Source organism: Klebsiella pasteurii (assembly GCF_018139045.1).
Lineage (GTDB): Bacteria > Pseudomonadota > Gammaproteobacteria > Enterobacterales > Enterobacteriaceae > Klebsiella > Klebsiella grimontii.
Genome location: NZ_CP073236.1, coordinates 3152388 through 3266060, shown reverse-complemented (window position 1 = coordinate 3266060; position 113673 = coordinate 3152388). Strand labels below are relative to the sequence as shown.

107 protein-coding genes, 1 tRNA gene, 1 other RNA gene, 1 pseudogene and 1 riboswitch (1 of these 111 cut by a window edge) are annotated in these 113673 nt (G+C 56.4%); of the genes and pseudogenes, 41 read left to right on the top strand and 69 right to left on the bottom strand.

Annotated features, from left to right (window positions below; translation table 11 throughout):
- The 7 genes from KCG39_RS15300 to kbaZ form a co-directional block, all read right to left on the bottom strand.
- Positions 1 to 584 carry the 5' portion of an AgaS family sugar isomerase gene (locus KCG39_RS15300; RefSeq protein WP_004125564.1) on the bottom strand. Its footprint begins 571 nt before the window's first position, so the window shows 584 of its 1155 coding nt (coding positions 1–584); the start codon lies at positions 582 to 584; its stop codon lies off the left edge, out of view.
- A gap of 304 nt (positions 585 to 888) precedes the next feature.
- Entirely contained in the window at positions 889 to 2022 is a 1134-nt protein-coding gene (nagA, locus tag KCG39_RS15295) for an N-acetylglucosamine-6-phosphate deacetylase (RefSeq protein ID WP_004125560.1), read from the bottom strand.
- Entirely contained in the window at positions 2019 to 2453 is a 435-nt protein-coding gene (gene agaF, locus KCG39_RS15290; protein WP_004125557.1) for a PTS galactosamine/N-acetylgalactosamine transporter subunit IIA, read from the bottom strand. Before agaF ends, nagA begins: the two co-directional genes overlap by 4 nt.
- 17 nt (positions 2454 to 2470) lie before the next feature.
- Positions 2471 to 3349 (bottom strand): PTS N-acetylgalactosamine transporter subunit IID, encoded by an 879-nt coding sequence (agaE, locus tag KCG39_RS15285; protein ID WP_004125554.1) that lies wholly within the window; start codon positions 3347 to 3349, stop codon positions 2471 to 2473.
- On the bottom strand, positions 3339 to 4118 hold the full coding sequence (gene agaW, locus KCG39_RS15280; protein ID WP_004125551.1) for a PTS N-acetylgalactosamine transporter subunit IIC: 780 nt from the start codon (positions 4116 to 4118) through the stop codon (positions 3339 to 3341). Before agaW ends, agaE begins: the two co-directional genes overlap by 11 nt.
- Before the next feature lie 10 nt (positions 4119 to 4128).
- Positions 4129 to 4602, bottom strand: a complete 474-nt coding sequence (agaV, locus tag KCG39_RS15275; RefSeq protein ID WP_004125548.1) for a PTS N-acetylgalactosamine transporter subunit IIB — start codon at positions 4600 to 4602, stop codon at positions 4129 to 4131.
- A 26-nt stretch (positions 4603 to 4628) separates the two neighbouring features.
- Positions 4629 to 5897, bottom strand: coding sequence for a tagatose-bisphosphate aldolase subunit KbaZ (gene kbaZ / locus KCG39_RS15270; RefSeq protein WP_235894173.1), 1269 nt, complete (start codon positions 5895 to 5897; stop codon positions 4629 to 4631).
- Between the two features lie 268 nt (positions 5898 to 6165).
- Between kbaZ and KCG39_RS15265 the strand changes: the two genes are divergently transcribed.
- Entirely contained in the window at positions 6166 to 6975 is an 810-nt protein-coding gene (locus KCG39_RS15265; RefSeq protein ID WP_004125543.1) for a DeoR family transcriptional regulator, read from the top strand.
- Between the two features lie 59 nt (positions 6976 to 7034).
- On the opposite strand, the gene garD is transcribed toward KCG39_RS15265, so the two are convergent.
- Entirely contained in the window at positions 7035 to 8606 is a 1572-nt protein-coding gene (gene garD, locus KCG39_RS15260) for a galactarate dehydratase (protein ID WP_142468351.1), read from the bottom strand.
- Between the two features lie 518 nt (positions 8607 to 9124).
- On the opposite strand from garD, the gene garP reads away from it, so the two are divergent.
- The 6 genes from garP to KCG39_RS15230 all read left to right on the top strand — a co-directional run bounded on the left by garP (position 9125) and on the right by KCG39_RS15230 (position 14599).
- Positions 9125 to 10459 (top strand): galactarate/glucarate/glycerate transporter GarP, encoded by a 1335-nt coding sequence (gene garP, locus KCG39_RS15255; protein ID WP_142445275.1) that lies wholly within the window; start codon positions 9125 to 9127, stop codon positions 10457 to 10459.
- 28 nt (positions 10460 to 10487) lie between these two features.
- On the top strand, positions 10488 to 11258 hold the full coding sequence (garL, locus tag KCG39_RS15250) for a 2-dehydro-3-deoxyglucarate aldolase (RefSeq protein ID WP_024358723.1): 771 nt from the start codon (positions 10488 to 10490) through the stop codon (positions 11256 to 11258).
- A gap of 28 nt (positions 11259 to 11286) precedes the next feature.
- Positions 11287 to 12177 (top strand): 2-hydroxy-3-oxopropionate reductase, encoded by an 891-nt coding sequence (gene garR / locus KCG39_RS15245; protein WP_004105999.1) that lies wholly within the window; start codon positions 11287 to 11289, stop codon positions 12175 to 12177.
- 65 nt (positions 12178 to 12242) lie between these two features.
- Complete coding sequence (garK, locus tag KCG39_RS15240) at positions 12243 to 13388, top strand: glycerate 2-kinase (RefSeq protein ID WP_142446907.1); 1146 nt, start codon at positions 12243 to 12245, stop codon at positions 13386 to 13388.
- Positions 13389 to 13420: 32 nt separating this feature from the next.
- Positions 13421 to 13799: RNase P RNA component class A (gene rnpB, locus KCG39_RS15235), an RNA gene on the top strand.
- A 389-nt stretch (positions 13800 to 14188) separates the two neighbouring features.
- Positions 14189 to 14599, top strand: coding sequence for a Spy/CpxP family protein refolding chaperone (locus KCG39_RS15230; protein WP_049113439.1), 411 nt, complete (start codon positions 14189 to 14191; stop codon positions 14597 to 14599).
- 33 nt (positions 14600 to 14632) lie between these two features.
- Here the strand turns inward: KCG39_RS15230 and KCG39_RS15225 are convergent, their stop codons facing one another.
- Both KCG39_RS15225 and KCG39_RS15220 read right to left on the bottom strand, forming a co-directional pair.
- Positions 14633 to 14794 carry a hypothetical protein gene (locus tag KCG39_RS15225; RefSeq protein ID WP_004125524.1) on the bottom strand — a complete coding sequence of 54 codons (162 nt, stop codon included), beginning with the start codon at positions 14792 to 14794 and terminating at the stop codon, positions 14633 to 14635.
- A gap of 24 nt (positions 14795 to 14818) precedes the next feature.
- Complete coding sequence (locus KCG39_RS15220) at positions 14819 to 15520, bottom strand: pirin family protein (protein ID WP_004125522.1); 702 nt, start codon at positions 15518 to 15520, stop codon at positions 14819 to 14821.
- Between the two features lie 104 nt (positions 15521 to 15624).
- Between KCG39_RS15220 and KCG39_RS15215 the strand changes: the two genes are divergently transcribed.
- Positions 15625 to 16521 carry a LysR family transcriptional regulator gene (locus KCG39_RS15215; RefSeq protein ID WP_049113438.1) on the top strand — a complete coding sequence of 299 codons (897 nt, stop codon included), beginning with the start codon at positions 15625 to 15627 and terminating at the stop codon, positions 16519 to 16521.
- A 37-nt stretch (positions 16522 to 16558) separates the two neighbouring features.
- Here KCG39_RS15215 and KCG39_RS15210 read toward each other — a convergent pair whose 3' ends face one another.
- The 11 genes from KCG39_RS15210 to KCG39_RS15160 form a co-directional block, all read right to left on the bottom strand.
- Complete coding sequence (locus tag KCG39_RS15210; RefSeq protein ID WP_004105984.1) at positions 16559 to 16927, bottom strand: DUF805 domain-containing protein; 369 nt, start codon at positions 16925 to 16927, stop codon at positions 16559 to 16561.
- 126 nt (positions 16928 to 17053) lie between these two features.
- The gene (locus KCG39_RS15205; RefSeq protein ID WP_142468353.1) at positions 17054 to 18040 is read right to left on the bottom strand and encodes a glutathione S-transferase family protein; all 987 of its coding nucleotides are present in this window, start codon (positions 18038 to 18040) and stop codon (positions 17054 to 17056) included.
- Positions 18041 to 18303: 263 nt separating this feature from the next.
- Positions 18304 to 18696, bottom strand: a complete 393-nt coding sequence (locus tag KCG39_RS15200; RefSeq protein WP_004125512.1) for a DoxX family protein — start codon at positions 18694 to 18696, stop codon at positions 18304 to 18306.
- A 324-nt stretch (positions 18697 to 19020) separates the two neighbouring features.
- Positions 19021 to 19320 carry a YqjK-like family protein gene (locus KCG39_RS15195; protein WP_004125510.1) on the bottom strand — a complete coding sequence of 100 codons (300 nt, stop codon included), beginning with the start codon at positions 19318 to 19320 and terminating at the stop codon, positions 19021 to 19023.
- On the bottom strand, positions 19317 to 19715 hold the full coding sequence (locus KCG39_RS15190; protein ID WP_112167001.1) for a phage holin family protein: 399 nt from the start codon (positions 19713 to 19715) through the stop codon (positions 19317 to 19319). Before KCG39_RS15190 ends, KCG39_RS15195 begins: the two co-directional genes overlap by 4 nt.
- A gap of 2 nt (positions 19716 to 19717) precedes the next feature.
- Positions 19718 to 20023: an ElaB/YgaM/YqjD family protein gene (locus KCG39_RS15185; RefSeq protein WP_004125506.1), complete on the bottom strand. Its 306-nt coding sequence runs from the start codon at positions 20021 to 20023 to the stop codon at positions 19718 to 19720.
- Between the two features lie 46 nt (positions 20024 to 20069).
- Entirely contained in the window at positions 20070 to 20438 is a 369-nt protein-coding gene (locus tag KCG39_RS15180; protein ID WP_004125504.1) for a DUF1090 domain-containing protein, read from the bottom strand.
- A 150-nt stretch (positions 20439 to 20588) separates the two neighbouring features.
- Complete coding sequence (mzrA, locus tag KCG39_RS15175) at positions 20589 to 20966, bottom strand: EnvZ/OmpR regulon moderator MzrA (RefSeq protein ID WP_162626098.1); 378 nt, start codon at positions 20964 to 20966, stop codon at positions 20589 to 20591.
- A gap of 8 nt (positions 20967 to 20974) precedes the next feature.
- Entirely contained in the window at positions 20975 to 21637 is a 663-nt protein-coding gene (gene yqjA / locus KCG39_RS15170) for a DedA family general envelope maintenance protein YqjA (RefSeq protein ID WP_004125499.1), read from the bottom strand.
- 338 nt (positions 21638 to 21975) lie between these two features.
- Positions 21976 to 22752, bottom strand: a complete 777-nt coding sequence (gene exuR, locus KCG39_RS15165) for a transcriptional regulator ExuR (RefSeq protein ID WP_004125496.1) — start codon at positions 22750 to 22752, stop codon at positions 21976 to 21978.
- A gap of 127 nt (positions 22753 to 22879) precedes the next feature.
- Positions 22880 to 24181, bottom strand: coding sequence for an MFS transporter (locus tag KCG39_RS15160; RefSeq protein ID WP_004125495.1), 1302 nt, complete (start codon positions 24179 to 24181; stop codon positions 22880 to 22882).
- Positions 24182 to 24663: 482 nt separating this feature from the next.
- On the opposite strand from KCG39_RS15160, the gene uxaC reads away from it, so the two are divergent.
- The 3 genes from uxaC (at position 24664) to KCG39_RS15145 (ending at position 28331) form a co-directional block, all read left to right on the top strand.
- Positions 24664 to 26076, top strand: a complete 1413-nt coding sequence (gene uxaC / locus KCG39_RS15155) for a glucuronate isomerase (RefSeq protein ID WP_087828343.1) — start codon at positions 24664 to 24666, stop codon at positions 26074 to 26076.
- A gap of 18 nt (positions 26077 to 26094) precedes the next feature.
- Positions 26095 to 27582, top strand: a complete 1488-nt coding sequence (locus tag KCG39_RS15150) for a UxaA family hydrolase (protein WP_004125490.1) — start codon at positions 26095 to 26097, stop codon at positions 27580 to 27582.
- Between the two features lie 194 nt (positions 27583 to 27776).
- Positions 27777 to 28331, top strand: a complete 555-nt coding sequence (locus KCG39_RS15145) for a YgjV family protein (protein WP_049112058.1) — start codon at positions 27777 to 27779, stop codon at positions 28329 to 28331.
- 18 nt (positions 28332 to 28349) lie between these two features.
- Here the strand turns inward: KCG39_RS15145 and sstT are convergent, their stop codons facing one another.
- The 6 genes from sstT to KCG39_RS15115 all read right to left on the bottom strand — a co-directional run bounded on the left by sstT (position 28350) and on the right by KCG39_RS15115 (position 35350).
- Positions 28350 to 29597 carry a serine/threonine transporter SstT gene (gene sstT, locus KCG39_RS15140; protein WP_004125486.1) on the bottom strand — a complete coding sequence of 416 codons (1248 nt, stop codon included), beginning with the start codon at positions 29595 to 29597 and terminating at the stop codon, positions 28350 to 28352.
- A 254-nt stretch (positions 29598 to 29851) separates the two neighbouring features.
- Positions 29852 to 30820: a TerC family protein gene (locus KCG39_RS15135; RefSeq protein ID WP_004125484.1), complete on the bottom strand. Its 969-nt coding sequence runs from the start codon at positions 30818 to 30820 to the stop codon at positions 29852 to 29854.
- 250 nt (positions 30821 to 31070) lie between these two features.
- On the bottom strand, positions 31071 to 32060 hold the full coding sequence (locus tag KCG39_RS15130; RefSeq protein WP_004125481.1) for a Gfo/Idh/MocA family protein: 990 nt from the start codon (positions 32058 to 32060) through the stop codon (positions 31071 to 31073).
- Between the two features lie 69 nt (positions 32061 to 32129).
- Positions 32130 to 32633 carry a M48 metallopeptidase family protein gene (locus KCG39_RS15125; protein WP_009651851.1) on the bottom strand — a complete coding sequence of 168 codons (504 nt, stop codon included), beginning with the start codon at positions 32631 to 32633 and terminating at the stop codon, positions 32130 to 32132.
- A gap of 78 nt (positions 32634 to 32711) precedes the next feature.
- Entirely contained in the window at positions 32712 to 34355 is a 1644-nt protein-coding gene (locus KCG39_RS15120; protein WP_142468356.1) for a glycoside hydrolase family 43 protein, read from the bottom strand.
- A gap of 128 nt (positions 34356 to 34483) precedes the next feature.
- Positions 34484 to 35350, bottom strand: coding sequence for an AraC family transcriptional regulator (locus KCG39_RS15115; RefSeq protein WP_087828347.1), 867 nt, complete (start codon positions 35348 to 35350; stop codon positions 34484 to 34486).
- Between the two features lie 107 nt (positions 35351 to 35457).
- On the opposite strand from KCG39_RS15115, the gene KCG39_RS15110 reads away from it, so the two are divergent.
- Both KCG39_RS15110 and rlmG read left to right on the top strand, forming a co-directional pair.
- Positions 35458 to 36801, top strand: coding sequence for a glycoside-pentoside-hexuronide (GPH):cation symporter (locus KCG39_RS15110; protein ID WP_142468358.1), 1344 nt, complete (start codon positions 35458 to 35460; stop codon positions 36799 to 36801).
- Positions 36802 to 36905: 104 nt separating this feature from the next.
- A complete protein-coding gene (gene rlmG / locus KCG39_RS15105; protein ID WP_142468360.1) occupies positions 36906 to 38036 on the top strand; it encodes a 23S rRNA (guanine(1835)-N(2))-methyltransferase RlmG in 1131 nt (376 codons plus the stop codon).
- A 65-nt stretch (positions 38037 to 38101) separates the two neighbouring features.
- Here rlmG and KCG39_RS15100 read toward each other — a convergent pair whose 3' ends face one another.
- From KCG39_RS15100 to lsrR, 3 genes are all read right to left on the bottom strand, one after another.
- Entirely contained in the window at positions 38102 to 40123 is a 2022-nt protein-coding gene (locus KCG39_RS15100) for an NADPH-dependent 2,4-dienoyl-CoA reductase (RefSeq protein ID WP_142468362.1), read from the bottom strand.
- Between the two features lie 157 nt (positions 40124 to 40280).
- Positions 40281 to 41867: an autoinducer-2 kinase gene (gene lsrK / locus KCG39_RS15095; protein WP_049123015.1), complete on the bottom strand. Its 1587-nt coding sequence runs from the start codon at positions 41865 to 41867 to the stop codon at positions 40281 to 40283.
- A gap of 37 nt (positions 41868 to 41904) precedes the next feature.
- On the bottom strand, positions 41905 to 42876 hold the full coding sequence (gene lsrR / locus KCG39_RS15090) for a transcriptional regulator LsrR (RefSeq protein WP_004125457.1): 972 nt from the start codon (positions 42874 to 42876) through the stop codon (positions 41905 to 41907).
- 219 nt (positions 42877 to 43095) lie between these two features.
- Here lsrR and lsrA point away from each other — a divergent pair, with 219 nt between their 5' ends.
- The 6 genes from lsrA to lsrG are packed head-to-tail and all read left to right on the top strand — an operon-like array spanning position 43096 to position 48803.
- Positions 43096 to 44583: an autoinducer 2 ABC transporter ATP-binding protein LsrA gene (gene lsrA, locus KCG39_RS15085; RefSeq protein ID WP_142446975.1), complete on the top strand. Its 1488-nt coding sequence runs from the start codon at positions 43096 to 43098 to the stop codon at positions 44581 to 44583.
- Positions 44580 to 45614, top strand: coding sequence for an autoinducer 2 ABC transporter permease LsrC (lsrC, locus tag KCG39_RS15080; RefSeq protein WP_004125452.1), 1035 nt, complete (start codon positions 44580 to 44582; stop codon positions 45612 to 45614). The genes lsrA and lsrC overlap by 4 nt, the downstream gene beginning before the upstream one ends.
- Positions 45615 to 46607: an autoinducer 2 ABC transporter permease LsrD gene (gene lsrD, locus KCG39_RS15075; RefSeq protein WP_049113935.1), complete on the top strand. Its 993-nt coding sequence runs from the start codon at positions 45615 to 45617 to the stop codon at positions 46605 to 46607.
- A 2-nt stretch (positions 46608 to 46609) separates the two neighbouring features.
- Entirely contained in the window at positions 46610 to 47611 is a 1002-nt protein-coding gene (lsrB, locus tag KCG39_RS15070; protein ID WP_004125447.1) for an autoinducer 2 ABC transporter substrate-binding protein LsrB, read from the top strand.
- A gap of 11 nt (positions 47612 to 47622) precedes the next feature.
- A complete protein-coding gene (gene lsrF / locus KCG39_RS15065) occupies positions 47623 to 48510 on the top strand; it encodes a 3-hydroxy-5-phosphonooxypentane-2,4-dione thiolase (RefSeq protein ID WP_004125444.1) in 888 nt (295 codons plus the stop codon).
- On the top strand, positions 48507 to 48803 hold the full coding sequence (lsrG, locus tag KCG39_RS15060; protein ID WP_049113930.1) for a (4S)-4-hydroxy-5-phosphonooxypentane-2,3-dione isomerase: 297 nt from the start codon (positions 48507 to 48509) through the stop codon (positions 48801 to 48803). Before lsrF ends, lsrG begins: the two co-directional genes overlap by 4 nt.
- A 102-nt stretch (positions 48804 to 48905) precedes the next feature.
- On the opposite strand, the gene ygjK is transcribed toward lsrG, so the two are convergent.
- The 7 genes from ygjK to ebgR form a co-directional block, all read right to left on the bottom strand.
- Positions 48906 to 51257: an alpha-glucosidase gene (gene ygjK / locus KCG39_RS15055; RefSeq protein ID WP_112166988.1), complete on the bottom strand. Its 2352-nt coding sequence runs from the start codon at positions 51255 to 51257 to the stop codon at positions 48906 to 48908.
- Between the two features lie 17 nt (positions 51258 to 51274).
- On the bottom strand, positions 51275 to 52333 hold the full coding sequence (gene ygjJ / locus KCG39_RS15050; RefSeq protein ID WP_004125437.1) for a protein YgjJ: 1059 nt from the start codon (positions 52331 to 52333) through the stop codon (positions 51275 to 51277).
- A 46-nt stretch (positions 52334 to 52379) separates the two neighbouring features.
- Entirely contained in the window at positions 52380 to 53813 is a 1434-nt protein-coding gene (locus KCG39_RS15045) for an amino acid permease (RefSeq protein ID WP_004125435.1), read from the bottom strand.
- Between the two features lie 227 nt (positions 53814 to 54040).
- Positions 54041 to 55474, bottom strand: a complete 1434-nt coding sequence (locus KCG39_RS15040; protein ID WP_004125433.1) for an amino acid permease — start codon at positions 55472 to 55474, stop codon at positions 54041 to 54043.
- Between the two features lie 93 nt (positions 55475 to 55567).
- Positions 55568 to 56017, bottom strand: coding sequence for a beta-galactosidase subunit beta (locus KCG39_RS15035; RefSeq protein ID WP_004125430.1), 450 nt, complete (start codon positions 56015 to 56017; stop codon positions 55568 to 55570).
- Positions 56014 to 59106, bottom strand: coding sequence for a beta-galactosidase subunit alpha (ebgA, locus tag KCG39_RS15030; RefSeq protein ID WP_139529346.1), 3093 nt, complete (start codon positions 59104 to 59106; stop codon positions 56014 to 56016). Before ebgA ends, KCG39_RS15035 begins: the two co-directional genes overlap by 4 nt.
- A 302-nt stretch (positions 59107 to 59408) precedes the next feature.
- Positions 59409 to 60392, bottom strand: a complete 984-nt coding sequence (ebgR, locus tag KCG39_RS15025; protein WP_004125422.1) for a transcriptional regulator EbgR — start codon at positions 60390 to 60392, stop codon at positions 59409 to 59411.
- Positions 60393 to 60611: 219 nt separating this feature from the next.
- On the opposite strand from ebgR, the gene KCG39_RS15020 reads away from it, so the two are divergent.
- Entirely contained in the window at positions 60612 to 60944 is a 333-nt protein-coding gene (locus KCG39_RS15020) for a tRNA-binding protein (RefSeq protein WP_142468364.1), read from the top strand.
- Positions 60945 to 60981: 37 nt separating this feature from the next.
- Here KCG39_RS15020 and ygjG read toward each other — a convergent pair whose 3' ends face one another.
- Together ygjG and KCG39_RS15010 are read right to left on the bottom strand one after the other, a co-directional pair.
- Positions 60982 to 62361: a putrescine aminotransferase gene (gene ygjG / locus KCG39_RS15015; protein ID WP_004125417.1), complete on the bottom strand. Its 1380-nt coding sequence runs from the start codon at positions 62359 to 62361 to the stop codon at positions 60982 to 60984.
- Between the two features lie 240 nt (positions 62362 to 62601).
- A complete protein-coding gene (locus KCG39_RS15010) occupies positions 62602 to 63156 on the bottom strand; it encodes a PadR family transcriptional regulator (protein ID WP_049114550.1) in 555 nt (184 codons plus the stop codon).
- A gap of 238 nt (positions 63157 to 63394) precedes the next feature.
- On the opposite strand from KCG39_RS15010, the gene KCG39_RS15005 reads away from it, so the two are divergent.
- The gene (locus KCG39_RS15005) at positions 63395 to 64168 is read left to right on the top strand and encodes a siderophore-interacting protein (RefSeq protein WP_142468365.1); all 774 of its coding nucleotides are present in this window, start codon (positions 63395 to 63397) and stop codon (positions 64166 to 64168) included.
- Between the two features lie 339 nt (positions 64169 to 64507).
- Here the strand turns inward: KCG39_RS15005 and KCG39_RS15000 are convergent, their stop codons facing one another.
- The 4 genes from KCG39_RS15000 to dhaK form a co-directional block, all read right to left on the bottom strand.
- The gene (locus KCG39_RS15000; RefSeq protein ID WP_142468367.1) at positions 64508 to 66157 is read right to left on the bottom strand and encodes a glycerone kinase; all 1650 of its coding nucleotides are present in this window, start codon (positions 66155 to 66157) and stop codon (positions 64508 to 64510) included.
- A gap of 67 nt (positions 66158 to 66224) precedes the next feature.
- Positions 66225 to 67646 (bottom strand): dihydroxyacetone kinase phosphoryl donor subunit DhaM, encoded by a 1422-nt coding sequence (gene dhaM / locus KCG39_RS14995; RefSeq protein ID WP_004125408.1) that lies wholly within the window; start codon positions 67644 to 67646, stop codon positions 66225 to 66227.
- Between the two features lie 10 nt (positions 67647 to 67656).
- Positions 67657 to 68289 carry a dihydroxyacetone kinase subunit DhaL gene (dhaL, locus tag KCG39_RS14990; protein ID WP_004125405.1) on the bottom strand — a complete coding sequence of 211 codons (633 nt, stop codon included), beginning with the start codon at positions 68287 to 68289 and terminating at the stop codon, positions 67657 to 67659.
- A 10-nt stretch (positions 68290 to 68299) separates the two neighbouring features.
- Positions 68300 to 69370, bottom strand: a complete 1071-nt coding sequence (gene dhaK / locus KCG39_RS14985) for a dihydroxyacetone kinase subunit DhaK (RefSeq protein ID WP_049114281.1) — start codon at positions 69368 to 69370, stop codon at positions 68300 to 68302.
- Positions 69371 to 69966: 596 nt separating this feature from the next.
- On the opposite strand from dhaK, the gene KCG39_RS14980 reads away from it, so the two are divergent.
- From KCG39_RS14980 to KCG39_RS14970, 3 genes are all read left to right on the top strand, one after another.
- Positions 69967 to 71064 carry a glycerol dehydrogenase gene (locus tag KCG39_RS14980; protein WP_049114283.1) on the top strand — a complete coding sequence of 366 codons (1098 nt, stop codon included), beginning with the start codon at positions 69967 to 69969 and terminating at the stop codon, positions 71062 to 71064.
- Between the two features lie 103 nt (positions 71065 to 71167).
- Entirely contained in the window at positions 71168 to 73081 is a 1914-nt protein-coding gene (gene dhaR, locus KCG39_RS14975; protein WP_049114288.1) for a dihydroxyacetone kinase operon transcriptional regulator DhaR, read from the top strand.
- A 139-nt stretch (positions 73082 to 73220) separates the two neighbouring features.
- Positions 73221 to 73544 (top strand): DUF1889 family protein, encoded by a 324-nt coding sequence (locus tag KCG39_RS14970; protein WP_071988240.1) that lies wholly within the window; start codon positions 73221 to 73223, stop codon positions 73542 to 73544.
- 86 nt (positions 73545 to 73630) lie between these two features.
- On the opposite strand, the gene KCG39_RS14965 is transcribed toward KCG39_RS14970, so the two are convergent.
- Positions 73631 to 73706 (bottom strand) — tRNA-Ile (locus KCG39_RS14965).
- Between the two features lie 124 nt (positions 73707 to 73830).
- Here KCG39_RS14965 and mug point away from each other — a divergent pair.
- Entirely contained in the window at positions 73831 to 74337 is a 507-nt protein-coding gene (gene mug / locus KCG39_RS14960; protein ID WP_004125394.1) for a G/U mismatch-specific DNA glycosylase, read from the top strand.
- Positions 74338 to 74399: 62 nt separating this feature from the next.
- Here mug and KCG39_RS14955 read toward each other — a convergent pair whose 3' ends face one another.
- The 4 genes from KCG39_RS14955 to rpsU form a co-directional block, all read right to left on the bottom strand.
- Positions 74400 to 75062, bottom strand: coding sequence for a TetR/AcrR family transcriptional regulator (locus KCG39_RS14955; RefSeq protein ID WP_004125385.1), 663 nt, complete (start codon positions 75060 to 75062; stop codon positions 74400 to 74402).
- Positions 75063 to 75303: 241 nt separating this feature from the next.
- On the bottom strand, positions 75304 to 77148 hold the full coding sequence (gene rpoD, locus KCG39_RS14950) for an RNA polymerase sigma factor RpoD (RefSeq protein WP_004125383.1): 1845 nt from the start codon (positions 77146 to 77148) through the stop codon (positions 75304 to 75306).
- A gap of 273 nt (positions 77149 to 77421) precedes the next feature.
- Positions 77422 to 79167 (bottom strand): DNA primase, encoded by a 1746-nt coding sequence (gene dnaG, locus KCG39_RS14945; protein WP_032742204.1) that lies wholly within the window; start codon positions 79165 to 79167, stop codon positions 77422 to 77424.
- 233 nt (positions 79168 to 79400) lie between these two features.
- A complete protein-coding gene (gene rpsU, locus KCG39_RS14940) occupies positions 79401 to 79616 on the bottom strand; it encodes a 30S ribosomal protein S21 (RefSeq protein WP_001144069.1) in 216 nt (71 codons plus the stop codon).
- A 441-nt stretch (positions 79617 to 80057) separates the two neighbouring features.
- On the opposite strand from rpsU, the gene tsaD reads away from it, so the two are divergent.
- On the top strand, positions 80058 to 81071 hold the full coding sequence (gene tsaD, locus KCG39_RS14935) for a tRNA (adenosine(37)-N6)-threonylcarbamoyltransferase complex transferase subunit TsaD (RefSeq protein ID WP_004125376.1): 1014 nt from the start codon (positions 80058 to 80060) through the stop codon (positions 81069 to 81071).
- Positions 81072 to 81117: 46 nt separating this feature from the next.
- Here the strand turns inward: tsaD and KCG39_RS14930 are convergent, their stop codons facing one another.
- The 8 genes from KCG39_RS14930 to KCG39_RS14895 form a co-directional block, all read right to left on the bottom strand.
- Complete coding sequence (locus tag KCG39_RS14930; protein ID WP_049114285.1) at positions 81118 to 82725, bottom strand: purine-cytosine permease family protein; 1608 nt, start codon at positions 82723 to 82725, stop codon at positions 81118 to 81120.
- Positions 82726 to 82876: 151 nt separating this feature from the next.
- The gene (ureG, locus tag KCG39_RS14925) at positions 82877 to 83494 is read right to left on the bottom strand and encodes an urease accessory protein UreG (protein WP_004105899.1); all 618 of its coding nucleotides are present in this window, start codon (positions 83492 to 83494) and stop codon (positions 82877 to 82879) included.
- 8 nt (positions 83495 to 83502) lie between these two features.
- On the bottom strand, positions 83503 to 84177 hold the full coding sequence (locus KCG39_RS14920; protein WP_004125365.1) for an urease accessory protein UreF: 675 nt from the start codon (positions 84175 to 84177) through the stop codon (positions 83503 to 83505).
- Entirely contained in the window at positions 84178 to 84648 is a 471-nt protein-coding gene (ureE, locus tag KCG39_RS14915) for an urease accessory protein UreE (protein WP_004125362.1), read from the bottom strand.
- 9 nt (positions 84649 to 84657) lie between these two features.
- Positions 84658 to 86361 (bottom strand): urease subunit alpha, encoded by a 1704-nt coding sequence (ureC, locus tag KCG39_RS14910; RefSeq protein ID WP_004125360.1) that lies wholly within the window; start codon positions 86359 to 86361, stop codon positions 84658 to 84660.
- The gene (locus tag KCG39_RS14905) at positions 86354 to 86674 is read right to left on the bottom strand and encodes an urease subunit beta (RefSeq protein ID WP_049112561.1); all 321 of its coding nucleotides are present in this window, start codon (positions 86672 to 86674) and stop codon (positions 86354 to 86356) included. The genes ureC and KCG39_RS14905 overlap by 8 nt, the downstream gene beginning before the upstream one ends.
- Positions 86675 to 86683: 9 nt before the next feature.
- Complete coding sequence (locus KCG39_RS14900; RefSeq protein WP_004125356.1) at positions 86684 to 86986, bottom strand: urease subunit gamma; 303 nt, start codon at positions 86984 to 86986, stop codon at positions 86684 to 86686.
- A 9-nt stretch (positions 86987 to 86995) separates the two neighbouring features.
- Positions 86996 to 87820, bottom strand: a complete 825-nt coding sequence (locus KCG39_RS14895; RefSeq protein ID WP_004125353.1) for an urease accessory protein UreD — start codon at positions 87818 to 87820, stop codon at positions 86996 to 86998.
- Here KCG39_RS14895 and KCG39_RS27785 point away from each other — a divergent pair.
- Positions 87810 to 87893, top strand: a pseudogene (locus KCG39_RS27785) (short-chain dehydrogenase); the annotation flags it as partial. The gene KCG39_RS14895 and the pseudogene KCG39_RS27785 sit on opposite strands and share 11 nt — an antisense overlap.
- Positions 87894 to 88103: 210 nt before the next feature.
- Here KCG39_RS27785 and plsY read toward each other — a convergent pair.
- The gene (gene plsY, locus KCG39_RS14890; protein WP_004125351.1) at positions 88104 to 88724 is read right to left on the bottom strand and encodes a glycerol-3-phosphate 1-O-acyltransferase PlsY; all 621 of its coding nucleotides are present in this window, start codon (positions 88722 to 88724) and stop codon (positions 88104 to 88106) included.
- A 212-nt stretch (positions 88725 to 88936) separates the two neighbouring features.
- On the opposite strand from plsY, the gene folB reads away from it, so the two are divergent.
- Positions 88937 to 89320, top strand: a complete 384-nt coding sequence (gene folB / locus KCG39_RS14885) for a bifunctional dihydroneopterin aldolase/7,8-dihydroneopterin epimerase (RefSeq protein ID WP_004125349.1) — start codon at positions 88937 to 88939, stop codon at positions 89318 to 89320.
- A gap of 203 nt (positions 89321 to 89523) precedes the next feature.
- Positions 89524 to 90345: an undecaprenyl-diphosphate phosphatase gene (gene bacA, locus KCG39_RS14880; RefSeq protein ID WP_004125333.1), complete on the top strand. Its 822-nt coding sequence runs from the start codon at positions 89524 to 89526 to the stop codon at positions 90343 to 90345.
- Between the two features lie 10 nt (positions 90346 to 90355).
- On the opposite strand, the gene KCG39_RS14875 is transcribed toward bacA, so the two are convergent.
- Positions 90356 to 91597: a multifunctional CCA addition/repair protein gene (locus KCG39_RS14875; protein WP_142468393.1), complete on the bottom strand. Its 1242-nt coding sequence runs from the start codon at positions 91595 to 91597 to the stop codon at positions 90356 to 90358.
- A gap of 60 nt (positions 91598 to 91657) precedes the next feature.
- Positions 91658 to 92278, bottom strand: a complete 621-nt coding sequence (locus KCG39_RS14870) for a TIGR04211 family SH3 domain-containing protein (RefSeq protein ID WP_004125329.1) — start codon at positions 92276 to 92278, stop codon at positions 91658 to 91660.
- 214 nt (positions 92279 to 92492) lie between these two features.
- Between KCG39_RS14870 and KCG39_RS14865 the strand changes: the two genes are divergently transcribed.
- The 3 genes from KCG39_RS14865 to hldE are packed head-to-tail and all read left to right on the top strand — an operon-like array spanning position 92493 to position 98141.
- Entirely contained in the window at positions 92493 to 93791 is a 1299-nt protein-coding gene (locus KCG39_RS14865) for a CYTH domain-containing protein (RefSeq protein WP_049112692.1), read from the top strand.
- Positions 93792 to 93814: 23 nt separating this feature from the next.
- The gene (glnE, locus tag KCG39_RS14860; RefSeq protein WP_142446945.1) at positions 93815 to 96649 is read left to right on the top strand and encodes a bifunctional [glutamate--ammonia ligase]-adenylyl-L-tyrosine phosphorylase/[glutamate--ammonia-ligase] adenylyltransferase; all 2835 of its coding nucleotides are present in this window, start codon (positions 93815 to 93817) and stop codon (positions 96647 to 96649) included.
- 58 nt (positions 96650 to 96707) lie between these two features.
- The gene (gene hldE / locus KCG39_RS14855; RefSeq protein WP_004125323.1) at positions 96708 to 98141 is read left to right on the top strand and encodes a bifunctional D-glycero-beta-D-manno-heptose-7-phosphate kinase/D-glycero-beta-D-manno-heptose 1-phosphate adenylyltransferase HldE; all 1434 of its coding nucleotides are present in this window, start codon (positions 96708 to 96710) and stop codon (positions 98139 to 98141) included.
- Positions 98142 to 98294: 153 nt separating this feature from the next.
- Here the strand turns inward: hldE and KCG39_RS28000 are convergent, their stop codons facing one another.
- Positions 98295 to 98423, bottom strand: a complete 129-nt coding sequence (locus KCG39_RS28000) for a hypothetical protein (RefSeq protein WP_305955102.1) — start codon at positions 98421 to 98423, stop codon at positions 98295 to 98297.
- On the opposite strand from KCG39_RS28000, the gene glgS reads away from it, so the two are divergent.
- Complete coding sequence (gene glgS, locus KCG39_RS14850; protein ID WP_004125321.1) at positions 98415 to 98624, top strand: cell surface composition regulator GlgS; 210 nt, start codon at positions 98415 to 98417, stop codon at positions 98622 to 98624. The genes KCG39_RS28000 and glgS overlap by 9 nt on opposite strands.
- 54 nt (positions 98625 to 98678) lie before the next feature.
- Here the strand turns inward: glgS and ubiK are convergent, their stop codons facing one another.
- Complete coding sequence (gene ubiK / locus KCG39_RS14845) at positions 98679 to 98960, bottom strand: ubiquinone biosynthesis accessory factor UbiK (RefSeq protein ID WP_049089054.1); 282 nt, start codon at positions 98958 to 98960, stop codon at positions 98679 to 98681.
- 120 nt (positions 98961 to 99080) lie between these two features.
- Positions 99081 to 99232, top strand: a riboswitch (FMN riboswitch).
- Positions 99233 to 99338: 106 nt separating this feature from the next.
- On the opposite strand from ubiK, the gene ribB reads away from it, so the two are divergent.
- Positions 99339 to 99992, top strand: coding sequence for a 3,4-dihydroxy-2-butanone-4-phosphate synthase (gene ribB / locus KCG39_RS14840; RefSeq protein ID WP_142468395.1), 654 nt, complete (start codon positions 99339 to 99341; stop codon positions 99990 to 99992).
- Between the two features lie 57 nt (positions 99993 to 100049).
- Here ribB and zupT read toward each other — a convergent pair whose 3' ends face one another.
- Positions 100050 to 100820 (bottom strand): zinc transporter ZupT, encoded by a 771-nt coding sequence (gene zupT / locus KCG39_RS14835; RefSeq protein WP_049112688.1) that lies wholly within the window; start codon positions 100818 to 100820, stop codon positions 100050 to 100052.
- A 193-nt stretch (positions 100821 to 101013) separates the two neighbouring features.
- Here zupT and ygiD point away from each other — a divergent pair, with 193 nt between their 5' ends.
- Positions 101014 to 101805 carry a 4,5-DOPA-extradiol-dioxygenase gene (gene ygiD / locus KCG39_RS14830; RefSeq protein WP_142468397.1) on the top strand — a complete coding sequence of 264 codons (792 nt, stop codon included), beginning with the start codon at positions 101014 to 101016 and terminating at the stop codon, positions 101803 to 101805.
- 46 nt (positions 101806 to 101851) lie between these two features.
- On the opposite strand, the gene KCG39_RS14825 is transcribed toward ygiD, so the two are convergent.
- From KCG39_RS14825 to tolC, 3 genes are all read right to left on the bottom strand, one after another.
- Entirely contained in the window at positions 101852 to 103012 is a 1161-nt protein-coding gene (locus tag KCG39_RS14825) for a glutathionylspermidine synthase family protein (protein ID WP_049123281.1), read from the bottom strand.
- Positions 103013 to 103017: 5 nt separating this feature from the next.
- Positions 103018 to 103686 (bottom strand): DUF1190 family protein, encoded by a 669-nt coding sequence (locus tag KCG39_RS14820; RefSeq protein ID WP_004125303.1) that lies wholly within the window; start codon positions 103684 to 103686, stop codon positions 103018 to 103020.
- A 169-nt stretch (positions 103687 to 103855) separates the two neighbouring features.
- A complete protein-coding gene (tolC, locus tag KCG39_RS14815) occupies positions 103856 to 105304 on the bottom strand; it encodes an outer membrane channel protein TolC (RefSeq protein ID WP_004125302.1) in 1449 nt (482 codons plus the stop codon).
- Positions 105305 to 105499: 195 nt separating this feature from the next.
- Between tolC and nudF the strand changes: the two genes are divergently transcribed.
- Genes nudF through parE form a run of 5 tightly spaced genes read left to right on the top strand, consistent with a single transcriptional unit; the run spans position 105500 to position 109904 of the window.
- Positions 105500 to 106132 (top strand): ADP-ribose diphosphatase, encoded by a 633-nt coding sequence (nudF, locus tag KCG39_RS14810; protein WP_004125299.1) that lies wholly within the window; start codon positions 105500 to 105502, stop codon positions 106130 to 106132.
- Positions 106129 to 106551 carry a DUF1249 family protein gene (locus KCG39_RS14805; RefSeq protein WP_004125296.1) on the top strand — a complete coding sequence of 141 codons (423 nt, stop codon included), beginning with the start codon at positions 106129 to 106131 and terminating at the stop codon, positions 106549 to 106551. The genes nudF and KCG39_RS14805 overlap by 4 nt, the downstream gene beginning before the upstream one ends.
- A gap of 24 nt (positions 106552 to 106575) precedes the next feature.
- Positions 106576 to 107403: a 3',5'-cyclic-AMP phosphodiesterase gene (cpdA, locus tag KCG39_RS14800; protein ID WP_004125292.1), complete on the top strand. Its 828-nt coding sequence runs from the start codon at positions 106576 to 106578 to the stop codon at positions 107401 to 107403.
- Positions 107403 to 107978 (top strand): esterase YqiA, encoded by a 576-nt coding sequence (yqiA, locus tag KCG39_RS14795; RefSeq protein WP_004125289.1) that lies wholly within the window; start codon positions 107403 to 107405, stop codon positions 107976 to 107978. Before cpdA ends, yqiA begins: the two co-directional genes overlap by 1 nt.
- A 30-nt stretch (positions 107979 to 108008) precedes the next feature.
- Positions 108009 to 109904: a DNA topoisomerase IV subunit B gene (gene parE, locus KCG39_RS14790; RefSeq protein WP_004125286.1), complete on the top strand. Its 1896-nt coding sequence runs from the start codon at positions 108009 to 108011 to the stop codon at positions 109902 to 109904.
- 40 nt (positions 109905 to 109944) lie between these two features.
- On the opposite strand, the gene KCG39_RS14785 is transcribed toward parE, so the two are convergent.
- From KCG39_RS14785 to qseB, 4 genes are all read right to left on the bottom strand, one after another.
- On the bottom strand, positions 109945 to 110259 hold the full coding sequence (locus tag KCG39_RS14785) for a putative quinol monooxygenase (protein ID WP_004125281.1): 315 nt from the start codon (positions 110257 to 110259) through the stop codon (positions 109945 to 109947).
- A gap of 91 nt (positions 110260 to 110350) precedes the next feature.
- Positions 110351 to 110932 (bottom strand): NAD(P)H-dependent oxidoreductase, encoded by a 582-nt coding sequence (locus KCG39_RS14780; RefSeq protein ID WP_049113401.1) that lies wholly within the window; start codon positions 110930 to 110932, stop codon positions 110351 to 110353.
- 106 nt (positions 110933 to 111038) lie between these two features.
- Positions 111039 to 112388: a quorum sensing histidine kinase QseC gene (gene qseC, locus KCG39_RS14775; protein ID WP_049113399.1), complete on the bottom strand. Its 1350-nt coding sequence runs from the start codon at positions 112386 to 112388 to the stop codon at positions 111039 to 111041.
- Entirely contained in the window at positions 112385 to 113044 is a 660-nt protein-coding gene (gene qseB, locus KCG39_RS14770) for a quorum sensing response regulator transcription factor QseB (protein ID WP_004125272.1), read from the bottom strand. Before qseB ends, qseC begins: the two co-directional genes overlap by 4 nt.
- Positions 113045 to 113194: 150 nt before the next feature.
- Here qseB and KCG39_RS14765 point away from each other — a divergent pair, with 150 nt between their 5' ends.
- Positions 113195 to 113602, top strand: coding sequence for a YgiW/YdeI family stress tolerance OB fold protein (locus tag KCG39_RS14765; protein WP_004125269.1), 408 nt, complete (start codon positions 113195 to 113197; stop codon positions 113600 to 113602).
- Positions 113603 to 113673 lie beyond the last annotated feature (71 nt).

The following is a 113673-nucleotide window of genomic DNA, read 5'->3' as shown; positions in this document are numbered from 1 at the left end:
TGGCTGTTAATAACTTCTGGCGCAAAGGCCGCCAGGCAGCTGGCCATCATTGTGGTAATACTGCTGGTCATCGCAAAGCCGCGATCGTGCGTTTCTGCTGGCATCAATAGCGCAAAGGCATTCCCGTTCTCAAGAGCGTTTTGATAAAGGCTACCCGCTTCGTTGCAGGTAATTGAAAGGTGATAGCACTCCGGGACGAACTGGTTTGCCAGCTCAACGGCGGCTACGCTCTCCGGGCTGTTGCCGGAACGGGCGAAGGAGACCAGCAGTAGCGGATGCGCCGGGTTCAGGTAATCCATCGGATTGGTAACCAGATCGGTAGTTGGTACCGCGCTAATGTTTTTGGCGCTGTGATTAGCAAGCCATGGAGCGATGATTTCGCCGATAAATGCCGAAGTGCCAGCTCCGGTCAGGATGATCCGCAGATCGTTTTTACGCAGCAGTGGCGTGAGAAAGTTGTCGATCGCCGGACGAATACTGTCGATGTTTTTCAGTGAGTGCATCCAACAGACAGGCTGCTGACGGATCTCTTCTTCTGTCCAGGTTCCGGTCGCCGCGGCAGCAGGGGTATAAATTTCTGACATAACGTAAGTCCTTATCTTGTGAACTCCACATCAGACGCTGGCAAATTGTCGCTATCTTTCGTTTTGTTTCACTTGTTCATGTGATCGATTGATTAAAATTTATAGGAAAGAAATCGAAAGTTCAATGATGCAAAATGAAATAAAACGAAATTTGTGATCGAGGGAGCGACGGTTTTATATATGTAATTGATAAATTGATAATAAATCCCATGAAAGCAACGTGAGAGTTTTGTTTTACGAAAGGAAAAGAAAGTAAAGGCCTTGCGATCGTAAGTCGAAGGCCACTATGACGTTTAATGAAGGGCTATAGAGGGAAAACCTGGCCCTGAATCCATATCCCTTGTAAATGCAGTCCACCGTTGAGGGCGATGGCGCTGGCGCGTTTACCGGCCTTTAGCGAACCTAACTGATGGTCGATTCCCAGCAGACGGGCTGGGTGTAGTGAAGCCATATGGATAGCATTCTCAGGGGAAATACCGGTGAGTTCGACCATATTACGAACCGCCGTATCTACCGAAAGCGTACTGCCCGCCAGACTACCGGAAGCGGTCCGCACAATACCACCACGCATCTCTACCTTTTGGCCGCATAAGGTATAGCTCCCGTCAGGCATTCCCGCGGCCTGCATAGCATCGGTAATTAGTACTATCCGCTCTTGCGCGCAGCAGCAGCATAGCTTCATGGCAGTGGGGTGAACGTGGTGTCCGTCGGCGATAAGTTCCAGCCATGCACGTGCGTCGGTTAACCCTGCGCCAACCATGCCCGGTTCCCTATGGTGTAATCCCGTCATACCGTTATAGCAATGCACCAGCCCGTCCGCACCGGCATCAAAAGCGCTCCGGGTTTGCTCGCTGGTCGCCGCGCTATGCCCCAACATTACCCGCAGACCTCGATGCTTCAGATGGTTAATCGCCTGAAGTGCTCCGGTTTTTTCCGGTGCCAGCGCAACCACGCGCAGGGTATCGCGAGAAATGGCTATCATTTCATCCAGTTCTACGAGATCCAGTTCGCGGAACCATTCCGCAGGATGAGCGCCTTTGTTCTGCGGCGTAAAATAAGGACCTTCCAGATAGCTTCCCAGCACCTGCGCTCCGGGACCTCCGGAATAGCAGCGTTGCGCTATACGCGCCAGCACTCGGTGTATCGTCTCTAACGGAGCTGTAACGGTGGTGGGGAGCCAGCCGGCAACCCCTTCACGTGCTTTGTGCATGGCTAGTTTATCAAGTACATCCGGAGCATCGTCCATCACATCGACCCCGGCGCCACCGTGGACGTGAGTATCGATGTAAGCGGGAGCGAGTAGCTCAGCATCACGGAGCATGGTTCCCATGGAGATAGGCTCTATTGCCGTAATGACACCCTCTTCAATACGCAGTTGATGATCGTCCAGCCAGCCTTGTTCCGTCAGCAGACGTCTGGCGCGCAGAATTTGTGTCATATCCCTTCCTCGGCGGTGCTCTCTTCGCGACAGCGTCCTAGCTCGTCCACCAGACTGGTCAAGCCACGGTGCCCGCACTCCAGGGCCTGTATGCGAAACGCTTCGCCGCTGAGTTCATCGCGATCCAGCACCATTTCCAGCAGTAGCTGCAGGTTGGTGCCGGTAATCACTTCACGACCGGTTTTTTGCATCGCCAGTGTTGATGCAACGCGGAATGGCGTCCCGCCGAGCAGGTCGGTCAGGAATATGAGGCCTTCTTCGCCGTCCAGTTCTCCAACAGCCTGCTCAAGCTGCGAGGTAAGCAGAGCGGTGGTGGAAGTCTCAGGAAAATCGATAGCGATAAAGTGAGACTGCTCGCCGAGGATCTGCTTCATCGCTTTTTCCATGCCGCTGGCAAATCCGCCATGCCCCGTCAAAATGATACCTAACATCTCTGACCTCTTTTGCTTTACAGGAAGTGACAGAATTTACCGACGACGCCCAGAACCACGGTGATGCCAATAAGGCGCAGCGGACTCCAGCCTCTGCGTACCAGCCAGTACATGGTCAGGGTATAGACCAGCGGCAAAAATGCGGGCATCAATTTATCAATAACGTCGGCCTGCAGTTTAACCACCGCATCGCCGGCTTTGATTTCGAGCGTCGTATTCAGGCGAACATAGGTTGCTACCAGCGCCCCAATGACCGTCATCCCTACGATTGACGCCGCATGACCCACTTTCTTTGTGTTCGCTTTGATAAGCGGAATTGCTGCGACGCCCATTCGATATGCATAGTGAGCAAGACCAAAGCGTAGACCGAGATGGACGACGTTAAACAACACGATAAAGACTATTGCGCCAAGGATAGAGCCTTGCAGCGCCAGGCTGGCTCCTATCCCGCCGCAGATCGGCAACAGCGTCAGCCAGAACATGGCATCGCCAATCCCACCGAGCGGTGCGCCAACGGCGATTTTGGTGCTTTGGATGCTGTTGACATCCTGCTTGGAGCGTTCCATTGCCAGAATGATGCCAATAACAAACGTCACCAGGAAAGGATGGGTATTAAAAAATCCCATATGGCCTTTCATGGCTCGGGCCAAATCGCGTTTGTTGGTATGGATCTTTTTCAACGCGGGTAGCAGACCGTATAGCCAACCAGATGCCTGCATACGCTCATAGTTAAAAGAAGCCTGCAGCAGCATGGAACGCCAGGCCACGCGGTTAATGTCTTTTTTAGTGAGATCGGCGCCAATATTCTGATCTTCATAGACGTTTTCATTCACCCCGGTGAGCAGCGTTTCTTCATTTTCAGTCGTATTCGACAAGGTATGTTGGTTAGATGCCATCTTCGAATTCCTCTTTCTGTGCCGCTGGTTTAGTCGGTTCGGGAGATTTACGCAGCAGATCGATCAGCGCCATTGCCAGCGCGGCCGCGGCGATAGCCAGAACCGGAAGCTTGAGCCAGGCCGCGGCAACGAAACCGATGATGAAGTAAGGGATGTAGACGTTTTTCATCATGATCTTCAGCAGTACGGCAAAACCGATGGCTGGCATGATGCCGCCTGCAACGCCCAGACCGTCAATCAGGCGCTCAGGCAGAACATCAATGGCGGTTTTCGCGTGTTCCGCTCCGAAGTAAATCGGCAGGAAAGCGCAGAGGAAATAGAAAATACCTAACGCCAGCAACGCCAGATAGTTAACTCGTTCAATACCCGCGGTATCCGCATTTGCAGCCATGCGATCGCAGCGGGACATCACGCCGGACATGACGGAGAACAGGAAGGTAATGCCCATTTGTACGGCGACGGCAAACGGTACGGCGACACCTACGGCGACATCGGGCTTAACGCCGGTGGTTATGGCGAAAGTTGTGCCTACGATGGTGCCAATAATGACGTTTGGCGGCTGAGCGCCAGCTAGTGGCGCCAGACCCATCCACACCAGTTCCAGCGTGCCACCGGTTAAAATACCGGTATGCAGATCGCCCAGAATCAGACCAACCAGCGGCCCAAGCACTACTGGACGGTGCATGTGCGTTAACCCGTTGAACATATCGAGGCCAGCAATAAAGGCGAGAATACCTAATGCAAAAGCCTGCAACAGACTAATTTCCATTGTGAATCCCTCAAAGTAGTTTAAAGAGATCCAAAGCAGGTTCTGTTGGAACGCCCTGAACGAAGCATTCCACTCCTGCTGCTTTCAGACCGTTAAACGCAGAGATATCGTTCGCGTCGACAGAAACCGTTTTGGCAATTTGTTTTTTACCTTCGGCGTAATGCATGTTTCCCACGTTGATGCGTGTGACGGGTACGCCGCCTTCAACCAGCTTGAGAAAATCAGTCGGTGTCCTGCATACCAGCAAAATTTTCTGCCGATCGGCAGCGCGATGAATGTTATCGATCGCTTTCTGCAGCGACCAGAAACGTACGGCAATCCCTTCAGCCAGAACCATTTCCATCAAGTTCTGCTGCACGGTGTCTTCCGCTACTTCGTCATTGGCAACCAGTACCAGGTTTGCCCCCGCAAATCCGACCCACTGTACGCCGACCTGACCATGAATGAGTCTTTCGTCGATACGGCTAAGTACGATATTTGGCATAGCGTTTTCCTCTTAGTTGTTATCCGTTATGGAGTAACGCCCTGACAGGCGGCATGGTACTGCTGCAGTATGTCCTGAATGTGGCTCATGATGAGTTCCCGCGGCGTGGCACTGAGATCTCCCTCGCGTACTTTTACGTACTGCAAAGGTAAATACTGGCTGATAAGCGGTAGCGGGATTGGCTCACCCGCCAGATTGCGAACCAATCTTTCGAATGCGTCATCAATCTGGCTGTCAGGCCAGTAATAACGAACGCGATCGGAATAGCTGTAGCCGCGGGCCAGACGACGTGCGTTGCCATCGCCGTGATAGTGGCTTTGCCAGTATTCCGGGCGATCGAGCATTACGCTCTCAAGTACGTGACGCAGGCCAGAGCAGGCTTTGGCCGGCAACAGCTCCTCCTCAATGGCTGCTAGCGAGAACAGCGCTTCGCGCAGGGCGAAAGTCAACGCCGGACCAACTTTCAGAATGGCGAAGTGATCTTTCACTAGCTGGCGCAAAGATTGCGGCGTCTGGTAATCCGTGGAGTGTGCTTCGAATACCAACGTGTCGTAAGCTTCAACCATTTTGCTCAGAGCGACGGCTTTTTGCGGTTGATAATCTATGATGTGCGTATGATCGAACTCGACGCCGGGTTGCACAACCAGGGCAATGATGCGGGACCAGATGGCATCCAGACCCAGTTTTTCAAACGCATGGCAATGGGCTTTCAGCGTGGCGCGTGCCGCATCGGGTGTAGTGACCTCTAGCTCGGCTAATGTTTCGTGGGCACCGCCTGGCACAGGCACTTCGGTGCCAATGACGTAGACGAGATCCGATTCGCCGAACTGCTCCACGCAGGTTTCCTCGGCAATCTTTGCCAGACGTGCAGCACGTTCCGCGACGATAGCATCGGTTAGCGGAACCGGATCGCCCAGACAGGACATGCTGCAATCAAGATGGATTTTTTTAAATCCAGAAGCCACGTAGCTTTTGATCAAACCGTCAGCATTGGCCATCGCCTGCTCCGCTGGCAGATGCTGCCAACGATTTGGGCCGAGATGGTCGCCGCCCAGAATTAACTGCTCTTCGGGGAAATCAAGCGAGTTGGCCAGTTGGCAGACAAAGTGGCGAAAATCAGCTGGGGTCATTCCCGTATAACCGCCAAACTGATCAACCTGATTGGAGGTTGCCTCGATTAGCAGAGGAGTTCGGTTAGCATGTGCGTAGCGTATTGCAGACTCCAGAACCAGTGGATGCGCCGAACAAACGGCATATATACCGTTTGCTTTCCCCCGTTTATGCTGTTCCACCATAGTCGTCAGATGTTTCACTTTCCTCTCCAGGTTGGATGGTTATGATGATTATCTTTCGTTTTGTTTCATTTTATACTGCATTATGGTGTTATAAAAATAAAACGAAAGATAATGGTTTTCCGATCTGTTTCACAAAAGAAATATAATGAAAGTGTTTTGCGGCGAGTTTGTGGGCTGAGATACCTATCGCGGGGCTTGCATTCGGGTAAAAGAAAGGCCTTAATAAGGAAAACGAAATAAAACGAAAGAATTAGTTAAAGGATTTCTTATGAGCAACACAGACCATTCTGCAGATAAGCGGGTACCCGGTACCAGCGAAAGACGTGAGCAGATCATCCAGCGGTTGCGGCAGCATGGAAGCGTGCAGGTGAACGATCTTTCTGAATTGTTCGGCGTTTCTACGGTGACGATCCGAAACGATCTTGCGTTTCTAGAAAAGCAGGGGATCGCCGTTCGGGCTTATGGTGGTGCACTGATTTGCGACAGTAATATCCCCGGCGGAGAGCCTTCTGTTGAGGATAAAAGCTCGCTGAATACGGCGATAAAACGGCGTATCGCCGGAGCTGCTGTTGCGCTGATCGGGCCGGGGCATCGCGTTATTCTCGATTCCGGTACCACGACATATGAGATCGCCCGTCTGCTGCGCGAGCATACTGATGTTATTGCTATGACCAACGGTATGAATGTTGCTAATGCATTACTTGAAGCGGATGGTGTTGAGCTGTTGATGACCGGTGGGCACTTGCGCCGTCAATCGCTTTCGTTCTATGGCGACCAGGCAGAACAGTCGTTGCAAAATTACCACTTCGATATGCTGTTTCTCGGTGTTGATGCGATCGATCTGGAGCGGGGCGTCAGCACCCATAATGAAGACGAGGCCAGACTAAATCGTCGGATGTGTGAGGTTGCGGAGCGCATTATCGTGGTCACCGACTCGACAAAATTCAACCGTTCCAGCTTGCATAAGATCGTCGACACTCAGCGGATCGATACCATCATCGTTGATGATGGTATCCCGCCAGAAAGCCTGGAGGGGCTGCGTAAGAGCGGCGTTGAAGTCATTCTGGTGAATGCGTAAATATTGATACGCCGGGGCGATGCTCATTCACCGCCGACCGGCTTTTCTGCTAAGGATTATCACGTCACTGGCGCCGGGTTAAACACCGCCAGCTGATTGTGCAATCCCCACTGATCCGAGAAGGTCTTCTTGCGGCCGCTGGCGACATCAAGAATAAACTCAAACAGCTTCAGACCCACCTCTTCGATGGTCTCTTCCCCGGTGGCGATGGTTCCCGCGTTGATATCCATTAAGTCGTACCAGCGGTTTGCCAGCTCGTTTCGTGTCGCCATTTTAATGACCGGCACGGCGACCAGGCCATACGGCGTACCGCGACCGGTAGTAAACACCTGCACGGTGATCCCGGATGCCACCTGCTGAGTACCGCAGACAAAGTCGCTAGCCGGCGTCGCGGCGTAAATCAGACCGCGTTTGGTCGGGCGCTGCCCCGGAGAGAGCACTTCGGCAATCGCGCTTTTCCCGGACTTGGCGATAGAACCCAGCGCTTTCTCTACGACGTTCGCCAGGCCGCCTTTCTTATTGCCCGGGGAGGGGTTGGCGCTGCGGTCGGTTTTGCCCATATCGAGATAGTTGTCATACCAGGCCATCTCTTCCAGCAGACGTTTGCCCACTTCTTCGTTGACGGCGCGTGGCGTCAGCAGATGGATTGCATCGCGTACTTCGGTGACTTCCGAGAACATAACGGTCGCCCCGCAGCGCACCAGCAGATCGGATGCGTAGCCCACTGCCGGATTGGCGGTGACGCCAGAAAACGCATCGCTGCCGCCGCACTGCATACCGACCACCAGCTCGGAGGCCGGGCAGGTTTCACGTTGGCGCTGGTTTAGCTTCTCCAGATGACGCTCGGCAACTCGCAGAATATCGTCGACCATCGATTTAAAACCGACGTGCTTTTCGTCTTGCAGGCTGACGATGCTGGCGCTATCCACGGGGATGCTTTTCACATCATCGGTACCTTCCAGCAGACGCTCCGGCTGCAGTTTTTCGCAGCCGAGGCCAATTACCATCACTTCGCCGCCGAAGTTTGGATTGAGCGCCAGGTTATGAATGGTACGGATCGGGACAACCGCCGCCGGGGCGTTAATCGCCACGCCGCAGCCATACAGGTGGTTCAGACCCACAACACCATCGACGTTGGGATACTTCGGCAGCAGATCGCGTTCGATGATTTTCACCACATAATCGACGACGCCCGCCACGCAGTGCACGCTGGTGCTAATGCCGAGCAGGTTTTTGGTGCCCACGCTACCGTCGGCGTTGCGATAGCCTTCGAAGGTATAGCCTTCCAGCGGCGGCAGCGGCGCCGGGACTTTGGTCGCCAGCGGTAAGGTATGCAGCGGCGGCGCTTTAGGTAGTTCGACCAGTGATTCGTCAATCCAGCTGCCCTGCGGGATATCGCGTACCGCATAGCCAATCACTTCGCCATAGCGGATGATTTCACCGTGGACGGGAATATCGACCAGCGCGACTTTATGGCCTTGCGGGATATGTTCAACCAGCGTGAGCCCGTCAGGGAAACGCGTTCCGGCCGTTAAACCTCGATCGTTAACAATAATCGCCACGTTATCCGTTTCGTGTACTTTTATATAAAACGCCGTTGGCGATTCTTGTCTAATTTCAATGTCAGCCATTGTCCAGTATTCTCCAGCAAGGTGCGAATAATAAAATAAAACGTTTATACCCGTCATATTTCAAGCTGCATGTGCGTTGGCTTTCCTCGCTCACCCCGGTTACTTACTTTAGTAAGCTCCTGGGGATTCCCTGCGTTGCCGTCTTCATGCAACTCGAAATATTTAGGGTATATTCAATTTCTGATGCTCAGATTTATGGAATTAAGAATGTCAGGTATTTAGATTTAAAAATGTGATCTAAATCACTCGTTTTTGCGAGAGGGCATCAGGCATAGAAGGAAATCACTGGAATTGTGCATCAGCGCCCACTGATTATTGCATTTGCACAATTATAATGGTTTTTGTTATCTCTTTGTGGGGGTTATGCACAGTGATTAAATACCATGAGCTGATTATACTGAGTCATGCTTGCAATGCGCCGGATAGGTAAATCGATACTTCCTGATATTGATTTATGAATAATGAAGAATCACGCCAAAATAAATAATGGAAGGTGTGTTGTACCTGAGGAATATTAGATGAGTCTGGATGCAATGATACAACAGAAAAAGGAAGTGCCAACTCGATATTTAATTCTGTTGATCATTTTCATTGTTACCGCTGTTAATTATGCCGACCGGGCGACGCTCTCGATCGCCGGTACAGAGGTGGCGAAAGAACTGCAGCTGAGCGCGGTCTCAATGGGGTATATTTTCTCCGCATTCGGCTGGGCCTACCTGCTGATGCAGATCCCCGGCGGCTGGCTGCTCGATAAATTTGGCTCGAAGAAAGTCTACTCTTACAGCCTGTTCTTCTGGTCGCTGTTTACCTTCCTGCAAGGCTTTGTGGATATGTTTCCGCTGGCGTGGGCGGGTATCTCAATGTTTTTTATGCGCTTTATGCTGGGTTTCTCTGAAGCGCCATCTTTCCCGGCAAACGCCCGTATCGTCGCGGCGTGGTTTCCAACGAAAGAGCGCGGCACCGCATCGGCGATTTTTAACTCTGCGCAGTATTTCTCTCTGGCGCTGTTCTCGCCGCTGCTGGGCTGGCTAACCTTTGCCTGGGGTTGGGAGCACGTCTTCACCGTCATGGGCGTGATTGGTTTTGTGCTGACCGGCCTGTGGGTAAAACTGATCCATAACCCCACCGAGCACCCGCGCATGACGCAAGAGGAGCTGAAGTTTATCTCCGAGAACGGCGCAGTGGTTGATATGGACCATAAAAAGCCCGGCAGCGCGGCGGCCAACGGACCTAAACTGCACTATATCAAGCAGCTGTTGACCAACCGCATGATGCTGGGGGTGTTCTTCGGCCAATATTTTATCAATACCATCACCTGGTTCTTCCTCACCTGGTTCCCGATTTATCTGGTGCAGGAAAAGGGCATGTCGATTCTGAAAGTGGGTCTGGTCGCATCGATTCCGGCGCTGTGCGGTTTTGCCGGCGGCGTGCTGGGCGGGGTGTTCTCCGACTATCTGATTAAACGCGGTTGTTCCATCACCGTGGCGCGTAAGCTGCCGATCGTCCTCGGAATGCTGCTGGCTTCCACCATCATTCTGTGTAACTACACCGATAACACCGCGCTGGTGGTGACCCTGATGGCGCTGGCTTTCTTCGGTAAAGGGTTCGGCGCGCTGGGCTGGCCGGTGATTTCCGATACCGCGCCGAAAGAGATTGTCGGCCTGTGCGGCGGCGTCTTTAACGTCTTTGGTAACGTCGCTTCCATCGTAACCCCGCTGGTTATCGGTTACCTGGTGAGCGAGCTGCACTCATTCAACGCAGCGCTGGTCTTCGTCGGATGCTCGGCCCTGATGGCGATGGTTTGCTATCTGTTTGTGGTCGGCGACATCAAACGCATGGAACTGCAGAAATAATTAACGGTTAAGTGACAAGGTATAAGTGATGAATAACGATATCTTCCCGAATAAATTTAAGGCGGCCCTGGCGGCGCATCAGGTTCAGATTGGCTGCTGGTCCGCGCTGGCGAGCCCAATTAGCACCGAAGTTTTAGGCCTGGCAGGTTTCGACTGGCTGGTACTGGACGGCGAACATGCGCCGAACGACATCTCCACCTTTATCCCGCAGCTGATGGCACTGAAAGGCAGCGCCAGCGCGCCGGTCGTCCGCGTACCAACCAACGAACCAGTGATCATTAAGCGCCTGCTGGATATCGGTTTTTATAACTTCCTGATTCCGTTTGTCGAAACGGAAGAGCAGGCAGTTAACGCCGTTGCCTCAACCCGCTATCCGCCTGAAGGCATTCGCGGTGTATCCGTTTCGCACCGTGCCAATATGTTTGGCACCGTGCCGGATTACTTCGCGCAGTCGAACAAAAATATCACCATTCTCGTGCAAATCGAGAGCCAGCAGGGCGTGGATAACGTTGATGCGATAGCCGCCACGCCGGGCGTGGACGGTATTTTTGTCGGCCCAAGCGATCTGGCCGCTGCGCTGGGCCATCTGGGTAATGCTTCCCATCCGGAAGTGCAGAAAGCGATTCAGCACATTTTTGCCAGCGCGAAAAAGCACGGTAAGCCGAGCGGTATTCTGGCGCCGGTTGAAGCCGACGCGCGGCGCTATCTGGAATGGGGCGCGACCTTTGTCGCCGTCGGCAGCGACCTGGGCGTATTCCGCTCTGCCACGCAAAAACTGGCTGATTCCTTTAAGAAATAACCACCACCGAAACTAGAGAGATAAAGACATGACAATGAAAGTTGGTTTTATTGGCCTCGGTATCATGGGTAAACCAATGAGTAAAAACCTCCTCAAGGCAGGTTACTCGTTGGTGGTTGCTGACCGTAACCCGGAAGCGATTGCCGAGGTGATTGCCGCAGGCGCAGAAACCGCGGCATCAGCGAAAGCGATTGCCGAGCAGTGCGATGTGATCATCACCATGCTGCCGAACTCGCCGCACGTGAAAGAAGTGGCGCTGGGCGAAGGCGGCATTATCGAAGGCGCGAAGCCGGGCACCGTGCTGATCGATATGAGCTCCATCGCGCCGCTGGCGAGCCGCGAAATCAGCGAAGCGCTGAAAGCGAAAGGCGTCGATATGCTGGATGCGCCGGTCAGCGGCGGCGAACCGAAGGCCATCGACGGTACGCTATCGGTGATGGTGGGCGGTGATAAAGCGATTTTCGACAAATATTACGATCTGCTGAAAGCGATGGCGGGTTCCGTGGTGCATACCGGCGAGATCGGCGCGGGCAACGTGACCAAGTTGGCTAACCAGGTGATCGTGGCGCTGAACATTGCGGCGATGTCCGAAGCGCTGACGCTGGCGACCAAAGCGGGCGTGAACCCGGATCTGGTATATCAGGCCATCCGCGGCGGGCTGGCCGGAAGTACCGTGCTGGATGCCAAAGCGCCAATGGTAATGGACCGCAACTTCAAGCCGGGCTTCCGTATCGATCTGCATATTAAGGATCTGGCGAACGCGCTGGACACCTCCCACGGCGTGGGCGCCCAGCTGCCGCTTACCGCCGCGGTGATGGAGATGATGCAGGCGCTGCGCGCCGACGGTTTGGGTACCGCCGACCATAGCGCGCTTGCATGCTACTACGAAAAACTGGCGAAAGTGGAAGTCACTCGCTAACAAGAAGGGCGCGGATGCGCGCCCTGTAATTCTTGCCTTGCGCGGCACTGTCAGGCTACATAACTATGAAAATCGTAATCGCCCCAGACTCTTATAAAGAAAGCCTCTCGGCTACCGAGGTTGCCCAGGCTATAGAAAAAGGTTTTCGGGAAATTTTCCCCGATGCGCTCTACGTGAAGGTTCCTCTCGCCGATGGCGGCGAAGGGACCGTTGAGGCGATGATTGCCGCGACGCAGGGAACCGAGATGAGCGCCTGCGTGACGGGGCCGCTGGGCGTCCCGGTGGACGCCTGCTGGGGGCTTTCCGGCGATGGCAAAACCGCGTTTATCGAAATGGCTGCGGCCAGCGGGCTGGGGCTGGTGCCGCCCGCTCAGCGTAACCCGCTATTGACGACGTCGCGCGGTACCGGCGAGCTGATTTTGCAGGCGCTGGATCATGGGGCGAAAAATATCATCATTGGCATTGGCGGCAGCGCCACCAACGACGGCGGCGCGGGGATGGTGCAGGCGCTGGGCGCGCGTCTTTGCGATGCCAATGGCGCGGAGATCGGCCACGGCGGCGGTAGCCTGTGTAGTCTGAATTCGATAGATATTACCGGTCTCGATGCGCGGCTGCATGATTGCGCCATTCGGGTGGCCTGCGATGTCACCAATCCGCTGATCGGCGATACCGGCGCATCAAGGATATTTGGCCCGCAGAAAGGGGCTACCGAAGCGATGATCCGCGAGCTGGACAGCAACCTGGCGCACTATGCGGACGTTATTAAGGCCGTTCTGCATGTCGATGTGAAGCAGGTTGCCGGTGCGGGCGCGGCGGGCGGTATGGGCGCCGCGCTGATGGCGTTCCTGAACGCTGAATTACGCAGCGGGATTGAAATCGTGACCCAGGCGCTGAATCTGGAAGAGCATATCCTCGATTGTTCGCTGGTGGTGACCGGCGAAGGTCGGCTGGATAGCCAGAGCATTAACGGTAAAGTGCCGGTTGGCGTGGCGAGCGTGGCGAAAAAGTATCATAAACCGGTAATTGGCATTGCCGGTAGTCTGACCCGCGACGTGGGCGTGGTTCACCAGTATGGGATTGATGCGGTGTTTAGCGTGCTGAACAGCGTAACGACGCTGGAAGAGGCGTTTCGCGGCGCGGCGGACAATATTTATCGTGCGTCGCGTAATATTGCGGCGACATTGCAGGTCGGAATGGCGACGGAAGGATGACAACCGCTGGCAAACCCTCTATACTGCGCGCCGAAGCTGACCAGACAGTCGCCGCTTCGTCGTCGTCCTCTTCGGGGGAGACGGGCGGAGGGGAGGAAAGTCCGGGCTCCATAGGGCAGGGTGCCAGGTAACGCCTGGGAGGCGCAAGCCTACGACCAGTGCAACAGAGAGCAAACCGCCGATGGCCCACGCAAGTGGGATCAGGTAAGGGTGAAAGGGTGCGGTAAGAGCGCACCGCGCGTCTGGTAACAGTTCGCGGCACGGTAAACTCCACCCGGAGCAAGGCCAAATAGGGGTTCACAAGGTACGGCCCGTACTGAACCCGGGTAGGCTGCTTGAGCCAGTGAGCGATTGCTGGCCTAGATGAATGACTGTCCACGACAGAACCCGGCTTAACGGTCAGCTTCAACTTTTCAGAAAACCCTCGTCAGAAATGGCGGGGGTTTTTGCTTCCTATGGCAGGTTGAAACACAGGGCAGATGAATGCCTGTCCACGACGCTAGCGGGCATAGGAGGCGGGGGGAGTAGGTCAGGTAAGGCGTTAGCCGCCACCTGACAAGAAAGCGGGCACAAGGTGGGGAAACAGGCCTGCCATCAACCGCATTATGACTCATGCGGTTATGCGTTATCCTCACTTATTTTATATATTTTAAATAAATGAATTTAATTATAGCATTCATGTCTTTTATATATTTCCTGATTTACATACATTTATGCGAACTATTTTTTACATTTCTTCATCTGCTTCTGAAAAATAATGGCCAGCCACATCGGTGATAATTAATCAGGATAAAACTAAAATGAAATTAATGACTCGCATTGCAGTGACAACCGTCCTCGCCACGGGCTTCTCAATAGCGGCACAGGCTGCGGATGTTAACGCTGCGCCAGCCCCGGCGCAGGATCCGATCGTCCAGCACTTAAAACTGACCAACGATCAGGTAACGAAAATTAAAAACCTGCATCAACAGCTGGAGAAAAGCGTTCAGCAGATCTCCCAGAAAGATATTAAAGACGGCGTATTATTTGATGTGATCGATTCCGGAAAATGGAATGAAAAAGCGGTCAAAGATCAGCTGGCGGCGTTTAGTAAAGTCGAACAGCAGGTTCGCTATTATCGCGTGAAGTACTATTTTGATGTCAATCAGGTCCTGACGCCAGAACAGCGTAAGCAGGTACAAAAAGATTTAGCTCAGGCGCTGAGTGAGTAAATCTATCGGCCCCGGCTGGGGCCGATATTGACGTCAGGCGACGCTTTCTTCTTCCTGGAGCCGTATCTCCGCTTCTGCGACGATCGCCTCCAGTTCGCTCAACATCTCTTCATAACCAAAGCTAACCGTTGTCATGGTTTCTGGCTGCGGCTGCGACGCTGCTAGCGCCGCTTTTTTTGTTTTCTTCTTGCCCACTGACACACTCCCTTACCGCCGTTGTTACACAGGTAAATCTATCAGCAAAGCGCGCAGCGGCGTATCGGCAACGAGGGTAATGTTAGCTTCGTCACGAATAAACGCGCCATCGCCGCAGGTCAGTGCCTGTTTCTCTTCTTCCTGTACCCGCGCATGCACCGTGCCGTGAATCGACTGCAGGTAGGCCCGTGGGCCGTGGAGCTGCACGCTAAGCTGCTCGCCTTTCGCCAGATTGATATGGTGGATCCATACCTGCTGGCGCAGCTGGAGACTCTTCTGGCTGCCGTCCGGCGAAGCCAGCAGCTGCTGCGCTCCCTCGGCGATAGCGATTTTTTGCACAAGCGGATTTTCATGCTGCGGACAGGCATCCAGCCACAGCTGGATTCGCGTCAGCGAGCGCTCTTTGCTCAGGTTGTACTCGCTGTAGCTCACGCCGGGCTGGGTAGAGATCAGCAGCGCTTCGCCAGCTTTAGCCTGGATATGGTTGCCATCGCTGTCGCGGTATTCCGCTTCACCTTCCAGTATCAGGTTCAGAATGTCGACTTTCGGATAGGTACGCGGCTGGAACGACGCGCCGGGCGCCAGAACTTCCTGGTTGAGCACGCGCAGCGACGCGTAACCTAGCAATTTCGGGTCGAAGTAGTGGCCAAAGGAAAAGGTGTAGCGGGCCTGCAGCCAGCCGAAGTCGGCTTGACCGCACTGTTTGGCTGTTCGGGTTGTAATCATCTTCTTGACCTCTCTTTACACTAAATCAATGGTAAAGGTATGGACGCTGTATTGTTAGCCAGATATTCTGCCCGGTATGTTCAAATTTCCTGAATGAGAGAACGATGGCTAAAGAGAGAGCATTAACGTTGGAAGCGTTACGCGTTATGGATGCGATTGACCGGCGCGGAAGCTTTGCGGCGGCGGCTGATGAGCTTGGTCGAGTGCCTTCAGCGCTCAGCTATACCATGCAAAAGCTGGAAGAAGAGCTGGATGTCGTTCTGTTTGACCGTTCAGGTCATCGAACAAAATTCACCAACGTTGGCCGAATGCTGCTCGAGCGCGGGCGCGTTCTGCTGGAAGCGGCGGATAAGCTGACAACCGATGCCGAAGCGCTATCGCGCGGCTGGGAAACGCACCTGACCATCGTCACCGAGGCGCTGGTACCCACCACCGACCTGTTTCCGTTAATTGAAAAGCTGGCGACCAAATCGAACACTCAGCTGTCGATTATTACCGAAGTGCTGGCCGGAGCATGGGAGCGCCTTGAGCAGGGGCGGGCGGATATTGTCGTTGCGCCGGATATGCATTTTCGCTCTTCCTCGGAAATTAACTCCCGTAAGCTCTACTCGGTCATGAGCGTCTACGTTGCCGCGCCTGACCATCCCATTCACCAGGAACCGGAGCCGCTCTCTGAAGTGACGCGCGTTAAGTACCGCGGCGTGGCGGTGGCGGACACCGCCCGCGAACGTCCGGTGCTGACGGTGCAGCTACTCGACAAACAGCCGCGATTAACAGTGAGCTCGATCGAAGATAAACGCCAGGCCCTGCTGGCAGGACTGGGCGTCGCCACGATGCCGTATCCGCTGGTTGAGCAGGATATTGCCGAAGGGCGCCTGCGGGTGGTCAGCCCGGAGTACAGTAACGAGATCGACATTATTATGGCCTGGCGCCGGGACAGCATGGGGGAGGCGAAATCATGGTGTCTGCGGGAAATTCCGAAGCTATTTATGGCTAGATAAAACAAAATGCGCCCCTTTTTAACGAGGGGCGCATTATTCAGTAGGAGGTCGGTTTGGGATCCGGCCCGAAGCGATTATTGCCGGGAGTGCCGTTCTGACAATTGAAGACCAGGATCACTAGCCAGCCGATCACGGGGATCAGCAGTAATAACAGCCACCATGCCGAGCGGTCGGTGTCGTGCAATCGACGAAACTGCACCGCCCACCACGGTAAGAAGATCAGCACGCCATAGATGGTCGTCAGAATGCCTTCTCCTCCTGCGCGCTGCCATCCGAGCATTTTATCAATAATGCTGAGTACGCCGGTCAGGATGATGTTGACCAGAATAAACATCCAGTACTCTTTGCGCCGGGCGCGGCCGCCAAATCCAATGTAATTTTTTAATACTTTAAGATACCAGTCCATTTTTACGCCTCGATTAGCCGTCAATCACTTGTTTTTAAAGCGATCGAAATAAGAATAGACGTGAATGAAATGGCGGTAAATATTTGTTTTGTGAATTATTGGGCGCGGTAAATCGCGCCCAATCGCTTAGCGGAAGAGAAGATCGCGGCCGTGCGGTTCGTTAAGATCCTGCTGCGGGCCGACGGAGATGATCCCGGTCGGGTTGATCGTCTTATGGCTACGGTAGTAATGGTTGCGAATATGGGCGAAGTCCACCGTTTCCGCGATGCCCGGCATCTGGTAGATGTCGCGCAGGAAGCCATAAAGATTGAGATAATCGCTGATGCGGCGTTTGTCGCATTTAAAGTGGGTCACATACACCGGGTCGAAACGAACCAGGGTGGTCCACAAACGAACATCGGCCTCCGTCAGTTGATTGCCGGTCAGGAAGCGGTGTTGGCCAAGGATTTGTTCCAGACGCTCCAGAGACGTAAATACCCCATCGACCGCTTCGTCATAGGCCTGCTGGCTGGTGGCGAATCCGGCTTTATAGACCCCGTTGTTGACGTTGTCATAGATCCAGCCGTTCAGCTCATCAATTTGCGCGCGCAGCTCAGGCGGGTAGTAATCCCCTGCGCGGGCACCCAGTCCGTCAAACGCGGTATTCAACATGCGGATGATTTCCGCCGACTCATTGCTGACGATGGTTTGCTGTTTTTTGTCCCACAATACCGGCACCGTAACGCGCCCGCTGTAGTGCGGATCGGCATGCAGATAGAGCTGATAGAGAAATTCGTGCTGGTAGAGGGTATCGCCCGTGGCTGCCGGGAAGCTATCGTCGAAAGTCCAGCCGTTTTCAAACATCAGGGGGTTGACCACTGAAACGGAAATAAACGGCTCCAGCCCTTTCAGGCTGCGCAGAATTAAGGTGCGATGCGCCCATGGACAGGCAAGAGAAACGTACAGATGGTAACGGTCTTTTTCCGCAGCGAACCCGGCTTCGCCGCTTGGGCCCGGCGCGCCATCGGCGGTTAGCCAGTTGCGAAAGGCAGAAACAGAACGCTTGAATCGCCCCCCGGTGGATTTGGTGTCATACCAGGTATCGTGCCAGACGCCGTCAACTAATTGTCCCATTATTTCCTCCTTTATACCCGTCATACTTCAAGTTGCTTGTGCGTTGGCTTTCCTCGCTCACCCCAGTCACTTACTAGAGTAAGCTCCCGGGGATTCACTGCGTCGCCGCGTGATTCGCCCCTACGGGACTCACCCTTTCAGGGCCAGCGCAAGCGCTGTTCAAAACGGTTAACCGTTTTGTCCTGCAACTCGAATTATTTAGGGTATAGATAATAAAAGCGAGGAGAAGTCCCCTCGCTTTTTTATTTACTAGTATAGTGCGCTTACCACTTTTTATTCAGTACGCGGTCGATACTAAACGCGCCCGGACCGGTGATAGCCAGCAGCAGGAAGCCGCCTGCGATGCTCAGGTTTTTCATGAACATCAGCGAGTTCACGCCCTCAGCAAAGTTGCTGTGGAACAGAAACGCGGTCAGCACGGTGAAGCCTGCGGTGAACAGCGCGGTGGTACGGGTCAGGAAACCGAACAGGATTGCCAGACCGCCACCGAACTCAAGCAGGATAACCAGCGGCAGCATAAACCCAGGGACGCCCATGGCTTCCATATATTGTTGAGTACCCGCATAACCGGTGATTTTTCCCCAACCTGCGGTGATAAACAGAATGGGCATCAGAATGCGCGCTACCAGTACACCAACATCTTCTAATTTTTTCATTTCTTACTCCAGGAAACCCAAAGGGCGGCGATTTCGTTTTTTGGTGCAATCCTGCGTAGTTACGCGGGCTTGCTGTCGATGGAGAGGATATTAGCGAGGATGAGATGTGATTGTTAGCAAGGAAAACTGTAGATCTTTTTCAAAGTTTCTGAGCAATTATTGATAAACGAAATGAATATAAAGGATGTTATAGCGGCGTAGCGTAAGAGTGATGAGGGCGGCGAGCAGAAGGGAAAATCTGATGGGTACAGCATGACGATATTGATGCCGGGCGGCGGCTGGCACCTGACCCGGCTGACATAACCCAGACGTGAGAAATCAGCCTTAGCGCGATGCGGTCTGCTGCAACAGCTTGCGAGCCATACGCCAGGTGCTCCAGATACCGAGGCCGCGTTTTGTCCAGCGGAGCAAAAAGCGCGGATGGCGAACGGACCATACGGCGACGAGGCCGCTGCCAACCATTGCCCATGAACGCAGGTTGAGCAGGGTGTTCCAGCCACGGTCGATAGGCGCGGTCGCCTCAAGCCAACGGCGGCGACTGGCGTTGAGATCCAGCCGCTGCTGTTGGATTTGACGTAGCAAAAGCGCCTTTTGTCGTTCGCGTTCCTGCTGGTCGCGGCTCATGACTTGTCATCCTCCAGCAATGCCCGGTCATTAGCCAGCTCCTGGCGGGTCAGGCGCAGGAACGTTGAACGACGTGCTTTGCGTAACGTCCAGACCCCGCCAATGAGCGCCGCCAGCAGCAGAATCACGGTGGTAGCGATCATCACGTTTAACCGATATTGCGCATCGACGGCCCAGATGATGAGTACCAGCATGCTCATCAGGCCGAACGCGGCGAACAGCAGCGTCAGCCCAAGCATCAGGAATAGCTGGACGAGATTGGCCTTCTCCTCTTCCAGCTCCACGACGACGAGGCGCAGGCGCGTTTCGACCATTTCGACCAGCAGGGTGACTATCCGCTGGCCAATGCCGAAAACGCCTTGCCCCGGCCCTTGCGTGTTTTGAGAGTTCGCCATAATTAACGACGCGTCAGCAGGACACCCAGTACCAGCCCGACGGCAGCACCAATCCCTACGCCGGTCCACGGGTTTTCACGGACATATTCATCCGCACGCGCAGCGGTTTCGCGCGTTTGCTTCACAATGGCGTCGCTGGTTTCACCCAGGCGAACGCGGCTCTCTTTCAGCGCGCTTTCGGCTTTACTGCGCAGTTTACCAATCTCTTCTTTCGACTTATCCGTGGAGGAGTTCAGCACTTCTTCCAGGGTATCAGCCAGCGTTTTCAGTTCCGCACGCAGGTCTTCTGCAACGTTATCTTTAGCCATGTTTTATCTCCTGTGAAAGTGGTCCATATTGGTCTTGCTTAATCGATTAGTACTCGCGAGACTGTAGCGCTTTCAGTTCTTGCTGCGCTTCATCAAGTTTACGTTGACGCTTGCTGATTTTATCAGCATCGCCTTTCTGTTCGGCTTCGCGCAGGTCATTCTGGCGTTCGCTTATTTCTGCCTGCTGTTTGGCGATTTTTTTCTGGTGATCGGCTTTGAGCTGGCTGTCGCTACAATTTGCCTGCACTTCGCTAAGCGCCCGTTTCAGACCATCAATACGGTGCTGGTTATGATGTTTTTCGGCGTAGCTGATCTCCCGCTGAATATCTTGTTCTTTTTCCTGACAAGGGGAGATGGCAAAGGCACTGGCGCTCAGTGAAGACAGAACCAGGATCAAAGCAATGCGGTGTTTCATGGATAAAACCTTCCATTGTGTGAGGGAATATCTGGAGGATATACCCTATCCAGTTGATTAACGTGAGCCTGGTGACTCCCGCAGACTTAATGATAGTAAGTAAAACGGGAAATCACCAAACAGGGTGAAAATATTCGGAATTTTCGTGCATTAGCCGAATCTGTGCGGGGTATCGCGCAGGCGTGAAATCCAGGCGGTAGGCGAATCATCATCTTCCAGTAACGCGATAATATAGCCATGCGGCAGGGCGCGGCCCAAAACTTCTTTTGCCGCGGCTCCCTGAGCGCTGGAGTCAAACTTGATGATCAAGCCGTCATTTTGCGGCGTAATGCTTTTAAAGCGGATGCCGTTAGCGTCGAGATGATGCCAGACGGAAAAACCGTCCGGCATGCTGATACCCTGGCTGACGGGACGAATAGCCAGGGTCGACTCCTGCTGTTGCACGGTGAGCCAGAGCCAGAACAGGCCGCACAGGAGTAGCGAACCGCCCAGCACCCAACTTATCTGACGCAGAGAGGATCGTTGCATCGCCATTGTTAGCCCCGGCTTCTGTATTTTTTCTTCCACAGGACAATCAGCGAACCAATCAGGCCAAATACCAGCAGCGCGACGGGCAGCAGCATCAGGCAGGACATCAGCTGATCTTCATACTTCAGGAATACCGGCGTTTTCCCCAGCAGGTACCCCAGGGAGGTCAGAATCAGGACCCATAGCAGACCGCTCATCCAGTTAAAAAACTGGAAGCGTGCGCTACTCAGGCCGGATAGTCCGGCGATGGTCGGCAGCAGCGTACGAACGAAGGCGATAAAACGGCCAATCAGCAGCGCGGAAAGCCCGTGCTTATGGAACAGATGATGCGCGCGCTGGTGGTAGTGCGAGGGGAGGTGCGATAGCCAGTTTTGTACGATTCGCGTATTACCCAGCCAGCGGCCCTGGATATAGCTTAGCCAGCAGCCGAGACTTGCCGCCGCGGTAAGCAGCAGCAGGGTTTCCGGAAAGCCCATCGCGCCTTTGGCAATAAGGACACCGACCAGCACCAGCAGGCTATCGCCGGGCAAAAAGGCGGCAGGCAGTAAACCGTTCTCAAGGAACAAAATCATAAATAAGACAAAGTACAACATGCCAATCATGGATGGATTCGCGAGAGTTTCGTAATCCTGAGCCCACAAGGCATTCAATAATTGAGTTAATAGTTCCATTCACGATTCCTGGTACATCGGTTAACGGCACGTCTGAACGCGGTATATGCACGGCGACATAGCTTTTTATTAGATTAGGGTCGCTGCTGCGCTCTGAACGGTTCCCTGTTTAAAAGTGAAGTAAGCCAAAGCTAACTCTCAGAACGACAAAATGCATCTAATTGTAACAAACCCGCTGACTTTACGTCAGAGAAATTGCAGTTTGTTGCATTCTGATTTTGCTGATTGCGAAGGAGGGTGGCGAGTGTATTTACACAGGCTGACACTATATATGCTTTGCTTACCCTGAGGGCGTTGCGGGCAGTGAAGGAATCGCTGCCCGGTATGAGGATAAGCGTCTATTTTACGCCGTTGGCGGCCGTATCGAGGTGAACCACTGGATTATCGGCAAAGAGGTAGCGATCGGCATTGAATTCAAAGTCATCGCTGGTTTCGTTGAATAACATCAGCTTAGTATTTTCCAGATGCTGCCACATGGCCAGCTTCGCCGCATGCGGATCTTTGCGAATCAGTGCCTTAAGAATTTGGTCATGATCGTCGCACCAGTTATCGACGGTACGCGAGTCGATATGGTCGTGCAGTTTTTTCCAGTACGGGTTATGCACGCGCTGGGTCCACATTTTTTCTACGATCGCGGCTAACGCGGTGTTTTGCGTCGCCAGCGCTACCTGGACATGGAACTGAAGATCCCATTCGGAATCGCGAAAGCACTTCTCTTTACGCGCTTTTTCCTGGATTTCCATCAGCTTCATGATGTCCTGCTTGGTCACCTGAGTCGCCGCGAATTCGGCTATATTGCTTTCTATCAGCTGGCGGGCCTGCAACAGCTCAAAAGGACCATAATTGGCGAATTCCAGCGATTCATCGGCAATTTGCTGATGTTTTGGATGATTGGAGATAACGTGGATGCCGGAGCCTTTGCGAACCTCAACGTAGCCTTCAACTTCCAGCATAATGATGGCTTCGCGAACCACGGTACGACTCACGCTTTTTTCATCAGCGATAAACCGCTCTGCGGGTAGCTTATCGCCCACAAGGTAGACGCCTTGTTCAATGCGCGACTTAAGCTCAGCGGCAAGCTGCTGATACAGACGACGCGATTCAGTGATTTCCATATTCGCTCCCGGGAGATGGCGACAATATTGGATTTGTTATACCACTTTTACACGCTTCTCACCATAAAAACAGACGAAAAAGCCGCCTGTATCAAGGCGGCTTCGGGTGGAGGCAACTCGCCTGCGTCTAGCTTTGCGTGGCGGGTTTACTCGTCTCGAGCGGGGTACTGTCGTCATCCGCTGATTTATTTTTCAGCACTGTCCAGATAACCACGGCGCCCAGCACATCGAAAACCGCCAGCACGGCGAACAGCGGGCTAAAGCCGATAGTGTCCGCCAGCGCGCCGACCACCAGGGCGAACATGGTGCTCGCCAGCCAGGCGGCCATACCGGTCATGCCGTTCGCCGTCGCCACTTCGTTACGCCCAAATACGTCGGAAGAGAGGGTGATTAACGCGCCGGACAGCGCCTGGTGAGCAAAGCCGCCGACGCACAGCAGGGCGATGGCGACAAACGGGCTGGTGAACAGACCGATCATCCCCGGGCCAATCATCAGCAGCGCGCCCATGGTCACCACCATTTTACGCGAAACGATCAGGTTAACGCCAAACCAGCGCTGGAACAGCGGCGGCAGATAACCCCCAACGATGCAGCCGAGGTCGGCAAACAGCATCGGCATCCACGCAAACATCGCAATCTCTTTCAGGTTAAAGCCGTAGACTTTAAACATGAACAGCGGGATCCAGGCGTTGAAGGTCCCCCACGCCGGCTCGGCAAGGAAACGCGGTAGGGCGATACCCCAGAACTGACGGTTGCGCAGAATCTGCCACGGCGACATTTTCTTGCCGTTGTTAGTCTGATGCTGAGATTCCTGGCCGCCGATAATGTAGTCGCGTTCTTCTTCCGTTAATTTTTTCTGATCGCGCGGGTGTTTGTAGAAAACCAGCCACGCCATCGCCCAGGCAAAGCTCAGAACGCCGGAGATGATAAACGCCATCTGCCAGCTGTGCATCACGATGGCCCAAACCACCAGCGGCGGGGCAATCATGGCGCCGATCGAGGAGCCGACGTTGAAGTAGCCAACGGCGATAGAACGCTCTTTTGCCGGGAACCATTCGGAGCTGGCTTTCAGGCCCGCAGGGATCATTGCCGCTTCGGCGGCACCCACCGCGCCGCGCGCCAGCGCCAGACCGCCCCAGCTTCCCGCCAGCGCCGTAGAGCCGCAGAACACCGCCCAGGCGATCGCAAAGAAGGCATAGCCGATTTTAGTACCTAACACGTCCAGCACGTAGCCGGCAACGGGCTGCATGACGGTATAGGCAGCGGAATAGGCCGCGATGATATAGGAATACTGTTGGGTGGAGATGTGTAATTCTTCCATCAGAGTCGGCGCAGCTGCCGCCACAGTGTTACGCGTCAGGTACCCCAGCACGGTACCTAACGTCACCAGTGCGATCATGTACCAACGTAACCCTTTAATTTTACGCATGTAAACCTCATCGTTTGTTATATATCCGCAGCGGGTGCGGCTATCTTCCAGCCCTGTCACTGAGGCGAAGAAGGTGAAACGGAGGGTTCAGGAGAGGAAACCTCGTATGGCCCGAACCTTGCCATCAACTGTTGTGTCTAAATTCGGTGTCCATACCGGTAAATCCGACGTGATTATTCGTCGGTAATGCATTCCGTCGGTTTATATGTTTTGACGGCAGCAAGATAACTTGTCATACAACTTCAAAAGTTGAGTGACGTCACAAAAGTGGGAAAGTTTGTATGGGCATTCATTCTTGCGACAAAGGCCAGAGCTGGCGCGCTTTGGCGGGGAGTTTACTCCTTTGATGGTACTTTTTTTGTCGTCGTTTATTGATCTAACTCACGAAAAATACTTCGGTCTGTGGAAATTGGTGTGATAACTTTGTCAGCATTATAGTCAATCATCTGATGGGCTCCTTCGGGGGCGAAGAGGACACGAAAATGACACCGTTTATGACCGAAGATTTCCTGCTTGATACCGAGTTTGCCCGCCGCCTGTACCACGATTACGCGAAAGACCAGCCGATTTTCGACTATCACTGCCACCTGCCGCCGCAACAGATTGCCGAGAATTATCGCTTCAAAAATCTGTATGACATCTGGCTGAAAGGCGATCACTACAAGTGGCGCGCGATGCGCACCAACGGCGTAGCAGAGCGTCTGTGCACTGGCGACGCCTCCGATCGCGAGAAATTTGACGCCTGGGCGGCCACCGTACCGCATACCATCGGTAACCCGTTATACCACTGGACCCATCTTGAGCTGCGCCGCCCTTTTGGTATTACAGGTAAGGTGCTCTCGCCGGCAACGGCGGATGAAATCTGGAATCAGTGCAACGATCTGCTGGCGCAGGAGAGCTTCTCCGCCCGCGGCATCATGCAGCAGATGAACGTGAAAATGGTCGGCACCACCGACGATCCAGTCGATTCGCTGGAGCATCACGCCTCCGTGGCGAAAGACAGCTCATTCTCCGTCAAAGTGCTGCCGAGCTGGCGCCCGGACAAAGCGTTCAATATTGAGCAGGCAACTTTCAACGACTACATGGCGAAGCTGGGCGAAGTGTCTGACACCGATATTCGCCGCTTTGCCGACCTGCAGTCCGCACTGACCAAACGTCTGGATCACTTTGCCGCTCACGGCTGTAAAGTTTCTGACCACGCGCTGGACGTGGTGCTGTTCGCGGAAGCCAACGAAAGCGAACTGGATAGTATCCTGGCGCGCCGTCTGGCCGGTGAAACTCTCAGCGAACGTGAAGTCGCGCAGTTCAAAACCGCGGTTCTGGTGTTCCTCGGCGCGGAATATGCCCGCCGCGGCTGGGTACAGCAGTATCACATCGGCGCGCTGCGCAATAACAACCTGCGTCAGTTCAAGCTGTTAGGGCCGGATGTGGGTTTTGACTCCATCAACGACCGTCCGATGGCGGAAGAGCTGTCCAAACTGCTCAGCAAACAGAACGAAGAAAATCTGCTGCCAAAAACCATCCTCTACTGTCTGAACCCGCGCGACAACGAAGTGCTGGGCACCATGATCGGCAACTTCCAGGGCGAAGGCATGCCGGGCAAGATGCAGTTCGGTTCCGGCTGGTGGTTTAACGATCAGAAAGACGGTATGGAACGTCAGATGACCCAGCTGGCGCAGCTTGGCCTGCTGAGCCGCTTTGTCGGCATGCTGACCGATAGCCGCAGCTTCCTCTCCTACACCCGTCATGAATACTTCCGCCGCATCCTGTGCCAGATGATTGGCCGCTGGGTTGAAGCGGGAGAAGCCCCTGCGGACATTCAACTGCTGGGCGAGATGGTGAAAAACATTTGCTTTAACAATGCGCGTGACTACTTCGCCATTGAACTGAACTAAGACCAGAGGTCGGTTGATATGCAATACATTAAAATCCATTCGCACGATAACGTCGCGGTAGCGTTGGCGGATATGGCGGCAGGCTCGGTAGTCACCATTGACGGCGATACGGTCACGTTGGCTCAGGATATTGCGCGCGGGCATAAGTTTACGCTGCGCGGGATTGCGAAGGGAGACAACGTCATTAAGTATGGTCTGCCGATAGGACATGCGCTGGCGGATATTGCGCCGGGGGAACATATTCACTCCCACAATACGCGTACTAACCTGAGCGATCTCGACGCGTATAGCTATCAACCGGATCTTAGCGAGCCCGCCGCGCAGCCGGCGGATCGCGACATCCAGATTTATCGTCGCGCTAACGGCGAAGTCGGGGTGCGCAACGAACTGTGGATCCTACCGACCGTCGGCTGCGTCAACGCCATGGCGCGCCAGATGCAGAACCGTTTTCTGAAGGAAACCAACGACGCGGAAGGTATCGACGGCGTTCACCTTTTCAGCCACACCTACGGCTGCTCGCAGCTCGGGGACGATCACATTAACACCCGCACTATGCTGCAAAACATGGTGCGTCACCCGAACGCCGGGGCGGTATTGGTGGTCGGTCTGGGCTGCGAAAACAATCAGGTTGACGCCTTCCGCGAAACGCTGGGTGAGTTCGACCCTGAGCGCGTTCACTTTATGGTCTGCCAGCACCAGGATGATGAAGTGGAAGCCGGGCTGGAGCATCTGCGTCAGCTATATGACGTCATGCGTCACGACAGGCGCGAGCCGGGTAAACTGAGCGAACTGAAGTTTGGCCTTGAGTGCGGCGGCTCTGACGGTTTGTCCGGCATTACCGCTAACCCGATGCTGGGTCGGTTCTCGGATTATCTGATTGCCAACGGCGGCACCACCGTCCTGACCGAAGTGCCGGAAATGTTCGGCGCCGAGCAGCTGCTGATGAGCCACTGTCGTGATGAAGAGACGTTTGGCAAGCTGGTGACGATGGTTAATGATTTCAAACAGTACTTTATCGCTCATGACCAGCCGATTTACGAGAATCCATCGCCGGGCAACAAGGCGGGCGGTATCACGACGCTGGAGGATAAGTCGCTGGGCTGCACGCAGAAAGCGGGCTCCAGCCAGGTGGTCGATGTCCTGCGCTACGGCGAGCGGCTAAAAGTGCACGGCCTGAACCTGCTGAGCGCCCCGGGCAACGACGCGGTAGCGACCAGCGCCCTGGCCGGCGCGGGCTGCCATATGGTGCTCTTCAGTACCGGGCGCGGCACGCCGTACGGCGGTTTCGTGCCGACGGTAAAAATTGCCACCAACAGCGAACTGGCGGCGAAGAAAAAGCACTGGATCGACTTCGATGCCGGTCAGCTGATTCACGGTAAAGCGATGCCGCAGCTGCTGGAGGAGTTTGTCGATACCATTGTGGCCTTTGCGAACGGTAAGCAGACCTGCAATGAGCGGAATGATTTCCGCGAGCTGGCTATTTTCAAAAGCGGCGTCACCCTTTAATTACTCGTCATCTTTCGCACCACCGCTGTGTTGGCAGCATTTATCCACCCCGGTCACTTACTTCAGTAAGCTCCCGGGGATGTCTAAACTTGCCGCCTTGCTGTGGCGCGAAATCTTTAGAGTAATAAAAGGGCGGTATTCCGGAAGCGGCGTTTCAGATAATGATGCGCCGTTTTGTTTTATAAGGACTTTTCATGACCGCGTATTGGCTTGCCCAGGGCGTCGGCGTTATCGCCTTTCTGATCGGGATTACGACCTTTTTCAACCGCGATGAGCGCCGCTTTAAGCTGCAGCTGGCCGTCTACAGCGCCACCATTGGCGTACATTTCTTTTTGATGGGCGCGTATCCGGCGGGCATGAGTGCTGAGCTCAATACCGTCCGAACCCTTATCTCTATGCATACCCGTAAGCTGTGGGTAATGACCGTGTTTATTGTCCTCACCCTGGTATTGGGGCTGGCAAAGCTGCAGCATGCTATGGAGCTGCTGCCAATTATTGGCACGCTGGCCAGCACCTGGGCGCTCTTTCGCTGCTCGGGGTTAACCGTCCGCTGCGTCATGTGGTGTTCGACCGCCTGCTGGGTTATCCACAACGCCTGGCTGGGTTCGATCGGCGGCACCCTGATTGAAGGCAGCTTCCTGCTAATGAATGGTATGAACATCATCCGTTTCCGGCGGATGCAAAAGCGCGGTATCGATCCGTTTAAAGCGGAAAAGGCGGTGCAGGAAGAGAACCCCTCCGCGCGTTAGCGGAGGGGAGGGGAGAGATTAACTGCGCAGGGCGTTTTTCGCCAGCTGATCGTCTTCAGCGATACAGGCGGCGGCGGTGAACAGCGCATCGGTCGAGGAGTTCAGCGCGGTTTCGCAGGAGTCCTGCAGAACGCCGATGATGAAGCCCACGGCGACCACCTGCATGGCGATATCGTTCGGGATACCAAACATATTACAGGCCAGCGGGATCAGCAGGAGCGACCCGCCCGCCACGCCGGAAGCGCCGCAGGCGCACAGCGAGGCGACCACGCTCAGCAGCAGCGCGGTCGGCAGATCGACCGGAACATTAAGCGTATGCACGGCGGCCAGGGTCAGAACCGTGATGGTAATCGCCGCGCCGGCCATGTTAATGGTCGCGCCCAGCGGAATAGAGACCGAATAGGTATCGCGATCCAGATTCAGCTTTTCGCACAGGGCCATATTCACCGGAATGTTGGCGGCGGAGCTGCGGGTAAAGAAGGCGTATACGCCGCTTTCGCGCAGGCAGGTCATCACCAGCGGATACGGGTTGCGGCGGATTTTCCAGAACACCAGAAGCGGGTTAATCACCAGCGCCACCAGCAGCATACAGCCAACCAGTACCAGCAGCAGCTGGGCGTAGCCCCACAGGGTTTCAAAACCGGTCGTCGCCAGCGTGGAAGCGACCAGGCCGAAGATACCCAGCGGCGCAAAGCGAATCACCACTTTAACGATAAAGGTTACCGCGTGGGACATGTCGTTAATCAGATTTTTGGTTGTTTCATTGCCGTGGCGCAGCGCGAACCCTAAACCGACGGCCCATACCAGAATCCCGATATAGTTGGCGTTCAGCAGCGCGTTAATGGGGTTAGAAACCATGCTCATCAGCAGCCCGCGCAGGACTTCGACGATACCCGACGGAGGGGTGATGCTCTCTGCCGCCGCGCTCAGGTGCAGCGTTGACGGAAAAAGGAAGCTAAACAGCACCGCGGTTAACGCGGCAGCAAAAGTCCCCAGTAGATAGAGGAACAGAATCGGGCGGATGCTGGTCTTTTGCCCCTGCTGATGGTTGGCGATGGAGGCCATGACCAGCATCAGCACCAGCACCGGCGCTACCGCTTTCAGCGCGCCGACGAACAGCGTACCCAGCAGTCCAACCGCCACGGCGGCCGGTTTTGAGACCGTCGCCAGCAGTACGCCGAGTACCAGACCAATTAAAATTTGTTTGACCAGACTGCCCTGAGCCAGTCGCCGTAGCAGGGTCGATCGGGGTGATGGGGTTGCCATAATTCATTCCTTCCAGTGATGTCGCTTTTCGTCCCGGCTACGTGTTATTTGTAACGTTTATGTCCGGATGTAAATAGATGTTTGCCTGGTTGAGTATACGGAAAGAACGCTGTTGTGGAAGGGTAAAATGCTGTTTATCGCGTTGGGATCTTATTTTTTAACTATGTATTAACTATTTTGTGACATGAGTAAGAATAATGCGCGGTGAACGTTGCCGACCGGGTGAAACGGGTCTTCACCCGGCCGTTTATTTCTTACTGCAGCTGTTTTTTCCGATCGTTCTGCTTATTGACCCAGGCGTTGATAAGCAGCGTCAATGTCAGAATACCACCGACCACGCCCAGCGAAATGCCGATGGGAATATGGTAAAAATCGACGATCAGCATTTTGATCCCGATAAACACCAGAATTACCGACAGGCCATACTTCAGCATGGAGAAGCGCTCCGCAACCCCAGCCAGCAGGAAATACATGGCGCGCAGGCCGAGAATCGCGAACAGGTTTGAGGTCAGCACGATAAACGGATCGGTGGTCACGGCGAAGATGGCGGGAATACTGTCGACGGCAAAGATAACGTCGCTCAGCTCAACCAGGATCAGCACCAGCAGCAGCGGCGTCGCGTAGAGCACACCGTTTTGGCGGGTAAAGAAGCGCTCACCCTCGATTTTATCCGTCATGCGCAGATGATTACGGATCCAGCGCACCAGCGGTTTATCGCCGATGCCGGAATCATCCTCTTTCGCCAGCGCCATCTTCACGCCGGTAAACAGCAGGAATGCGCCGAAGACGTAGAGCAGCCACTCAAACTGAGAAATCAGCCAGCTGCCGGCGAAGATCATGATTGTACGCAGTACGATCGCGCCCAGTACGCCATAGACCAGTACTCTGCGCTGTAGCGCAGGCGGAACGGCAAAGTAGCTGAACAGCATCAGCCAGACGAAGACGTTATCCACCGCCAGCGCTTTCTCGATCAGGTAGCCTGTGAGGAACGCCAGCGCTTGCGGGTCGGCCACGGCGCGACCTTCGGTCTGCACCAGATACCACCAGAAAGCGGCGTTAAACAGCAGCGAGAGGGTAACCCAGAGAATGGACCAGCCAGCGGCCTGCTTCATGGTCATGCTATGCGCACCACGCCGTCCCTGCAGCAGCAGATCGATAGCCAGCATGATGACCACGACCACTGCGAATCCGCCCCATAACAACGGTGTGCCGACAGTATTCATTACGATATTCCTTACATAAAAACAAAACGGCTGACGTCGGAAGACGGCAGCCGCTGCGCTTTTATGCATAGACCTCGCCTTCCGGCAAGGTCTCACTTACAACAAGAATCTGTTGCCCGGCGACCGGATGCGGTTTTTCACGCATCGTAATGACGATCGGCCGGCAAGGAAGTTACTCCCCTTTGCGCGTAACAAAGTATTACAGGTTATAAATGGCGTCAATGGAGGTCGACGGACCATTTACACAGCTTTACGCCACCGATTGACTATCCGCCGGGAAGACCACGCCGGTCTGGCGACGAATTTCGCTCAGCAGCTTCGCCGTGATGCGGCTTACTTCCAGACCCGGATGAGCCACCTCGTTGGCTTCGACCAGACGAGCGAACTCCTCCGCTTCATACAGCATAGTATTGATATGCTGCGGCTGGGTGAGTTCCTGAGACTTGCCGCCCCGCGGCACGAAGCAGACTTTCTGACATTCGGAGATTTTTTCGATCACCAGCGCGCCGGCTTCGCCCTGAATTTCGCTCGGGAGGGCCGAATCGCTTACCTTCGAGTGATGTAGGGTGACATCGAAATCTCCGTAGCTCAGAACAACAGTGCCCTGGCCGTCAACGCCGCTCTCCAGCAGGCTGGCGATTGCGTGCACCGCGCGAGGCTCGCCCCACAGCGCCACCGCGGAGGCCAGGCAGTAAAAGCCGATGTCCATAATCGAGCCGTTAGAGAAGGCCGGATTGAAAGTATTGGGATTTTCGCCATCGAGATAGCGCTGATAGCGGGAAGAGTACTGGCAGTAATTAATAAAGGCTTTGCGCAGCTTGCCGATCTTGTCGAACGACTGTTTAAGCAGCAGGAAGTTTGGCAGGCTGGCGGTTTTGAACGCTTCGAAGAGGACCACGTTATTTTCCCGCGCCGTTTTAATCGCGGCTTCGACTTCCTGCAGGTTCGAGGCCAGCGGTTTTTCGCAAATCACGTGCTTTTTATGGCGCAGAAACAGGCGGGTTTGCGGGAAGTGCAGCGAGTTTGGGCTGGCGATATAGACCGCGTCAACGTCAGGGCTTTGCGCTAAATCTTCCAGCGAAGTGAACAGATGTTCGACGGGATAGTCACTGGCGAAGGCCTGGGCTTGCTCAAGGCTGCGGGAGTAGATGGCGGTGAGTTTATATTTGCCGGTTTCATGGGCGGCATCGACAAACTGCTTGGTTATCCAGTTTGTGCCAACAACTGCGAAACGTATCATAAACGTTGACGAACTCCGTAAAAGGGACCTTTCGTCACTGTAGCACGCCATCATGACAAAACCAGTGCGCTATGGCGCAGAACGCTCTAACGAAAGCTGGGTCAGCCACAGGCGAGTATCAAACTCCAGCTGATGGTACTGCGGCTCCATATGGCAGCACAGCTGATAGAACGCTTTGTTGTGCTCTTTTTCCTTCAGGTGCGCCAGCTCGTGCACCACGATCATCCGCAAAAAATCCTCCGGTGCGTCGCGAAAGACGGTGGCGACGCGAATTTCGGCTTTGGCCTTCAGCTTGCCGCCCTGAACGCGGGAGATCGCGGTATGCAGGCCGAGCGCGTTGTTGAGGACGTGGATCTTGTTGTCGTACATCACCTTGTTAATGGGCGCCGCGCCGCGCAGATAGCGCGACTTTAGATCCTGGGTGTACTGGTACAGCGCTTTATCGTTGTTGATATCGTGACCCTGCGGATAGCGCTTTTTCAGCACCTCGCCGAGACGGTTCTGTTCGATTAACGTGGTGACCTGCGCCAGCAGGGATTCAGGGTAGCCCTGGAGATAGGTTAAAGTGCTCATGCAGCCTGTTTGGGTCATTCAGCGACAACTGCCGGGGATTCTAGCACCCCGCGCGGGCAGGATGCCAGAAAGGCGGCGTTACTCGATCATCGCGTCTTCTACCGCCCGGTAGCTAAAGAAGTCAAACAGCGCCTCTTTACGATGCAGCATGCTATCCACGCAGGCCATACCGACAAACGCGCCGGTAAACTCGCCGTAGCCGCTGTATTCATCGGAAAAGCGCGAGGTGTCGTAGACCGCGCCGATATTTTGATATTTCTCGCCATTGACGGACCACGAGCACTGTATCTCCCGGCCGTTAATCGCCATCGCCAGATAGACTTCTCCCTCCGCAAGGCGGATTTTCTGCGGGTCGTCGTGACGCTCGCCGTTATCCATATAAATGATGGCCAGCTGCGCTGCACCGGCGGCCTCATCCCAGGTTTTATGCAAAAACAGATAGTTCATGTTGTCGTAGTAGAGCGTCAGGCCGGCGCTGTGCTGATAAATCTCCGGGCTGAAATCCATCTTCGTAACGATAGTGGCGTATACCGAGGTGAGCTTTTTCGCCAGCAGGCTGACTTTATTGAGCGAGCTCAGCGACTCCTGACCGCGTAAGGCCAGGTAACCCGCCTTACGCTCAAGGCTGGTAAAGCGCTGAAAGCGGATCCGCGGCGCATAGAAGGCGTTATCCAGCGTCTGCCCATCAAAATCATCCCTGGCTGGTTTAGCCGGAAACGGCTGAGAAGGCAGATTCGACTCTTCCACCAGGTACTGAGCGAGGTTCCCCCCGGCCGCCAGCCGCAGCCAGCCATCGTCGCTCCATACCATCTTTTGTATCGCCGTCTCGCGGCCTAGCGGGCAGCGCAGCTCCTTGCGGAAGGGTCTGCTGCAAAGATGGGTTAACCAGACTTCGCCCGTTGGGGTCTCGACGTAGCTGCCGTGCCCGGCTTTTTGCAGATAGGTTTGCGGATTGAAGTAGTGTGGTTTGAGATGGCCTGCGTCGTGGCGAGCGTTAAAGTTCTCCGGCCAGGAGGTGATTATGGGGTTTTGCGGATCGCCCTCATAGGGGCCGGCGACCTGCGTTGCGCGCGCCATGGTGACCGCATGGCCGTAGCCGGTACCGCCTTCGGCGACCATCAGGTAGTAATAGTCGCCGCGGCGCGTCAAATGCGGTGCTTCAATACAGCCGCGATCGGTACCACCGCGCCAGATCCGCTGCGGATAGCCGACAACGCTTCGCGTTTGCGGCGAATACTCCACCAGGCAAATGGCGCCCGGTTTTTCGTAACCTTCGCGGGTTTCCCACTCCAGGGAAACGATCCATTTTTTACCGTCGCTGTCGTGCAGGATAGAAGCATCGAATCCGGCAGAGTGGAGATAAACCGGCTCACTCCACGGGCCGGTGATTTCACTGGCAGTAATAAGATAGTTATCTACATCGAAATAACGTGAATTCATGGAATTCATCACACCATAAATAACGTAAAACAGCTTTTCCTCTTCACACCAGGTCAGGCTCGGGGCCCAAATGCCTTTGGCGGAGGGCAGCTTTTTTAAATCCGGATTATTATCATCGGTAAGAACGTGGGTGAGTAATTGCCAATGTTTGAGATCTCTCGAATGGTAAATCGGCAGGCCGGGAAACCATTCAAAGGAAGATACAGCCACATAATAATCATCGCCGCGCCGACAGATACTGGGGTCAGGATTAAAACCTTTAAAAACAGGATTCTGAATCATCGTATTTACCCTTAATGCGCAAAATATAGCGATGATTGTAAATAGGCGAAGGCGACGGGGATATATAGACTCTGGCTATTTATATAATAAACGTCTACTTATCTGGTGATGCGGTTCACAAAAACGCGTTATTTCTCCGCCCGACGCCCTACGGCATCGGTGCTTCTGACTTTGTGACGGAAGGCCAGCGGGGTGTCGTTCATCATCTCCTTAAACTTGAGGCAGAAGTAGGCGCTGTCGGTGAAGCCGGCGCTTTGCGAGATATCGCTAATCTTCAGGTCGGTGTTGGTCAGTAGATTGATAGCGATATTCAGTTTGCGCAGCAGCATAAATTTTTTGAAGCTGATGCCGAAGGCGGATTTAAAGGTGCGGGAAAACCAGGATTTCGACCACCGGCAGCGGCGGGCGGCTTCTTCGGTTGTCATCTCAAAATTTTCATTCTCATCAATAGATTGCAGCAGTTCGATCAGCTCGCTCAGATAGCGGTGGTTGGTGCGTTCAGTAATGGGGACGGAATCTTTCAGGCTATTAAAGGCGTGCAGCAGCACGGTCTGCATCAGGGAGCGAAACAGCGAATCGGTAAAGTCGCTGAACTCGCCGCACCAGCTCAGCAGCAGCTCCAGGCGCTCGGCTTCCTCGCCGGAAAGGTAAGCGACCGCGCCGCAGTGGGCGGCGGGGAGCGACAGGTCGTATCCCTCGAGCCACTCTTTTTCGAATTGCATAAGATAACGCTTGTGGCTGGCAGCGGCCGGGAGCGTCATTTCATGGATCAATAAGGCGGGGACGAAAATCAGGGTATTGTTTTTTATCGTAAATTTCTCATCGCCAATCGAATAGCTGCCCTCCGACTCTCTGAACCACATCAGTTCGTCCATCATATGAAAATGAGGGACTACGCTTATGCCGTTGAAATTATTAATGTTATCTACCCGCAGGGTAAATAGCTCGCCGGCGCCCACGGGGATCTTTTCGAAAACGGGAGATTCGTCACTCATCGGGTACACTCTTCTTATATTTAACAGGATGATTTATACATAATTGGTAAGCCCTAAGCAATAACGTACAGAGGACAAATATTAACGATCTTTCTGGCGGAGGCGCGATGAACACTGCCCGTATCAGTATTAAAGAAAAATTTAGCTATGGGTTAGGGGATACCGGTTGTAATTTAGTCTGGCAGACGGTCATGCTGTTTATGGCCTGGTTTTATACCGACGTATTTGGTTTAAATCCGGCGCATATGGGAACCATGTTTCTCGCGGTAAGGGTATTAGACGCGGTGACCGATGTATTAATGGGGGCGGTGGCGGATCGTACCCGGACTAAATATGGGCAATTCCGCCCTTATATTTTATGGTTCGCGATTCCTTTTGGCGTACTTTGCTGCTTAACATTTTATACGCCGGATTTCGGTTATACTGGCAAGCTGATTTACGCCTATGTTTCTTATACCTTATTATCACTGGTCTATACGGCGATTAACGTTCCGTATTGCGCGATGATCAATAATATCTCTAACGATTCCCGCGAGCGCGTTTCGCTTCAGTCCTGGCGCTTTGCGCTCAGTACGCTCGGTGGTCTGATTGTCTCGCTGACCGCGCTGCCGCTGGTGGCCTGGCTGGGTCAGGGTAACGTGCAAAACGGTTATTTTTACACCATGATTGTGATGGGGGGCCTGAGCATCATCCTGTTCTTTATCTGCTTCGGCTTGACGAAAGAGCGCTACACCACGGATATCGCGGTCAACAACCAAAGCAGCATTCTTGACGATCTGAAAACTCTGCTCGCCAATAAGGACTGGCGCATTCTCTTCGCGCTCAACGTTGTTAACCTGATTGCGGTGCTGTTTAAAGGCGGGACCACGCTCTATTACGTCAACAACATTATGGGGCGGGCGGATCTGGGCAGCCTGCTGCTGACCACCACCCTGGCCTCCGGCGTGCTGGGTGCGATGCTCTCCCCGTTTATCTTTAAAAATATTGATAAAGTGAAAGGGTTTAAAATCTCGATGGCCATCGAGGCGGTGCTGCTGATAGGCATGTACTTCGTCCCGGCGGGGAACGTGGCCGCTATCTTTGCGCTGGTAATTATCATCAATATTATTCAGCTGGCCGCCACGCCGCTGCAGTGGAGCATGCTGTCCGATATTATCGATGCGGAAGAGAAACGCAGCGGCAAAAAACTCAGCGGGATCGTTTTTTCAACAAACCTGTTTGCCATCAAGCTGGGGATCGCCATCGGCGGCGCGCTGGTGGGCTATATGCTGGCATGGGGCGACTACGTTGGCGGCGCAGCGCAGCAAACCGACTCCGCGCTGCAGATGATCAAGCTGCTGTTCACCGTCTTCCCCGGGGTACTGGTGGCGCTGCTGATTGTTATCATGAGCAAGTACAGTCTGGACGATAAACGCCTGTCGCGCCTGGCGCAGGACGACCTCCCGGCGTAACGAGCTATCGCCCGGCAGAAGGAGATAATCGGCGCATCTCTATTCTACTGGGCGAAGTTTGCGTATAAACTCGCGGGTTTTAGAGTTCCGGAGGCACAAAGGCGATGAGCCAGGTAGAGTTAAACGGTGAGTTATTCACATTAGAGCGGTTCCCGCCAAATGCTGGAGAGGAAGCGCTTCAGGCGTGGGAAGCGGCGGATGAATATCTGCTGCAACAGGTGAATGATGTCGACGGCCTGACGCTCATTTTCAATGACAGCTTCGGCGCGCTGGGCTGCGCGCTCGCGGAACGCAATCCGGTCAGCATCAACGATTCCTACGTATCTGAGCTGGCGACCCGCTACAACCTGCGGATGAACGGCATTGATGAAGAGAGCGTACGTTTTCAGGATCCCCTGAGCGAACTGCCCGCAGCTCCGAAACTGGTGCTAATTAAAGTACCAAAACAGCTGGCGCTGCTGGAGCAGCAGCTGCGCGCGCTGCGCGCGGTTGTCACGCCGGAAACCCGCATTATTGCAGCCGCCAAAGCGCGGGATGTGCATAATTCCACCCTGGCGCTGTTTGAGAAGATCCTCGGCACCACCACCACATCGCTGGCATGGAAAAAGGCGCGGCTGATTTTCTGTACCTTTACCGCGCCTGAGGTGGCCGATGCGCCGCAGACCTATAGCTGGCAGCTGGACGGTACGCCGTGGACGATCCACAACCACGCCAACGTGTTCGCCCGCAGCGGCCTGGATATTGGCGCGCGCTTCTTCCTGGAACATCTGCCGGCAAATATCGAAGGCGAGATCGCCGATCTCGGCTGCGGCAACGGCGTGATTGGCCTGAAAGCGCTGGCCTTAAACCCGGACGCCCGGGTGATGTTCACCGATGAGTCCTATATGGCGGTGGCCTCCAGCCGGCTGAACGTTGAAACCAACCTGCCGGATGACATCGAGCGCTGCGAGTTTGTGGTGAATAACGCGTTGTCTGATATTGAGCCGGACCGTTTCGCCGCCATCCTCTGTAACCCGCCGTTCCATCAGCAGCATGCGATCACCGATCATATTGCCTGGCAGATGTTTAACGATGCCCGCCGCAGCCTGAAGTACGGTGGCGAGCTGTACGTTGTCGGCAACCGCCACCTTGATTATTTCCGCAAGCTGAAGCGCGCGTTCGGTAACTGCACGACGATCGCCACCAATAATAAATTTGTGGTGTTGAAAGCGACAAAGGTGCGCAAGCAGCGCTAAGCCTTATCGGCTTCCCCGGCTTGCGGCTGACGCCTTAGCCGGGCTACCGGTCGGGTCTTCTTTCCCTAAATTGATAGCGCCAGCCTGGTGCCCTGAGCGATTGCCCGCCGGGCGTCCAGCTCCAGCGCCACATCGCAGCCGCCAATCAAATGCGCCGGTTTACCCGCCGTCCGAAGCGGATCGGCCAGCTCGCGGCGGGGATCCTGACCGGCGCAGATAATCACATGATCGACGTTAAGCACCTGAGATTCGCCGCCGATCGTCACATGTAAGCCGGCATCATCGATCCGTTGATAGCTGACGCCGGGGATCATTTTGACGCCGCGGGCCAGCAGGGTAGCACGATGGATCCAGCCGGTGGTTTTCCCCAGCCCGTCGCCGGGCTTGCTGGTTTTGCGCTGCAGCATCACGATCTGGCGCGGGCTTTTAGCCAGCTGCATCCCTTCCGGGCGTAATCCGCCCGCGCTCTGCAGGCTGGTATCGATCCCCCATTCTGCACAGAACTCGCCGATATTCTGGCTGGTGGCGATGCCGGACTGGCTAAGGTACATGGCGGTATCGAAGCCGATCCCGCCGCAGCCGATAATCGCCACCTTCTCGCCGACCGGCGCTTTATCGCGCAGGACATTGAGATAGCTCAGCACCTTGGGATGATCGATCCCCACGATATCCGGCATCCGCGGGGCGATCCCGGTAGCGAGGATAACCTCATCAAATGCCAGCAGATCGTCCGCTGTCACCAGAGTTTCAAGCCGCAGCGCGACGCCGGTAAGATCCAGCATTCGACGGTAATAGCGCAGGGTTTCATAGAACTCCTCTTTGCCGGGGATCTGTTTGGCGATATTAAACTGGCCGCCAATCTCGCGGTGACCATCAAACAGGGTAACCTGATGTCCGCGCGAGGCGGCGTTAACGGCAAAGGCCAGCCCGGCAGGGCCGGCGCCGACCACCGCCAGCCGCTTCGGCGTCGCCACGGGCACTATAGGCATCAGGGTTTCATGGCAGGCGCGCGGGTTGACCAGACACGAGGTGACTTTGCCGGCGAAGATCCGATCGAGGCAGGCCTGGTTGCAGCCAATACAGGTATTGATCTCCTCCGCTCGTCCGCTCTGCGCTTTAGAGAGAAATTCGCTATCGGCGAGAAAAGGGCGAGCCATCGAGACCATGTCAGCGTCTCCGCGGGTCAGGATCGCTTCCGCCACGTCGGGATCGTTAATCCGGTTGGTGGTGACCAGCGGGATCGACACCGCGCCCTTCAGCTTGCGGGTGACCCAGCTAAACGCGCCGCGCGGTACCGGGGTGGCGATGGTGGGAATGCGTGCCTCGTGCCAGCCAATACCGGTATTGATAATCGTGGCCCCCGCGGCCTCAATCGCTTTCGCCAGCGCGGTGACCTCCGCCAGGGTGCTGCCGCCGCTGACCAGGTCGAGCATCGACAGGCGGTAGACAATAATAAAATCGCTGCCCGCGCGCTCCCGCACGGCTCTGACCACCTCGACGGCAAAACGCATACGTCGGGCGTAGTCGCCACCCCACTGGTCGTCGCGCAGGTTGGTGCGCGCCGCAAGGAATTCGTTAATCAGGTAGCCTTCCGAACCCATCACTTCGACGCCGTCGTACCCGGCTTCCCGCGCCAGCTGGGCGCAGCGGGCAAAATCATCGATCAGCTGCAGGATCTCTTCGTGGCTCAGCGCGTGAGGCATAAAGGGGTTGATCGGCGCCTGCAGCGCGGAAGGGGCCACCAGCTTCGGCTGGTAGCTGTAGCGCCCGGTATGCAGGATCTGCAGGGCGATTTTGCCGCCCTCCTCGTGTACCGCATCGGTGATATGGCGATGATGAGAGAGATGGCTGGCGTTGTTAAGCACCGCGCCGCCCGTCATGGTGACGCCGGAAGGGGCGGGGGCAATTCCGCCAGTGACGATCAGCGCCACCCCGTGGCGGGCGCGCTCGGCGTAAAAAGCCGCCAGCCGCTGCGCGCCGTCCGGCAGCTCCTCCAGGCCAGTATGCATCGAGCCCATCAACACGCGGTTTTTGAGCGTTGTGAACCCCAGGTCAAGCGGGGCGAAAAGCGACGGGTAGCGGCTCATAATCTCTTCCAGTGTAAAATTATTGTTATGTGGTCGGATGAGTTACTAATTTAGCCGTCGCGGGCGAAAAGGGAAAAGGGGAGTGCGGCGATTGTGATGGGATTCAAAGAACGGTGAAGAGTTCCTCCTCCCTCGGTGGGGAGGAGAAGAAGAGGGGCTATGGCGTTACGCGTTGGCGATGCGCCAGACCCGGCGCCTGCCACATTGAGGTTGTCAACCCGCTATCCACCAGACCGAGCTGCTCGGCGTACACCGACTGCCATTTGGCCATCATCTCCTGATACAGCTCGCGGTGCGCCGGATTGGGCGTAAATTCCCGATGCCAGTTCACCAGCTTCTCGCCGGTCGCCGCCATATCGCTGTATAGCCCGGCGCCAGCACCGGCGGCGATCGCACAGCCCAGCGCCGTCGCCTCGCGGACCTCCGGCACCCGTACCGGCAGGCCGGTAACATCGCTGAGGATCTGGCTCCACAGCGCGCCTTTTGAGCCTCCGCCCGCAAAGACCAGGCCGTCAAACTTCACGCCGGAAAACTGCGAAATTTGCGCCAGGTTACAGGCGGAAACAATCGCCGCGTTCTCTTCCAGCGCGCGGAAAAGGGTGGCTTTATTGCATTTTTCCGGGTCGATGGAGAGGTTAATAAACGACGGCGCGGCGTGGTACCACTGCTTAAAGTGCATGGCGTCAGAGAAGATCGGCATCACCCCGTGAGAACCCGCCGGCACGCGGCTGGCCATCTCTTCCAGCAGGCTGTAGGCGTCGACGCCGAGGCGTTCGGCAATCAGCTTCTCTTCCGCGCAGAAGGCATCGCGGAACCAGCGCATGGTCAGGCCGGTGAAGAAGCTGATGGACTCCGCCTGCGCCATACCGGGAATGACGTGCGGGTTAACGCGAATATTCATCTCCGGATCGGTGCGCACTTCCGGCAGGTTCACCACCTGCTGCCAGAAGGTGCCGCCGAGCACCGCGGTCTGCCCGGCGCGCACCACGCCTAGCCCGAGGCAGCCGAGCTGGACGTCACCGCCACCCATCACCACCGGCGTGCCGGCGCGCAGCCCGCTTTGCGCCGCCGCCGCGTCGGTTACTGCCCCCAGCACGCTGCCGGTCTCTTTTACCGGCGAAAGAATGTCGGCCCGCAGTCCGGCCATATCCAGCAGCGCCGGCCGCCAGTCGCGGCTGAACAGATCGAGCATGCCGGTGGTCCCGGCGTTAGAGGGGTCGACCGCCAGCTCGCCGGAAAGCTTCGCCGCCAGCCAGTCGCTGATCATGGTGATGGTCGCCGCGCTGCGGTAAATATCCGGGCGATGATGGGCCAGCCACAGCAGGCGCGGCATGGCGCTTAGCGCCAGGGTCTGCCCCGACACGCCGTACACTTCCGATTCAAAATGGTTGTCGTGGATCTCTTTGAGCTCCGCCACCTCCCGGCTGGCGCGGGCGTCAACGTTGGCGCAGGCCCAGATGGCCTCGCCGTTGCGGTCGTAAAGCACGATGCCTTCACGCATCGAGCAGCAGGCGACGGACTGAATATCCCCCGCAGAGAGATGGGCGGCGGCCAGCGCCTGGCGGATACACTGGCAGGCCAGCTGCCAGTTGGTGCCAAGGTCGAACTCCATCGAGCCGGGGACATTGTCCACGCTCAGGTGCTTCCATTCGGCCTGGCCGACCGCAATCTGGCGGCCGTTGAGATCGAAAATTACCGCCCTAATGCTGCCGGTCCCGGCATCTAACGCTAACAGGTAACTCATGACATGCGCCTCGCTCGTATTGCGCGGCGCAGAGCCGTTATGAGGCCAGCGTGAGCACCGCGCGTGCTGTTGTCTCTTCCGTTACCAGGCCATTAATCCGCTTGCCGATAAGGGCCGCGTAAATCGCCTGCGCTTTTTCTGTGCCCCCGGCGACGCCAACGATGGTCGGCAGCTGCGCCAGCTCATCAAGGGTAACGCCGAGCAATTCCCGATGGATCTCCAGCCCTTCAACCGGTTTACCGTCGGCCTGCAGGAAATAACCTAAAATGTCGCCCACCGCGCCTTTGCGGGCGTACATCAGCTGCTCGCCCTCGCTGATATAGCCGGAGCGCAGGATGGTGGCGTCGCGGCGCTGATCGATGGCGCCGATGCCCACCACCGCCGCATCCGCCGCCGTGGCGGCGAGGATCACGTCGCGGACGCTCGATTCCCGGCGCAGGATCTCCGCCACATCGGCCGATGATACCCTCAGCGGCGCGGGGATCATGCTGACGCTACAGGCGGCGTCAAGCTGGCCAATACCGGTCATATACGGGCCCACGCCGCCGGAAAGCGTCACCAGCCGAATCTGCTGGGAGCCGATAAACCCGCTCAGGTGCTGCAGGCAGCTCATGGTCGCTTCGCCAAAGCCCACCGCCAGCAGCTGTCCCGGCTCCAGCACGCCCATTAACGATTGCGCCGCGCCAATCCCCAGGCGGGTGTTCATCGGGGGCGTATTCAGCGCCGGCAGCACGCGGGCGATTTTCAGGCCGAAGCGCTGCTGAAGTTCGGTTTCCAGCGCCAGGCAGCCTTCATAGCGCGAATTAATCTGGACGCGGATCACCCCCGACTGGCGGCCCTTCTCCAGCAGGCGGGAGATCTTTAACCGCGGTAGTCCTAAACGCTCGCCGATGTCGTTCTGCGTCAGGCCGTCGTGGTAGTAACACCACGCCACCCGCGCCACCAGCTCCTCCTCGGCTAACGCCAGCCCGGCGTAGCGGCTCTCTTCCGTAATGCGTTTTTCGCTCATAAAGTGAACTCTTATAAAAATTTAGATCATATGTTCGTTATTGCGCGGTCGGAAAATGTGAGCCGACTGGCAAAACCGATCTTTCATTGTTCGCTGGTTTTATTCAAACGATCTAAAGCATAAAACTGTGATCGTTGCACGGTTGTAAATATAGTTCACCGTCTACGCTTTTGAACATTATTAATTTAAAAAATCTTTTGTTCAAAACGAGGCGCGATGATGAAGCCACTGCTTAAAGCTCGCCAAATCTGCAAACAGTTCTCCGGCGTCACCGTGCTGAAGCAGATTGATTTCACGCTGCTTTCCGGCCAGGTACACGCGTTGATGGGCGGCAACGGCGCCGGGAAATCGACGCTGATGAAGATTATCGCCGGCGTGGAAACGCCCGACAGCGGTGAGCTTATCCTCGGCGAACGCGCGTTTGCGCGCCTCACTCCCGCCCAGGCCCATCAGCAGGGTGTGTATCTGGTGCCGCAGGAACCGATGTTATTCCCCAATCTGACGGTGCGGGAAAATATTCTTTTTCGTCTGCCGAAGCGGGCCGATAACGAGACCCGCCTGCGGGAAAAGCTTCAGCAGCTTAACTGCCAGCTTAACCTTGAGGCGGCGGCCAGCACTCTGGAAGTCGCCGATCAACAAATGGTGGAGATCCTGCGCGGGTTGATGCGCGACGCGCAGATCTTGATCCTCGATGAGCCCACGGCTTCATTAACCCCGGGGGAAACCGAACGTCTGTTCCGTCAGATCCGCTCTTTACAGGCGCTCGGCGTCGGGATCGTGTTTATCTCGCACAAATTGCCGGAGATCCGCCAGGTCGCCAGCCACGTCTCGGTAATGCGCGATGGCGCGGTGGTGCTGAGCGGAGAGACCGCGCAGTACGGCGACAATCAGCTGATCGGCGCGATGACGCCGGTCAGCCGCGATCGCGCGCTGAGCGACACGCAAAAGCTGTGGCTGGCGTTGCCGGGTAATCGCCGCACCCAGGCGCAGGATTTCCCGGTGCTGCGGGTGGAGGAGCTCACCGGGGAGGGATTTATCGATCTCAGCCTGGAGATCCGCGCCGGAGAGATCGTCGGCCTCGCCGGGCTGGTCGGCTCCGGGCGAACCGAATTCGCCGAAACGCTCTACGGTCTCAGGCCGGCGCGCGCCGGGCGGGTGTGGCTGGAGAACCGCGATATCAGCCGCGACAGTACACGCGCCAGGCTGGCCGGCGGACTGGTCTATTTGCCGGAGGATCGGCAGGTTTCCGGGCTGTTTCTCGATGCGCCGGTGCGCTGGAACACGGTGATGTTTAACCAGCCATCGCTGTGGCAGCAGAACAGGCGCGAAGCGGCGGTGGTTGAGCGCTATCACCGGGCGTTGGGGATCAAAATGGCCGATGGCGATCGCCCGGTGCGTACGCTCTCCGGCGGCAATCAGCAGAAAGTGCTGCTGGCGCGCTGTCTGGAAGCTAACCCGCTGCTGCTGATCGTTGATGAGCCAACGCGCGGCGTCGACGTTTCCGCCCGCGCTGATATCTATCAGCTGCTGAAAAGCGTCGCCGCGCAAAACGTGGCGGTGCTGATGATCTCCAGCGATCTCGACGAGTTCGTCGGCCTGGCCGACCGGGTACTGGTGATGCATCAGGGCAGGCAGAGCGGCGAGCTGGCGCAGCAAGCGGTCAGCGTTGACCGGATGATGACCCTGGCCTTCGGAGGGCAGGCATGAAAACGTTACTGAAAAATCGCGAACTGAGCGCCTTTCTCGCCATCGTGGTGCTGTTTGCCGGGCTGGTGGCGCTCAACCCGGCCTATTTCAGCTTACAGACCCTGGGCATGATCTTCGCCAGTTCGCAGATCCTCTGCCTGCTGGCGCTGGGGGCAACCCTGGTGATGCTGACCCGCAATATTGACGTTTCGGTGGGGTCCACCGTCGGCCTGAGCGCTATCGCGGTGGGGGTGGCGCTGAATAGCGGCTATGGCCTGATGACCGCTATCGCCTTCGCGCTGGCGATCGGCGCGCTGGCCGGCGCCTTTAACGGTCTTCTGGTGGTGGGGCTGCGGATACCGGCGATTGTCGCCACCCTCGGCACTCTCGGGCTTTATCGCGGAGTGATGCTGCTGTGGACCGGCGGCAAGTGGATTGAAGGCTTGCCGAACAGCCTGAAGGCGCTGTCGGAACCGGCGTTCATCGGCATTTCGCCGCTGGGCTGGCTGGTGCTGGCGCTGCTGCTGGCGGGCGGCTGGATACTGTCGCGCACCGCCTTTGGCCGCGATTTTTACGCCGTTGGCGATAACCTCGCCGCGGCCCGCCAGCTTGGGGTGGCGGTGAACCGCACGCGGATGCTGGCATTCACCCTTAACGGTATGCTGGCGGCCTGTGCCGGGATTGTGTTCGCCGCGCAGATTGGCTTTGTGCCCAATCAGACCGGCAGCGGCCTGGAGATGAAGGCCATCGCCGCCTGCGTGCTCGGCGGGATCTCGCTGCTTGGCGGTACCGGCACGCTGCTCGGCGCTTTTCTCGGCGCCTTCTTCCTCACCCAAATCGATACCGTGCTGGTGCTGTTCCGTCTCCCGGCGTGGTGGAACGACTTCATCGCCGGCCTGGTCCTGCTCGGCGTACTGGTGCTCGACGGGCGTCTGCGTCAGGCGCTGGCCCGCCATCAGCGGGCGCTGAAGTACAGCCGCTTTCAGCCCGGCAACAAAGGGGGCAAGCGCGTGGCCCCGTTTCCCCAACGCAAAAACAAAGAGGTGGCGTAAATGAAGCTCAACTGGGAAAGCGCGCTGCTGGCGTTACTTGTGCTGGAGATCCTGCTGTTTGGCGCCCTGAATCCGCGCATGCTGGATCTCAATATGCTGCTGTTCAGCACCAGCGATTTTATCTGCATTGGCATCGTGGCGCTGCCGCTGACGCTGGTGATCATCAGCGGCGGGATTGATATTTCGCTCGGTTCCACTATCGGCCTGTGCGCCATCGCGCTGGGGGTGATGATGCAGGCGGGCTGGCCAATGAGCCTCGCGATCCCCCTGACGCTGCTGCTCGGCCTGTTGTGCGGGCTGCTGAACGCGGCGCTGATTCACTACACCGGCATTAGCCCGCTGGTGATTACCCTTGGCACCTTGTACCTCTACGGCGGCGGCGCGCTGCTGCTGTCGGGCATGGCCGGGGCGACCGGCTACGAAGGCATCGGCGGATTCCCGGATAGCTTTACCGCCTTCGCCAATTTGACCCTGTTCGGCCTGCCGATACCGCTGGTGCTGTTCGCCGTTATCACCTTTTTCTTCTGGCTGCTGGCCCACCGCGGGCGCTTTGGGCGGCACCTTTTTCTGCTTGGCCAGAACCCGCGCGCCGCGCGCTACGCCGCGCTTTCCGTTAACGGGATGCCCTACGCGCTGTATGGCCTGGTGGGCGTGGCGTCGGCAGTGGCGGCGCTGGTGATGGTCTCCTATTTCGGCTCGGCGCGCTCGGACTTAGGCCGCGACCTGCTGATGCCCGCGCTGACCGCCGCGGTACTCGGCGGGGCCAATATCTACGGTGGTTCCGGCTCGATCATCGGCACGGCGCTGGCCGCGCTGCTGGTGGGCTATTTACAACAAGGTTTGCAAATGGTCGGCATCCCCAACCAGGTGTCGAGCGCGCTGTCAGGGGCGCTGTTGGTTGTGGTGGTGATGGGGCGTTCGCTGAGTCTGCACCGTGAATGGGTGCGGATGAGCTGGCGGCGTCTTTTCTCGCGTAAAACAATCGGAGCATAAAAATGAAAACAAAACTGATCGTGCTGGCAATGGCGCTGGGTATGGCATCGGCCCAGGCGGCTGACCGCATCGCCTTTATTCCTAAGCTGGTCGGCGTCGGTTTCTTTACCAGCGGCGGCAACGGCGCGAAAGAGGCGGGCAAAGCGCTCGGCGTGGACGTCACCTACGACGGCCCGACCGAACCGAGCGTTTCCGGCCAGGTACAGCTGATCAACAACTTCGTCAACCAGGGCTACAACGCGATTATCGTCTCCGCCGTATCGCCGGACGGCCTGTGCCCGGCGCTGAAGCGGGCGATGCAGCGCGGGGTCAAGGTCCTGACCTGGGACTCCGATACCAAACCGGAGTGCCGCAGCATCTATATCAATCAGGGGACGCCGCAGCAACTCGGCGGTCTGCTGGTGGAGATGGCGGAAAAACAGGTGACGAAACCCACCGCCAAAGTGGCGTTTTTCTACTCCAGCCCGACGGTGACCGACCAGAACCAATGGGTAAAAGAGGCGAAGGCCAAAATCGAAAAAGCGCATCCGCAGTGGGAAGTGGTGACCACCCAGTTTGGCTATAACGACGCCACTAAATCGCTGCAAACCGCCGAGGGGATCTTAAAAGCGTACCCGGATCTCGACGCCATTATCGCTCCGGACGCCAACGCGCTACCGGCGGCCGCCCAGGCGGCAGAGAACCTCAAGCGCCAGGGCGTGGCGATTGTCGGCTTTAGTACCCCGAACGTGATGCGCCCCTACGTGGAGCGCGGCACGGTAAAAGCCTTCGGTCTGTGGGACGTGGTGCAGCAGGGTAAGATCGCGGTTAACGTCGCCGATCGTCTGCTGAAAAAGGGCGATCTGAACGTCGGCGACAGCGTCGATGTGAAAGATCTTGGCGCCCTGAAAGTCGAGCCCAACAGCGTGCAGGGCTACCAGTATGAAGCGAAAGGCAACGGCATCGTGCTGCTGCCGGAGCGGGTGGTGTTCACCAAAGAGAATATCAATAACTACGATTTCTGATGGAGGATGAGATGGCTGATTTAGACGATATCAAAGAGGGAAAAAACTTCGGCTTAGACCGTCCGCAGCAGAACACGCTCTACACGCTGAAGGGCTGCGGTTCGCTGGAGTGGGGGATGCAATCGCGGCTGGCGCGTATCTTCAACCCGCAGAGCAACCGTACGGTGATGCTGGCGTTCGACCACGGCTATTTTCAGGGGCCGACTACCGGGCTGGAGCGGATCGATCTCTCTATCGCGCCGCTGTTTGAGGAGACCGACGTGCTGATGTGTACCCGCGGCGTGCTGCGTAGCCAGGTGCCGGCGGCGACCAACAAACCGGTGGTGCTGCGCGCTTCCGGCGGCAACTCGATCCTCAGCGAACTTTCCAACGAGTGCGTGGCGGTGGCGATGGAGGACGCGCTGCGCCTGAACGTCTGCGCGGTGGCGGCGCAGGTCTATATCGGCAGCGAACATGAGCATCAGTCGATCAACAACATCATCAAGCTGGTGGACGCCGGCAACCGCTACGGTATGCCGGTGCTGGCGGTAACCGGGGTGGGCAAAGAGATGACCCGCGACGCCCGCTACTTTTCGCTGGCCAGCCGCATTGCCGCTGAAATGGGGGCGCAGTTCGTGAAAACCTACTTTGTTGAGGAAGGCTTTGAGAAAGTCACCGCCAGCTGCCCGGTGCCGATCGTCATCGCCGGGGGCAAAAAGCTGCCGGAGCAGGAGGCGCTGGAGATGTGCTGGCGGGCGATCGACCAGGGGGCTTCCGGCGTGGATATGGGGCGGAATATCTTCCAGTCCAGCGCGCCGCGCGCGATGCTCAAGGCGGTGAAAAAAGTGGTGCATGAGAACTTAAGCGCCCGTGAGGCGTATCAGTTCTGGCAGGAGGAAAAACAGGGAGAGCTGCAATGAACGTAACGCTGGTGGAAATCAATATCAAACCGGAACGGGTCGACGAGTTTCTTGAGGTGTTCCGCGCCAACCACGAAGGGGCGCTGCAGGAGCCGGGCAATCTTCGCTTTGATGTCCTGCAGGACCCGGAGGTGAAGACGCGCTTTTTTATCTATGAAGCCTATAAAGATGATGAAGCGGTGCTGGCGCACAAGAAAACCCCGCACTATCTGGCCTGCGTGGCGAAGCTGGAGGAGCTAATGTCGCAGCCGCGGCAGAAGCGCAGCTTTATCGGCCTGCTGCCGGAGGCGTAAGACGAGTCCTCACCCACGGGAAGAGGGGAAAAAGAGGAGCCATCTGTTAAATAGGGGGTTGGACAGTTCCCTCTCCCTGTGGGAGAGGGTGAGGGCAATATCCTATGGCTTACGGAAAAACTCGTTATACAGCATGTACAGATGCGCCGCGCTCCAGGAGAAGTTCGGCGCGCCCTGCTGAGCGCCGGTGAGCGGATTGTAGTTCTCCTGAATCGGGCCATCGGAGGTTAGACCCCGGGCGTGCCTGAAGAAGGCGTCCGCCAGCTGCAGCGCCTCTTCGCGGTGGCCGTAGCGCTCCATCCCTTTCAGACCGAACCAGAACTGGTCCACCCACACGCGGCCGCGCCAGTAAATATCCGCGCCAAACGCCGGATTCGTTAATGCGGCGGTACCCAGCGGTACGAAAGTGTTGAACTCTTTGGCGTCCAGCATCACCGAAATGACGTCATCGGCATGCGCCTGAGTGGCCGCGCCGTTGAACAGCGGCGACCAGCCCTCCGGCCCTTTGCCGCGCTCGACGATCGGCCTACCGGCACAGCCGTTTGCCAGCGGCTGCGCTTCAATGCGAATGTCATAATAGAATTTGCTCTGCGGGTCGAACATGCAGGTGTTGATATAGTCGGCGAGCTTTTGCGCCAGCGCCCGGTAGCGTTTTGCCTCCTCCGGCTTGCCGAGAAGGGTCGCCATTTCCGCCAGATAGTGGTTGTCGCTGTACATGTAGCTGGCCTGATCGACCGACTCCTGCAACAGCGAATAGCCGAGCAGGCTGCCGTTCTTACCCCGGTTTTCAGCAAATTTCACCGCCCAGTCGCTACGCTTACCGCCGCCGGCGATGTACTTATCCAGCTGATCTTTATCGATAAAGCCGAAAACAGCCGCGTCATCGCGCCCCGACTCCCAGGAGGCGGCCACCTGCGCCGGGATCTCCAGACTGTCGTAATCGCCTTTCGCCGTCACCTGCTCGTAGGTTTTCAGGCCGGAAAGCGTCCATTCTTTATCGCCCTTTTTCACGGTAAACAGCATCGCGCCGTCGGCGGTGTTGTGCGCTTTATCGCGGGTCGCGCCGTACTCAGGCACGCCGTTGCCGTTGTGGTCGCGGTTGCGCAGCCACCAGCCATGGTAGGCCACCAGCTTCGGATACATCTCCGCCAGCCAGGCTTTATCTTTGGTGACGTTATAGACTTCCATCACCGACCAGGCCGCCAGGCTCGGTTTGGTATTTCGCTCGTTCCAGTTGCTGCCGTCGCCGCCGCGCTCCGGGCTCAGGTTCCAGGCGATCAGATCCGGAATGAACCCGGCATCCTGTGGACGCACTTTATCGTCGGCGGCAATCTGCCAGGAGAAGACGGCGCGGATGTTCTCTTTCGCGATCTCCGGGTTGAAGTGGGCCATAGCGTAGGCCTGCTTCCAGGTATCCCACGGCCAGGTCTGGTTGCCGGAGAACCAGCGCCCGGTTACCGATGGCGTGACGGTGTTGTGCTCAACGGCGCCGCCCGGCGCGCGCCAGTTGCCGTTAAGGGTTTCGATCGCTTTCACCGCCACCCGGGTTTGTTGCTCAGTGGCGTCAGGGTTAGTCAGCCCCTTTTGCAGATAGCCGTTCCAGCGCGCCTCGGAAGCGCGCAGATAGTGCGCCGGTCGCGCCAGAATATCGCGGATTTGCGCTTTCTCGAGACGAACCTGCTCGGCGTTCAGCAGGTGAGAGTAGGTGGTATAAAGCGTGGTCGAGCCGTTGATGTGCGCGCTGCTGGTAAATCGATGGCCGTCGATTTGGGTGACCGTCGGCAGGGAGCGATGGATCTGATACTGCGATTCGCCGGAGGTCATTAAATCCGATGCTGAGCGGACTTTGCCGAAGCTGACGGTCAGACCGTCGTGGGTCGCGCTCAGGCGTCGCTGATAGTCCGGGAAAGCCTGGTCGATGGTTTGCGTTGACTGCGGTTTCCCCTCTTTGGCGGAGAGCTTCTCCAGCAGCTCGCCGTCCCAGACCAGCTTAAGCGGACCGCTGCTGGTGATTTTAGTCTCCAGTAAAGAGGTGTGGGCGCTGGCAAAGCGCAGGGTCATCTCGACCCGTACGCCGGGCGCGGAGAGCGTTTGCGCCAGCGCCCCGGGCAGGCTCCAGGCCTGCAGGGTGAAGGCGACTTTTTTGCCGTTCTGGTACACCGTCAGGCGATCGAAATGGGTCGCCATAAAGTTGATGTACTCCTCGGTGAGCAGGGCGGGCCCCGGAAAGCTGCCCATGGTGGCCGGACCGTCCGGCAGCAGATGCCCATGCCATGCGCCCAAATCAAAAAACGGGTTGAAGCGCTGGTGATCATCGTAATCAAAATCCTGCATCGCCTGCGGCGCGCCGCTGCGGTTGATAACATTTTTAAAGTCATCCGCAGTGAGCGCGTGGGCGGAAAAGCTTAGCAGCAGGGCGCAGGCCAGCGGCGTCAGAGTGGTGATGATTTTCACGGTATTGATATCCCTTTTTACCAGTAGAAATATTGCATCAGGAAAACCTGATCGCTCGGGTCGCCGGAGGCGTTTTTCATGTAGAAGCGGCTGTCCGCAGCGGTGGCAAAACGTCCGCCTCCGTACTCGTACCAGACGCCGAACTGCATAAACGAGGTGGTTTCCTCGGCAGCGCGATCCGGGCGGTGTTTGGCGTAGCTATAGGCGGTGGAGAGATACACGCCCTTGAGCGCTTCATACATGGCGCTGGCCATAAAGCCGGTTTCCGTTCCCGGCACGTCTTTTCCCCTGGCGCGCCCGGTATGGTGCCAGGCGCGGGCGGCGAGGTTGGGAGTGAGAATACCGGTTAAAAACAGCTGTCCGGTACCATCGGTCACCTCCAGACCGTTCATCCAGGTGACCTCTTTGGCGATATCGTACTGGACGTAGCCGTTAACCATCGCCGGGTAGGTATATTTATCGTCGTAGCGGTCGTATTTGCCGAAGTGGAGCCACGCTTTGCTTTCATCGTGGTGCCCGGACGGCGTGGCGGTCACGCTATAGCGAAAATCTCCCGCCAGGTTCTGCACCTTGAGTGCGTACATAATGTCGCGGGTATTGGGGATCACGTAGCCGAGATCGGGCGTGAAATCGCCCCACCACTGCAGATCGTCGAGCGAGGAGTCCTGGCGCAGGCTGAGCATAATTTCGGTGCTGCTCTCGGTTTTATATCCCCCGTAGAGGCGGTTTATTCCGCCTTCAAATCCACCCCAGCCGTGGTCCGGTACCCAGGCATTACCCTGACGATCGGCCTGAACCGTCCAACCTTCGCCATAAATTAAGCCAAACCAGCTGCCGTGCTTTATTTCCAGCCCGCCTTCAATATAAGTGCCATCGCTATATTTATGTTTATCCTCGCCTTCTAAATCCATATATCCGCCGACCCCCAATTCACCGTAAAAACGGTATGAAGTGGCGCTCAATTCAGGCGTTTTCATGTCATCATGTTCCGCCGGGTGAGCAAAATCGGCCGCTACGGCAGGTGTGCAGAAGGCCAGGGCGGCAAGCGCCCCGTAAATCGAATTATTATTTTTCATCGTGTTATTAAGAGGTATTGGGGTTTATTGTTTTAAGTAAAATGGCTTATGACGCGTCAGAGGCTGGCGCCGCTTCAATTCTTTTTTCTTCCTGAGTTAATCCCTTCACGTATTGGCTGTATTTCCACCACGCAAATCCGAGAAAGATAACAATGCCGCCGACGTTATAAAAAATAATGGTCAAAATATTGCCGCCGGTCGGGAACGTTGAGGCGACGAAGCCAATGGAGAAAATAACAATCAGCATGGAAACCACCGTAATGCCGGTTGCGCGCGAGCCCATTTTAAAATCGCGCGGTAGGTGATCGAGCCTGCGGCGCAGGTTGAGGTACGCCAGCATGATAAACAGCGGCGGCAGCATTGAGGCGGCGGCGGTCATGTTGATAATGGTGTTCATTAAATCCTGCACGGTACTGGAACCCATCATCGGGATAATCATCAGTGGAATCACAATCAGGAACTGAATCCACGCCGCGCGCGCCGGTACGCCGTTTTGATTGAGCTCGACGGTTTTTTTACCAAATATTCCGGCCGGGATTTCGGAGAAAAAGATTTTGACCGGCGTCGCGGTCCACATTAATAACGAACCAAACATGGCGGTAAAGGAGACCAGGCCGACAAAACGGTTGACCACGATTTCCGGCAGGCCAAACCAGACCGCCATACCGTGGAAGACCTGTACCGATCCGCCGGTATATTTCAGCTCTTTGCTGCTGATAAACACGTTAATCAGCACCGAGGAAATAGAGTACAGCACGCCAATTACGATCCCGGCGAGGATGATGACCTTAACGAAGGATTTCGATCCGCCTTTCACGTCATTGACGTACACCGCGACGGACTCAGCTCCGCCGGCAGCCATAAAGATCCAGGTGGTGATGCCGAGGAACGCCCAGTTGAAGTTCGGGATCATCGCATCCACGGTAATCGGATCCGCCGGCTGAATACCGCCCACCAGCGCGCTGCCGGAAAGCAGAATGTAGGAAAGCGTCAGCAGCAGCATTAACGACGAGGTCACCGAGGTAATAGGACCCAGCATTTTTGCGCCGTTGGTGGACACCCAGGTCGACAGGGCGAACAGCGCCATGCTCAACATCGTGGTGGCGACGGGGGTCAGAATGTACTCGTAGCCGAGGAAGGCGTAGGAGGCATACGCGATGACCCTCGGCAGCAGTGAGGTAAAAAAGAACAGATTCACAAACCAGTAGGTATAGGCGGTAATAAAAGCCCAACGTCCGCCCAGCGAGCTTTTCACCCAGGCATAAACGCCCGCTTCAGAGTTTTTATTCAGCGAAACGAATTCCGCGATGATCAGACAGAAAGGAACGAAATAGAGCAGGGTAGCGAGGAAGAACATCGGAGCAGAGGCCAGTCCCAGCTCAATATTGTTATTGATCACGTTGTTAAAACTGAAGACGGCAGCGAAGGTCAGCGACAGCAGGCCGAACTTGCCGATGGTATTACGTTTGATATCAGACATAACACATCTCCACACATTGTCCTTCAGAGAATGGCCGAAGGGGATTGTGTTGTTTGTAGGGTAGAGGTAGTTAAGTATCGTGGTTAATTTTAGTAAAATATTTAGTAAATAAAAGCGGTAAAAATGAATTGCTTTAACTCGATCACGAAAATGGTCGGGTGACAGAGCTTGGCTTGTGGGTAAAAAAATCCCGCCAGGGATATCCCGCTGGCGGGAGCAACGGTGGCTTATTTCACCGTATTTGCCGCTGATTTCAGGGGTGTATGTTGGTTCTTGCGCTGTTTTTTCTCAAAGCGGGTTATCCACCACCATGCGAGCCCGGAGAAGACTGCGGTCATAAAGACGTTAATGAAGAAGGCATTCACCAGGTCGACTCCTGGCGGGAAAGCGGAGGCGGTCATGCTGACCAGGAAAATAACGATAAGCATCGACACCACGGCCATCCCAACCTTTCTTGAACCCATGCGGAAGTCGCGCGGCGTATCGTCATGTTTCCAGCGGAAAACAAAGTAGGCGGCCATGATAAACAGCGGCGGTAGCATCGCGGTACCCGCGGTCAGGTTAATCGCGGTGTTCATCATTTGCTGAACGCTGGCGGAGCCGAAACCGTTCACGATGAGCATCAAGAAGACAAAGAGAAATTGCCACCAGGCGGCGCGCACTGGCACGCCGTGGACGTTCAGTTCGGTAGTTTTTTTGCCATAGATGCCCGCAGGAATTTCCGAGAAGTGAATTTTTACCGGTGCGGCGGTCCACATCATCATGCTGCCGAAAATGGCGATAAACAGAATAATGCCGACGAAGCGGCCCATCAGCGCTTCCGAAATATGGAAATAAGCGCCGAGACCGGTGAAAATTTCCACCATACCGGCCGCATAGGTTAGATCTTCACGTGCCACAAAGACGTTGACCAGCAAAGATCCCAGCGCGTACATGCCGCCAATCAGGATCCCGGCGGTGATGATGACTTTAATAAACGATTTCTGCCCGCCTTTAGTGTCGTTCAGGTACGCGGCGACGGTTTCAGCCCCGCCAGCCGCCTGGAAAATCCAGCACATGATCCCCAGCGTCGCCCAGTTGATGGTAGGCGCCATGGCGTGCAGCGTAATCGGCTGCGCGGGAACATGGCCTGCGCCCAGCGCGGTAAAAGCGCCGACCACGTAAATCGCAAATAGCGCGAAAACGCCATACGCTACGCATTCGGAGATTTTTCCCAGCCAGGTCGCACCTTTGGTGGAAATATGGGTGGCCATGGCGAACAGGACGATAGAGATCAGCGAAGTGACCATCGGCGAGAAAGGAATGGCGTAACCCATAATGGCGTACGAAGCGTAGGCCACCACGTTCGGCAGCAGCGACAGGAAAAAGAACAGGTTCACAAACCAGTACAGGAACGAGCCGAGATAGGCCGCGCGGGTACCTAAAGGCTGCTTCAGCCAGGCGTACATACCTGATTCGGAATTTTTATTCGCTGAAACGAATTCGGCGATGATAAACACAAACGGAATAAAATAGACCACCGTGGCAAACAGAAAGATAGGGGCGGAACTGAGCCCTAACTCGATGTTGTTATTAACGATGTTTCGTACGTTAAATACGGCGGCAAACGCCATCGACAGTAAGGCGAATTTGCCTATTTTGGCACGAACTGATTCGGACATAGGTCCTCCGAAAAATGATCTGGCCCGCATTGAGGGCTGGGACCGGGAAGGCCAACGAATAAACCCGCTGGCCTCATCTTGCTTCACGCGGGCTTACTTATTCAGGAAGTAGCCGTCTTCGATAGTCACTCTGAGCACCACCTTTTTGACCGGCGAGTCGCAGATAAAGCGATAAGCTTCATGGGTATCGCAAATCACCATCTGACCTTCGTGAACCTGCACGGTTTCACCGATGCCTTTGAGATATTCACGGTCGGTTTCATCGCGATAGCAGGCCACGGTCTGCAGCTGCTCTTTGGCGGCAAACTCAATTTTTTGCTGACCCTGAAGGTAGTAATGCACCTCGAAATAGCGGCGGTTGCCAACGAACAGCGCATCCGTGGTGCTGTCGCTTGCCACGCGATAGGAGAGCGAATCGCCGATAGAGTGGGCAACTCCTGGTTGAATATTATCGATATTATTGATGGCCTCCACGCAGCGCTGCCATTTACGTCCGCTGTGATAGATTTGCTTAAACTGTTCTAAATTATCGAGAATTCTCATTTTTCAGCCTCGCTGTGTGAATCGGAGGAAAAGAAACCAGCGTCAAAGCTATGATTCGCCAGCGTCTGCGAGGAAGCGCTCCCGCCTTCCAGCGGCAGCAGCGTAAAGCCATAGTTGAACGGTTTGAGCCAGACGCGCCAGCTATCCAGCACCTCGCTCCCCCAGGAGTTAGACCCCAGACCGAGCACACGGGCGTCGATATTCAGGGTGATGTCATCGCTGCGGTGCAGTTCGTTACAGTGCTGCGCTGCGTGCAGATTCTCCGCCGTATAGTGCCAAGCGCTGATGTTAAGCGGATCGCGCGGGACCACCATCAGACCGCTGCCGTGACGGTCGGTAAACGCGGCCCAGCGTACGTGCTGCCGGTTGCCGTTGTTCTGCGGGAACGGATAGTTCACGAACATGTCGTCCACGGTGGTTCGCCAAAGGTCAATGATGTTGCTCTGCTGGCTGTCGGCGTAGTTTTCGCCGGGACCGCGACCGTAGTAATTCACCTGTTCAAACTGGCCGTTAATGCCCAGCATAAAACCGATGCACGGCACAATATGCGGATAGTCGCCGTAACGTTCACCCGCAAGCTCAACGTTAATATGGCCCTGCGGGGTAATCTGCCAGCGATAGGTGCAGCGCATGCCAAAATCGAAAACCGGCGGCGCGATGATGCTGCGGGCGGTGATAATCACCGTGTCACCGCGCTGCTCGGCGCTGAATTCGCGCAGATGCTCCTGCATAATTTGCAGATGATTGGGTTGCCACAGCCCCTCGTATTCCTGCTTGTGGTTATCAATCATCGGCTTGAAGAAGTTGATCTTCGGCTCGCGGGTCACCTGGTCGATGCCGTTCACCTGCCATTCGCTCAGTTTGCCGCTGACTTTCGAGAACACTACGCGGAAGTTGTGCCCGGTGATGCTGTAGCTCAGACGTTCATCGGCAATGCGCAGCGAGGTGGCGCTGGTGTTAATCAGCGGTGTTTTTGCTGCGGTCTGCTCTTTAAGCTGGAACTGGTAGACGGCGATTAGGTGGTTGGCTTCGCTGTACGGCGTACGGGAATCTTTGGTCACCATGATGTTGACGAAGGTTTCGCGGTCGTCGAGCGCCGGCAGGTCGATTTTGATATCGCGACTGCTGTTTGGCGCAAGATCGCGCACCTTAAGCTGCTGGCTGGCAAGCGTAGTCCCCTCGGCGCGTACTTCCACGCGCAGGGTGTAGTCATCAAGGGTCGAGAACCAGAGCTTATTATCGACGCGCAGTTCGCCTTCGCGGATGTTTATCGCCTGCACTTTTACCGGGGCGATAACCTGCTTGTACTCTCTGAGCCCGGGTCCAGGCGTCTGATCGGAGAAAATCAGCCCGTCGAGGCAGAAGTTGTAGTTATTGGGATAGTCGCCGTAGTCGCCGCCGAATTTGTACCACACCGCGCCGCTATCGTCGGTGGCCTGGATTCCGTGATCGCACCACTCCCACACATAGTGGCCCTGAATACTGTCATGTTGATAGAATACGTTCTGGTATTCGCTCAGCCCGCCGGGACCGTTGCCCATCGCATGGGCGTATTCGCAGATAATTCGCGGCTTGGCATGCGGATATTCCCCGAATTCGTTCATCAGCGGCACACGGGTATACATGGTGGAGATGATATCCACCACCTCCGCGTCGCGATCCTCTTCGTAATGCACCAGCCGCGTATCATCGATCGCTTTCGCGGCGTGATACATCGCCCGAATGTTGCAGCCGTAGCCGGACTCGTTGCCCAGCGACCAGATGACGATCGACGGATGGTTTTTCTGCGCATGGACGTGGCGGACGATCCGCTCAACGTAAATATGCTCCCATTCTGGGTCATCGGTGATGGCGCTCAGGTTGCCGACGTTGGCGAAGCCGTGGGATTCGACATCGGTTTCCGCCATCACGAACAGGCCGTAAATGTCGCACATCTCATAGAAACGCGGGTCGTTGGGATAGTGGGCGGTACGTACCGAGTTGATATTGTGCTGCTTCATCAGCAGCAGATCTTTCTCAACGCGATCCATCCCCACGGCGCGGCCCTTCAGATGGTCGTTGTCGTGACGATTAACACCGTGCAGCATTACGTAGCGGTTATTGATGTAGAACAGGCCGTTGCGCACTTTGATATCGCGAAAGCCGACGCGCTGCGGAATGACTTCGATAATCTCTCCGACGTCGTTTTTCAGCGTCATCACCAGGTGATAGAGGTACGGGTTTTCCGCCGACCACTGCTGCGGCGCCCTCACGTCGATCGCAAAGTCGACGTTCAACTGCTCGCTGACGGTCAGGCGCTGCGTTGTGCCTTCATACAGCGCCTTTTCGCCGTCGAACAGCGCGTATTCCAGCGTCGCTGCGCCCGGCTGCGCATTGAGATTTTCCAGCACCAGCTGGCAGGAGAGCGTGGCGTCGATGTAGTCATCGTTAAAATCGGTGCGCAAAGTGAAGTCCTGGACGTGAAGCGGGTTTTTGCCCACCAGATACACGTCGCGGAAAATACCCGCCGACCACCACATATCCTGATCTTCAATATAGGTGGAGTCCGCCCACTGCATGACGCGAACGCAAAGCAGGTTGTCGCCGGTTTTTACCGCGCGGCTGATATCGAACTCTGCCGTCAGGCGGCTGCCTTTACTAAAACCGATGTACTGACCGTTAACGTAAACTTCAAAATAGGTCTCGACGCCATCAAATTTAATGATGGTCTGCTGGCCCTGCCAGCCGTCGCTGAGGGTAAAGATACGCTGATAGGCGCCGGTTGGGTTGTCGGTCGGAACGTAGGGCACGTCAATCGGGAAGGGGAAGCCTTCGTCGGTGTACTGTAGCTGGCCGTGGCCTTCCATCTGCCACATTCCCGGCACGGTGATCGGTCCCCAGTCGCTCATGTACTGCGAGGTGAACGCTTCCGGCACCCGCAGCGGGTTATTAAAGAAGCGGAAGTTCCACTGTCCGCTAAGGGACAGAAAGCGGCTGCTGATTTCACGGGCGAAGGTTCGCGCCTGGGCCTGCGAATCGTAAGAGAAGAAATAGGCGCGCGGAGGCAGCCGGTTTTCATGAGTGAGTTGAAGGTTTTCCCAGCGATTCATATCGCCTCCCTGAACGGACTAAACGGATAAGGTGTATTTTAGTAAAAGTTTTACTAAATAAAACCGGCGAGAGTGATTTACTTTAACTCGATCACAAAATGAGCGTTACCGGGCGCCTGCGGTTGGCGTTGGGAGAGGGATATTTCCGGAGGCGGCGCAGAGACGCTGAATTTCCCGGGGCGATGCTGCGCATCTGTCCGGGCTAACGTTTTGCAGATGGCGGTGCGCCCGTAGCCCGGGTAAGGCGCGTCAAGCGCCGCCCCCGGGAGCCAGGCGCAGAGGATTCAGCGCCAGAAACGAGATTAGCGGGTGGTGCCGCGCAGCTTCAGCACGCTGGGGACAAAGACGTTTAGCGGCAGCGCGCGGCCATCGCGGGCTTTCTCAACCAGCAGGTTGACGCCCTGGCTGCCCATCATTTCAGAATGAATGCGCACCGTAGAGAGCGGCGGAAAGGTAAAACGCGCGGTTGGGATATCGTTAACGCTAATGAGCGAGATATCTTCCGGGATAGAGAGACCGCGTTCATGTATGGCGCGCAGCACGCCGATGGCGATAGAGTCTGACGCGACGAACAGCGCGGTGGGGAAATCCGCTTTTGCCAGCATCGTTTTTGCCAGCTCATAGCCGGAGGAGCTGGAAAACCCTCCGCGCCAGATATCTTCTTCCGAAACCACCCCCTTCAGGCGGCCATACTCGACGAAGGCCACTTCGCGGATGTCGGCTTTACCCGGCTCATCCTGGCCACCAATAAAGCCGATGCGCCGTGCGCCCTGGGCGATAAAAAAGTCGATAACTTCTTTGGCGATGCGCACCAGATCGATATCGACGGCGTCATAGCTGCTGCCGGGTTCATGGAAATCAATAAAGCAGACGTTGTCGGTTAACGCCGTGGCGGCTTCGCGAATCGCCCGCGAAGGCTGGCCGACAATCAGAACGCCGGTCACTTTTTTCAGCTCGGGTAGCGCATTGTTAAAGTAGCAGTTGGTCAGCTCGATACCGAGCTTCTCACATTGCGTTTCGATGCCGTGGCGGATCGCCAGATAGTAGGGATCGTTGATTTCCAGATCCTGCTGATAGCTATAGATGGCCAGAATATGATGGTGGCCTACGGTATGAACCTGAGCCTTACGCGAGCTGGTACTTTTATATTCCAGCTTTTCCGCCACCTCAAGAATGCGATGTTTTGTCTCTTCTTTGACGTTCAGCGTGGGGTCGTCGTTTAAAACGCGAGAAACCGTCGCCAGTGAAACGCCTGCTTCGGTCGCGATATCTTTTAGTGTGGCCATTGTTTTCCTTATCTGACGTTGCCCCATCGACGCAAACCATTGTAAAGCAAGCGCGGGCTGCTGCATCTCTTTTCAGTAAATTTCCGCCGTATTATTCATCACTGTCACCGCGATCCTGCCGCGAAAAAGAGTGATGAATCTAACATTACTCGCACTATTATGCGGAAACCTCGACGGCATTTGTTATATTTTACTAAAATTTTACTTGAGGAGTGCAAGATGGAAACGGTGCTTTATGATGATTTTGCCAGACTTGAAATGCGTACGGGAAAAATTGTGGCAGTGCAACGGCATGCGAATGCCAACAAGCTCTATATTGCCCGGATTGATGTTGGCGATCGCACGTTGCAGACGGTAACCAGCCTTGTGCCGTACTACAGCGAAGAAGAGCTGCTGGGAAAAACGGTCGTGGTCCTGTGTAATCTGGCAAAAGCCAAAATGCGCGGTGAAACGTCGGAGTGCATGCTGCTCTGCGCCGAAACCGACGATGGCAGCGAAAGCGTCCTGCTCACGCCGGAAAGGCTGATGCCTGCCGGCGTGCGGGTGGTATAGCGTAATACCCTCTCCCACGGCGGGAGAGGGCAGGTTACTATGCCTCTTCTACCGAAACCCGTAGCGCCGCCAGGGCCAGGCGGGCCGCTTTTAGTACCTGTTCACACTGCTCCAGTGTCAGCGTCAGCGGCGGTTCTACGCGGATCGTCCTGGCGTTGTTCAGCGTTCCGGCCACCAGTACCCGCTGGCGGAACATCTCGCTGGCAAAGTCATAGCCGATTTCGTTATCGACAAACTCAATCGCCATTAGCATGCCTTTGCCGCGCACGTCATTCACCAGATCTGGATATTCGCGGGCCAGCTGACGGAAGCCGTCCAGCAGCATGTCACCTTTCTGCTCCGCCTGCGCGGGCAGGTTTTGCGTCAGCAGCACGTTGATGGTCGCCAGCGCCGCCGCGCAGGCCAGCGGGTTGCCGCCGAACGTGGTGGTATGCAGGAACGGATTGTCGAACAGCACCGAGAATACCTCTTCGGTGGCGACCGTTGCGCCAATCGGCATCACCCCGCCGCCCAGTGCTTTAGCAAGGCACAGAATGTCCGGCTGGACGTTTTCATGCTCGCAGGCAAACATCTTGCCGGTGCGCCCCATACCGGTTTGCACCTCATCGAGGATCAGCAGCGCGCCAAATTCGTCGCACAGCTTGCGCACCGCGGGCAGGTAGCCCGGCGGCGGCAGAATCACCCCGCCTTCACCCTGAATAGGCTCAAGGATCACCGCCGCGACGTCATCACCGGTCTTTTTGCACTCGCTCAGCAACGTACGCATGGCGTTAATATCGCCGAACGGTACGTGCCGGAATCCCGGCAGCAGCGGCATAAAAGGCTTACGGAAAGTCGATTTCGCGGTGGCGGAAAGCGCACCGAGCGATTTGCCGTGAAACGCGCCGCTGGTGGCGACGAAGGTAAATTTGCCGCGCGGAGACTGGTAAGCTTTCGCCAGCTTTAACGCCGCTTCGACCGATTCGGTGCCGCTATTGCTAAAGAAGCTGTATTTCAGTTTGCCCGGCGTTAAGGCCGCCAGGGTTTTAGCCAGCATGGCCCGCAGCGGGTCCAGCAGTTCCTGACTATGAAGAGGTTGTTTAGCGAGTTGATTTTCGACGGCGGAAACGACAACTGGATTACGGTGCCCTACATTAAAAATCCCGAACCCACCCAGGCAGTCAATAAACTCCTGTCCCTGAGTGTCGACAAGCGTATTTAACCCTCCCGCTTGCCACTCTACGGCTCCGTAATCCCCGCCAGCAGTGACCGATTTTCGATACGCTAAAAACCCTGGGTTCACATGCTCTTTAAAGTATTCTCTGACCTCCTGATTAAGTGATTTCATCTCCTCATGATCGAGCGTTCGCTTCTCAATGAGATTCAGTGCGTGCGCGCTGCAGGCAAGAGCCGATGCGCTGGAAGGTAACCTGTTCAAAATGTGCTCCTGGGAGGGGCGTATCACATGATACTGAATTAAGTATTGCAGGGATTACGCCACTTCGGCGCGGGCCAGGAAAATCGGGATAAACGCAACGTGAAATTGCGATTGAGCAAAATTTAATCTCACGACGCTATTATTGGCATGTTTTACTCCTGAAGGCGTAAAACCCGGTGAATAAGGGCTTCCGCCGCGCGCGCCGCGGCGGTGCAGGCTGCCCAGCGATGGGGCAGAGGGTTAGTCGAGCTGGGAAATCTCCATTGCCGCGCGATCAATCACGCCGACGATCTGCTTTAGCTGAGCTTCGGTAATGGCCTGCTGGTTAACCCTTAAATCCAGTACCGCCTTAAAATTCTCCAGCGCGCGCTTCATCTGCGGATTTTTACGCAGTTCACAACCCACCATACGCGCCTGCAGCCTGGCCTGAATCTGCTCCAGCTGTTGCTGGTTTTCCGCGTGCAGCTGGCTGCCGTCGGCGGTAATGGCGATTTTTTTACGACCGTTTTCGTCAGCCACGCTAATTAAGCCCTGATCCTGGAGCAAGTCTAGCGTCGGATAGATGACGCCGGGGCTCGGGCTGTAGTTGCCCTGGGTCATGGTTTCAATCTCTTTGATAAGCTCGTAGCCGTGGCTGGCGTTACGGGTGAGGATGTCCAGAATCACCAGGCGTAGCTCGCCGTGGCCAAAGAAGCGCTGCCGACGTCCGCCGCCCCTGCGGCCATGCTCGCCGTGTTCGCCATGTTCATCGTGGCGGCCGCGTGGCCCACGTCCTTCTTCGTGATGATGTCTCATGTTTTGTTCCTGTGATTGTTTGATATATCTAATTTATATCTAAAATTAATAAAGTAGCAACACAGTAGTGAGTGTATTTTTTATTTAATTGATATTTAACGATTTAATTTTTGACTTTGGCTTTTTTGGCGTTTTTCTATGACTATATCAAAAAATGCTTGCATTCTTTTTTAATGGCAATCATTATCATTTGCAAGATTTTTAGATATATCTATTCCGTTCACGAAGGCGATGAAAGATGACAACGACCAGACACCCCAAATACCCGCAGCGCGTACGTAATGAACTGCGCTTCCGTGAGTTAACCGTATTGCGCGTCGAGCGTATCGGCAGCGCATTCCAGCGTGTCGTGCTGGGCGGAGAGGCGCTGGAAGGCTTTGTTTCCCAGGGGTTTGACGACCACACCAAGCTCTTTTTCCCGGCCGCGGGCGCTGCGTTCACGCCGCCGGAGGTGACGGATGAAGGTATTAACTGGTGCGATGGCGTGCGTCCGGCGACCCGCGACTATACGCCGCTGTACGACGCCGGGCGTCATGAGCTGGCGTACGACTTTTTTATTCACGATGGCGGCATTGCCAGCAGCTGGGCGCTGGCGGCGAAAACGGGCGATAAGCTGGTGATCGGCGGCCCGCGCGGTTCGCTGGTGGTGCCGGAAGATTACGCCTGGCAGCTGTACGTGACCGATGAGTCCGGAATGCCCGCGCTGCGCCGCCGTCTCCTCGGATTGCAGCAGCTTCCGACGCGCCCGCAGGTCACGGCGATCGTCACCATTAGCGATGAGTCTTATCAAGATTACCTGGCCGATCTTGATGGCTTTAATATCGAGTGGGTGGTGGGGCATAACCCAGCCGTCGTGGCCGAAAAATTGGCGCAGGTGGTGGTTCCGGCGGACGATTATTTTATCTGGCTGACCGGGGAAGGCGCGGCGGTGAAGTCGCTGCTGGCTCGCTTTGAAGGCGAAGAGATTGATCCGCAGCTGGTGCGTTCGCAGGCCTACTGGCACAACAAGTAAGAGCAGAGAAAACCCGGGTTGCGGCTGGCGCCTTACCCGGGCTACCGGCCCGCAGACGGGGGTGAACCCGTAGCCCGGGCAAGGCGCGTTAAGCGCCGCCCCCGGGAGCAGAGCGCAGAGTGGCCGATTTTCCCGGAGGCGATGCTGCGCATCTGTCCGGGTTACCGGCCCGCAGACGGAGGTGAACCCGTAGCCCGGGCAGGCGCTTTGCGCCGCCCGCGGGAGCAGAGCGCAGAGCGGCTGATTTTCCCGGAGGCGATGCTGCGCATCTGTCCGGGCGACCAGCCCGCAGACGAGGGTGAACCTGTAGCCCTGCTAAGCGCAGCGCGAGCAGGGGGATTATCTCTGCGTCAGCGCTTTAAACACCATCGCCACCGCATGGGCGCCGGGGTCCATATTGCCGCGCAGGCTATCGCTGTTGAGATACGACGCGCGCCCGGCGTTGGCTTTGCTGGCGTGAAGCGTACGATCCGCCCCCGCCTGGGCCGCTGCGAAAGCCGCCCGCAGATTATCCGGCTCGGCCTGCAGCGCCGCCAGCGCCGGCTGTAGGGCGTCAATCATGGTCCGATCGCCTTCATCGGCGCCGCCGTAAAACTTCATCTGCGCCAGCCCGGCGTTTAGCGCTTCGGCGACGCTTGCTCCCTGTTCCAGTTTCTGCCCGGCGGCGGTAAAGAAAATCGACATCAGCACGCCGCTGGAGCCGCCCATCACCACGGTCAGACGCTCGCCAATCAGCGCGAATAGCGTAGCGAGGTTAGCCAACGGCAGCTGGCGACGCTGTAGCAAGTCGGCGATGTCGCGCGCGCCGGCGGCGAAGGTGGAGCCTGTATCGCCGTCGCCGACTTTGGCATCCAGCGCGTTGAGGTCCGCTTCAAGATCGGACAGCGTGCCGGTCACCCGCTCAACGTAGTCCGCAACCACGCTATTCTCCGAGGGCGCAAATTCCACCCGCGTACTGCGCAGCGAGGACGGCATCACGCTGACCGCGCGCGGCTGTACCGGCGTCTGCCAGCCGGCAGTTTCTACCGCGGAAAGCAGCGCCTTCTCAATACTCTCTTCCAGCACGATGGCGGTGAGGGAGAAACCTTTCATATCCAGCGCGGTCACCAGCGAAGCCGGGCCTATCAGCCAGTCGATACGCTGATGCAGCGGCGTATGCGCCAGCTCGCGGGTCAAAATCGCCATTTCGGCAACCGATACGCCGCCGAGATTATTGATCATCACCGCCAGACGACCGGTTTCCGGCAGGGCGGCGCTGAGCTTCTCCGTCATCAGCGTAACGATTTCCGCGCTGTTCTGGGTAGCGATGACCGATGCGCCCGGTTCACCGTGGATCCCCATGCCCAGCTCGGCCTGGTCCGCATGATGGCGCGGGGCCGCTTCCGCATCCTGCGGCAAATGGCAGCTGGCAAGGGCCAGCCCGAGGCTGAAGGTATGTCCGGCGGCATACTGCGCTTCGCGCAGCACGGTCGCCAGATTGTGCCCGCGTTCGGCGAAGTAGCCAGCCACTTTATGCACCAGAATTGTCCCGGCGATGCCGCGCGGATGTTTATTATCCGGCAGCGAAATATCATCGCCAACGATCAGCATTTCAACGTTATAGCCCATGCGGCGCGCCTTCTCCGCGGCGAGACCGAAGTTCAGACGATCGCCAGTGTAGTTCTTGACGATCAGCAGACAGCCTGCGTCGCCAGTCACCGCCTGGATAGCGGTCAGCACCGCATCGACGCTCGGCGAGGCAAACAGATCGCCGCAGACGGCGGCGGTCAGCATGCCTTTACCGACAAAGCCCGCGTGGGCCGGCTCGTGGCCGGAACCGCCGCCGGAGATCACCGCCACGTTGTTTTTGTCGAGATCGCGACGCACCACCACGCGAATGGCGGGATCGCTCTCCAGCCACGCCAGGTTATTCCACGGGCTGGCGATAATGGTTCCTTCAATCACGTCGTTGACGAGGTTGGCGCGCTGATTAAAAAAGAATTGAGACATAACGGATCCTGAAAGTTAAGCGAGTTCCCGGAGGAGGCAGCCTCCGGGGCGGAAAGATGGGGGCAGGTTAGCCGCGAATCACGCGTTTGCCGGGAATATCAAGGGTGACGGTCTCGCCATTTTGCAGCGTCGTCAGCACATTGCTCTGCTGGCAAAGCATTGCGATACCCGCCTGGCGGGCGATAATGGCGCCGTGAGCGTGCTCGCTGCTCTCCTGCAGACAGATCCCCTTAACCTGACGGGCGTCGAGCTGCACGACGGTAGAGGGAAAGATATCGTCGGCAACGAGGATTGAAGGCGCGCTAAACTGCGGCAGCGCTTCGCTGCTCTCGTTAAGGTGACGCAGCGTGCGGTGCAAAATATCTTCAATATCAATATAGCGGGCGCGAAGGTAGGCATCGTCGAGATGGCGATATTGTTGGCTTAAATCGCTCAGCACCTGATGCCACGCCCACTCCGCGCTGCACTGCTCGTCGCGCACGATCTCGCACGCTGCTGTATATAAATCAGGATCATCGAGCAGAGTATGATGCCCGGAGAAGATCGCCGCGATGTCGGCGGAATATTTCTCCTCCGCCAGGGCCGTCAGCGCGCTAAGATCGTCCAGCGTCCGATCAATAGCCCCTTTCAGGCGCAGCTGCTGCTGACCGATGGCGGCGATCTTTTCCCGCGTAACGCTGTTCTGAGGCCGAGGGTAGAGTACGACCTGGCCCTGAACGCGAGCGGCACGGGTGGGCTGCAAAGCGGGCGTTGCCTCCGTTTGCTCGCCGAAGTTCTCCGCCGCCAGCGCCTGGAATGCCGCCAGCGCGGCGTCGGCGTCCGGGCCGCGGGCCAGCAACCTTAAGGTATCGTTCCGGCGCACCTGAAGCAGGGCGATTTGGTTGAGGCTATCCGGCGTGACGCACTTTCCCTCTTTCTCCAGCACCAGGTCGGCGTTGAATCCCGCCAGCGCGGCGACCATCTTTGACGCCGGGCGAACGTGCAGGCCGTTAGGGTTTTGAATCACTACGGAAACCGAGCGCGCGTCGCGGTCATCGGCCAGCGCGGCGGTCAGCGAAGGGGGCTGCGGTTGCGATGGTAACCCGAGCTGTACGCGCTTTGCCTCCAGCGCATTCATGGCGTCCTCGATCACCTTGTCGATGTCGGCTCCGGCTGCGGCGCTCACCGTCGCCGCCAGCGTCCCTTCAACCAGCGGCGCCGCGCACAGCCTGACCTTCGCCGCAATCACCGGATCGAGCAGATCCAGCGCGGTTTCGGCGCTCAGCAGGGCGCTGCCGATATCCATCATCACCAGCACATGATCGGCGTCGGCGACGGATTCAATGGCTTCCATTACCTTAATCGGATCGGTGCCGATCGGGCTGGCGGGATCGTCAATGCCGGCGGCGATCGCCAGCTTGCAGCCATCGTTCATTAACATCTGCCGGGCCAGTTCTCCGACACCTTCGCCCAGACGGGCGCTATGAGAAACAATAACCAGGTTTACCATCGCGTTTTCCTTACTCTTTAGCTGCAGCAGCCAGCATCTGAACCATAAACATCACCGAGGTTGCGCCCGGATCCTGATGCCCGATGCTGCGTTCGCCCAGATAGCTGGCCCGCCCTTTACGGGCCTGCATGGCGATGGTGGCGTGGACGGCGGTTTGCGCCTGTTCGCAGGCAGCATCAAGGGCGCTTTGTATCGACAGGTGCTGTTCGCTGGAGTGGCGCAGCGATTCCACCACCGGCAGCCAGACGTCGCACATGGTTTTATCCCCCGGTTCGGCTTTGCCGCGATTCACCACCCCTTCCGCGCCTTCGCGGAAGGTCTGATAAAGCTCTTCCAGGGTCAGGCTCTGATGGGCCTGGGTCACCTGGGCGGCGCGAATAAAGAAGGTGCCGAACAGCGGGCCGCTGGCCCCGCCGACGTTGGAGAGCAGCGTCATACCGGTATTTTTAAGAATGAAACCAATGTCTTTATCGGCAATCGACGGCAGCTTTTCCACCACCTTGCTGAAACCACGATGCATATTCAGGCCGTGGTCGGCATCGCCGATTTCCCGGTCCAGACCGGTCAAAAAATCGCTCTCTTTTGTGAAGATATCGCCGCAGCGATAGAGCCAGTCTACGATTTGCGTTCTGCTTAATGACATGTCGTGCTCCTTATTTTCCCCAGTTCAGCGCCGGGGTGTGAACCGGGGCGTCCCATAATGCCAGCGTCTCGTCATCGGCTTTTAACAGAGTGATGGAAAAACCCACCATATCCAGAGAGGTACAGTAGCTGCCGATAAGATTGCGTTCGATAACGATGCCGGTTTCCTCGCAGCGCTGCGTCAGACGGTTATAGACACCGTAGAGTTCGGACAGCGGCGTGGCGCCGAGATTGTTGACCAGCGCGATAACCCGATCGCCTTTTTGCAGCGCCTGCTTGGTTTGCGATACCTCCTGCCACGCACCTTTCACGTTGTCCCAGTGGCGCAGCGTGCGGCTATAGGCGCCGTTTTCCAGCAGGGTATCGAACATTTCGTCAACGGTGCGATCGAGGGAGGTGAAGCGGCGGCGGTCGATGCCCGGTTCGCCGTGAATGCCGACGCCGAACTCCATCTCATCGTCCTGCAGTTCGAATGAGGGCTGCCCGGCGGCCGGCACGGTGCAGGCGTCGAGCGCGATGCCGATAGAGTGGCCGTGGTTGTTGAGCTTGCGCCCCAGTTCGGCGCAGGATTCCAGCGAGTCGCCGCGTTCGGCGGCCGCGCCCACCAGTTTTTCAATCAGCACGGTATTGGCCACTCCGCGCCGTCCGGCGGTGTAGAGGCTATCTTTCACCGCCACGTCGTCATCGACCACCACGGTGGTGACCTTAACGCCGCTTTCGTGCAGCAGCTCGGTGGCGGTTTCGAAGTTAAGAATATCGCCGGTGTAGTTTTTGATAATCAGCAGCACGCCTTCGCCGCCGTCGATAGTCATGGCGCACTCAAACATTTTATCCGGCGTCGGGGAGGTGAATATTTCCCCCGGGCAGGCCCCGGAGAGCATGCCATGGCCGATATAGCCGCAGTGCATCGGCTCATGACCGCTGCCGCCGCCGGAGAGCAGCGCCACTTTCCCGGCCACCGGCGCATCGGCGCGGGTAACGTAGAGTGGGTCCTGGTGCAGCCTCAGTTCAGGGTGCGCTTTTGCCAGACCAGCCAGTTGTTCGCTCAGGACATCTTCGACACGGTTAATCAGTTTCTTCATTGTTTATTCTCCGTCGGAGTTTCGATGCGGCCTCTCTGCTGATGGAGGCGGTCATCGTGTAGGGGTACCGCCTGACGATGTGCGATATCGGGCGATGTAATGATTCTGGCTGAGTTAGCGGGGAAAAAAACTGCGATAAAAGGAGTTTCATTACGAAACGTAATTATTCATTTTTGTTCCGAAATGAAACGCTTTTGCACCGGGAAATGAAAAAATGCGAGCTAAAGCGGCTATTTCATCTCGCTTCACCTGCCTGCAAGACTTGCGTAAAGAAATAATTTTGCCCTTTCTTGCCGCCCATGACGGTGAAAAACGTCGACGCTCGCCCGCTTAGTGGCCTTCTTTTGCGTCGAAGGGGCGGATCGAGATCGCAATCCCACCGTTTCATGTGAATTCATGTTCCAATATGGAACAATAAAATTTATGTGCTGTTTCAAATCGGGACAAAAAGGGGAAAGATTTTTTTGCCCGCGGCTCGCCCTACAGTGATGGCATCGCTCAGGTAGCGCTTTCGTTCCCGCCTTTAATACATGGCCGGACGGGGAAATACCGGGGCCCATCATGTCAAAACATGCACTTATTTGAGGGTGAACGGAATGCTAAAAGTTATTCAATCTCCAGCCAAATATCTCCAGGGACCAGATGCATCCACGCTGTTTGGGCAATACGCCAAAAACCTGGCGGACAGCTTTTTCGTGATTGCCGATGACTTCGTAATGAAGCTGGCGGGAGAAAAAGTGCTGGAAGGTTTACACAGCCACAACATCAGCTGCCATGCGGAGCGCTTCAACGGCGAGTGTAGCCACGTTGAGATCAATCGCCTGATCGCCATTCTGAAGCTGCACGGCTGCCGCGGCGTGGTGGGTATCGGCGGCGGCAAGACGCTCGATACGGCGAAAGCCATTGGCTACTACCAGAAGCTACCGGTGGTGGTGATCCCGACGATCGCCTCCACCGATGCGCCAACCAGCGCGCTGTCGGTTATCTACACCGAAGCCGGTGAGTTTGAAGAGTATCTGATTTACCCGAAAAACCCGGATATGGTGGTGATGGATACGGCGATTATCGCCAAAGCCCCGGTGCGCCTGCTGGTGGCCGGGATGGGCGATGCGCTTTCAACCTGGTTTGAAGCCAAGGCCTGCTACGACGCCAGAGCCACCAGCATGGCGGGCGGCCAGTCGACGGCGGCGGCGTTGAGCCTGGCGCGCCTGTGCTATGATACGCTGCTGGCGGAAGGCGAAAAAGCCCGCCTCGCCGCCCAGGCCGGGGTGGTGACCGATGCGCTGGAACGCATCGTTGAAGCGAATACCTACCTCAGCGGTATCGGCTTTGAAAGTAGCGGTCTGGCCGCCGCGCACGCCATTCACAACGGTTTCACCATCCTCGAAGAGTGTCACCATCTGTACCATGGCGAGAAAGTGGCCTTTGGTACCCTGGCGCAGCTGGTGCTGCAAAATAGCCCGATGGAAGAGATCGAAACGGTGCTGAACTTCTGCCATACCGTCGGCCTGCCGGTCACGCTGGCGCAAATGGGCGTTAAAGAGGGCATCGATGAGAAAATTCAGGCAGTTGCTAAAGCGACCTGTGCGGAAGGGGAAACCATTCATAACATGCCGTTCCCGGTCAGCGTGCAGAGCGTACATGCGGCGATTCTGACCGCCGATCTGCTTGGACAGCAGTGGCTGGCGCGTTAATTTATCGTGGTCCTGTCCCGCTTCGTTGATGAGAAGGGGCGTTTATCCCCCTCTGGCGGTCGCCGCCGGAGGGGTTGTCGTTTATGTAACAGCGGAAATGGATATGACTGCGCAGACTCAGAGCTTTCCCCTGGTGATAACCCAGTCGTGGCATCGCTGCAGTAAGTTTATGCAGCGGGAAACCTGGCAGACGCCGCATCAGGCGCAGGGGCTGACCTTCGAATCGATTTGCCGGCGCAAGACCGCGCTATTGACGATTGGCCAGGCGGCGCTGGAAGATGCCTGGGAGTTTATGGATAACCGCCCCTGCGCGCTGTTTATCCTTGATGAGTCCGCCTGTATTCTCAGCCGCTGCGGCGATCCGCAGACCCTCGACCAACTGGCGGCGCTGGGATTTCGTGACGGCAGCTACTGCGCGGAAAGCATTATCGGCAGCTGCGCGCTCTCTCTGGCCTCCATGCTCGGGCAGCCGGTCAAAACGACGGGCGAGCAGCATTTTAAACATGCGCTGCACGGATGGTCGTTTAGCTCCACGCCGGTGTTTGATAACCACGGGCGCCTGTTCGGTTCCATTTCCCTGTGCTGCCTGGCCGAAGAGCAGGCTTCGCCGGATCTCTCCCTGACCCTGGCTATCGCGCGGGAAGTCGGTAACTCACTGCTCACCGACAGCCTGTTGTCAGAGTCGAATCGCCATCTTAACCAGATGTACGGTCTACTGGAGAGTATGGATGACGGGGTGATGGCGTGGAATGAGCAGGGAGTTTTGCAATTTCTTAACGTGCAGGCCGCGAGACTGCTGCATCTTGATGCCCAGGCCAGCCAGGGGAAAAACATCAATGAGCTGGTGACGCTGCCGGCCTTGCTGCGCCGGGCTATTAAGCACGCGCGTGGGCTGAATCATGTGGAAGTCACCTTTGAGAGCCAGCATCAGTTTGTCGACGCCGTAATTACGCTCAAGCCAATCGTCGAAGAGCAGGGCAACAGCTTTATTCTGCTGCTGCATCCGGTCGAGCAGATGCGCCAACTGATGACCAGCCAGCTTGGCAAAGTGAGCCATACCTTTGAACAGATGTCGGCGGACGACCCGGAAACCCGGCGGCTGATTCACTTTGGTCGCCAGGCGGCGCGTGGCGCTTTCCCGGTGCTGCTGTGCGGTGAAGAGGGGGTGGGCAAAGAGCTGCTCAGCCAGGCGATTCACAATGAGAGCGAGCGGGGCGGCGGGCCGTATATCGCGGTCAACTGCCAGCTGTATGCCGACAGTGTCCTGGGCCAGGATTTTATGGGCAGCGCGCCGACGGACGATGAAAACGGTCGCCTTAGCCGTCTTGAGCTGGCCAACGGCGGGACGCTGTTTCTTGAAAAAATCGAATATCTGGCGCCGGAGCTGCAGTCCGCGCTGCTGCAGGTAATCAAGCAGGGGGTATTAACCCGTCTGGACGCCCGTCGCTTGATCCCGGTGGACGTCAAAGTGATCGCCACCACTACCGTCGATCTTGCCAATCTGGTGGAGCAAAACCGCTTTAGCCGCCAGCTTTACTACGCGCTGCACTCTTTTGAAATCGTTATTCCCCCGCTGCGAGCGCGGCGCAACAGTATTCCCTCGCTGGTGCACAATCGCCTTAAGAGCCTGGAAAAGCGCTTCTCCTCGCGGCTGAAGGTAGATGATGATGCGCTGGCGCAACTGGTGGCCTACTCCTGGCCGGGCAATGATTTTGAGCTGAACAGTGTTATCGAGAATATCGCCATTAGCAGCGATAACGGCCATATCCGCCTGAGTAATTTGCCGGAATATCTGTTTGCCGAGCGGCCCGGGGTCGACACGGGTTCTTCGCTGCTGCCCACCAGCCTGACCTTCAGCGCCATTGAGAAAGAGGCGATTATCCATGCCGCCCGGGTGACCAGCGGTCGGGTGCAGGAGATGGCGCAGCTGTTGAATATCGGCCGCACCACGCTGTGGCGCAAAATGAAGCACTACGATATCGACGCCGGTCAGTTTAAGCGCGGACGTATGGAGTAGTTTCCTGTAGGGAGTGATACGGAATAGTCGAGCAGAAAAGCAGCACGCAAGCGTTTAGCTGCGGTCTGAATCAAAGAAAGGCAACGATCTCTTTGATATCCCGGCAAAGATGGGTCCATAGTGTAAGCATGTTCATTACGTGGTTAATTTTAAGGATAAGAGCATGCCAACAGCAATCGATAAAGCCCTGGATTTTATTGGTGGTATGAACACCTCGTTGTCGGTGCCAAATACTATGGATGAAAGTACCGCTAAGGGAATTTTGAAGTATTTGCATGAACTAGGCGTACCGGCGAACCCTGCCGAGGTCACGGCCCGGGGTGAAAAGGAGGGATGGGATGTCGGGTTCACGGAAAAAGTCGCCGGATGGGCGGACAAAATTGCCTCTGGTAAGCGGATCGTCATTAAAAACCCGGAATACTTCACCGTCTATATGCGCGAACAGCTGCAGGCGCTGGTGTAACCTGACCTCATTTTAAGCTGTGGCGCCCCGATGGGGCCGCATAATGCAAAAAGGGCTGACGATTTCTCGTCAGCCCTTGCTGTATCTGGTGGCCCCTGCTGGACTTGAACCAGCGACCAAGCGATTATGAGTCGCCTGCTCTAACCACTGAGCTAAGGGGCCGTGGCGAAGGATTATAAAGTAACTGTTCCCCGCAATCCAGCCTAAAACGCACGCCTGCTGTTTTTATAAACAACGCATTTTCAATCCTTTATAATGACCTTTTAGGTATTGAGCTGGGGAAAACATGATTAACGATATTTTGGCGCCGGACCTGAGGGTCGTTTTTTGCGGTATCAATCCGGGGAAGTCTTCCGCCCATACCGGTTTTCATTTTGCCCATCCGGGAAATCGCTTCTGGAAGGTGATTCACCAGGCCGGCTTTACCGACCGTCTGCTGAAGCCCGAGGAGGAACTTCAGCTGCTGGATACTCGCTGCGGGATCACCATGCTCGTCGAGCGCCCAACGGTGCAGGCCAGCGAGGTCGAGCTGCTGGAGCTCCGAGACGGTGGCCGGGAGCTGGTCAGGAAAATGGAAGAGTATCAGCCGCGTGCGCTGGCGATCCTCGGTAAACAGGCCTTTGAGAAAGCGTTTCAGGCGCGTGGCGTAAAATGGGGCAAGCAGCAGGTGACCATTGGCGCGACGGAAGTGTGGGTGCTGCCGAATCCCAGCGGCCTCAACCGGGCGACGCTGGATAAGCTGGTGGAGGCCTACCGGGAACTCGACGAGGCGCTGGCCACGCGAGGGCTATAATGAGCTGCGGACGACTAGGGGGGTTGGTCGTCGCGTAGCCGCGCTGGCTAAAGTCCGTGGCTTTAGCCAGCTTTTACATTATCGCTAACATTCCCTTTTTCTATCATTAATAATATTGAGTCAAAAGCGAAGTCGAGAAAGGATTTTCGGTCTTTCTCAAGGTGACGTAAAAAATAGGATTCTCTATGCGAGGATTTTTCCACGAGTCCGGTCAGGCAGAGCCAGAACAGCATTGTGACGTCCGCGGCGGAAGCATTCAGCCCGATCTCTTTTTTTTCGGCGGCGCCGGTGATTTGCGCGGCGATAATATGGTTTATTTGTTCACCAATCATAGAGATACTCTTCAACGCTTTATTGTTTTTAGTGATTTTTTCATAATTCGCGATTTGCCCTGTGATAGCGGGAAAATAGGCAATGCTCGTTTCGTGGAGAGCGATCAGCGCATGGCATAGCTCGCGATAAAACTCGCGGAATGAATTTTGCCGACTGGCTATTTTTATCACCTCCTGATAGAAACGCTCCATTCCCTCCAGGATAAGATGATCCAGAATGTCTTTTTTATTTTCAAAATAGGTATAAAGCGTTGTTTTGCTAAAACCCGCTTCATGGGCGATCTCATCCATGGTGGTACTTTCTATTCCGCGGTTGAGAAATAAGGTATTAGACGTGGTTAAAATAACCTTTCTATTAAAATCAGCCAATTGAATTTTACGCTTGCTATTCATTTAATTTCCCTATGATTTATCTTCCGTTTTATGCTCTCCGGGCCATCCATAAACCCATGGTACAAACGTAAAACGATGAGTCCAGTTGTTTATATGCCGATAAAGAAGTAATTAAGAATATAGCCTGAATGTATTTTTAGGGGTTTTCGAATGGGGTTTTAATATTTCTTAAATAAATATGTTTTGTTCAGACATAAAAAAAGCCAGTCATATGACTGGCTTTTTGCGGCACGCGGCGAAATTAATCGTCGAGGAAGCTACGCAGCACTTCAGAGCGGCTTGGATGGCGCAGTTTACGCAGCGCCTTCGCTTCGATCTGACGAATACGTTCGCGGGTAACGTCGAACTGTTTACCCACTTCTTCCAGCGTGTGATCGGTATTCATGTCGATACCGAAGCGCATACGCAGGACTTTCGCTTCACGGGCGGTCAGGCCAGCCAGAACGTCATGGGTGGCGGCGCGCAGGCTCTCGGTGGTGGCAGAGTCCAGCGGCAGCTCGAGGGTGTTATCCTCGATGAAATCTCCCAGATGCGAATCTTCATCGTCGCCAATTGGCGTTTCCATGGAGATCGGCTCTTTGGCGATTTTCAGCACCTTACGAATTTTATCTTCCGGCATCAGCATACGCTCGGCCAGCTCTTCCGGCGTCGGCTCGCGGCCCATCTCCTGCAGCATCTGGCGGGAAATACGGTTGAGTTTGTTGATCGTCTCAATCATATGCACCGGAATACGGATGGTGCGCGCCTGGTCTGCGATAGAACGGGTGATCGCCTGACGGATCCACCAGGTTGCGTAGGTGGAGAACTTGTAGCCGCGGCGGTATTCAAACTTATCAACCGCTTTCATCAGACCGATGTTGCCTTCCTGGATCAGGTCGAGGAACTGCAGACCGCGGTTGGTGTATTTCTTGGCGATCGAGATAACCAAACGCAGGTTCGCTTCAACCATCTCTTTCTTCGCACGGCGCGCTTTCGCTTCACCGATGGACATACGACGGTTGATATCTTTTACCTGCTCAATGGTCAGGCCGGTCTCTTGCTCAATCTGCTGCAGTTTCATCAGGCCGCGCTGAACGTCTTCTTTCACGTCAAGCAGCTTCTCTGACCACGGCTTGTTCATGGCGATGGCCGCATTGAACCAGGTTTCGCTGGTTTCGTTGCCGGTGAACAGAGTGATGAAGTTTTTCTTCGGCATTTTGCACTGTTCAACGCACAGCTTCATGATGATACGTTCTTGAGTACGAACGCGATCCATCATGACACGCATGCTGTTAACCAGATAATCGAACTGTTTTGGCACCAGACGGAACTGTTTGAACACTTCAGACAGCTTGAGGATCTCTTCCTGCGCTGCGGCGTGGCTACGACCTTTCGCTTTGATGGTGTCGCGGGTCAGTTCGTACTGCGTACGCAGCTCGGCGAATTTCTCGCGCGCCAGCTCAGGGTCGATGCTGTTGTCGTCATCGCTGCTGTCGTCGTCTTCTTCTTCATCTTCGTCTTCGTCGTCATCCATCTCTTCCTGAGAGAGTTCAGAACCGACGTGAGTGGCGGTTGGCGCCAGATCTTCTTCAGCGTTCGGGTCGACAAAGCCGGTGATCAGATCGGACAGGCGTGCTTCTTCCGCTTCAACGCGATCGTACTGCTCCAGCAGATAGGTGATCGCTTCCGGGTATTCCGCAACTGAGCACTGGACCTGGTTAATCCCGTCTTCGATGCGTTTAGCGATGTCAATTTCGCCTTCGCGCGTCAGCAGTTCGACGGTACCCATTTCACGCATGTACATGCGCACCGGGTCGGTTGTGCGTCCGATTTCAGACTCAACGCTGGAGAGAACCTGCGCGGCAGCTTCTTCCGCATCTTCGTCGGTATTGTTGTTCGTTTCAGCAAGCAAGAGATCATCGGCATCCGGCGCTTCTTCCATCACCTGAATGCCCATGTCGTTGATCATTTGGATGATGTCTTCGATCTGGTCGGAGTCGACGATATCTTCCGGCAGATGGTCATTGACCTCGGCATAGGTCAGATAGCCTTGCTCCTTACCACGTTGGACAAGAAGCTTCAGCTGTGACTGCGGGTTTTGCTCCATAAGACGGTATCCACACTTAATTCGTTTGATTGGTGTAAGCAGGCGAACTGCCAACATTTAAAGCGAGGGCGTACTTATATTATTGCCGCTGCGCCTCGAGCGGCTGTCGGGGTCTTCCCGAACGATATTCGGCACTTAAGCCGTTAAATACTTCATCCTTCAAGTTGTCTCTGCGTTAGCTACGTTCCCTCATCCTGCCCATGGGCTTATGTTGCTTTCCAGGGGGACGTTCTCTTGCTGCCTTGATACAACTTGAATGATTTAATCTTTCGTTTATTTTTTGGCCAGTTCCTGGCTGATAGTCCAGAGTTCCCGGCGTTCTTCACTGCTTAAACCGTGAGTGCGGTCGCGAGCTATCAACTCTTCTTGCCGCAGTTCCAGCAGTGAATCAAACATATGGTTGAGCGAGTCGGTGAAGGTTTTTTCAGCAATATCCTTATCTGCTATATCGTCCCACATCGACAGTTTTTCAAGGGTTGCGGCTTCATTTGTGCCGCGATATTGCTCTAAAAGCAGTCCGGTAGTCAGGCCCGGCTGTGCCAGGCAGGTGTTAACCAGTTCGCTGAACAAACCAAGTCCAGGCATTTTACGCGGGTCCAGCCCTTCGAGAGGCGGTACCAGCGGGGCCAGGTCCGGGTTTTGTACCAGTAACCCTATCAGTATACGCATGGTCGTGCGTTTTAGCTGCGGAGCGGGGCGCTGGATGCCATTTTCAGACTGTTTTGGCATTAAACGTTCAAGCTGCGCATCATCTAAAATCCCCAGCTTATTGCCTAACTCCTGGCGCAGGTAAATGCGCAGCGTTTCACCCGGCACCTGCGTTATCAGCGGCAAGGCTAACGTACTCAGCTGCGCGCGGCCGTCCGGGGTGCTCAAATCCACCTGCGGTAACAGGCTGTTGAACAAAAACGTGGAGAGCGGCTGAGCCTGCTCCATCCGCGCTTCAAATGCGTCTTTCCCCTCTTTGCGCACCAGCGTATCCGGATCTTCGCCATCCGGCAGAAACATAAAGCGTAGCTGACGCCCGTCGGTCATATACGGCAGCGCCGTTTCCAGCGCGCGCCAGGCGGCATCGCGGCCAGCCCGGTCGCCGTCGTAGCAGCAAACCACCTGATTGGTGACCCGGAACAACAGCTGAATATGGTCAGCTGTCGTCGACGTTCCTAACGACGCAACGGCATAGTTGATGCCGAATTGCGCCAGCGCCACCACGTCCATATAACCTTCGACCACCAGCAGGCGGGACGGTTCAGCATTGTCCTGCTGCGCTTCATAAAGACCGTACAACTGGCGGCCTTTATGGAAAATATCGGTCTCCGGGGAGTTCAGGTACTTCGGCAGGGCGTCACCCAGCACGCGACCACCAAAACCAATCACCCGGCCTCGCTTATCGCGGATGGGAAACATCACCCGTTCGCGGAAGCGGTCGTAACTGCGCCCCTGATCGTTCGTGACCAGCATGCCTGCATCAATCAGCGACTGGCGATTTTCTTGATTACCGCCAAAACGTTTTAAGACGTTATCCCAGCCGGGAGGGGCGTATCCAATCGCAAAACGCGTAATGATCTCACTGCTTAAGCCGCGTTTTTCCAGATACTGGCGCGCGGGGGCGGCGGCGGGTTGCATCAGAGACTGTTGATAAAACGTGTTCAGACCATCCATCAGCTGATAGAGATTTTGCCGCTGATGGCGCTCGATCTGGCTGGGTCCGCTACCTGCTTCATACGGCACGTCAAGATTATGCATGGCGGCCAGCTCTTCGACGGTTTCCACGAACTCGAGCTTGTCGTAGTTCATCAGGAAGTCGATAGCGTTGCCGTGCGCACCGCAGCCGAAGCAGTGGTAAAACTGTTTTTCACCGTTGACGGTGAAAGAGGGGGTTTTTTCGTTATGGAACGGACAGCACGCGTGATAATTCTTGCCCTGCTTTTTCAGCTTTACCCGGGCATCGATCAGATCGACGATGTCGGTGCGCGCCAGCAGGTCATTGATAAATACTCGTGGGATTCGTCCAGCCATATGCCCCGTTTTATACACTTGAGCCTTCAGCTTGCCTCTGCGTCGGCTGAGTTCGTTCACCCCTGCCACTTACTTGAGTAAGCGCCGGGACTCACTCCCTTGCTGCCTGAGAGCATCCTGAATGGTGTAGTGTATATGCTAATGCATAAACGAAAATAAGCCGCGCATTCCTTTCGGAAGCACGGCCTTACAACTACAACTCGGTCTGAATTGAGAGCCTGGCTCCCAACAGATTAGTACAGACGAGTGCGGCGTGCGTTTTCGCGAGCCAGTTTCTTCGCGTGACGTTTCACTGCAGAAGCTTTAGCGCGTTTACGTTCGGTAGTCGGTTTTTCATAGAACTCACGACGACGAACTTCCGCCAGAACACCTGCTTTTTCGCATGAACGTTTGAAGCGACGCAGCGCTACGTCGAACGGCTCGTTTTCACGTACTTTAATTACCGGCATGTAACTCTCACCTTTGATAAATTCGGTTTGCCGCTGGCATCAGCGCCAGCTTATTTCAAAATGGTGCGGAATTTTACTGCAATTGCTGCTGCTTTGTAAAGCACCGACGCGATTTTTGAAAGGGACTTTTATAAGGACAGGGAGTATACACGAAGTGAACGCCAGGGGTGAGGAAAGTTTTATACCCGTCGTCTTTCAGCCCGCAGGGGCGTTGGCTTTTGAGTTACGAGTCTCATCCATGAGACTCGCCCTTACGGGCCGTCGTTCCACGACGTTCAAATCTGTTCCTGACAGATTTGTCGCTTACCCCAGTCACGTACTTTCCGTACGCTCCGGGGGATGTGCTGCGTCGCTGCCTTCCCGCGACCTGAAATTCTTAGGGTATACATCAATCCGCATTGGTCCTACACTGCGCGGTATTGAAACGAGGTAAAACTAGCCATGCGTGTACTGGGAATTGAAACATCCTGCGATGAAACCGGCATCGCCATTTATGACGACGAAAAAGGTCTGTTAGCCAACCAGCTGTATAGTCAGGTGAAATTGCACGCTGATTACGGCGGCGTGGTGCCTGAGCTGGCCTCGCGCGACCACGTGCGTAAAACTGTCCCCCTGATTCAGGCGGCGCTCAAAGAAGCGGGGCTGACGGCAAAAGAGATTGATGCCGTTGCGTATACGGCGGGCCCGGGCCTGGTTGGCGCGCTGCTGGTCGGCGCAACGGTTGGCCGATCGCTGGCGTTCGCCTGGAACGTGCCGGCGATCCCGGTACACCATATGGAAGGGCACCTGCTGGCGCCGATGCTGGAAGATAATCCGCCGCAGTATCCTTTTGTCGCGCTGCTGGTTTCCGGCGGCCATACCCAGCTGATCAGCGTCACCGGCATTGGCCAGTATGAACTGCTAGGCGAATCGATTGACGACGCGGCGGGCGAAGCCTTCGATAAGACAGCGAAACTGCTGGGGTTAGATTATCCCGGCGGCCCGATGCTGTCGAAGATGGCCTCCCAGGGCACCGAAGGGCGCTTTGTCTTCCCGCGCCCGATGACCGACCGCCCCGGGCTGGATTTCAGCTTTTCTGGCCTCAAGACTTTTGCCGCGAACACCATCCGCAGCAACGGCGATGACGACCAGACCCGCGCCGATATTGCCCGCGCGTTTGAAGACGCGGTCGTGGATACGCTGATGATTAAGTGTCGCCGCGCGCTGGAACAAACCGGCTTTAAACGGCTGGTGATGGCGGGGGGCGTCAGCGCTAATCGTACGCTGCGCGCGAAGCTGGCGGAAATGATGCAAAAGCGCGGTGGGGAAGTCTTCTATGCCCGTCCTGAATTTTGCACCGATAACGGCGCGATGATTGCCTATGCCGGGATGGTTCGTCTGCACTCCGGGGCGAAAGCGGAGCTCGGCGTCACCGTTCGTCCGCGCTGGCCGCTGGCTGAGCTCCCGGCGGCATAACGTCTGATGTTTCACAGGCCGACGTCCTGTCGGCCTGCCTTCCTGCTTATTCCATACTCTTACATAGCGAACAAATCGCCCCCTGGTGCTTGTGCGAATGCATCACGTCAGGACGTTCGTACTCTTCCCGGCAGCTCAGGCAGCGGTAAACGGTGATCGACGCGTTACCCTGCGCATCGTAGCGCGGCTCGGCAATACCGTCATCGTGCTGTTTAATGTAATAGCGCCCGCGGGTAGCGATCCCCATGACCGGCGTCATCACGAAAGCCACCACCAGCGCAATCAGCGGCGAGAACGGTGCCAGCGTTTCGCCCAACAGGCCGAAGAAGGCGCTAATCGACAGGCCTGCCGCGAGGGCAAAAGAGACCACGCCTACCGGGTTGACGTTGTAGATCATCCCGCGGCGATACTCCGGCTGCGCCGGCGCCAGCTTCAGCACCCCTTTGTTGACGGTGATGTCGGTGGCGACCACCACTACCCAGGCGATGGCAAAGTTAGAATAGAAGCCGAGGATCCACGCCAGAGCGCTAAACATGTCGCCTTCCATCAGGGCAAGGGCAATCGTCAGGTTGACGATGACGAAAATAATCCGCCCCGGGTAGCGCTTGGTGGTGCGTGTCCAGGCGCTGGTCCACGCCAGCGAGCCGGAATAGGCGTTGGTGACGTTAATTTTAATCTGCGAGATAACCACCAGCACCACCGCGAGGGTGAGCGCCAGCCAACCGGGGACCAGGTTATCGAAAACGCTGACGAACTGTTGCACCGGTTCGGTGTTGTGCACCGCAGGGAAGCGGGTCAGCAGATAGAAGCCGAGGAAAGCGCCGATAATTTGTTTAATCGCGCCTAACACGACCCAGCCCGGACCGGCGGAGAACACCGCCAGCCACCAACTTTTGCTGTTTTCCGCGGTTTTTGGCGGCATAAAGCGCAGATAGTCGATCTGCTCGCCAATCTGCATGATCAGCGACAGGCACACCCCCGCGCCGAGCATAATGGCGGTTAAATCTACCGTTGCAGCGTTGTTTTTACCGGCGAAGTTCATAAATCCATCCACCAGATCCGGGTCTTTGGCGATAAGCCAGGCCACCGGAACCACCATCAGGACCAGCCACAGCGGCGTCGTCCAGACCTGAAGGCGAGTCAGCGCCTTCATGCCGTAGACCACCAGTGGCAATACCATCAGCGTGGCAATGAGGTAGCCCATCCACAGCGGGATCCCCAGGCCTACCAGCAGCCCCTGCGCCATGATCGAGCCTTCAAGTGCGAAGAAGATAAAGGTAAATCCGGCGAAGATAATGCTGGTGATCACCGAGCCAAAGTAGCCGAAACCGGCGCTGCGGGTGATCAGGTCAAGGTCGATGTTATAGCGCGCGGCGGTAATCGCCAGCGGGATACCGGTAAGAAAAATAACCAGCGCCGCCAGCAGGATCGCGTAAATTGCATTGGTGGTGCCCCACGCCATGCCGATGCTGGCGCCAATAGAAAAGTCAGCCAGATAGGCGATGCCGCCTAAGGCGGTCACCGCCACAACCCCCGGTCCCCAGCGGCGAAAGCTCAGCGGAGCATAGCGAAGGGTATAATCTTCCAGCGTTTCTTTGGAGCCGGAGGCACTGGTTTGCGCAGGTAAATCAGTTTTTATATCCAGTGATGACATAGTCATTCCTTAATGGTTAGGCATGACTGGAATTAGCAAACCTTATGCCACATCGCAGGGCAGGCGCTATCAGGGCTTCATGAAGGGGATGGCTAAAGAGAGGGCAGGGCGTGCACCATCCCGACACCTCTGCGCCGGGATGGTGCAGGGGTTACTTGCCGAGCATGCCTTTGTCTTCGATAAAGGCGATGATATTTTGCAGGCCGTCACCGCTTTTCAGGTTGGTGAAGCTCCACGGGCGTTCGCCGCGCATGCGCAGGGTATCGCGCTCCATCACTTCCAGAGACGCGCCCACGTACGGTGCAAGATCGGTTTTGTTGATCACCAGGAAGTCGGATTTGGTGATCCCTGGTCCGCCTTTGCGCGGGATCTTTTCCCCTTCCGCCACGTCGATCACGTAGATGGTGAGATCCGCCAGCTCCGGGCTGAAGGTGGCGCTCAGGTTATCGCCGCCGCTTTCCACAAAGATGAGATCGAGATTGCCGAATTTCTCGCTCAGCGCTTCCACCGCGGCAAGGTTCATCGACGCATCTTCCCGAATAGCGGTATGCGGGCAGCCGCCGGTTTCGACGCCGACAATTCGTTCAGGCTCCAGGGCACCGGCTTCGGTGAGAATGCGCTGATCTTCTTTGGTATAGATGTCGTTGGTGACCACCGCCAGCTGCCAGGTGTCGCGCATGGCTTTACAGAGGGCTTCCAGCAGCGCGGTTTTTCCGGAGCCGACCGGGCCGCCGACGCCGACGCGCAACGGTTGCTTAATCATGTTCATACCTTCTCCTAAGAACGGAATAATCGGGAATACTGGGTTTCGTGCCGGGCGGAAGCGATAGCCGCAAGCGGCGTCGCCGAACCGAGGGCGTCGTCCGGGGCGGCAAGGGCGCTGTCCATGTCCGCCGCGTAGCGGTCGCACAGGCGCAGAATCAACTGCTGGGCCGCCTGCTGGCCAAAGGGCACCAGCTTGACGCCCGCCATCACCGCGCTTTCAATCCAGCTGTAGCCAAGGCTCAGGGCCAGGTCAGGAATAGCGATTTGCCAGCGTACGCCGAGCCACGCCATGCCGGTTAGCTGACTTTGCTGGCACAGCTTGCGCCACTCGGGCGGGCAGTCCGGCTGCCAGTCGGCCAGCAGCCGGGTGAAGGCCGCGCCGCGGTTGCGCTCTTCATCGCGCAGCTCGCGAGTTTCCCGGCAGGCGAGAAGATACGCGGTCCAGCGCCGGGCGCAGGCCAGATCGCCCGCTTCGCAGGCCCGGTAGAGGCGGGCAAACAGCGGCAGGTCGACGGTAAAAAAGCTCTGCTCCATCTGCCGCAGCTGCCAGTGCTCAAAGGCGGCGGTATCTGCTACCCAGCCCGCTTCCACTGCCCACTCCAGCCCCTGGGACCAGCTGTAGCCGCCAACCGGGAGGCTGCTGCTGGCAAGCTGCATCAAGCGCAGACGTTTTTCCGGCGTCGGCATTTAGTGGCTGTGCTCATGATGGTGATGATGGTGATGGCCATGCGACTCGCTGGCGTAGGCACCGGCTTCCGGTTCAAACGGCAGATGCGCGAAATCCACGGCCAGACCAAACTGGCGCAGCATATCGTCCAGGACGTGATCGTGATGATAGCGCAGCTCGCCGGGCATAATTTGCAACGGTACGTGGCGATTGCCAAGGTGATAGCAGGCCTTCGCCAGCACAAAGGGGTCATCGCAACGTACGACCGAAACGGCTTCATCGGCGGCGATCACTTCAATGAACTCGCTGCCGTTTTCGTTGCTGAGAATATCGCCGCCGCGCAGCAGCAGGCCGCGCGGTAGCAGCAGGCCCGCCTGACGACCATCGTTAAGCGTGACTTTTATGCGGCTTTTTACCCGCACGTCAATCGGCAGGGTAACGCTGGCGGTGGCCTGCGCCGGTGTCTCCACCCGTTGGGTTAAATAAAGCATGTGCGCTCCTTAAAACAGGAAATAACGTTGCGCCATTGGTAGCACGTCCGCCGGTTCGCTGGTAATCAGTTCGCCGTCGATGCGCACCTCGTAGGTTTGCGAATCCACGGTAATATTGGGCAGCAGACCGTTGTGGTGCATATCGGCTTTTTGTACCGCGCGGCAGCCTTTCACCACCGCCGTCGCGCTGTGCAGGTTCAGCCGTTCAGCGATGCCGTTTTCCGCCGCCGCCTGCGACAGGAAGGTCAAACGGCAGCTGTGACGTGCGCTGCCCAGCGCGCCGAACATCGGGCGATAGTGTACCGGCTGCGGCGTTGGGATAGAGGCGTTGATGTCGCCCATCGGCGCCATGGCGATCATGCCGCCTTTAACGATCGTTGCCGGTTTCACGCCGAAGAAGGCCGGGGACCACAGCACCAGATCCGCCAGTTTACCGGCTTCAATCGAGCCGACTTCGTGGGCGATACCGTGGGTCAACGCCGGATTAATGGTGTATTTAGCGATATAGCGCTTCACGCGGAAGTTGTCGTTATCGCCGCTCTCTTCCGCCAGCGGTCCGCGTTGAACTTTCATGCGGTGCGCTACTTGCCAGGTGCGCAACACCACTTCGCCGACGCGCCCCATCGCCTGCGAATCAGACGAGGTGAGGGAGAAGGCGCCGAGGTCGTGCAGGACGTCCTCCGCGGCGATGGTTTCACGCCGAATGCGCGATTCGGCAAACGCTACGTCCTCGGCGATATCCGGGTCGAGGTGATGGCAAACCATCAGCATATCCAGATGTTCGTCAATGGTGTTGACGGTATAGGGCAGCGTCGGGTTGGTCGATGACGGCAAAATATTGGGGTGCGCGCAGGCGGTAATAATATCCGGCGCATGGCCCCCGCCCGCGCCTTCGGTATGGAAAGTATGGATAGTGCGTCCGCCGATGGCCGCCAGGGTATCCTCAACGAATCCGGACTCATTGAGGGTATCGCTGTGCAGCGCTACCTGCACGTCCATTTCGTCGGCCACGGTCAGCGCGCAGTCGATTGCCGCCGGGGTCGCGCCCCAGTCTTCATGAATTTTCAGGCCGATAACCCCGGCCGCGACCTGCTCACGCAGCGCGTCGGGATTCGAGCCGTTGCCTTTACCCAGCAGGCCAATATTGACCGGCAGGCTGTCCGCTGCCTGCAGCATCCGCGAGATGTACCACGGCCCGGGCGTGCAGGTCGTGGCGTTGGTGCCTGCCGCCGGGCCGGTCCCGCCGCCGATCATGGTGGTAACGCCGGAGACCAGCGCTTCTTCCGCCTGCTGCGGACAGATCCAGTGAATATGCGTATCGACGCCGCCGGCGGTGACGATCTTGCCTTCCGCCGCAATAATTTCCGTGGCCGCGCCGATAGGGATCGTGACGTTGGGCTGAATATCCGGGTTGCCGGCTTTGCCGATCGCGAAGATCCGTCCGTCTTTGACGCCGATATCGGCTTTGACGATCCCCCAGTAATCGACGATCAGGGCGTTGGTCAGCACCAGATCCACGCACTCGGCGGAAAGCATCTGTCCCTGTCCCATTCCGTCGCGGATCACTTTACCGCCGCCAAATTTGACCTCTTCGCCGTAGGTGGTCAAATCATCTTCGACTTCGATCCACAGCTCGGTGTCAGCCAGGCGAACTTTATCGCCGGTGGTAGGGCCGAACATGTCAGCATAGGCCTGACGTGATATTTCACTCATCATTTGCCTCCAGCGCGCCCATCACCTCACCGCGAAAACCGTACACCGCGCGGGTTCCGGCCAGCGCCACCAGCTCCACCTCGCGTTTTTGGCCCGGCTCGAAGCGTACTGCGGTGCCGGCGGCGATATTCAGGCGATAGCCGGTCGCCTGCTGGCGATCGAACTTCAGCGCCGGATTGACCTCGGCGAAGTGGTAATGCGAGCCGACCTGAATCGGTCGGTCGCCGTGATTTTCAACGATAATGCAGCAGGTGGCGCGGCCGACGTTAATCGCTATCTGGCCGGGTTTTACCTGATATTCTCCTGGGATCATCGCGCTACCTCAGATTATCGGGTTATGGACGGTAACCAGCTTCGAGCCGTCCGGGAAGGTGGCTTCGACCTGGATATCGGGGATCATTTCCGGCACGCCTTCCATGACCTGATCGCGGCTCAGGACGTGGCGCCCCTCTTCCATCAGCTCGGCGACGCTTTTGCCGTCGCGCGCACCTTCCATAATAAAGGCGCTAATCAGGGCCACGGATTCGGGATAGTTGAGCTTCAGGCCGCGGGCCAGGCGACGCTCCGCCACCAGCGCGGCGGTGAACAGCAACAGCTTGTCTTTTTCTCGGGGTGTCAGTTCCATAGCGTTCTCTTAAGTCAGCCAGATTCGGGGAAGTACCGGAGATTTGCCGGTCAGGTGCGGGCGCATAAATTGCCAGATATCGCGCATCGCCCGCTGGCAACGCAGATTATCGTCACTTAGAAAGCGTACCGTCAGCAGGCCGTCGGTGAGCGTCGCGCCGGCGTAGTTTGCCAGCGGCGTAAGTTTTTCGCGTACGCCTTCCAGCAGCGTTTCGTTCGCCGGGTAGAACAGCATCGTTCCCACCCACGGCTGCTGCGCGACGCAGGCCAGCTGTCCATCGGCCAGGCTCAGGCGCTCAATCAGCAGCGGAGAGCCGTCGACCCACACCTCCAGGCGATTGGCAAGCGCGCCGTGGCTAAAGGCTTCGCCGATGACCGGCCGGCCAAGACACAGCAGGTCCCAGGCCAGCAGCGTGCTGGAGGCGGCGAGATGAAATGCGGTATGCAACGAGGCGTTGGCGCCGGGAAAGAAGATCGCGTCCTGCGGCAGCCACTCGAGCGTCGAGTTTTCGGCCAGCGTCAGGGTTTGCTGAAGCCGCGCCTGCGCGCCGCTGCTGCGATAAAACTTGCTGGCGCCGGGCATAGTTATCAGCGTATGGCAATCGGGATCAATGGTCGCGCTAATGGTGAGCTCATCGCCGCCGACGATGCCGCCGGGCGGATGAAGCAGATAGAGATGGCAGGTCTCTTCTTCGGGGTAAAACGGGCGCTGAACGGTGAGGGGACCGACATGACGACGGGAGGCGAGCGTGGTTTTCCCGCCGAGAAATTGAAACTGGAGGTCCAGCGAGGCCTGCCAGCCTTTTTTATTCTGTGGTAACACGGTGCCGTGCAATGTCGCGCCCCTGCAAAATCAAGATAAAACAGCAGCGAAGAGTATTGATCGGGGGCTAACCATCCCGGTCATATGAAAAGCTTATGCCCGTCATACTTCGGGCCATGGCCGCGTTGGCAACGGGCTACTCGGCCCATCCATGGGCCTCGCCCTGCCGGGCCGTCGCAAGCGACGTTCAAATCTGCTCCCGGCAGATTTGTCGCTCGCCCGAATCACTGACTGGAGTAAGTTCATCGGTACTCACTCACTTGCCGCCTTGCCGCGAGTTGTGGCGAAGCAAAGGCTATTTCTGCTCCGGCGCTTTTTTCTTCTTTTTGAAACGAGACCAGATGCGGGTTTCCTGACGACGCCACAAACGCTGAATGTTGTCATGATGGCGCAGCAGAATCAGGCAAGACAGCATCGAAACGGGGAAAGTGTACTGCGGTTTGAACCACCAGACATAGAACGGCGCAATCAGCGCGCTCACGATAGCTCCCAGCGAGGAGTAGCCGCTAAGTAGAATCGTCAGCAGCCAGGTTCCGGCCATCACGCCGGTAAGATCCCAGCCGATAGGAGCAATGGCGCCGAAGGCGGTCGCCACGCCTTTGCCGCCGCGAAAGTTAAAAAATACCGGCCAGATATGGCCCACGCAGGCGGCGATCGCCACCAGGCCGAGCCAGAAAGGCGTCAGGCCTAACGCCCACGCGCCCCAGACCGGCAGCATGCCTTTCAGTACGTCAAAAATAAGCACCGCTACGGCTGCGCCTTTGCCACCAATTCGCAGGACGTTTGTCGCCCCTGGATTGCCGGAGCCGCTGTCGCGGGGGTCGGGAAGGCCAGCGAGGCGGCAAACGAGAATGGCGCTGGAGATTGAGCCGCAGAGGTAGGCGAGGATAACCAGTCCAGGCGCGATTGCACTCATCAGCTGTTCCATTTAGAAAGAGTTGGTTTATCCCCAGCGCCGTCGGCGCGCTGGCCCGCCCGGACGCATCGCAATGCCATGCGCCTGGAGCCTTGCCGCGTCGCGGTCTTACTGCAACGCAAATTATTTAGGGGATGTCTTTGCATCTGTGGATAATACGCATAATTGGCCAGAAGTGGTATCCGGTTTAGTCAAAAAGCAGGCGGGTCGTGATGGATATTGTATTTATAGAGCAACTTTCGGTAATCACCACGATTGGTGTTTACGACTGGGAACAAACCATCGAACAGAAGCTGGTGTTCGATATCGAAATGGCGTGGGATAACCGTAAAGCGGCGGCCAGTGATGATGTCAACGATTGCCTCAGCTATGCTGATATCAGTGAGCTGGTGATCAACCACGTTGAGGGAGCGCGCTTTGCGCTGGTGGAGCGCGTGGCGGAAGAGATAGCCGACCTGCTGCTGGAAAAGTTTCAATCACCATGGGTACGTATTAAAGTCAGCAAGCCCGGCGCGGTAGCGCGAGCGGCCAACGTTGGCGTCATTATTGAACGTGGCCTTAATCTGAAACAAAACTTTTCAGGTCATACTCGTTAAACAAAATGTGTTTATACCGGTCATAGAATCCGACCATCAGGCTATGCTATTTGCCGTTTTGTTCCAGAACAGCGCTCGAAATCCTTGCGTACAACCTGTACGCTCATTTTTCTGCGCGCTGTCTGCGGCCAAATAAGCACGCCTGATAGCTCGGTTCTTCGTTCCTGGTTTTTTTCATTTTACTTTTTAAAGGGTTTAATTGGATGAGCGATATACACTCGCTGCTGATAGCGGCAATATTGGGTGTGGTTGAGGGTTTGACAGAATTTTTACCTGTCTCCAGTACTGGTCATATGATTATTGTCGGTCATCTGCTGGGTTTTGAAGGCGATACCGCAAATACTTTTGAAGTAGTGATTCAGCTTGGCTCCATTCTGGCCGTTGTGGTGATGTTCTGGCGCCGTCTGTTTGGCTTAATCGGCATTCATTTTGGCAAAAAGCCTGAACATGAAGGCCAGGGCAGCGGTCGCCTGTCGCTTATCCATATTCTTTTGGGGATGATCCCGGCGGTGGTGCTGGGGCTGATTTTCCACGATACCATCAAGTCGCTGTTTAACCCGATTAACGTGATGTATGCGCTGATTGTGGGCGGCGTGCTGCTGATCGCGGCGGAAGTGCTGAAGCCAAAACAGCCGCGCGCGGTGGGCATTGATGATATGACCTATCGTCAGGCGTTCGTCATCGGCTGCTTCCAGTGTCTGGCGCTATGGCCGGGCTTCTCGCGTTCCGGAGCGACGATTTCCGGCGGGATGCTGATGGGCGTAAGCCGCTATGCAGCCTCTGAGTTCTCGTTCCTGCTGGCGGTGCCGATGATGATGGGGGCAACCGTACTGGATATGTACAAGAGCATCGGGTTCCTGAACGCCAGCGATATTCCGATGTTTGCCGTCGGTTTTGTCACGGCGTTTATCGTTGCGCTGATTGCGATTAAAACCTTCCTGCAGCTGATTAAACGTATTTCGTTTATCCCGTTCGCCATCTACCGCTTTATTGTCGCGGCAGCGGTCTACGTGGTCTTCTTCTAAGCGCCCGCCCTCAGTCCCGCGGCTGAGGGCAACGCTTTTCTTTCCAGCGGGCGACGGCCTGAATTCGCCGACGCGTCAGCTCTTCACGAATCTCAACGCCCTGAAAACCTTCGGCAACCACCTCTTTTGTTGAGACCGACCGGGCAACATCCCATGCTTCCAGCAGCAGGCGTCCCTGCGGATAATCGCAGGCTTCAAAGCCGGTGCGCCCGCGCACGTCGGCCTCGCTGGTTAACGCGATTTGTCTGACACGATGCGGCTTGCGCCAGGCGTCAATATTATCGAACAGCTTGACCAGCGTCTTCGGCTGTAGGATAGGCAGCGTATGAATCAGATCGTGAAATTCGGCGACCAGCTTCGCCAGGTCGCGAATGTCGTTTGGTACTCGCAGGCGGGTGCAGAGCTGCTCGACCAGCTTAACCCCCGCCGGGCCGTGACCATGATGGCGCGGCCAGAGCGCTTTCGGCGTCAGCCCTTTCCCCAGGTCGTGGCATAGGGTGGCAAAACGGACATCTACTTCGGGCGAGAGCATCGCCGCCATGGTGACGGTCATCAGCGTGTGCAGGCCAGTGTCGATTTCCGGGTGCCATTTAGCCGGGGCCGGTACGCCATAAAGCGCGTCGACTTCCGGGAACAGTACCTTGAGCGCGCGGCAGTCGCGTAATGTCTGGAAGAAGACCTGCGGATTGTGGGTGGAAAGGGCGCTTTCCGTCTCTTTCCACACCCGCTCAGGCGTGAGGTGCGCCAGCTCGCCGGCATCAGCCATGGCGCGCATCAGCGCCATGGTTTCATCGGCGATGCGGAACCCCAGATGCGCGTAGCGGGCGGCAAAACGCGCCACGCGCAGGACGCGTAGCGGATCCTCGCTAAAGGCGGGCGAGACGTGGCGCAACAGGCGCTGGCGTAAGTCAGCCTGGCCGCCGTAGGGATCGATAACCTGGCCGTCGGCGTCCTGGGCCAGCGCATTGATCGTCAGATCGCGGCGCAACAGGTCTTGTTCAAGGGTAACGTCGGCTGCGGCATAGCAGGTAAAGCCGGTGTAACCAGAACCTGACTTGCGCTCGGTACGCGCCAGGGCATACTCTTCGCGGCTTTGCGGATGAAGGAACACGGGAAAATCACGGCCTACCTGCTGGTAGCCCGCGTCGAGAAGTTGCTGAGGCGTGGCGCCAACTACGACCCAATCTTTGTCTTTAACCGGTAGCCTTAATAACGCATCTCGTACTGCACCACCGACCAGATAAACCTTCACGCCTTACTCTCCCGTCTTCATTTTCTTACGATGATACGTAAGTCTGGCAGAGAAGACGAATTAGTTCATCCAACGGTCTTTGCGTTTGCGGCTCGGTACCAGGTGCGGCAACACCAGTCCGAGGATCAGGCCGACGCCCAGCACGCCGCCGCCGTACATAAACCACTGCATGATAATGGTGCGCTGTTTGTCATCAAGCTGTAGATTCGCGGCGTTTACCTTTTTCTGCGCGACAACCAGCTCATTTTTCAGCTTTTGGTTCTCTTCTTTCAGGCCGTTAATCACGGCGTCGCTACCGGCGACTTTCTTCTGCATGTCCGCCGTGCGCTGGTTCCAGGTGGTGTCGATGTTGTTGAGTTTGTCGGTCAGGGTTTTGACCTGGTTTTCCAGATCCGGCACGCGGGTGCGCAGGCTGGGCTCGTTGCTCAGCTCTTTCAGGGGGATCCAGGCTGTACGGCCGCTGCCGTCGCGTACCTGAGCATAGTTAGTGCTGTCGTTGGTTTGCAGCACCGCGACTTCTTCCCCGGCGTTGATGGTGCCCACGAGACGATAGTTATCGCCTGGACCGCTGCGCACCCAGGTATTCAGTTCATCTGAAACGTAACGTTTTTCTTCCGCGTGAACCGCCGTGGCGGCGCTCAGCGCCAGCAAAGTCAATGTAATAAGGCGTAATTTAGGCATCAGGTCATCGTTTGGTCATAAAAAGTTGAACGATAGTAGTGGCATCGCCGAAGCGACGCAAAGTTTTCCGCCACAATCGGAATCATCCAGGAGGTGGCCCGGCAAAATGCGCATTGCATGGCGATTCGCCGCAAAATACTATTTACTGACAAGAAATATCGTTGTTAGTTCGCCGCAATTTCCCGGCACAGCATATAAGCGGAAGAATTCAGTCATGGCTCAAGAAATCGAATTAAAGTTTATCGTCGCTCAGGATGGCGTTGACGCGCTGCGTCAGCACCTCAGTACGCTGGAGGCAAAGCATACGCCCGCGGGTCAATTGCTGAATATTTACTATGAAACGGCGGATAACTGGCTGCGCCGCCACGACATGGGGCTACGCATTCGCGGTGACCAGGGGCGCTATGAAATGACGCTGAAAATCGCCGGGCGCGTTGTCGGCGGCCTGCATCAGCGTCCGGAATACAACATTCCGCTGGACACGCCGGAGCTGGCGCTGGAGAAACTGCCGGCTGAGGTCTGGCCGCAGGGGGAACTGCCGGCGGAGCTCGCACAGAACGTACAGCCGCTTTTCAACACCGATTTTGCGCGTGAAAGATGGGTGGTCAAGGAAGGCGACAGCGAAATTGAAATCGCGCTCGACCGCGGCGAAGTGACAGCCGGCGAGCATCAGGAACCGATTTGTGAACTGGAGCTGGAACTGCTGTCCGGTAAAACGCAGGACATTCTGACCCTTGCCCGTCGCCTGCTGGATACCGGCGTACTGCGCCAGGGTAGCCTGAGCAAGGCGGCGCGCGGTTATCATCTGGCGCAGGGTAATGAAGAACGTCCGCTGACCGCGTTAACGATCCTTCGCGTCGCGCCGAAGGCCAGCGTCGAACAGGCGCTGGAAGCGGCGCTGGAAAGCGCGCTCGCGCACTGGCTGTATCATGATGAACTCCTCAATCGCGGCAATGCGAAAGCGAAAGCGGAGATTTTGCACGCTATTGGCCGCGTGCGGCACGCGCTGGTGCTATTTGGCGGTATTGTCCCGCGCAAGGCCACCACGCTGCTGCGTGAGCGTCTGAATGAAGCCGAAACGGCGCTGGCCGAGGCCGAAACGGCCCAGGCGGCGCTTTTCAGCGTGGCGACCGTCAGAGCCAAGCTGACGCTCACCGATCTGCTAGTAAACCGCGGCTGGCGTCCTTTCCTGAACGCTGCCGGGGAGCAGAAAATTGCCGGATCGTTTAAACGCTTCGCTGATATTCAGCTCTCCAGAGCTGCGGCGGAGCTGAAAAACACCTTTCGCCAGCCGTCCGCTGACGGTTATGTCGATCAGCTTCCGCGCCTGACCCGCGAAATTGACACCGTTCAGCTGTTATCCGGAGCCTATCTCGACGTCGCCGGGCCGTGGCTGGAAAACTGGCAAGAGACCCGCCGGGCGATTGCGCATAACGACAGTAGCGTTATCGAATATTTTCGTCGCCAGGCGCTGGCAGCGGAGCCGTTCTGGCTGCATAGTGGAAAACGATAATTTCAGGCCAGGGAGCCCCTAAGATGCCGCTTTCTTCGCAGTTACAGCAGCACTGGCAGACGGTTGTAGACCGACTGCCAGCGGATTTTCCCGTATCGACGTTGAGCGAACGGGCGCAATCGGTTATGGCCTTCAGCGATTTTGTCGAGCAGAGTCTGATCGCGCAGCCGCAGTGGCTGGCGGAACTTGAAAGTTCGCCTCCCAAGGCGCTGGAGTGGCACCACTACGCCGAGTGGCTGCAGGTTCGCCTGGCCGAGGTCAATGATGAGGCCGCGCTGATGCGCGAGCTGCGCCAGTTTCGCCGCTGGATTATGGTGCGCATCGCCTGGGCCCAGGCGCTATCACTGGTCAGCGAAGAGAGCAGTTTGCAGCAGCTAAGCGCGCTGGCGGAGACCTTAATCGTCGCCGCGCGCGACTGGCTTTACGCCGCCTGCTGTCGCGAATGGGGGACGCCGTGTAATGCTGAAGGTTCAGCGCAGCCCCTGCTGATCCTCGGCATGGGCAAGCTCGGCGGCGGCGAGCTGAACTTCTCCTCCGACATCGATCTGATTTTCGCCTGGCCGGAGCACGGCTCCACCCGCGGCGGCCGTCGTGAGCTGGATAACGCGCAGTTTTTTACCCGTCTCGGACAGCGCCTGATTAAGGTGCTGGATCAGCCCACCCAGGATGGCTTTGTCTACCGCGTGGATATGCGATTGCGCCCGTTTGGCGACAGCGGCCCACTGGTGCTGAGCTTTGCCGCGCTGGAAGATTATTACCAGGAGCAGGGGCGCGACTGGGAGCGCTACGCGATGGTAAAAGCGCGAATCATGGGCGATAACGATGGCGTTTACGCCAGCGAGCTGCGCGCCATGCTGCGGCCGTTTGTCTTCCGCCGCTATATTGATTTCAGCGTGATTCAGTCACTGCGCAACATGAAGGGAATGATCGCCCGTGAAGTGCGCCGCCGGGGTCTGAAGGATAATATCAAGCTTGGCGCGGGCGGTATCCGCGAAGTGGAGTTTATCGTCCAGGTCTTTCAACTGATTCGCGGCGGTCGCGAGCCGATGCTGCAACAGCGGGCCCTGCTGCCGACGCTGGCCGCTATCGAAGAGCTGCACCTGCTGCCGGAAGGCGATGCGCGGAGCCTGCGCGAAGCCTATCTGTTTTTGCGACGCCTGGAAAACCTGCTGCAAAGCATCAACGACGAGCAGACGCAAACCCTGCCCCAGGATGAACTTAATCGCGCCCGGCTGGCCTGGGGGATGGGGGCTGCCGACTGGGATACGCTCAGCGTGCGGCTGGCGGAGCAGATGGCCAACGTGCGGCGCGTGTTTAATGAATTGATCGGCGACGATGAAACCCAGTCGCCGGATGAACAGCTTGAAGAGTACTGGCGCGAACTGTGGCAGGACGCGCTGCAGGAGGATGATACCAGCCCGGCGCTGGCGCATCTTGCCGACAGCGATCGCCGCAGCGTGCTGGCGCTGATCGCCGATTTTCGTAAAGAGCTGGACCGGCGCACGATTGGTCCGCGCGGCCGCCAGGTGCTCGACCAGCTCATGCCGCACCTGCTCAGCGAAATTTGTTCGCGCGCCGATGCCCCGGTGCCGTTGGCGCGCATTACGCCGCTGCTCACCGGGATTGTCACCCGCACAACCTATCTGGAACTACTGAGCGAATTCCCCGGCGCGTTAAAGCACCTGATTAGCCTGTGCGCGGCGTCGCCGATGGTCGCCAGCCAGCTGGCTCGCCATCCGCTGCTGCTGGACGAGCTACTGGACCCGAATACGCTTTATCAACCGACGGCCACCGATGCCTATCGCGACGAGCTTCGGCAGTATCTGCTGCGCGTACCGGAAGAGGATGAAGAGCAGCAGCTGGAGGCGCTGCGCCAGTTTAAGCAGGCGCAGCTGCTGCATATCGCTGCGGCCGATATCGCCGGAACCCTGCCGGTGATGAAAGTGAGCGATCACTTGACCTGGCTGGCGGAGGCGATGATTGACGCGGTGGTTCAGCAAGCCTGGCTGCAGATGGTGGCCCGCTATGGGCAGCCGACGCACCTGCACGATCGCCAGGGGCGCGGTTTTGCGGTGATCGGCTACGGTAAACTCGGAGGCTGGGAGCTGGGCTACAGTTCCGATCTCGACCTGGTGTTCCTCCACGATTGTCCGATGGAGGTGATGACCGACGGCGAGCGCGAAATCGACGGTCGTCAGTTTTATCTGCGCCTGGCCCAGCGCATCATGCATCTTTTCAGCACTCGCACTTCGTCGGGCATTTTGTACGAAGTGGACGCTCGCTTACGTCCTTCTGGCGCGGCGGGCATGCTGGTGACTACCGCCGATTCCTTTGCCGATTATCAGCAAAACGAGGCATGGACCTGGGAGCACCAGGCGCTGGTTCGCGCCCGCGTAGTGTACGGCGATCCTGAGCTACAGACGCGCTTTGACGCCATTCGTCGGGATATTCTCACCGCTCCGCGAGAAGGCGAAAAACTGCAAACAGAAGTGCGGGAAATGCGTGAAAAAATGCGCGCTCATCTGGGGAATAAGCATCACGATCGCTTTGATATTAAAGCCGATGCCGGGGGAATCACCGATATTGAATTTATTACCCAGTATCTGGTCCTACGCTATGCCAGTGATAAACCGAAGCTCACGCGCTGGTCCGATAACGTCCGTATTCTGGAACTGCTGGCGCAGAATGACATTATGGACGAGGCAGAGGCGAGGGCGTTAACTCACGCTTACACCACGCTGCGCGATGCGCTACATCACCTGGCGCTGCAGGAGCAGCCGGGGAACGTGGCGCCAGAGGCGTTTAGCCAGGAGCGCGAACAGGTCAGCGCCAGCTGGCAGAAGTGGTTGATGGCTTAACTAAAAAAACGGGTGTGCTATTATCGCGCGCAAAGTTTGCGTCTCGCAGGAGAGAGGAATGAAAGTAACGCTGCCAGAGTTTGAACGTGCAGGAGTGTTGGTGGTTGGCGATGTGATGCTGGACCGCTACTGGTATGGTCCCACCAGCCGCATTTCGCCGGAAGCGCCGGTGCCGGTGGTGAAGGTGGAAAATATCGAAGAACGTCCTGGCGGCGCGGCAAACGTGGCGATGAACATTGCGTCCCTCGGCGCGACCTCTCGCCTCGTTGGCCTGACCGGGATTGACGATGCCGCCCGCGCGTTGAGTAAGGCGCTGGCCGACGTTAACGTGAAGTGCGATTTTGTTTCTGTCCCGACGCACCCGACGATTACCAAACTGCGCGTACTGTCGCGTAACCAGCAGCTGATTCGTCTTGATTTTGAAGAGGGTTTCTCCGGCGTCGACCCGCAGCCGATGCACGAGCGGATTCAGCAGGCGCTGGGTTCCATTGGCGCGCTGGTGCTGTCTGATTACGCCAAAGGCGCGCTGACCAGCGTTCAGACCATGATTAAGCTGGCTCGCGACGCGGGTGTCCCGGTGCTCATTGATCCGAAAGGCACTGATTTTGAACGCTATCGCGGCGCCACCCTGCTGACGCCTAACCTCTCAGAGTTTGAGGCGGTAGCGGGTAAATGTAAGGATGAAGAAGAGATCGTTGAACGCGGGATGAAAATCATCGCCGATTTTGACCTCTCCGCGCTGCTGGTGACCCGTTCCGAGCAAGGGATGACGCTACTGCAGCCTGGGCGGCCGCCGCTGCATATGCCTACTCAGGCGCAGGAAGTTTATGATGTTACCGGCGCGGGCGACACGGTCATCGGCGTGCTGGCGGCAACGCTGGCTTCCGGCAACACGCTGGAAGAGGCCTGCTATTTTGCCAACGCGGCGGCGGGCGTCGTGGTGGGTAAACTTGGTACCTCAACCGTTTCACCTATCGAACTGGAGAACGCGGTACGCGGGCGCTCAGAGACCGGTTTTGGCGTGATGGGCGAAGAAGAGCTGAAGCTGGCGGTCGCCGCGGCGCGCAAGCGTGGCGAGAAAGTGGTGATGACCAACGGCGTGTTCGACATTTTACACGCGGGCCACGTTTCCTACCTGGCGAACGCTCGCAAGCTGGGCGATCGGCTGATTGTGGCGGTGAACAGCGACGCATCAACGAAGCGTCTGAAAGGCGAGTCTCGTCCGGTCAATCCGCTGGATCAGCGAATGATCGTGCTGGGCGCGCTGGAAGCCGTCGACTGGGTGGTCTCTTTTGAAGAGGACACTCCGCAGCGGCTGATTGCAGGCATTCTGCCGGATCTGCTGGTGAAAGGCGGCGACTATAAGCCGGAACAGATTGCCGGTAGTGAAGAGGTGTGGGCAAACGGCGGCGAGGTGCTGGTGCTCAACTTCGAAGACGGTTGCTCGACGACCAATATCATTAAGAAGATCCAGAAAGATAACAAACAGTAATGTGTTCTCTCCGCACAGTAGCGGCGGTATATCCGGGATTATCGCGCTAACCGAGGCGTAACCGGCGATAACGCTGCAACACAGAACAAAAGAGGCCCGCGATCGCCTAATTGCGGGCCTCTTTATATTTAATGACGGCATAAATGATTTGGCTCAATAAATCACCATGTTGGGCGCATTTTTCGTACAAAAAACGTTAAGGTAAGGATAAATACTGAAGTAAGTAAAAAGCATATGACCAATCAGAACACCAACGGCTGAAGGAGTATGCGTATGAAGAATAACGATATGTATTTAATGAAGAATTTTGATTTCCTGGCTCAGAGTTTCGCCAGAATGAACGCACAAGGTCAGCCCGTCGATCTTCAGGCCATTGTTGGCAATATGGATGAAGCGCATCGTGAATGGTTTTGTCAACGCTATGAGCTTTACTGCCGGCAGGCGAACAACGCTATGACGCCAGAAGCGGAGCTGGAGCACTAATCAACTTTCCACCTTACCGATATAACAACGGGCCTTGCGGCCCGTTGCTTGTTTTTACTGCTTCTCTTCAGCGTCTGGTGTCGCCGGCGCGCTCAACGAACGACTTTCCAGATCGTTAAGACGCTGCTCCAGGAGCGCCAGCTTTTCACGCGTGCGTAGCAGCACCTGCGTCTGCACGTCGAACTCTTCGCGGCTTACCAGGTCCAGGCGAGTTAACTGCGACTGGAGCACCTGACGAATTTTTTTCTCCACGTCTTCCCCCAGATCGCGGAGCCCTTTTGGCATCGATTCATGAACCTGACGGGCGATTTGTTCAATTTTTTTCGGGTCAATCATGGTGGTATCCTGCTCTGGTCGGTTATGCGCTCATTGTAGTGCGATCGTCGGTGCCTATAAACCATAAATGTTTGAAGCTTATGCATTGCCGACGATAGTCAATAGCGTTATAGTGACTTTGCTTATTCTCAGGGCGGGGCGAAATTCCCCACCGGCGGTAAATCAACCATAGCGTTGAAAGCCCGCGAGCGCTTTCTGTGAATGCAGAAAGGTCAGCAGATCCGGTGTAATTCCGGGGCCGACGGTTAGAGTCCGGATGGGAGAGAGTAACGGCTCAGTCGGGTTTCTGCCCGCTTGCGTTGACTTTTGCCGCTGAACCGGCGCTCCTAAGACTGCCCTGATTCTGGTAACCATACAATTAATGAGGTTTTTTTTACCATGAATCAGACGCTACTTTCCTCTTTTGGTACCGCTTTTGAACGTGTGGAACACGCTTTAGATGCATTGCGCGAAGGCCGCGGTGTGATGGTACTTGACGATGAAGATCGTGAAAATGAAGGCGATATGATTTTCGCCGCTGAAACCATGACCGTTGAGCAAATGGCCCTGACTATTCGTCACGGCAGCGGTATTGTTTGCCTGTGCCTGACGGAAGATCGCCGTAAACAGCTCGGCCTGCCAATGATGGTTGAGAACAATACCAGCGCCTACGGTACTGGTTTTACCGTGACCATCGAAGCCGCTGAAGGCGTGACCACCGGCGTTTCCGCCGCTGACCGTGTGACCACCGTGCGCGCGGCAATTGCCGATGGCGCCAAGCCGTCCGACCTGAACCGTCCTGGCCACGTTTTCCCGCTGCGCGCGCAGCCGGGCGGCGTCCTGACCCGCGGCGGCCATACCGAAGCGACTATCGATCTGGTGACCCTGGCGGGTTTCAAACCGGCTGGCGTGCTGTGCGAACTGACCAACGACGACGGTTCTATGGCTCGGGCGCCTCAGTGCATCGAGTTTGCTCAGCAACACAATATGGCTGTGGTCACTATCGAAGATCTCGCGGCTTACCGTCGCGAACACGAGCGTAAAGCCAGCTGATTTCGGCTTATTCGCTTAACAAAGCCCACCTCAAGTGGGCTTTTTTGTTTTTGTCTTTTAGCCGATTCCCACCGTTTGCAAAACCACCAGGCTTAATCCCATCACCGACATCCCGCACAGCACGCCATAGCTCGGGTTGCTTTGCGGATCGAGTTCTTTCGCCAGCGGCATAAGCTCATCGACTGACAGCGCAATCATGATACCGGCCACCGCGGCCATGACCGCGCCTATCATTACCGGGGATATCACGCTGCCCAGAACCAGCCAGGCCAGCACGCCGCCAAGGATTTCCGCCATGCCGGAAAGACCCGCCCAGAATACCGCTTTACTTCTGGAACCCGTGGCGGCATAAACCGGTCCGGCTACCGCCAACCCTTCCGGGATGTTATGTAGCGCAACGGCTAACGCGACCCCCATCCCCAGTTCGAGGTTATTGCTGGCCGTCACGAAGGTCGCTATGCCCTCGGGGAAGTTATGCAGGCTGATGCCTAACGTCAGCAATATCGCCGTACGGCGCAGATTGCGCGGGCGGGAAATACCGGGAGACATCAGATCCTGGGGGTGGGCGTGAGGCAGTATGCGATCAAGCGCAAAATAGCCCAGAAGACCGATAATAAACATGCCGTAGCCGAGCAGCGGCGACATACCTTCGGTAGCCAGCGCGGCAGGCAGCATTTCCATCAACGAAATCAACAGCATGATCCCGGCGGCGAAACCCAGAGAGAACCCCAATAAGCGGTTCGAGGGTTTCTGCCCGATAACGCCGAAAATTGCCCCAATAAAGGTGGCGCTCCCTGCCAGCAGGGTCAAAATTATGGGGGATGACATCCTGCATCTCCTTATGAAAATGATTCTTATGAAGAGTATTTCTCTTCATTAACGATCGCAAACGCGCTGATGCACGCTTTACCGACTCTTACATTCAAATTTTCTGACGATCATCATCATGCTTATCTGAGTTTATCCTCCATAGAAAGAGCGTAATGTAAATACATCAACTTTCTTAATAAAGGATATCACTATGTCCCGTACCCGCATGCCCGCGCTCTTTTTAGGCCACGGTAGTCCGATGAACGTGCTGGAAGATAACATCTATACCCGCGCCTGGCGGCATCTGGGCGAGACGCTGCCGCGGCCTAAAGCCATTGTGGTGATTTCCGCGCACTGGTTTACACGCGGTACGGGAGTGACCGCGATGGAGGCGCCGAAAACGATCCATGATTTTGGCGGTTTTCCACAGGCGCTTTACGATACGCATTATCCGGCGCCGGGTTCACCTGAGCTGGCCCAACGCCTGGTTGAGCTGCTGGCGCCGGTGCCGGTGACGCTGGATAAAGAAGCCTGGGGCTTTGACCACGGTTCATGGGGCGTGTTGATTAAAATGTATCCCGATGCCGATATTCCGATGGTGCAACTAAGTATTGATAGCACGAAACCCGCCGCATGGCATTTCGAAATGGGGCGTAAGCTGGCTCAGCTGCGCGATGAAGGGATTATGCTGGTCGCAAGCGGCAACGTGGTGCATAACCTGCGTACCGCGCGCTGGCACGGCGAGAATACGCCATATCCCTGGGCTGAGTCGTTTAATGACTACGTGAAAGCGAATCTGAACTGGAAAGGCCCCGTGGCTGAGCATCCGCTGGTGAATTACCTGGCGCATGAAGGTGGATCGCTATCTAACCCGACGGCCGATCACTTCCTACCGCTGTTGTACGTACTAGGGGCGTGGGACGGCGAGGAGCCGATAAATATTCCGGTTGAAGGAATAGAGATGGGGTCGTTGAGTATGCTGTCAGTAGTGATTGGCGCTTGAGAAAAAACAAAACCCCGGCAGTAAGCGGTGCAGCCGGGGTTCAGTGTTACTCGACGAAAATGTGCGGATAAAAGCGCGACAGGTCCTGAGTGATCAGCGCCCGGTCTTCGCGAATGCCAATCCCCGCAGGCTGATCGTTAATTAGCCAGCTGCCAATCAACGTGTAGCTGTCGCCAAACTTCGGCAAGGGATAGAACTCCTGGACGATGGTGCCTTCTTCGCCGTACGGTCCTTCTACCGACTCCAGCACTTTACCGTTCTCCACGATAGAGACGTTAGCGCCTTCGCGTGAGAAGATGGGCTTGATAACGTACTTGTCCATCTCCGGATGCGCATCTTCGCTGAAATAAGCGGCCAGTAGGTTTGGATGGTTGGGGAACATATCCCACAGCAGCGGCAGCAGCGCTTTGTTGGAGATAATGCTCTTCCACGCTGGCTCCAGCCAGCGCACGCCAGCGTCTTCCAGCTTGGTAGAGAAGACCTCACGCAGCATGAACTCCCACGGATAGAGCTTAAACAGATTACCAATCACCTGGTCCTGCAGGTCGGTAAACTGACCTTTTTCGCCAAGACCGATATCTTCGATGTAAAGGAATTCGGTTGCCACACCCGCTTCTGCGGCGCAGTCCTGCAAATATTGCACGGTACCGCGGTCTTCAACGGTATCGCGGCAGCAGGCCATATGCAGCAGCTGAAAGCCGAACTGCTCGCGCAGCTCGCTGAAGCGTTCGATCAGCTTCTCCTGCAGGCTGTTGAACTGATCGCTGCCCACCGGAAGTTGACCGGCGTTAAGCTGATCTTCCATCCAGATCCACTGGAAGAATGCCGCTTCATACAGAGACGTTGGCGTATCGGCGTTGTTCTCCAGCAGCTTCGGCTCACCTACGCCGTCCCACGCGAGATCGAGACGCGAATACAGCGAAGGCTGATGGGTTTTCCACGACTGACGTACAAAGCCCCATGTGTGTTTGGGGATGCGAAATTTGACCATTAACTCATCGCTGGCGATGACTTTCTCTACCGCCTGCAGACACATCTGATGCAGTTCAGCGGTAACATCCTCAAGCTTCTCAACCTGCGCCAGCGTCAGTTTGTAATAGGCCTCTTCGCTCCAGTACGGCTCGCCGTACATAGTGTGAAAGTTAAAGCCATATTCTGTCGCCTTTTCGCGCCAGTCCGGGCGCTCGGTAATGCTGATTCTTTCCATGTCGCTTAGCCGCCCATTGAGCGTGAAGAAGAGGAGCTTGCTGAGCTACGCTGCATTGTTGATTGCTTAGCGACCGAGTCGCCAAACCCGCCGCGCGTCACGGTGCTGGTGGTGGCCGGTTTCGGCGCCATCGCGGTTTTCGGCACGGTCATAGTACGGCCAGGCTGCGCTGCGCCGTAGCTCTTACCACCCGCGTCGGTGTATTTACCATAGGCCGGGCTGGCCGGATTTTTTGAGCTGAACAGCGGTTGCTGAGCGCCCATTCCGCCGCCCATCATCCGGCCCATCATGTAGCCAGCCATCAGCGGCATCCAGAAGCTGCCGCTGCTTTGCGCCTGTGCCTGGTTTTCCGGAGCCATGCCAGCCTGAGCCGGCGCCTGCTGGCACTGACCTTCACCGAATTCGGCGACGCAATCTTCACGGGAGGCGTATTTCGGCGCGGTACGTTCCGCTTCTTTAAGCGCGTTATTGTAAGCGGTGGTGCACTCTGCGGATTTGCTCGGGTTAGCGGCAGAGCAGTCATCGGCGTTTTGATACAGAGAAACCGTTTCATCGCTTTGTTCACAACCGGCGAGCATAAATACCGCCGTCACGGCAAGCGCGACGGGAGTTAAATGACGAGCGCTCCAGCTTTTGCGGAAGGAGGCGTGTTTAATATTTTTTGTCCGTTTCATGTTTGTCTTCCTGGACCCAGTGGTATGCGTTTTGTTAACGCTCAGGATAGAGGATGAGTGGTGGAAAATGAAGCGAATAGGGGCGGAAAGCGGGGGATCTTTACGTTGCCTTACGTTTAACGCTTCGCTTACCCGCGGGGTAAGCGAAGCGTGGAGTGCGCAAGCGTGATTACTGGCGGAACGGATTGCTGCCGTTGGTGCTGCGTGCAGACGCCGGTTTTGCCGCGGCGGTGTTGCTGTAGCCGTCAGCGCTGGCATCCTGCTGCGGATTTTCCGGCGCGACGCTGTCCGGCGAGGTCGGAATCGCTTTACCCAGCGTGTTGTTCAGCGCAACCAGGTCCTGCTCGTTCAGCGTACCGAGCGCGGACTTGATGTTCAGCTCGTTAATCAGGTAGTTATAACGCGCGTTGGACAGCTGCTGTTTTGCGTTATACAGCGTGGTGGTCGCGTCCAGGACATCGACGATGGTACGCGTTCCCACTGAATAACCGGCTTCCATGGCATCCAGTGAACTTTGGGCAGAGACCACGGCCTGTTTGTAGGCATTGATGCTGCTGATGGACGCGTTCACGTTGTTAAAAGAGGAACGAACGGTCTGCACCACGCTACGATGCGCGCTTTCCAACTGCTCGCTGGCGCCGACAAAGTTGTACTGCGCCTGTTTAACCTGGGAGTTCACCATCCCGCCCTGATACAGCGGCAGGGAGAAGTTCAGGCCGATTTGGTTCTGCCCGATATCTCTGTCCTGCGTGGTGTTTTTAGAACCATTGTAGCTGTTATTAGATACGCTACTGGTCGCGTTTAAATTCAGGGTCGGCAGATGCCCATCCTGCGCCTGGCGAATTTGCTCGCGCGCCAGGTCCTGGCTGAGTCGGGCCTGCAGCAGCGACAGGTTGCGGTTTTCCGCTTCTTTCAGCAGCGCGTTCACCGCCGATGGTTTCGTGGTTTTAAACCCATCAACATTCAGCGAGGCCAGCTCCGGATAGTAGTTGCCGGTCACCTGGCGCAGCTCTTCAACCGCGTTATCGAGGTCGTTGCGCGCGGTGACTTCGTTTGCCAGCACGGCATCGTACTGTGAACGGGCGTTCTGTACGTCAGTAATCGCCACCAGGCCAACGTTAAAGCGCTGGGTGGTCTGATCTAACTGGCGGTAAATAGCCTGTTTCTGCGCTTCGGTATAGGAGAGCGTATCGATAGCGGCCAGCACTTTAAAATAGGCCGTCGCGGTGTTCAGAATCAGCGTTTGCTGGTCCGTCTGATAGGTGACGTCCTGAATGCCGGCGTTCTTTTCCTGCAGCGTCAGCGCACGCCATTTCGACATATCAAACAGAACCTGCGTGAGCTGCAGCGATCCGCTGGTGACGTCGGAATTCTGGTCTTTAGCATCACGGAAGCCGCTAGTATAGGTATAATCGGCACCCAGACCGAGCTGCGGCAGTAACGGGCTACGCGCTTCGTTGATCTTCTCGAATGCGGCATCACGATCGGCTGCTGATTTACGCAGATCAGGGTTGCTGATACGCGCCTGCTGATAAACCTGCAGCAGGTTTTCTGCCTGGCTCATGGCGCTGAAGCCAGTCAGGCCCAGGCCGATAAGGATGGGAAAGAGTTTCTTCATTTGCATTCCTTGTTGTGAAGCATTTAGCGCTACTCAAATTCTAAAAATAATCACTGATTGTATAGAGTCTGTTACCGTAAAAAGTTGGCGTTATGTGCCATGGGGCGGTAATTTGCACCAATCTAACATACGAGCCGTAAAACGGTAGCCACACCGCCTATAAATTCATAACTTCATGTTCTACAGGATATCGAAATGAGCGACGTCAATCAGCAGGGGATTACCTTCTCTAAAAACGATGTAGAAATTATTGCACGCGAAACGCTTTATCGCGGTTTTTTTTCGCTCGATTTATATCGTTTTCGCCATCGCCTGTTTAACGGCGGCATGAGTGATGAAGTGACGCGTGAAATTTTTGAGCGCGGGCACGCCGCAGTCTTGCTACCCTTTGACCCGGTGCGCGATGAAGTTGTGCTCGTCGAGCAGATCCGTATTGCGGCGTACGATACTAGCGCGAGCCCGTGGCTGCTTGAAATGGTCGCCGGTATGATAGAAGAAGGCGAATCTCCTGAAGATGTCGCACGTCGTGAAGCGGTGGAAGAGGCCGGGCTTAATGTTGGCCGGATTAAACCGGTCCTGAGCTACCTGGCCAGCCCCGGCGGCACCAGCGAAAGACTGTCTATTATGGTGGGAGAAGTCGATGCCACGACGGCGAAAGGGATTCATGGATTGGCCGACGAAAATGAGGATATTCGCGTCCATGTGGTGAGCCGGGAACAGGCTTACAAATGGGTGGAAGAGGGGAAAATCGACAACGCAGCCTCTGTCATCGCGCTGCAATGGCTGCAACTGCATTATCACAATTTACGCAACGAGTGGACAAAATGAAGCGTTATACGCCTGACTTTCCTGAAATGATGCGCCTGTGTGAAACCAACTTTGCCCAGCTGCGCCGCCTGTTGCCGCGAACGGATGCAGCGGGAGAAAAGGTGAGTTACCAGGTGGGCAACGCGCAATACCGATTAACCATCGTCGAATCGACCCGCTACACTACGTTAGTAGCGATTGAGCAGACGGCTCCCTCGGTGAGCTACTGGAGTCTGCCGTCAATGACGGTACGGCTCTATCACGATGCAATGGTCGCTGAAGTGTGTTCAAGCCAGCAGATCTTTCGCTTCAAAGCGCGGTATGATTATCCTAATAAAAAGTTGCATCAACGCGACGAAAAGCATCAAATTAATCAGTTTTTGGCCGATTGGCTGCGATACTGTTTAGCACATGGAGCGATGGCGATTCCGGTTTGTTAGCGTCGTGAAACCTAAGGACACCATTTGGAAAGCCTGTTAAACCTACCTTTGGCTGGTGAGGCCAGAGTCAGGATATTACAAATTACCGATACTCACCTGTTTGCTGAAAAACACGAAACGCTGTTAGGCATCAATACCTGGGAAAGCTATCAGGCCGTACTGGATGCTATCCGCGCCTCACAGCGAGAATGCGACCTGATTGTTGCTACAGGCGATCTGGCGCAAGATCACTCTGCCGCGGCCTATCAGCATTTTGCTGAGGGCATCGCGAGTTTTGCTGCACCTTGCGTCTGGCTGCCGGGTAATCATGATTTTCAACCGGCGATGTACAGCACGCTGCAGGAATCAGGCATCTCCCCCGCTAAACGCGTATTGCTGGGCGACCATTGGCAAATACTGCTCATGGATAGCCAGGTGTTCGGCGTGCCGCATGGCGAACTGAGCGATTTCCAGCTGGAATGGCTGGAGCAGAAGCTGGCGGAAGTCCCGGAGCGGTATACGCTGCTGCTGTTGCACCACCATCCTATGCCGTCAGGCTGCAGCTGGCTGGATCAGCATAGCCTGCGCAATGCCGGGGCGCTTGATTGCGCGCTGGCCGCGTTTCCTCGCGTTAAGCATCTGCTGTGCGGCCATATTCATCAGGAACTGGATCTTGACTGGAACGGTCGGCGCATGATGGCCACGCCATCCACCTGCGTGCAGTTTAAGCCGCACTGCGCTAACTTCACGCTGGATACCGTCTCTCCGGGCTGGCGCTGGCTGGATCTGCATCCTGACGGCACATTGACCACTGAAGTTTGCCGCCTTGAAGGCGTGAAATTTCACCCGGATATCGCTTCAGAAGGATACTGATGTCTACGCTTCTCTATCTGCATGGTTTTAACAGCTCGCCGCGCTCGGCAAAAGCGACTGCGTTGAAAGAGTGGCTGGCGCGGACCTATCCTGACATCTCAATGGTGATACCGGAGCTCCCGGTTTACCCTGCGCAAGCGGCTGAGCATCTGGAGTCTCTGGTGCTGGAGCATGGCGGTGAACCGCTGGGCGTTGTCGGGTCGTCGCTGGGGGGATATTACGCGACCTGGCTATCGCAGTGCTTTATGCTACCGGCGGTGGTCGTGAACCCTGCGGTGCGCCCGTTTGAGCTATTGAACAATTTCCTTGGCCCTAATGAGAATCCATACACGGGGCAGCAATATGTGCTAGAGTCTCGCCATATTTACGATCTCAAAGTCATGCAAATTGACCCGCTGGAAGCGCCGGATTTAATCTGGTTATTGCAGCAAACGGGCGATGAAGTGCTTGATTACCGCCAGGCCGTTGATTATTTCGCCTCCTGCCGACAGACGGTAGAGGAGGGCGGTAATCACGCATTTGTTGGCTTTGAAGATCATTTCACTCAGATTATCGATTTTCTGGGCCTGCGCTGAGCGGTTCGGAACGACCTACGAATACACACCATGACGCAATCTTCATATAACGCTGATGCCATTGAGGTACTCACCGGGCTTGAGCCGGTTCGCCGCCGTCCGGGAATGTACACTGATACCACACGTCCAAATCATCTTGGTCAGGAAGTTATTGATAACAGCGTGGATGAGGCCCTGGCCGGTCACGCGAAACGCGTGGAGGTCATTCTCCATGCCGATCAGTCGCTGGAAGTTATCGATGATGGCCGCGGAATGCCGGTGGATATCCACCCTGAAGAGGGGGTTCCGGCAGTTGAACTGATTCTTTGCCGCCTGCACGCGGGGGGGAAATTCTCCAATAAGAACTACCAGTTCTCCGGCGGCCTGCATGGCGTAGGGATATCGGTGGTCAACGCCTTATCGAAACGCGTTGAGGTGAACGTGCGCCGCGATGGCCAGATCTACAGCATCGCCTTTGAAAACGGCGATAAAGTAGAAGATCTCCACGTGACCGGTACCTGCGGTAAGCGTAATACCGGTACCAGCGTGCACTTTTGGCCGGATGAAAGCTTTTTTGACAGCCCGCGTTTTTCCGTCTCACGCCTCTCGCATTTATTAAAAGCCAAGGCCGTTCTTTGCCCTGGCGTAGAGATTGTTTTCCGCGATCTGGTCAACGATAGCGAACAGCGCTGGTGCTATGCCGATGGTCTGACCGACTATCTTAGCGAAGCGGTTAACGGCCTGCCTCTGCTGCCGGAAAAACCGTTCGTCGGCACCTTCTCCGGTGATACTGAAGCGGTCGACTGGGCGCTGCTGTGGCTGCCGGAAGGCGGCGAGCTGCTGACCGAAAGCTACGTCAACCTGATTCCTACGATGCAGGGCGGAACCCACGTTAATGGTCTGCGCCAGGGGCTACTGGACGCCATGCGCGAGTTCTGTGAATATCGGAACATCCTGCCGCGCGGCGTGAAGCTGTCGGCGGAAGATATCTGGGAACGCTGCGCCTACGTGCTCTCCGTGAAGATGCAGGATCCTCAGTTTGCCGGGCAAACCAAAGAGCGCCTCTCTTCACGTCAGTGCGCCGCGTTTGTTTCCGGCGTGGTCAAAGACGCCTTCAGCCTGTGGCTAAACCAGAACGTCCAGTCGGCAGAGCTGCTGGCGGAGATGGCGATTTCCAGCGCCCAGCGTCGTCTGCGCGCGGCGAAGAAAGTGGTGCGTAAAAAGCTGACCAGCGGTCCGGCGCTCCCCGGTAAGCTGGCGGACTGCACCGCCCAGGATTTGAACCGCACCGAACTGTTCCTTGTGGAAGGGGATTCCGCGGGCGGCTCGGCCAAGCAGGCGCGCGATCGCGAATATCAGGCGATCATGCCGCTGAAAGGTAAAATCCTGAACACCTGGGAAGTTTCTTCCGATGAAGTGCTGGCTTCCCAGGAAGTGCATGATATTTCCGTCGCCATTGGTATCGACCCGGATAGCGACGACCTGAGCCAGCTGCGCTACGGCAAGATTTGTATTCTGGCGGATGCCGACTCCGATGGTCTGCACATCGCGACGCTGCTGTGCGCGCTGTTCGTCAGGCATTTCCGCACTCTGGTCAAACACGGCCATGTCTACGTGGCGCTGCCGCCCCTGTACCGTATCGACCTCGGCAAAGAGGTGTATTACGCGCTCACAGAAGAAGAGAAAACCGGCGTGCTGGAGCAGCTTAAGCGCAAGAAAGGCAAACCGAACGTACAGCGCTTCAAAGGGCTGGGCGAGATGAACCCGATGCAGCTGCGCGAGACCACGTTGGATCCGAATACCCGCCGTTTGGTACAGCTGATTATCAACGATGAAGACGAGCAGCAGACAACCGCCATGATGGATATGCTGTTAGCGAAGAAGCGCTCTGAAGATCGGCGTAACTGGCTTCAGGAGAAGGGCGATCTGGCGGAGCTGGACGGATAATAAAAAATCGGCCGGGAAACCGGCCGATTTATTTGCTTGCTTAAATGCCCGCTTCGAGAATACGAATGTTCATTTCCAGCACGTCGCCTTTAACGGCTTCGCCGTAGGCTTTCATGTGCGGAGTCTGCAGGTGCGCCTCAAGATGGGCGACGCTTTCCCACTGCTCGACCATCACGATGGAATCCGGTGAAGTGGTCTGAAAACTGACGCCAGCGGCGTGATCGACCAGCGGCGCATAGCCATGGCAGCCTTCTTCCTGAAGAACGGTCGGGGTTATTTTTGCGAACTGATCAAGCACCGCCTGGCGATGGTGTTGGCCCGGACGAGTACGAATTTCAGCGATCACTGTCAACATGGTTAACTCAACTCCTTCTGTATATTCTCATCATACTTCAAGCCGCCGCTAAAATGAGCCGCGCTTGTCGTCTTTTCATAACTCACTACAGTTAACCAAAAATTTCCGTCAGATGCTTGCGATATTCTGCCGTATAACGCGGAACATCGGGCATTTTGATCACATCGTTGGCGATGAAGGTAGGTAGGGCGCTCATCCCAAGGAACTGGTTGGCCTTATGGAATGGCAAGTAAACGCCGTCGACGCCAACGCCGTGGAAGAACTGATCTTTTTCGGTGAAGGCTTCCATCGGCGCGTTCCAGGTCAGAGACAGCATATATTTTTTCCCCTGAATCAGGCCGCCGGAACCATATTTCTTACTGGCGTCAGATCGAGTGCGGCCATCGCTGGCATACAGCGCGCCGTGACCTTCGGTAAAGACGTCATCAATGTACTTTTTCACCGTCCACGGCGCGCCCATCCACCAGCCCGGCATTTGCCAGATAACGGAATCGGCCCACAGGAAGTTTTGCACTTCGGTTTTCACGTCGTAGTCGCTATCGGCGCGGACCACTTTAACATCATGCCCGAGGTCGCGCAGATAGGTTTCCGCGACTTCAGTCAGGGTGTCGTTCAGCTGGCCGTTAGAGTGGCCGAACTTTTTTGCGCCATTAATAATCAGGATGTTACTCATTTTTTATCCTCAACTTTTCAATTTTGTGGTTAATTTTACCCCGCCGGGCAGAGCGGTAAAATGAGCAAAATGTGCAAAGTCTTTTGCTTTTATAGCAATAATGCCGCTACCAGCGAATGCGCGCCTCGAATCCGCCGTCGCGGGCGTTGCCGAAACTTGCCGTCATCCCGTGCAGCGCGGCGATGCGTTTGACGATGGAGAGCCCGAGGCCGCTACCGGGCTGCTCCTGGCCTGGAGGGCGATAAAAGCGCTCGCCGACGCGCGCCAGGGCCTCGGCGCTGATGCCCGGGCCGTTGTCGCGTACGCGGAATTCACCGGCATCCAGGGTGATGTCGACCTGGCTTCCGGCGGGGCTATAGCGCACCGCGTTATCTAAAAGATTGCGCACCAGTAGGCTTAGCAGCAGCGGCTGCCCGGTGCGCAAGATGTTCTTCGCGTTCAGGTGCAGGCGTAGCTCAAGTCCGGCCAGTTGCGCCGGGTGGTACATCTCCATGACCGCAGACTGTAGCAGTTCATCAATGGCGATCGTCTGAACATCATCCAGCTGCGCCAGCGAATCCAGGCGCGATAGGGTAAGTAGCTGGTCGACCAGGCGGGTTGCGCGATCGATACCCTGGTGGAGCTGCTCCAGCGCTTTATCCAGCCCTTGCGGATCGTCCAGCGAGAGCTGGGCCACTTCGGTTTGCACCTTCAGCGCCGCCAGTGGGCTGCGCAGTTCGTGGGCGGCATCGGAGGTGAACCGACGCTCGCGGATCATGGTGTCATGCGTCCGGGTAAAGAGCTGATTTAGCGCGTCGACCAGCGGGCGAACTTCGCTGGGCACGTTCTCGCTATTTAGCGTTTCGGCGGAATCCGGCGCTCGGGTGCGCAGCGTGGTGGCCAGCTTTTTCAGCGGCGCCAGTTCCCGGCTTAACAGCACGATGAGCAGCAAAAACATCAGCGGCAGCGCAACCAGCCAGGGTGTAAGCTGGGAGGTGACGATATCCAGCGCCATCTCGCGGCGGTAATCCCATTCCTGGCCGACGACGATACGATGGCGCCCGTCGCGGGTGGTGAGCCACAGAAAGCGCCATTCGTCATCATCGCCGCGCAGGTAGCCGTCGCTGAACCCCTCCCGGTTGTTACCCCACAGGATATCCTGGCCATTTTCGCCATCGTTAAGCACCATTTTGCCGTCGGTGGTAAAGATAGCGAAAGCCAGCGCATCGTCGTCGAGATGGCCGTGTTTAACCTTTTTCTTTGTCCGCACCTGTGGCGCGAGGGTATGGAGCTCGTCGAAATTCATCGCGCTCAGGCGGCGGGCGAACAACAACTGCTGGGTATCGAACAGCTTATCCAGCTTGTCGGTGGTCTGTTGCCAGGCCACAAAGCTGGCAATGCCCCAGGCGGCGCTGGTCAGCAGCAAAAAAAGCAGCGTCAGGCGGACGCGCAGGCTCAGTTTCCCCAGCCGCTTCATGCGTCCCCCAGGGTATAGCCGATACCGTGTACGGTACGAATGAAAGCGCTGCCGAGCTTACGGCGCAGATGATGGACGTGTACTTCTATCGCGTTGCTGGAGACGTCGTCATCCCAGCTATAGAGCTTTTCTTCAATAAGCTTACGCGGCAGCACGCGTCCGGCATTGCGCATCAGCAGCTCCAGCAGAGCAAACTCCTTTGGCTTGAGCGGCAGGCTCTCGTCGTTCAGGGTGGCCGTGAGTCGGCCAGGATCGAGGACCACATTGCCGTGCCGCAGTTCGCTGCTGCTCTGGCCGTGGGCGCGGCGCATCAGTGCTTCCAGGCGCGCGGCGACTTCAACCAGCGCGAAAGGTTTGCAGAGATAGTCATCGGCGCCGAGGCGTAATCCTTCGACGCGCTGGTTAAGCGCGTCGCGGGCGGTCAGGATCAGTACCGGTTCGTGGCGGCCTTTGTCGCGCCATTCGCGCAGAATATCCAGCCCATCGATGCCGGGCAGGGTCAGGTCAAGAATAATGGCGTCGTAAGCGGCGTGATACAGCGCGGCTTTCCCCTCTTCGCCGCGGGTAAACCAGTCGACGCTGAAGCCCAGCTTGGTCAGTCCGGTTTTGAGGCCGTCACCGATCAGTTTGTCGTCTTCCACCAGTAAAATGCGCATTTTCTGCTCCTGTGTCCCTTGGATATTCCCGCAGTAAAGCGCGTTGCGGCGCGCGCTGTACAGGAATAAAATTTATTTTTTCCGCTTAAGAAGTTGTTAAGTTTTGCCCGGTGTAATAGTGACGATATAAACACAAAGGGAGAACACATCATGAAGAAAATCGCCGCAATGACCGCTATCATCGCCTTAGTTTCCATGCCGGTACTGGCCGCTGAGCAGGGCGGGTTTTCCGGACCCGGCTCGACGCAAACCAGCCAGACGACCACGCAAAACGGCGGGTTCATTGGTCCGAACGGGAGCGTAACGACGGTCGCGAATGCGAAAACCCTGCGTGACGATACCTGGGTGACCCTGCGCGGTAAAATCGTGGAGCGTATTTCCGACGACCTGTATAAATTCCAGGACAGCTCCGGCACCGTGAACGTCGATATCGATCACAAGCGCTGGAACGGCGTGACCGTGACCCCGCAGGATACGGTAGAGATTCAGGGTGAAGTGGATAAAGACTGGAACTCAGTGGAAATCGACGTAAAGCAGATTCGTAAAATCACGCCATAGTTTTCTCATCATCTTAAGCAAGATCGGTCAGGAACCGCACTCCTCGCTCTGTCAGAGTATGTTTCCGGGAG

Excerpts from the sequence above, each read along its gene's own strand:
- KCG39_RS15035 (WP_004125430.1), bottom strand. The coding sequence starts at position 56,017 with ATGAGAATTCTCGATAATTTAGAACAGTTTAAGCAAATCTATCACAGC.
- KCG39_RS15160 (WP_004125495.1), bottom strand. The coding sequence starts at position 24,181 with ATGCGTAAAATTAAAGGGTTACGTTGGTACATGATCGCACTGGTGACG.
- dhaK (WP_049114281.1), bottom strand. The coding sequence starts at position 69,370 with ATGAAGAAACTGATTAACCGTGTCGAAGATGTCCTGAGCGAACAACTG.
- KCG39_RS15100 (WP_142468362.1), bottom strand. The coding sequence starts at position 40,123 with ATGAGCCGCTACCCGTCGCTTTTCGCCCCGCTTGACCTGGGGTTCACA.
- mug (WP_004125394.1), top strand. The coding sequence starts at position 73,831 with ATGATTAACGATATTTTGGCGCCGGACCTGAGGGTCGTTTTTTGCGGT.
- garK (WP_142446907.1), top strand. The coding sequence starts at position 12,243 with ATGAAAATCGTAATCGCCCCAGACTCTTATAAAGAAAGCCTCTCGGCT.
- KCG39_RS15045 (WP_004125435.1), bottom strand. The coding sequence starts at position 53,813 with ATGTCTGATATCAAACGTAATACCATCGGCAAGTTCGGCCTGCTGTCG.
- tolC (WP_004125302.1), bottom strand. The coding sequence starts at position 105,304 with ATGAAGAAACTCTTTCCCATCCTTATCGGCCTGGGCCTGACTGGCTTC.
- KCG39_RS15040 (WP_004125433.1), bottom strand. The coding sequence starts at position 55,474 with ATGTCCGAATCAGTTCGTGCCAAAATAGGCAAATTCGCCTTACTGTCG.
- agaF (WP_004125557.1), bottom strand. The coding sequence starts at position 2,453 with ATGTTAGGTATCATTTTGACGGGGCATGGCGGATTTGCCAGCGGCATG.
- KCG39_RS15120 (WP_142468356.1), bottom strand. The coding sequence starts at position 34,355 with ATGATTCAGAATCCTGTTTTTAAAGGTTTTAATCCTGACCCCAGTATC.
- KCG39_RS14905 (WP_049112561.1), bottom strand. The coding sequence starts at position 86,674 with ATGATCCCAGGAGAATATCAGGTAAAACCCGGCCAGATAGCGATTAAC.
- rlmG (WP_142468360.1), top strand. The coding sequence starts at position 36,906 with ATGAGCCAGGTAGAGTTAAACGGTGAGTTATTCACATTAGAGCGGTTC.
- lsrG (WP_049113930.1), top strand. The coding sequence starts at position 48,507 with ATGAACGTAACGCTGGTGGAAATCAATATCAAACCGGAACGGGTCGAC.
- KCG39_RS15265 (WP_004125543.1), top strand. The coding sequence starts at position 6,166 with ATGAGCAACACAGACCATTCTGCAGATAAGCGGGTACCCGGTACCAGC.
- hldE (WP_004125323.1), top strand. The coding sequence starts at position 96,708 with ATGAAAGTAACGCTGCCAGAGTTTGAACGTGCAGGAGTGTTGGTGGTT.
- KCG39_RS14980 (WP_049114283.1), top strand. The coding sequence starts at position 69,967 with ATGCTAAAAGTTATTCAATCTCCAGCCAAATATCTCCAGGGACCAGAT.
- nagA (WP_004125560.1), bottom strand. The coding sequence starts at position 2,022 with ATGACACAAATTCTGCGCGCCAGACGTCTGCTGACGGAACAAGGCTGG.
- sstT (WP_004125486.1), bottom strand. The coding sequence starts at position 29,597 with ATGGCAACCCCATCACCCCGATCGACCCTGCTACGGCGACTGGCTCAG.
- KCG39_RS15185 (WP_004125506.1), bottom strand. The coding sequence starts at position 20,023 with ATGGCTAAAGATAACGTTGCAGAAGACCTGCGTGCGGAACTGAAAACG.
- exuR (WP_004125496.1), bottom strand. The coding sequence starts at position 22,752 with ATGGAAATCACTGAATCGCGTCGTCTGTATCAGCAGCTTGCCGCTGAG.
- parE (WP_004125286.1), top strand. The coding sequence starts at position 108,009 with ATGACGCAATCTTCATATAACGCTGATGCCATTGAGGTACTCACCGGG.
- uxaC (WP_087828343.1), top strand. The coding sequence starts at position 24,664 with ATGACACCGTTTATGACCGAAGATTTCCTGCTTGATACCGAGTTTGCC.
- folB (WP_004125349.1), top strand. The coding sequence starts at position 88,937 with ATGGATATTGTATTTATAGAGCAACTTTCGGTAATCACCACGATTGGT.
- KCG39_RS15230 (WP_049113439.1), top strand. The coding sequence starts at position 14,189 with ATGAAATTAATGACTCGCATTGCAGTGACAACCGTCCTCGCCACGGGC.
- KCG39_RS14900 (WP_004125356.1), bottom strand. The coding sequence starts at position 86,986 with ATGGAACTGACACCCCGAGAAAAAGACAAGCTGTTGCTGTTCACCGCC.
- lsrC (WP_004125452.1), top strand. The coding sequence starts at position 44,580 with ATGAAAACGTTACTGAAAAATCGCGAACTGAGCGCCTTTCTCGCCATC.
- KCG39_RS15005 (WP_142468365.1), top strand. The coding sequence starts at position 63,395 with ATGACAACGACCAGACACCCCAAATACCCGCAGCGCGTACGTAATGAA.
- rpsU (WP_001144069.1), bottom strand. The coding sequence starts at position 79,616 with ATGCCGGTAATTAAAGTACGTGAAAACGAGCCGTTCGACGTAGCGCTG.
- dhaM (WP_004125408.1), bottom strand. The coding sequence starts at position 67,646 with ATGGTAAACCTGGTTATTGTTTCTCATAGCGCCCGTCTGGGCGAAGGT.
- ureC (WP_004125360.1), bottom strand. The coding sequence starts at position 86,361 with ATGAGTGAAATATCACGTCAGGCCTATGCTGACATGTTCGGCCCTACC.
- ureG (WP_004105899.1), bottom strand. The coding sequence starts at position 83,494 with ATGAACATGATTAAGCAACCGTTGCGCGTCGGCGTCGGCGGCCCGGTC.
- ubiK (WP_049089054.1), bottom strand. The coding sequence starts at position 98,960 with ATGATTGACCCGAAAAAAATTGAACAAATCGCCCGTCAGGTTCATGAA.
- KCG39_RS15195 (WP_004125510.1), bottom strand. The coding sequence starts at position 19,320 with ATGAGCCGCGACCAGCAGGAACGCGAACGACAAAAGGCGCTTTTGCTA.
- yqjA (WP_004125499.1), bottom strand. The coding sequence starts at position 21,637 with ATGGAACTATTAACTCAATTATTGAATGCCTTGTGGGCTCAGGATTAC.
- agaW (WP_004125551.1), bottom strand. The coding sequence starts at position 4,118 with ATGGAAATTAGTCTGTTGCAGGCTTTTGCATTAGGTATTCTCGCCTTT.
- plsY (WP_004125351.1), bottom strand. The coding sequence starts at position 88,724 with ATGAGTGCAATCGCGCCTGGACTGGTTATCCTCGCCTACCTCTGCGGC.
- mzrA (WP_162626098.1), bottom strand. The coding sequence starts at position 20,966 with ATGCAACGATCCTCTCTGCGTCAGATAAGTTGGGTGCTGGGCGGTTCG.
- KCG39_RS15010 (WP_049114550.1), bottom strand. The coding sequence starts at position 63,156 with ATGAGACATCATCACGAAGAAGGACGTGGGCCACGCGGCCGCCACGAT.
- KCG39_RS15150 (WP_004125490.1), top strand. The coding sequence starts at position 26,095 with ATGCAATACATTAAAATCCATTCGCACGATAACGTCGCGGTAGCGTTG.
- KCG39_RS14780 (WP_049113401.1), bottom strand. The coding sequence starts at position 110,932 with ATGAGTAACATCCTGATTATTAATGGCGCAAAAAAGTTCGGCCACTCT.
- agaV (WP_004125548.1), bottom strand. The coding sequence starts at position 4,602 with ATGCCAAATATCGTACTTAGCCGTATCGACGAAAGACTCATTCATGGT.
- KCG39_RS14785 (WP_004125281.1), bottom strand. The coding sequence starts at position 110,259 with ATGTTGACAGTGATCGCTGAAATTCGTACTCGTCCGGGCCAACACCAT.
- nudF (WP_004125299.1), top strand. The coding sequence starts at position 105,500 with ATGAGCGACGTCAATCAGCAGGGGATTACCTTCTCTAAAAACGATGTA.
- lsrR (WP_004125457.1), bottom strand. The coding sequence starts at position 42,876 with ATGAGCGAAAAACGCATTACGGAAGAGAGCCGCTACGCCGGGCTGGCG.
- KCG39_RS15115 (WP_087828347.1), bottom strand. The coding sequence starts at position 35,350 with ATGAGTGACGAATCTCCCGTTTTCGAAAAGATCCCCGTGGGCGCCGGC.
- KCG39_RS14865 (WP_049112692.1), top strand. The coding sequence starts at position 92,493 with ATGGCTCAAGAAATCGAATTAAAGTTTATCGTCGCTCAGGATGGCGTT.
- bacA (WP_004125333.1), top strand. The coding sequence starts at position 89,524 with ATGAGCGATATACACTCGCTGCTGATAGCGGCAATATTGGGTGTGGTT.
- KCG39_RS15020 (WP_142468364.1), top strand. The coding sequence starts at position 60,612 with ATGGAAACGGTGCTTTATGATGATTTTGCCAGACTTGAAATGCGTACG.
- KCG39_RS14870 (WP_004125329.1), bottom strand. The coding sequence starts at position 92,278 with ATGCCTAAATTACGCCTTATTACATTGACTTTGCTGGCGCTGAGCGCC.
- KCG39_RS14765 (WP_004125269.1), top strand. The coding sequence starts at position 113,195 with ATGAAGAAAATCGCCGCAATGACCGCTATCATCGCCTTAGTTTCCATG.
- dhaL (WP_004125405.1), bottom strand. The coding sequence starts at position 68,289 with ATGTCATTAAGCAGAACGCAAATCGTAGACTGGCTCTATCGCTGCGGC.
- glgS (WP_004125321.1), top strand. The coding sequence starts at position 98,415 with ATGAAGAATAACGATATGTATTTAATGAAGAATTTTGATTTCCTGGCT.
- garD (WP_142468351.1), bottom strand. The coding sequence starts at position 8,606 with ATGGCTGACATTGAAATTAGACAAGAATCGCCAACGGCGTTTTATATA.
- KCG39_RS14930 (WP_049114285.1), bottom strand. The coding sequence starts at position 82,725 with ATGTCATCACTGGATATAAAAACTGATTTACCTGCGCAAACCAGTGCC.
- KCG39_RS14820 (WP_004125303.1), bottom strand. The coding sequence starts at position 103,686 with ATGAAACGGACAAAAAATATTAAACACGCCTCCTTCCGCAAAAGCTGG.
- dnaG (WP_032742204.1), bottom strand. The coding sequence starts at position 79,167 with ATGGCTGGACGAATCCCACGAGTATTTATCAATGACCTGCTGGCGCGC.
- ebgR (WP_004125422.1), bottom strand. The coding sequence starts at position 60,392 with ATGGCCACACTAAAAGATATCGCGACCGAAGCAGGCGTTTCACTGGCG.
- KCG39_RS15110 (WP_142468358.1), top strand. The coding sequence starts at position 35,458 with ATGAACACTGCCCGTATCAGTATTAAAGAAAAATTTAGCTATGGGTTA.
- KCG39_RS15210 (WP_004105984.1), bottom strand. The coding sequence starts at position 16,927 with ATGGACTGGTATCTTAAAGTATTAAAAAATTACATTGGATTTGGCGGC.
- KCG39_RS15145 (WP_049112058.1), top strand. The coding sequence starts at position 27,777 with ATGACCGCGTATTGGCTTGCCCAGGGCGTCGGCGTTATCGCCTTTCTG.
- dhaR (WP_049114288.1), top strand. The coding sequence starts at position 71,168 with ATGACTGCGCAGACTCAGAGCTTTCCCCTGGTGATAACCCAGTCGTGG.
- KCG39_RS15205 (WP_142468353.1), bottom strand. The coding sequence starts at position 18,040 with ATGGGACAATTAGTTGACGGCGTCTGGCACGATACCTGGTATGACACC.
- lsrA (WP_142446975.1), top strand. The coding sequence starts at position 43,096 with ATGAAGCCACTGCTTAAAGCTCGCCAAATCTGCAAACAGTTCTCCGGC.
- KCG39_RS15190 (WP_112167001.1), bottom strand. The coding sequence starts at position 19,715 with ATGGCGAACTCTCAAAACACGCAAGGGCCGGGGCAAGGCGTTTTCGGC.
- kbaZ (WP_235894173.1), bottom strand. The coding sequence starts at position 5,897 with ATGGTGGAACAGCATAAACGGGGGAAAGCAAACGGTATATATGCCGTT.
- yqiA (WP_004125289.1), top strand. The coding sequence starts at position 107,403 with ATGTCTACGCTTCTCTATCTGCATGGTTTTAACAGCTCGCCGCGCTCG.
- KCG39_RS15215 (WP_049113438.1), top strand. The coding sequence starts at position 15,625 with ATGGCTAAAGAGAGAGCATTAACGTTGGAAGCGTTACGCGTTATGGAT.
- KCG39_RS15200 (WP_004125512.1), bottom strand. The coding sequence starts at position 18,696 with ATGAAAAAATTAGAAGATGTTGGTGTACTGGTAGCGCGCATTCTGATG.
- rpoD (WP_004125383.1), bottom strand. The coding sequence starts at position 77,148 with ATGGAGCAAAACCCGCAGTCACAGCTGAAGCTTCTTGTCCAACGTGGT.
- garL (WP_024358723.1), top strand. The coding sequence starts at position 10,488 with ATGAATAACGATATCTTCCCGAATAAATTTAAGGCGGCCCTGGCGGCG.
- qseC (WP_049113399.1), bottom strand. The coding sequence starts at position 112,388 with ATGAAGCGGCTGGGGAAACTGAGCCTGCGCGTCCGCCTGACGCTGCTT.
- ureE (WP_004125362.1), bottom strand. The coding sequence starts at position 84,648 with ATGCTTTATTTAACCCAACGGGTGGAGACACCGGCGCAGGCCACCGCC.
- lsrD (WP_049113935.1), top strand. The coding sequence starts at position 45,615 with ATGAAGCTCAACTGGGAAAGCGCGCTGCTGGCGTTACTTGTGCTGGAG.
- KCG39_RS15180 (WP_004125504.1), bottom strand. The coding sequence starts at position 20,438 with ATGAAACACCGCATTGCTTTGATCCTGGTTCTGTCTTCACTGAGCGCC.
- KCG39_RS14825 (WP_049123281.1), bottom strand. The coding sequence starts at position 103,012 with ATGGAAAGAATCAGCATTACCGAGCGCCCGGACTGGCGCGAAAAGGCG.
- glnE (WP_142446945.1), top strand. The coding sequence starts at position 93,815 with ATGCCGCTTTCTTCGCAGTTACAGCAGCACTGGCAGACGGTTGTAGAC.
- KCG39_RS14955 (WP_004125385.1), bottom strand. The coding sequence starts at position 75,062 with ATGAATAGCAAGCGTAAAATTCAATTGGCTGATTTTAATAGAAAGGTT.
- lsrK (WP_049123015.1), bottom strand. The coding sequence starts at position 41,867 with ATGAGTTACCTGTTAGCGTTAGATGCCGGGACCGGCAGCATTAGGGCG.
- garR (WP_004105999.1), top strand. The coding sequence starts at position 11,287 with ATGACAATGAAAGTTGGTTTTATTGGCCTCGGTATCATGGGTAAACCA.
- KCG39_RS14805 (WP_004125296.1), top strand. The coding sequence starts at position 106,129 with ATGAAGCGTTATACGCCTGACTTTCCTGAAATGATGCGCCTGTGTGAA.
- KCG39_RS15130 (WP_004125481.1), bottom strand. The coding sequence starts at position 32,060 with ATGATACGTTTCGCAGTTGTTGGCACAAACTGGATAACCAAGCAGTTT.
- qseB (WP_004125272.1), bottom strand. The coding sequence starts at position 113,044 with ATGCGCATTTTACTGGTGGAAGACGACAAACTGATCGGTGACGGCCTC.
- ribB (WP_142468395.1), top strand. The coding sequence starts at position 99,339 with ATGAATCAGACGCTACTTTCCTCTTTTGGTACCGCTTTTGAACGTGTG.
- KCG39_RS15000 (WP_142468367.1), bottom strand. The coding sequence starts at position 66,157 with ATGTCTCAATTCTTTTTTAATCAGCGCGCCAACCTCGTCAACGACGTG.
- agaE (WP_004125554.1), bottom strand. The coding sequence starts at position 3,349 with ATGGCATCTAACCAACATACCTTGTCGAATACGACTGAAAATGAAGAA.
- lsrB (WP_004125447.1), top strand. The coding sequence starts at position 46,610 with ATGAAAACAAAACTGATCGTGCTGGCAATGGCGCTGGGTATGGCATCG.
- KCG39_RS14920 (WP_004125365.1), bottom strand. The coding sequence starts at position 84,177 with ATGCCGACGCCGGAAAAACGTCTGCGCTTGATGCAGCTTGCCAGCAGC.
- ygjJ (WP_004125437.1), bottom strand. The coding sequence starts at position 52,333 with ATGAAAAATAATAATTCGATTTACGGGGCGCTTGCCGCCCTGGCCTTC.
- garP (WP_142445275.1), top strand. The coding sequence starts at position 9,125 with ATGAGTCTGGATGCAATGATACAACAGAAAAAGGAAGTGCCAACTCGA.
- KCG39_RS15125 (WP_009651851.1), bottom strand. The coding sequence starts at position 32,633 with ATGAGCACTTTAACCTATCTCCAGGGCTACCCTGAATCCCTGCTGGCG.
- ygiD (WP_142468397.1), top strand. The coding sequence starts at position 101,014 with ATGTCCCGTACCCGCATGCCCGCGCTCTTTTTAGGCCACGGTAGTCCG.
- tsaD (WP_004125376.1), top strand. The coding sequence starts at position 80,058 with ATGCGTGTACTGGGAATTGAAACATCCTGCGATGAAACCGGCATCGCC.
- lsrF (WP_004125444.1), top strand. The coding sequence starts at position 47,623 with ATGGCTGATTTAGACGATATCAAAGAGGGAAAAAACTTCGGCTTAGAC.
- KCG39_RS15135 (WP_004125484.1), bottom strand. The coding sequence starts at position 30,820 with ATGAATACTGTCGGCACACCGTTGTTATGGGGCGGATTCGCAGTGGTC.
- ebgA (WP_139529346.1), bottom strand. The coding sequence starts at position 59,106 with ATGAATCGCTGGGAAAACCTTCAACTCACTCATGAAAACCGGCTGCCT.
- zupT (WP_049112688.1), bottom strand. The coding sequence starts at position 100,820 with ATGTCATCCCCCATAATTTTGACCCTGCTGGCAGGGAGCGCCACCTTT.
- KCG39_RS15220 (WP_004125522.1), bottom strand. The coding sequence starts at position 15,520 with ATGATTACAACCCGAACAGCCAAACAGTGCGGTCAAGCCGACTTCGGC.